General features: G+C 63.4%; 111 protein-coding genes, 1 tRNA gene and 1 pseudogene (2 of these 113 cut by a window edge). 48 read left to right on the top strand and 65 right to left on the bottom strand.

The annotated features are described in order from the left end of the window. Window positions 1-19 carry the 3' end of a nucleotide synthetase gene (locus ASE00_RS00805; protein WP_056376958.1) on the top strand. Its footprint begins 476 nt before the window's first position, so the window shows 19 of its 495 coding nt (coding positions 477-495); the start codon falls outside the window, past its left edge; the stop codon is at window positions 17-19. A gap of 31 nt (window positions 20-50) precedes the next feature. Continuing rightward, window positions 51-1619, top strand: coding sequence for a tetratricopeptide repeat-containing protein (locus tag ASE00_RS00800; protein ID WP_235538485.1), 1569 nt, complete (start codon window positions 51-53; stop codon window positions 1617-1619). A 20-nt stretch (window positions 1620-1639) separates the two neighbouring features. On the opposite strand, the gene ASE00_RS00795 is transcribed toward ASE00_RS00800, so the two are convergent. Both ASE00_RS00795 and ASE00_RS00790 read right to left on the bottom strand, forming a co-directional pair. Further along, window positions 1640-2323 carry a Crp/Fnr family transcriptional regulator gene (locus ASE00_RS00795; protein WP_235538484.1) on the bottom strand — a complete coding sequence of 228 codons (684 nt, stop codon included), beginning with the start codon at window positions 2321-2323 and terminating at the stop codon, window positions 1640-1642. Window positions 2324-2430: 107 nt separating this feature from the next. Further along, window positions 2431-2700 (bottom strand): hypothetical protein, encoded by a 270-nt coding sequence (locus ASE00_RS00790; protein WP_156405219.1) that lies wholly within the window; start codon window positions 2698-2700, stop codon window positions 2431-2433. Window positions 2701-2806: 106 nt separating this feature from the next. Between ASE00_RS00790 and ASE00_RS00785 the strand changes: the two genes are divergently transcribed. Next, the gene (locus ASE00_RS00785; protein ID WP_056376953.1) at window positions 2807-3094 is read left to right on the top strand and encodes a hypothetical protein; all 288 of its coding nucleotides are present in this window, start codon (window positions 2807-2809) and stop codon (window positions 3092-3094) included. Window positions 3095-3198: 104 nt separating this feature from the next. On the opposite strand, the gene ASE00_RS00780 is transcribed toward ASE00_RS00785, so the two are convergent. The 4 genes from ASE00_RS00780 to ASE00_RS00765 form a co-directional block, all read right to left on the bottom strand. Continuing rightward, entirely contained in the window at window positions 3199-4326 is a 1128-nt protein-coding gene (locus ASE00_RS00780; RefSeq protein WP_056376951.1) for an OmpA family protein, read from the bottom strand. Window positions 4327-4525: 199 nt separating this feature from the next. Further along, window positions 4526-5956: an efflux transporter outer membrane subunit gene (locus ASE00_RS00775; protein ID WP_056376949.1), complete on the bottom strand. Its 1431-nt coding sequence runs from the start codon at window positions 5954-5956 to the stop codon at window positions 4526-4528. After that, the gene (locus tag ASE00_RS00770) at window positions 5956-7527 is read right to left on the bottom strand and encodes an MDR family MFS transporter (protein ID WP_056376947.1); all 1572 of its coding nucleotides are present in this window, start codon (window positions 7525-7527) and stop codon (window positions 5956-5958) included. The genes ASE00_RS00775 and ASE00_RS00770 overlap by 1 nt, the downstream gene beginning before the upstream one ends. Window positions 7528-7529: 2 nt before the next feature. Continuing rightward, on the bottom strand, window positions 7530-8690 hold the full coding sequence (locus ASE00_RS00765; RefSeq protein ID WP_235538483.1) for an HlyD family secretion protein: 1161 nt from the start codon (window positions 8688-8690) through the stop codon (window positions 7530-7532). 83 nt (window positions 8691-8773) lie between these two features. Between ASE00_RS00765 and ASE00_RS00760 the strand changes: the two genes are divergently transcribed. Continuing rightward, window positions 8774-9226: a MarR family winged helix-turn-helix transcriptional regulator gene (locus ASE00_RS00760; RefSeq protein ID WP_056376946.1), complete on the top strand. Its 453-nt coding sequence runs from the start codon at window positions 8774-8776 to the stop codon at window positions 9224-9226. A 565-nt stretch (window positions 9227-9791) separates the two neighbouring features. On the opposite strand, the gene ASE00_RS00755 is transcribed toward ASE00_RS00760, so the two are convergent. From ASE00_RS00755 to ASE00_RS00740, 4 genes are all read right to left on the bottom strand, one after another. Beyond that, window positions 9792-10565 (bottom strand): SDR family NAD(P)-dependent oxidoreductase, encoded by a 774-nt coding sequence (locus ASE00_RS00755; RefSeq protein ID WP_162256380.1) that lies wholly within the window; start codon window positions 10563-10565, stop codon window positions 9792-9794. A 19-nt stretch (window positions 10566-10584) separates the two neighbouring features. Continuing rightward, window positions 10585-11349 carry an SDR family NAD(P)-dependent oxidoreductase gene (locus ASE00_RS00750; RefSeq protein WP_056376942.1) on the bottom strand — a complete coding sequence of 255 codons (765 nt, stop codon included), beginning with the start codon at window positions 11347-11349 and terminating at the stop codon, window positions 10585-10587. Between the two features lie 109 nt (window positions 11350-11458). Continuing rightward, the gene (locus tag ASE00_RS00745; RefSeq protein WP_056376940.1) at window positions 11459-13609 is read right to left on the bottom strand and encodes a TonB-dependent receptor; all 2151 of its coding nucleotides are present in this window, start codon (window positions 13607-13609) and stop codon (window positions 11459-11461) included. Window positions 13610-13679: 70 nt separating this feature from the next. Further along, window positions 13680-14627 carry a VOC family protein gene (locus ASE00_RS00740; protein WP_056376938.1) on the bottom strand — a complete coding sequence of 316 codons (948 nt, stop codon included), beginning with the start codon at window positions 14625-14627 and terminating at the stop codon, window positions 13680-13682. A 341-nt stretch (window positions 14628-14968) separates the two neighbouring features. Here ASE00_RS00740 and ASE00_RS00735 point away from each other — a divergent pair, with 341 nt between their 5' ends. Both ASE00_RS00735 and ASE00_RS00730 read left to right on the top strand, forming a co-directional pair. Further along, window positions 14969-15412 carry a nuclear transport factor 2 family protein gene (locus tag ASE00_RS00735; RefSeq protein ID WP_056376936.1) on the top strand — a complete coding sequence of 148 codons (444 nt, stop codon included), beginning with the start codon at window positions 14969-14971 and terminating at the stop codon, window positions 15410-15412. Between the two features lie 53 nt (window positions 15413-15465). Next, entirely contained in the window at window positions 15466-16203 is a 738-nt protein-coding gene (locus ASE00_RS00730; RefSeq protein ID WP_056376935.1) for an SDR family oxidoreductase, read from the top strand. A 51-nt stretch (window positions 16204-16254) separates the two neighbouring features. On the opposite strand, the gene ASE00_RS00725 is transcribed toward ASE00_RS00730, so the two are convergent. Both ASE00_RS00725 and ASE00_RS00720 read right to left on the bottom strand, forming a co-directional pair. After that, window positions 16255-16683: a GlcG/HbpS family heme-binding protein gene (locus tag ASE00_RS00725; protein ID WP_056376933.1), complete on the bottom strand. Its 429-nt coding sequence runs from the start codon at window positions 16681-16683 to the stop codon at window positions 16255-16257. 238 nt (window positions 16684-16921) lie between these two features. Next, window positions 16922-17464, bottom strand: a complete 543-nt coding sequence (locus ASE00_RS00720; RefSeq protein WP_235538482.1) for an AtaL-like protein — start codon at window positions 17462-17464, stop codon at window positions 16922-16924. A gap of 136 nt (window positions 17465-17600) precedes the next feature. Here ASE00_RS00720 and ASE00_RS00715 point away from each other — a divergent pair, with 136 nt between their 5' ends. The 3 genes from ASE00_RS00715 (at window position 17601) to ASE00_RS00705 (ending at window position 19998) form a co-directional block, all read left to right on the top strand. Then, on the top strand, window positions 17601-18428 hold the full coding sequence (locus tag ASE00_RS00715) for an IclR family transcriptional regulator (protein ID WP_162256379.1): 828 nt from the start codon (window positions 17601-17603) through the stop codon (window positions 18426-18428). Between the two features lie 92 nt (window positions 18429-18520). Further along, window positions 18521-19483, top strand: coding sequence for a fumarylacetoacetate hydrolase family protein (locus tag ASE00_RS00710; RefSeq protein ID WP_082594375.1), 963 nt, complete (start codon window positions 18521-18523; stop codon window positions 19481-19483). Further along, a complete protein-coding gene (locus ASE00_RS00705; protein ID WP_056376927.1) occupies window positions 19480-19998 on the top strand; it encodes a VOC family protein in 519 nt (172 codons plus the stop codon). Before ASE00_RS00710 ends, ASE00_RS00705 begins: the two co-directional genes overlap by 4 nt. A 22-nt stretch (window positions 19999-20020) precedes the next feature. On the opposite strand, the gene ASE00_RS00700 is transcribed toward ASE00_RS00705, so the two are convergent. From ASE00_RS00700 to ASE00_RS00675, 6 genes are all read right to left on the bottom strand, one after another. Then, window positions 20021-20407: a VOC family protein gene (locus ASE00_RS00700; protein ID WP_056376925.1), complete on the bottom strand. Its 387-nt coding sequence runs from the start codon at window positions 20405-20407 to the stop codon at window positions 20021-20023. Between the two features lie 5 nt (window positions 20408-20412). Then, window positions 20413-20868 carry an SRPBCC family protein gene (locus ASE00_RS00695; RefSeq protein ID WP_056376923.1) on the bottom strand — a complete coding sequence of 152 codons (456 nt, stop codon included), beginning with the start codon at window positions 20866-20868 and terminating at the stop codon, window positions 20413-20415. A 54-nt stretch (window positions 20869-20922) separates the two neighbouring features. Further along, entirely contained in the window at window positions 20923-21678 is a 756-nt protein-coding gene (locus tag ASE00_RS00690) for an SDR family NAD(P)-dependent oxidoreductase (RefSeq protein ID WP_056376922.1), read from the bottom strand. 4 nt (window positions 21679-21682) lie between these two features. Next, on the bottom strand, window positions 21683-22777 hold the full coding sequence (locus ASE00_RS00685; RefSeq protein WP_056376920.1) for an aromatic ring-hydroxylating dioxygenase subunit alpha: 1095 nt from the start codon (window positions 22775-22777) through the stop codon (window positions 21683-21685). Between the two features lie 93 nt (window positions 22778-22870). After that, complete coding sequence (locus ASE00_RS00680) at window positions 22871-23704, bottom strand: fumarylacetoacetate hydrolase family protein (RefSeq protein ID WP_200957860.1); 834 nt, start codon at window positions 23702-23704, stop codon at window positions 22871-22873. Between the two features lie 110 nt (window positions 23705-23814). Next, complete coding sequence (locus ASE00_RS00675) at window positions 23815-24597, bottom strand: IclR family transcriptional regulator (protein ID WP_162256378.1); 783 nt, start codon at window positions 24595-24597, stop codon at window positions 23815-23817. A 355-nt stretch (window positions 24598-24952) separates the two neighbouring features. Here ASE00_RS00675 and ASE00_RS00670 point away from each other — a divergent pair, with 355 nt between their 5' ends. The 4 genes from ASE00_RS00670 to ASE00_RS00655 all read left to right on the top strand — a co-directional run bounded on the left by ASE00_RS00670 (window position 24953) and on the right by ASE00_RS00655 (window position 29700). Further along, window positions 24953-25801, top strand: a complete 849-nt coding sequence (locus ASE00_RS00670; protein ID WP_056376915.1) for a VOC family protein — start codon at window positions 24953-24955, stop codon at window positions 25799-25801. Window positions 25802-25879: 78 nt separating this feature from the next. Then, the gene (locus ASE00_RS00665) at window positions 25880-26803 is read left to right on the top strand and encodes a fumarylacetoacetate hydrolase family protein (RefSeq protein ID WP_056376913.1); all 924 of its coding nucleotides are present in this window, start codon (window positions 25880-25882) and stop codon (window positions 26801-26803) included. Window positions 26804-26872: 69 nt separating this feature from the next. Beyond that, entirely contained in the window at window positions 26873-27403 is a 531-nt protein-coding gene (locus tag ASE00_RS00660) for a VOC family protein (RefSeq protein WP_056376911.1), read from the top strand. Window positions 27404-27525: 122 nt separating this feature from the next. Then, window positions 27526-29700, top strand: coding sequence for a TonB-dependent receptor (locus ASE00_RS00655; protein ID WP_056376909.1), 2175 nt, complete (start codon window positions 27526-27528; stop codon window positions 29698-29700). A gap of 132 nt (window positions 29701-29832) precedes the next feature. On the opposite strand, the gene ASE00_RS00650 is transcribed toward ASE00_RS00655, so the two are convergent. Beyond that, window positions 29833-30390 carry a PadR family transcriptional regulator gene (locus ASE00_RS00650; RefSeq protein ID WP_235538481.1) on the bottom strand — a complete coding sequence of 186 codons (558 nt, stop codon included), beginning with the start codon at window positions 30388-30390 and terminating at the stop codon, window positions 29833-29835. Window positions 30391-30575: 185 nt separating this feature from the next. On the opposite strand from ASE00_RS00650, the gene ASE00_RS00645 reads away from it, so the two are divergent. The 3 genes from ASE00_RS00645 to ASE00_RS00635 all read left to right on the top strand — a co-directional run bounded on the left by ASE00_RS00645 (window position 30576) and on the right by ASE00_RS00635 (window position 32845). Beyond that, on the top strand, window positions 30576-31889 hold the full coding sequence (locus tag ASE00_RS00645; protein ID WP_056376905.1) for a replication-associated recombination protein A: 1314 nt from the start codon (window positions 30576-30578) through the stop codon (window positions 31887-31889). Beyond that, window positions 31886-32752, top strand: a complete 867-nt coding sequence (locus ASE00_RS00640; protein ID WP_056376903.1) for a hypothetical protein — start codon at window positions 31886-31888, stop codon at window positions 32750-32752. Before ASE00_RS00645 ends, ASE00_RS00640 begins: the two co-directional genes overlap by 4 nt. 17 nt (window positions 32753-32769) lie before the next feature. Continuing rightward, window positions 32770-32845, top strand: a tRNA-Thr gene (locus ASE00_RS00635). A 245-nt stretch (window positions 32846-33090) separates the two neighbouring features. Here the strand turns inward: ASE00_RS00635 and ASE00_RS00630 are convergent. The 4 genes from ASE00_RS00630 to ASE00_RS00615 all read right to left on the bottom strand — a co-directional run bounded on the left by ASE00_RS00630 (window position 33091) and on the right by ASE00_RS00615 (window position 36123). Beyond that, entirely contained in the window at window positions 33091-34767 is a 1677-nt protein-coding gene (locus ASE00_RS00630) for a recombinase family protein (protein WP_056376902.1), read from the bottom strand. Further along, window positions 34760-35167 carry a DUF2924 domain-containing protein gene (locus ASE00_RS00625; protein WP_056376900.1) on the bottom strand — a complete coding sequence of 136 codons (408 nt, stop codon included), beginning with the start codon at window positions 35165-35167 and terminating at the stop codon, window positions 34760-34762. Before ASE00_RS00625 ends, ASE00_RS00630 begins: the two co-directional genes overlap by 8 nt. After that, window positions 35167-35736: a DUF3489 domain-containing protein gene (locus ASE00_RS23960; protein WP_056376899.1), complete on the bottom strand. Its 570-nt coding sequence runs from the start codon at window positions 35734-35736 to the stop codon at window positions 35167-35169. The genes ASE00_RS00625 and ASE00_RS23960 overlap by 1 nt, the downstream gene beginning before the upstream one ends. Before the next feature lie 174 nt (window positions 35737-35910). Next, window positions 35911-36123, bottom strand: coding sequence for a hypothetical protein (locus ASE00_RS00615; RefSeq protein WP_056376896.1), 213 nt, complete (start codon window positions 36121-36123; stop codon window positions 35911-35913). 222 nt (window positions 36124-36345) lie between these two features. Between ASE00_RS00615 and ASE00_RS22730 the strand changes: the two genes are divergently transcribed. The 4 genes from ASE00_RS22730 to ASE00_RS24375 all read left to right on the top strand — a co-directional run bounded on the left by ASE00_RS22730 (window position 36346) and on the right by ASE00_RS24375 (window position 38086). Continuing rightward, window positions 36346-37067 (top strand): IS5 family transposase gene (locus ASE00_RS22730; protein WP_156405218.1). Its coding sequence is split into 2 segments (ribosomal slippage): window positions 36346-36631 and window positions 36631-37067, totalling 723 coding nucleotides; the frame shifts between segments, so codons are not numbered across the junction. Window positions 37068-37130: 63 nt separating this feature from the next. Next, window positions 37131-37295 carry a hypothetical protein gene (locus ASE00_RS00600; protein ID WP_156405217.1) on the top strand — a complete coding sequence of 55 codons (165 nt, stop codon included), beginning with the start codon at window positions 37131-37133 and terminating at the stop codon, window positions 37293-37295. Next, complete coding sequence (locus ASE00_RS23235; protein WP_156405216.1) at window positions 37279-37572, top strand: hypothetical protein; 294 nt, start codon at window positions 37279-37281, stop codon at window positions 37570-37572. Before ASE00_RS00600 ends, ASE00_RS23235 begins: the two co-directional genes overlap by 17 nt. 289 nt (window positions 37573-37861) lie before the next feature. Then, window positions 37862-38086: a tyrosine-type recombinase/integrase gene (locus tag ASE00_RS24375; RefSeq protein ID WP_082594369.1), complete on the top strand. Its 225-nt coding sequence runs from the start codon at window positions 37862-37864 to the stop codon at window positions 38084-38086. A gap of 202 nt (window positions 38087-38288) precedes the next feature. Here ASE00_RS24375 and pobA read toward each other — a convergent pair whose 3' ends face one another. From pobA to ASE00_RS00565, 7 genes are read right to left on the bottom strand one after another with little or no spacing between them, the layout of a single operon-like run. Further along, window positions 38289-39458: a 4-hydroxybenzoate 3-monooxygenase gene (gene pobA, locus ASE00_RS00595; protein WP_056376890.1), complete on the bottom strand. Its 1170-nt coding sequence runs from the start codon at window positions 39456-39458 to the stop codon at window positions 38289-38291. Beyond that, window positions 39455-40396, bottom strand: coding sequence for a Gfo/Idh/MocA family oxidoreductase (locus ASE00_RS00590; RefSeq protein WP_056376888.1), 942 nt, complete (start codon window positions 40394-40396; stop codon window positions 39455-39457). The genes pobA and ASE00_RS00590 overlap by 4 nt, the downstream gene beginning before the upstream one ends. Then, the gene (locus tag ASE00_RS00585; RefSeq protein ID WP_056376887.1) at window positions 40393-41259 is read right to left on the bottom strand and encodes a class III extradiol dioxygenase subunit beta; all 867 of its coding nucleotides are present in this window, start codon (window positions 41257-41259) and stop codon (window positions 40393-40395) included. Before ASE00_RS00585 ends, ASE00_RS00590 begins: the two co-directional genes overlap by 4 nt. Continuing rightward, complete coding sequence (gene ligA / locus ASE00_RS00580; protein WP_056376885.1) at window positions 41259-41669, bottom strand: protocatechuate 4,5-dioxygenase subunit alpha; 411 nt, start codon at window positions 41667-41669, stop codon at window positions 41259-41261. The genes ASE00_RS00585 and ligA overlap by 1 nt, the downstream gene beginning before the upstream one ends. Then, on the bottom strand, window positions 41666-42691 hold the full coding sequence (locus ASE00_RS00575) for an amidohydrolase family protein (protein WP_056376883.1): 1026 nt from the start codon (window positions 42689-42691) through the stop codon (window positions 41666-41668). The genes ligA and ASE00_RS00575 overlap by 4 nt, the downstream gene beginning before the upstream one ends. Next, the gene (locus ASE00_RS00570; RefSeq protein ID WP_056379141.1) at window positions 42688-43551 is read right to left on the bottom strand and encodes an NAD(P)-dependent oxidoreductase; all 864 of its coding nucleotides are present in this window, start codon (window positions 43549-43551) and stop codon (window positions 42688-42690) included. The genes ASE00_RS00575 and ASE00_RS00570 overlap by 4 nt, the downstream gene beginning before the upstream one ends. Window positions 43552-43605: 54 nt before the next feature. Next, a complete protein-coding gene (locus tag ASE00_RS00565) occupies window positions 43606-44871 on the bottom strand; it encodes a LysR family transcriptional regulator (RefSeq protein ID WP_235538480.1) in 1266 nt (421 codons plus the stop codon). A gap of 37 nt (window positions 44872-44908) precedes the next feature. Here ASE00_RS00565 and ligK point away from each other — a divergent pair, with 37 nt between their 5' ends. The 4 genes from ligK to ASE00_RS00545 all read left to right on the top strand — a co-directional run bounded on the left by ligK (window position 44909) and on the right by ASE00_RS00545 (window position 48866). Further along, window positions 44909-45580 (top strand): 4-carboxy-4-hydroxy-2-oxoadipate aldolase/oxaloacetate decarboxylase, encoded by a 672-nt coding sequence (gene ligK / locus ASE00_RS00560; RefSeq protein ID WP_056376881.1) that lies wholly within the window; start codon window positions 44909-44911, stop codon window positions 45578-45580. Window positions 45581-45653: 73 nt separating this feature from the next. Continuing rightward, complete coding sequence (locus ASE00_RS00555) at window positions 45654-46688, top strand: 4-oxalomesaconate tautomerase (RefSeq protein WP_056376879.1); 1035 nt, start codon at window positions 45654-45656, stop codon at window positions 46686-46688. Further along, complete coding sequence (locus ASE00_RS00550; protein ID WP_056376876.1) at window positions 46685-47575, top strand: amidohydrolase family protein; 891 nt, start codon at window positions 46685-46687, stop codon at window positions 47573-47575. Before ASE00_RS00555 ends, ASE00_RS00550 begins: the two co-directional genes overlap by 4 nt. 154 nt (window positions 47576-47729) lie before the next feature. Beyond that, a complete protein-coding gene (locus ASE00_RS00545; RefSeq protein ID WP_056376874.1) occupies window positions 47730-48866 on the top strand; it encodes an aromatic ring-hydroxylating oxygenase subunit alpha in 1137 nt (378 codons plus the stop codon). Between the two features lie 85 nt (window positions 48867-48951). On the opposite strand, the gene ASE00_RS00540 is transcribed toward ASE00_RS00545, so the two are convergent. From ASE00_RS00540 to ASE00_RS00525, 4 genes are all read right to left on the bottom strand, one after another. Continuing rightward, window positions 48952-49764: an SIR2 family protein gene (locus ASE00_RS00540; RefSeq protein WP_056376873.1), complete on the bottom strand. Its 813-nt coding sequence runs from the start codon at window positions 49762-49764 to the stop codon at window positions 48952-48954. 29 nt (window positions 49765-49793) lie between these two features. Next, complete coding sequence (locus ASE00_RS00535) at window positions 49794-50435, bottom strand: TetR/AcrR family transcriptional regulator (protein ID WP_056376871.1); 642 nt, start codon at window positions 50433-50435, stop codon at window positions 49794-49796. A 448-nt stretch (window positions 50436-50883) separates the two neighbouring features. Then, on the bottom strand, window positions 50884-53253 hold the full coding sequence (locus ASE00_RS00530; RefSeq protein WP_082594362.1) for a TonB-dependent receptor: 2370 nt from the start codon (window positions 53251-53253) through the stop codon (window positions 50884-50886). A gap of 59 nt (window positions 53254-53312) precedes the next feature. After that, entirely contained in the window at window positions 53313-54824 is a 1512-nt protein-coding gene (locus tag ASE00_RS00525) for an aldehyde dehydrogenase family protein (RefSeq protein WP_056376867.1), read from the bottom strand. A gap of 250 nt (window positions 54825-55074) precedes the next feature. Here ASE00_RS00525 and ASE00_RS00520 point away from each other — a divergent pair, with 250 nt between their 5' ends. The 11 genes from ASE00_RS00520 (at window position 55075) to ASE00_RS00465 (ending at window position 67033) form a co-directional block, all read left to right on the top strand. Beyond that, window positions 55075-55857: an aspartate dehydrogenase gene (locus tag ASE00_RS00520; RefSeq protein WP_200957859.1), complete on the top strand. Its 783-nt coding sequence runs from the start codon at window positions 55075-55077 to the stop codon at window positions 55855-55857. Between the two features lie 84 nt (window positions 55858-55941). Further along, the gene (locus tag ASE00_RS00515) at window positions 55942-57558 is read left to right on the top strand and encodes a GMC family oxidoreductase (protein ID WP_056376862.1); all 1617 of its coding nucleotides are present in this window, start codon (window positions 55942-55944) and stop codon (window positions 57556-57558) included. A gap of 3 nt (window positions 57559-57561) precedes the next feature. Next, a complete protein-coding gene (locus tag ASE00_RS00510; RefSeq protein WP_056376861.1) occupies window positions 57562-58056 on the top strand; it encodes a hypothetical protein in 495 nt (164 codons plus the stop codon). Window positions 58057-58121: 65 nt separating this feature from the next. Next, window positions 58122-59051, top strand: coding sequence for a cupin domain-containing protein (locus ASE00_RS00505; protein ID WP_056376859.1), 930 nt, complete (start codon window positions 58122-58124; stop codon window positions 59049-59051). Between the two features lie 56 nt (window positions 59052-59107). Next, on the top strand, window positions 59108-60343 hold the full coding sequence (locus ASE00_RS00500; RefSeq protein WP_056376857.1) for a CaiB/BaiF CoA transferase family protein: 1236 nt from the start codon (window positions 59108-59110) through the stop codon (window positions 60341-60343). Between the two features lie 11 nt (window positions 60344-60354). Then, entirely contained in the window at window positions 60355-61149 is a 795-nt protein-coding gene (locus ASE00_RS00495) for an alpha/beta fold hydrolase (RefSeq protein WP_056376855.1), read from the top strand. A 46-nt stretch (window positions 61150-61195) separates the two neighbouring features. Continuing rightward, window positions 61196-62797 carry an FAD-dependent oxidoreductase gene (locus tag ASE00_RS00490; RefSeq protein WP_162256376.1) on the top strand — a complete coding sequence of 534 codons (1602 nt, stop codon included), beginning with the start codon at window positions 61196-61198 and terminating at the stop codon, window positions 62795-62797. Between the two features lie 50 nt (window positions 62798-62847). Next, on the top strand, window positions 62848-63660 hold the full coding sequence (locus ASE00_RS00485) for an enoyl-CoA hydratase/isomerase family protein (RefSeq protein ID WP_056376852.1): 813 nt from the start codon (window positions 62848-62850) through the stop codon (window positions 63658-63660). 51 nt (window positions 63661-63711) lie between these two features. Beyond that, window positions 63712-64926 (top strand): MFS transporter, encoded by a 1215-nt coding sequence (locus ASE00_RS00480; RefSeq protein WP_414819823.1) that lies wholly within the window; start codon window positions 63712-63714, stop codon window positions 64924-64926. Between the two features lie 239 nt (window positions 64927-65165). Then, window positions 65166-66307 (top strand): IS3 family transposase gene (locus tag ASE00_RS00470; RefSeq protein WP_156405332.1). Its coding sequence is split into 2 segments (ribosomal slippage): window positions 65166-65406 and window positions 65406-66307, totalling 1143 coding nucleotides; the frame shifts between segments, so codons are not numbered across the junction. Window positions 66308-66451: 144 nt separating this feature from the next. Next, a complete protein-coding gene (locus ASE00_RS00465; RefSeq protein WP_156405213.1) occupies window positions 66452-67033 on the top strand; it encodes a biotin/lipoate A/B protein ligase family protein in 582 nt (193 codons plus the stop codon). Window positions 67034-67342: 309 nt separating this feature from the next. Here the strand turns inward: ASE00_RS00465 and ASE00_RS22720 are convergent, their stop codons facing one another. Then, a complete protein-coding gene (locus ASE00_RS22720; RefSeq protein WP_235538478.1) occupies window positions 67343-67528 on the bottom strand; it encodes a helix-turn-helix domain-containing protein in 186 nt (61 codons plus the stop codon). 199 nt (window positions 67529-67727) lie between these two features. Here ASE00_RS22720 and ASE00_RS00460 point away from each other — a divergent pair, with 199 nt between their 5' ends. After that, window positions 67728-68894 (top strand): acyltransferase family protein, encoded by a 1167-nt coding sequence (locus ASE00_RS00460; RefSeq protein WP_082594356.1) that lies wholly within the window; start codon window positions 67728-67730, stop codon window positions 68892-68894. A 281-nt stretch (window positions 68895-69175) separates the two neighbouring features. On the opposite strand, the gene ASE00_RS00455 is transcribed toward ASE00_RS00460, so the two are convergent. Continuing rightward, window positions 69176-70375: an IS256 family transposase gene (locus ASE00_RS00455; RefSeq protein ID WP_056376842.1), complete on the bottom strand. Its 1200-nt coding sequence runs from the start codon at window positions 70373-70375 to the stop codon at window positions 69176-69178. A gap of 236 nt (window positions 70376-70611) precedes the next feature. On the opposite strand from ASE00_RS00455, the gene ASE00_RS23680 reads away from it, so the two are divergent. Further along, the gene (locus ASE00_RS23680; RefSeq protein WP_162256374.1) at window positions 70612-70815 is read left to right on the top strand and encodes a hypothetical protein; all 204 of its coding nucleotides are present in this window, start codon (window positions 70612-70614) and stop codon (window positions 70813-70815) included. Between the two features lie 15 nt (window positions 70816-70830). On the opposite strand, the gene ASE00_RS00445 is transcribed toward ASE00_RS23680, so the two are convergent. Beyond that, the gene (locus tag ASE00_RS00445) at window positions 70831-71748 is read right to left on the bottom strand and encodes a LysR family transcriptional regulator (protein WP_056376838.1); all 918 of its coding nucleotides are present in this window, start codon (window positions 71746-71748) and stop codon (window positions 70831-70833) included. Between the two features lie 118 nt (window positions 71749-71866). On the opposite strand from ASE00_RS00445, the gene ASE00_RS00440 reads away from it, so the two are divergent. Genes ASE00_RS00440 through benD form a run of 3 tightly spaced genes read left to right on the top strand, consistent with a single transcriptional unit; the run spans window position 71867 to window position 74525 of the window. Further along, window positions 71867-73225, top strand: coding sequence for a Rieske 2Fe-2S domain-containing protein (locus ASE00_RS00440; RefSeq protein WP_056376836.1), 1359 nt, complete (start codon window positions 71867-71869; stop codon window positions 73223-73225). Then, the gene (gene benB, locus ASE00_RS00435; RefSeq protein WP_056376834.1) at window positions 73222-73737 is read left to right on the top strand and encodes a benzoate 1,2-dioxygenase small subunit; all 516 of its coding nucleotides are present in this window, start codon (window positions 73222-73224) and stop codon (window positions 73735-73737) included. The genes ASE00_RS00440 and benB overlap by 4 nt, the downstream gene beginning before the upstream one ends. Next, window positions 73734-74525 (top strand): benzoate diol dehydrogenase BenD, encoded by a 792-nt coding sequence (gene benD, locus ASE00_RS00430; protein ID WP_056376832.1) that lies wholly within the window; start codon window positions 73734-73736, stop codon window positions 74523-74525. The genes benB and benD overlap by 4 nt, the downstream gene beginning before the upstream one ends. Window positions 74526-74609: 84 nt before the next feature. On the opposite strand, the gene ASE00_RS00425 is transcribed toward benD, so the two are convergent. The 10 genes and pseudogenes from ASE00_RS00425 to leuC form a co-directional block, all read right to left on the bottom strand. Further along, a complete protein-coding gene (locus tag ASE00_RS00425) occupies window positions 74610-75395 on the bottom strand; it encodes a hypothetical protein (protein WP_056376829.1) in 786 nt (261 codons plus the stop codon). Window positions 75396-75446: 51 nt separating this feature from the next. Beyond that, the gene (locus tag ASE00_RS00420) at window positions 75447-77582 is read right to left on the bottom strand and encodes a TonB-dependent receptor (RefSeq protein ID WP_056376828.1); all 2136 of its coding nucleotides are present in this window, start codon (window positions 77580-77582) and stop codon (window positions 75447-75449) included. A 120-nt stretch (window positions 77583-77702) separates the two neighbouring features. Further along, complete coding sequence (locus ASE00_RS00415; RefSeq protein WP_056376826.1) at window positions 77703-78560, bottom strand: hypothetical protein; 858 nt, start codon at window positions 78558-78560, stop codon at window positions 77703-77705. Then, entirely contained in the window at window positions 78521-79591 is a 1071-nt protein-coding gene (locus tag ASE00_RS00410) for an amidohydrolase family protein (protein ID WP_056376824.1), read from the bottom strand. Before ASE00_RS00410 ends, ASE00_RS00415 begins: the two co-directional genes overlap by 40 nt. Window positions 79592-79613: 22 nt before the next feature. Beyond that, window positions 79614-79994 carry a metal-sulfur cluster assembly factor gene (locus ASE00_RS00405; protein ID WP_082594352.1) on the bottom strand — a complete coding sequence of 127 codons (381 nt, stop codon included), beginning with the start codon at window positions 79992-79994 and terminating at the stop codon, window positions 79614-79616. Beyond that, window positions 79991-81058 (bottom strand): amidohydrolase family protein, encoded by a 1068-nt coding sequence (locus tag ASE00_RS00400; protein WP_056376823.1) that lies wholly within the window; start codon window positions 81056-81058, stop codon window positions 79991-79993. The genes ASE00_RS00405 and ASE00_RS00400 overlap by 4 nt, the downstream gene beginning before the upstream one ends. After that, window positions 81055-81474, bottom strand: a complete 420-nt coding sequence (locus tag ASE00_RS00395) for a GlcG/HbpS family heme-binding protein (protein ID WP_056376821.1) — start codon at window positions 81472-81474, stop codon at window positions 81055-81057. The genes ASE00_RS00400 and ASE00_RS00395 overlap by 4 nt, the downstream gene beginning before the upstream one ends. Before the next feature lie 16 nt (window positions 81475-81490). Next, entirely contained in the window at window positions 81491-82600 is a 1110-nt protein-coding gene (gene leuB / locus ASE00_RS24370; protein WP_056379134.1) for a 3-isopropylmalate dehydrogenase, read from the bottom strand. A 99-nt stretch (window positions 82601-82699) separates the two neighbouring features. After that, window positions 82700-83242: pseudogene (gene leuD / locus ASE00_RS24365) on the bottom strand (3-isopropylmalate dehydratase small subunit); the annotation flags it as partial. Beyond that, window positions 83239-84660 (bottom strand): 3-isopropylmalate dehydratase large subunit, encoded by a 1422-nt coding sequence (gene leuC, locus ASE00_RS00385; RefSeq protein ID WP_056376819.1) that lies wholly within the window; start codon window positions 84658-84660, stop codon window positions 83239-83241. The pseudogene leuD and the gene leuC, both read right to left, overlap by 4 nt. 165 nt (window positions 84661-84825) lie before the next feature. Here leuC and ASE00_RS00380 point away from each other — a divergent pair, with 165 nt between their 5' ends. After that, window positions 84826-85656: a GntR family transcriptional regulator gene (locus ASE00_RS00380; RefSeq protein ID WP_056376817.1), complete on the top strand. Its 831-nt coding sequence runs from the start codon at window positions 84826-84828 to the stop codon at window positions 85654-85656. 72 nt (window positions 85657-85728) lie between these two features. On the opposite strand, the gene ASE00_RS00375 is transcribed toward ASE00_RS00380, so the two are convergent. Next, entirely contained in the window at window positions 85729-86979 is a 1251-nt protein-coding gene (locus ASE00_RS00375) for a spinster family MFS transporter (RefSeq protein WP_235538582.1), read from the bottom strand. Between ASE00_RS00375 and ASE00_RS23955 the strand changes: the two genes are divergently transcribed. Beyond that, window positions 86914-87093, top strand: a complete 180-nt coding sequence (locus ASE00_RS23955; protein WP_235538602.1) for a hypothetical protein — start codon at window positions 86914-86916, stop codon at window positions 87091-87093. The genes ASE00_RS00375 and ASE00_RS23955 overlap by 66 nt on opposite strands. Window positions 87094-87184: 91 nt before the next feature. Here ASE00_RS23955 and ASE00_RS00370 read toward each other — a convergent pair whose 3' ends face one another. Together ASE00_RS00370 and ASE00_RS00365 are read right to left on the bottom strand one after the other, a co-directional pair. Next, window positions 87185-87955: an SDR family NAD(P)-dependent oxidoreductase gene (locus ASE00_RS00370; RefSeq protein ID WP_056376814.1), complete on the bottom strand. Its 771-nt coding sequence runs from the start codon at window positions 87953-87955 to the stop codon at window positions 87185-87187. Between the two features lie 92 nt (window positions 87956-88047). Further along, the gene (locus ASE00_RS00365; protein ID WP_056376813.1) at window positions 88048-88548 is read right to left on the bottom strand and encodes an Lrp/AsnC family transcriptional regulator; all 501 of its coding nucleotides are present in this window, start codon (window positions 88546-88548) and stop codon (window positions 88048-88050) included. 224 nt (window positions 88549-88772) lie between these two features. Here ASE00_RS00365 and ASE00_RS00360 point away from each other — a divergent pair, with 224 nt between their 5' ends. After that, window positions 88773-89651 carry an AraC family transcriptional regulator gene (locus ASE00_RS00360; RefSeq protein WP_082594346.1) on the top strand — a complete coding sequence of 293 codons (879 nt, stop codon included), beginning with the start codon at window positions 88773-88775 and terminating at the stop codon, window positions 89649-89651. A 53-nt stretch (window positions 89652-89704) separates the two neighbouring features. Here ASE00_RS00360 and ASE00_RS00355 read toward each other — a convergent pair whose 3' ends face one another. From ASE00_RS00355 to ASE00_RS00310, 10 genes are all read right to left on the bottom strand, one after another. Continuing rightward, a complete protein-coding gene (locus ASE00_RS00355; protein WP_056376811.1) occupies window positions 89705-91828 on the bottom strand; it encodes a TonB-dependent receptor in 2124 nt (707 codons plus the stop codon). Window positions 91829-92219: 391 nt separating this feature from the next. Then, window positions 92220-92513 (bottom strand): putative quinol monooxygenase, encoded by a 294-nt coding sequence (locus tag ASE00_RS00350; protein ID WP_056376809.1) that lies wholly within the window; start codon window positions 92511-92513, stop codon window positions 92220-92222. A gap of 5 nt (window positions 92514-92518) precedes the next feature. Beyond that, on the bottom strand, window positions 92519-93631 hold the full coding sequence (gene ribB, locus ASE00_RS00345) for a 3,4-dihydroxy-2-butanone-4-phosphate synthase (protein ID WP_056376808.1): 1113 nt from the start codon (window positions 93629-93631) through the stop codon (window positions 92519-92521). A 24-nt stretch (window positions 93632-93655) separates the two neighbouring features. Continuing rightward, a complete protein-coding gene (locus tag ASE00_RS00340) occupies window positions 93656-95419 on the bottom strand; it encodes an AMP-binding protein (protein ID WP_235538477.1) in 1764 nt (587 codons plus the stop codon). Window positions 95420-95513: 94 nt separating this feature from the next. Next, window positions 95514-96302, bottom strand: a complete 789-nt coding sequence (locus ASE00_RS00335; RefSeq protein ID WP_056376805.1) for an enoyl-CoA hydratase/isomerase family protein — start codon at window positions 96300-96302, stop codon at window positions 95514-95516. A 34-nt stretch (window positions 96303-96336) separates the two neighbouring features. Beyond that, window positions 96337-97470: an LLM class flavin-dependent oxidoreductase gene (locus tag ASE00_RS00330; RefSeq protein WP_056376804.1), complete on the bottom strand. Its 1134-nt coding sequence runs from the start codon at window positions 97468-97470 to the stop codon at window positions 96337-96339. Window positions 97471-97624: 154 nt separating this feature from the next. Next, window positions 97625-98395 carry a creatininase family protein gene (locus tag ASE00_RS00325; RefSeq protein WP_056376802.1) on the bottom strand — a complete coding sequence of 257 codons (771 nt, stop codon included), beginning with the start codon at window positions 98393-98395 and terminating at the stop codon, window positions 97625-97627. 1 nt (window position 98396) lies between these two features. Continuing rightward, on the bottom strand, window positions 98397-99149 hold the full coding sequence (locus tag ASE00_RS00320; RefSeq protein ID WP_056376800.1) for an enoyl-CoA hydratase/isomerase family protein: 753 nt from the start codon (window positions 99147-99149) through the stop codon (window positions 98397-98399). 131 nt (window positions 99150-99280) lie between these two features. Next, entirely contained in the window at window positions 99281-99721 is a 441-nt protein-coding gene (locus tag ASE00_RS00315) for a pseudoazurin (protein ID WP_056376798.1), read from the bottom strand. Between the two features lie 78 nt (window positions 99722-99799). After that, a complete protein-coding gene (locus ASE00_RS00310; RefSeq protein ID WP_056379128.1) occupies window positions 99800-100327 on the bottom strand; it encodes a rhodanese-like domain-containing protein in 528 nt (175 codons plus the stop codon). A gap of 98 nt (window positions 100328-100425) precedes the next feature. Here ASE00_RS00310 and ASE00_RS00305 point away from each other — a divergent pair, with 98 nt between their 5' ends. Next, the gene (locus ASE00_RS00305) at window positions 100426-101214 is read left to right on the top strand and encodes a quinoprotein dehydrogenase-associated SoxYZ-like carrier (RefSeq protein WP_414819834.1); all 789 of its coding nucleotides are present in this window, start codon (window positions 100426-100428) and stop codon (window positions 101212-101214) included. After that, window positions 101211-102164, top strand: a complete 954-nt coding sequence (locus ASE00_RS00300; RefSeq protein ID WP_056376795.1) for a quinoprotein relay system zinc metallohydrolase 1 — start codon at window positions 101211-101213, stop codon at window positions 102162-102164. The genes ASE00_RS00305 and ASE00_RS00300 overlap by 4 nt, the downstream gene beginning before the upstream one ends. On the opposite strand, the gene ASE00_RS00295 is transcribed toward ASE00_RS00300, so the two are convergent. The 5 genes from ASE00_RS00295 to ASE00_RS00275 form a co-directional block, all read right to left on the bottom strand. Beyond that, entirely contained in the window at window positions 102161-104464 is a 2304-nt protein-coding gene (locus tag ASE00_RS00295) for a TonB-dependent receptor domain-containing protein (protein WP_082594342.1), read from the bottom strand. The two genes, ASE00_RS00300 and ASE00_RS00295, sit on opposite strands and share 4 nt — an antisense overlap. A gap of 49 nt (window positions 104465-104513) precedes the next feature. Then, window positions 104514-106469, bottom strand: coding sequence for an acetate--CoA ligase (gene acs / locus ASE00_RS00290; protein WP_056376793.1), 1956 nt, complete (start codon window positions 106467-106469; stop codon window positions 104514-104516). An 8-nt stretch (window positions 106470-106477) separates the two neighbouring features. Beyond that, entirely contained in the window at window positions 106478-108472 is a 1995-nt protein-coding gene (locus tag ASE00_RS00285; RefSeq protein ID WP_156405211.1) for a TonB-dependent receptor, read from the bottom strand. Window positions 108473-108563: 91 nt separating this feature from the next. Next, window positions 108564-109940, bottom strand: coding sequence for a hypothetical protein (locus tag ASE00_RS00280; protein ID WP_056376791.1), 1377 nt, complete (start codon window positions 109938-109940; stop codon window positions 108564-108566). Window positions 109941-110055: 115 nt separating this feature from the next. Further along, window positions 110056-111012 (bottom strand): PQQ-dependent catabolism-associated beta-propeller protein, encoded by a 957-nt coding sequence (locus tag ASE00_RS00275; RefSeq protein WP_056376789.1) that lies wholly within the window; start codon window positions 111010-111012, stop codon window positions 110056-110058. A 145-nt stretch (window positions 111013-111157) separates the two neighbouring features. On the opposite strand from ASE00_RS00275, the gene pedF reads away from it, so the two are divergent. The 3 genes from pedF to ASE00_RS00260 all read left to right on the top strand — a co-directional run. Beyond that, window positions 111158-111583, top strand: coding sequence for a cytochrome c-550 PedF (pedF, locus tag ASE00_RS00270; protein ID WP_056376787.1), 426 nt, complete (start codon window positions 111158-111160; stop codon window positions 111581-111583). Then, on the top strand, window positions 111580-112440 hold the full coding sequence (locus ASE00_RS00265) for a substrate-binding periplasmic protein (RefSeq protein ID WP_056376785.1): 861 nt from the start codon (window positions 111580-111582) through the stop codon (window positions 112438-112440). Before pedF ends, ASE00_RS00265 begins: the two co-directional genes overlap by 4 nt. Window positions 112441-112532: 92 nt before the next feature. Then, window positions 112533-112708, top strand: partial view of a methanol/ethanol family PQQ-dependent dehydrogenase gene (locus tag ASE00_RS00260; protein ID WP_056376783.1) — the beginning only. It continues 1567 nt past the right edge of the window; only the first 176 of its 1743 coding nucleotides appear in the window; its start codon is at window positions 112533-112535; the stop codon falls past the right edge of the window.

The raw sequence follows: 112708 nt of genomic DNA, 5'->3' as shown, positions 1-112708 counted from the left end.
CAAACTCACCCATTATTGACCGCTGACCAATCGGGCTGGAGAATGACCGCGTGACTCTATCGAACCTCGCCAGGATCAGGCAGGTCGCCCGCACGGGCGACACGCTACGCGCCTGGCGGATGTTCGAGGCGTCAGGCCTGCTGTTCTCGACTCAGCCCGACGCGCTCAGCCTGCGCGGGCGTCTGCTCAAGGATCGTGCGCTCCGCGCGGGCGGCGCGCAGCGATCGGCGTTTTTCGAACAGGCCGAGGCTGCCTATCTGGCGGCAGCGGGCGACCGGCGCGCCACCTATCCGCTGATCAACGCCGCGACGATCGCCTTCTTCAACGACAAGGCCGATCAGGCCCGGCTGCTCGCCGAAAAGACTCTGGCGCTGCTCGACAGCGGCCGCCACGAGCCCGAAACGCATTACTGGCTGGGCGCCACCCGCGCCGAAGCCGAACTGCTGCTCGGCCGCTACGCTGCGGGCAAAGCGGCGCTGGAAGCCGCAATCGCCGGCACGCCATCGGCCTGGGAGGACCATGCCGCCACGCTCGGCCAGTTGAGGCTCATCCTCGAACAGGCAGGGCAGCCCGCGACGATGCTCGATCATCTCCGCCCGCCGCCGAGCCTGCACTTCAGCGGGCTGATCGGGCTGGCGCACGACGATGCCGGCGCCCGCGAGGCGATCACCGCCGCCTATGACGCGATCCGTCCCGGTTTCGTGTTCGGCGCGCTGGCCGCGGGCGCGGACATCGTCGTCGCCGAAATCGCGGTGGCGCGCGGCGCGCAACTGCACGTCGTGCTGCCAACCTCGATCGACATCTTTCGCCAGGAATCGGTTGCCCGCTTCGGTGCGGACTGGGCGGCCCGCTTCGACCGGCTGATCGACGACGCCGAGCAGATCGAGACCTTGTCCGACGCGGATGTCCTGTCCGAAGCGGGCATCACCCTGGGCGAGGAAGTGGCGATGGGCCTCGCCATCCGCCGCGCCCGCACGCTCGCCAGCGAAGCAGTCGCGCTGCGGGTCCGCCGCCCGTCCGATCCGCCCTTCGCATCCGAAACCGCCTGGCGCCGCCGGGGCCTGAGCTTCCACGATATCGTGATCGAACGATCCGCGGCGCGCAGCGAACAGCCGCTCGCGATCCGCAGCCGGCGCGCGATCCTCGCCTCCGCCCGTCCGCTGCCGCCGGACCTTCCGCTCCCCGCCGGGGCGCTGACCGACACGCTGTCAGGCCTCACGGTCATGCAGGTCGAGACGCTCGCGGCAGCCGCCGATCTGGCAGTAGCTGCGCTCCGCGCTGCGCCGGGCAACCGGATCGGACTCGATTACCGGATCGTCGATATCGAGGACGAGCCGCTCGACGACATGGCCGAGACCGCCATGCTGCTCGCCCGCGCCGCTCCCGCCGACAGCGTCTACGCCGCCTGCCCCGGCGCGCTGGCGATGGACCTCCACGCCCCATATCTCAACTTCGAGGCCGCGGGCGAGATCGTCACACCGCTCGGCGATATTCCGATCAGCATGGTGAGCTGGGCTCGGACGCCTGATCTGTCTCGTCATCCCGGGCTTGACCCGGGATCCCGCTTTTCTTCGTCCACCGTGCAAAGGAAGCGGGACCCCGGATCAAGCCCGGGGTGACGAACTCAATGTTCGCTCGGCTAACAGATCAGTTCCTGCAACATGCGCGGCGCGGCGATCACCAATTCGCTGTCATCCCGTCTAACGATGCCGCGCCGGATCAGCGACGCCAGCGCGCGGGACGCGGTCTCGCGCGAGGTGTTGGCGCTCAGCGCGAGCGCGGTCACCAAAGGCGGCGGGGCGATGCGCAGGCTTTCCCCGGCAAGCTGGAGTAGCTGCGCATAGACCCGCCCGGTCGCGCTATAGGTGGTGCGGGCGACCACGCGGTCGAGCGCGCGATCAAGCTGGCGGGCGAGCAGGATGGCAAGCGCCGACCCTATCTGGGCATGTTCGGCGGCGAGCGCCGACAGCGTCCGCGCTTCGACCCGCAGCAGGTGGGTCTCCTTCTGCGCCGCGATTTCGGCGCGATGGATGGTCGGTTCGGGATAGGCGCCGAACAGTTCGCCGGGCCCATGCTGCGCGAGCTGCTGGCGCTGCCCGTCGATGCCCAGCGCATGCACCCGAACCGCGCCGTCGATGACGAGCCAGCAATGGTTCGAAGGATCGCCCTGATGTGCGATGGGCTGCTTCGCTGCGACATGCTGATGCACCAGCACCGCGTTGAGCCGGCGTGCGGTCTGATCGTCACACCGGAAGATCGCCCGTACCGCGGCTATTCGCTCATCGAGATCCAACGGCATCGTCCCCTGCATCGACGGTGCCATCGGTGCCCCGCCCTGCATAGCGCAATTTCGTGCGACCGATAATTGCGCGAAGGGGCGTTCGACGCGGATAGGCGTCGAACCGGCGCTGCTCGCGGAATCGAGGCGTTTCACCGTGAGAATTTCTGCACCTCCATCAGGCGCAGAAAGTCTCGTACCGAAAAATTTCGGACGACGTCGTCAGCCGTCCGCCCGTCCCATTCGACCCGGCCCTCGACGACATGTGCGGCGGGAGCGTCGCGGCGGATCAGCCAGCGGGCCTGATCGCGCCAGCGCCCTTTCGAGAAACCCGGATAGTCGGGCAGTTCGCGCCAGGAGACGCCGGCATCGGCGGCCAGCAGTTGCGCGACCCTGTCTAACGTCACGATGCGATTGGCCATAGCGGCTCCTTCCGCGCGAATCATCGACGTGGAATCGAATAGGCCGGCACCGTGCGGCGGACGCGTGACCGGCCTCACGCCGATGCAATCGCCCTGACGAACCCGCGTGACCGCAGTCACGCGCATCGCGGTCTTCTCCGCGCTAGGCCGGGATCAGGGACAAGGGAATCACGCCGTGCGCCACGAACGAGATTGCAGCTGCGAGCATTGCCGCCCGGCGGCGTCGCTGTCGGACAACATCCTGATGGTCACCCTCGGCGTGGCTGGCGCCGCCTTCGTGATCATGTCCGGATCGCCACGCATCGTCGTGGTGGGAGCTGCGCTGCTGGTCGCGGTGATCGCGTTAAAGATCGCAGCCCCGATGCTCGGCAACCGCCAGCGCCGCCCGAAATGACGGCGCTGGCAGCAATCAGCCGCCTTCCCATCCATAGAAAAAGGGCCGGCCCGAAGGCCGACCCAATTCTTTGCCGGTCGTCGCCGAAGCGATGACCGAACCGCTTACGAGCCGAAGGTGATTTCCACGCGGCGGTTCTGCGGTTCGCGGACGCCGTCGGCGGTGTCGACCAGCGGACGGCTTTCGCCGAAGGCTTCGGTCGCGATCGCCGCTTCCGGAACACCCTTGCCAGCCAGGTAGGCCTTCACCGCGTCGGCACGACGCTGCGAGAGACCGACATTATACTGGTCGCCGCCCGACTTGTCGGCATGGCCGGCAAGCTGGACACGGGCCTGACCGGTCGTGGCATAGGCATTGGCCGCGTTATCGAGGATCGACGCCGCTTCCGCCGTGATGTCCGACTTATCCCAGTCGAAGAACACGATGAACGGACCCGGGGCCTCAACCACTGGCGGCGGCGGCGGCGGGGGCGGCGGCGGAGGGGGCGGCGGCGGGGGCGGTGGCGGTGGCGGGGGAGCCGCCGCTTCAGCGCGTCCGCCGATATTGTAGATCAGGCTCAGCATCGCGCTATGCGACCGCCACTTGCCGTCATATTGGGCGTTGGCGACATCGACCGGGCGTACCTTCGTCACGGTGTAGTAGCGGTACTTCACACCGACATCGACATGGTCGCTGACCGCGTAGCGAACACCGGCGATCGCCTGCCAGGCGAAACGCTTGGCCAGCTTGAAGTCGATGAAGTCGTCGCCCGAAACATTGTAGTTCTGCAGTTTGACACCCGCGATGCCAGCGCCGCCGCCGGCATAGAAGGACAAGCCATCCTCGTCGCCGAAATCGAGCAGCGCGTTGATCATCACGCCGAACGCAGTCGTCTTGCCCGATGCGTCGGGATAGACCCCCGGCGGAGCGCCGACGCCCCCCGCATTGGCCGGCGTGCGCGCGGCGGTGGTGGTGATCTCCTTCACCCTCGCCCGTTTATAGGCGATCTCCTCTTCGAGCCGGATCATGCCGAAGTCATAACCGAGCACCGCATCGACATCGTAGCCGAGCTTGTTCTCCACCGTGGTCCGACCGCCCGCAGGAGCAATCGGCGAGGGCCCGACGTCAAACTTCGTATCACGCGGCTTCATCACGCCGCCCTCGACGCCAACATACCAGCTGTTGTCGCGGGCGAGAGCCGGCGCAGCCAGCGCCGTCGCGGCTAGTGCCGCCAAAAGGGTCATTCTGCGCATATCACTTCCCTGTTCAACCTGCCCGGCCGGACCCACCGTCCGACACCTCAATCCGGTGACCGATCGAGGCAGGGCCGCGGATCGGAGGTCCGAATGCACACCAAACGTTGCGGGGGCGACAGGGTTGCGCGACCGCGCGTATATCTGTGGAACTGTGCCCGATCGTTGCATCAAAGCAACAGCTTCAGGCCTCAGACCCTCAATCGTGCGATGTCCACCCCAGGCCAAGCGCCTTTTGGAGGGCGATATAATCTCCGGTAAGGTTGGCGGTCGCCGACGATAGGCTGTCCTCGGCCGCTATCCGCTGGCGCTCGGCATCGAGCGTATCGATCAGCGTAGCGGTCCCGGCGCGGAAGCGCTGCTGCATCAGATCCGCGGCCCGCGCGGCCGAAGCCCTGGCGCGCGCCGCGCTCGCGACCGATTGCCGGCGTGCGCCGAAACGGCTCAGCGCGTCTTCCGCGTCGCGCAGCGCCGTGAGCACTGCGCTGCGATACTGCGCCTCCGCCTCGTCGCGGGCGCCCTCGGCCTGGCGCACGCGCGCAGCGCCCCGGCCGAAGTCGAGGGCATTCCATTGCAGCATCGGCACGGCCAGCGCGGTAAGATTGTCGGGATCGAGGACATCGCCCGGCCTTGTTCCGCCAATACCGATCAGCCCCAGCAGGCTCAAGCGGGGCAGCCGCGCCGCCTGAGCCGTGCCGATCTGCGCCGTGCGTTGCGCAAGCCGGCGTTCGGCAGCGATGATATCGGGGCGGCGGCGAAGCAGCGCAGCCGGATCGCCGACGGGCACCGCGGCGGGCGGCAACGGCACCGCCGCGGCCGGCGACAGCACGGCATCGAGTTCGCCCGGCTGCTCGCCTGCGAGCACCGCCAGCGCGTTTTGATAGCTCGCGATCTGCGCCTGAAGCGGGATCAGGCCGCCTTCGGTCGTTTCGACCTGCCCGGCGAAGCGCTCGACGTCCAGCGCCGATACCGCACCGCGGTCGAAACGCTGCCGCAGCAGATCGAGCATCTGCCGCTGCATGGCGGCGGAGCGGCGGGCCAGTGCGAGGCGGTTCTGCACGTCGCGCAGCGAAACATAGGTCCGCGCGACGTCCGCGGTAAGACTCAGCTGCGCGTCGGCGACATTCGCCTGCGCCGCGCCCAGCTGCGCCCGCGCTGCTTCGAGGCTGCGACGGTGTCCGCCGAAGAGATCGAGCTCCCAGCTGGCGTCGAAGCCGACATTGTAGAAGTTGAGCGACTGGCTTCCGTCGTCGGTAGACGCGTCGTTCGCTTGCCCGATGTTCACCCCGGGTAGCGTGGCGTGGAGATAGGTCGCACTCGTATTGACGGTGGGGGCGCCGTTCGCCCGCTCGAGCCGCAGCCCGGCGCGCGCCTGGCGCAGCCGTGCCTCGGCGACCGCAATGCCCGGATTGCCGGCGAGCGCTCGTGCCTCGAGCGCGTTCAGCGTCGTGTCGCCGAACGCCGTCCACCAATCGGCAAGCGCGGGCTCGGCCGCTGGGATGAATTCACCGGCCCGCACGAAGGCGGCGCGCGGCGTGGTCGCCGGACTGGCGACGGGGCCATGATAATCGGGCCCCACGGTACAACCGGCGAGCAGCGCGAGGAGCGCGGGTGGGATGATGTGTCGCATCAGTGCATCGCCGCCGGAGCGGCACCCTGGGGAAGCGGACGAAGGAAGAACACGAGCGGCAGTGCGATCATCGTCCCCACCGCCATGATCCAGAAAATATCGTTGAAGGTCATCACCAGCGCCTGTGCGGCTATCTGCCGCGATATATCGTTGATAGCTCCGGAAGCGCCGCCCATCGCTGCGCTATAATTTCCGACATAATCCTGTACCGCCACCGCATTGGCGCTCAGCGTCTCCTCCAAACGGCGCGAATGGAACCAGAGCCGCTGGTCCTGTAAGGTGGCGATGCCGGCAAGCGCCAGGCTGCCGCCCAGGTTGCGGACCGAATTGAACAGGCCCGACGCGTCGCCTGCGTCTTCGGGCGGCACCGAGCGCACGACCGCCTGGCTCAGGAAGATCATCCCCAATATCTGCCCGACGCCGCGCAGCAGCTGCGAAACGACGAAGTCACCGCCTGCGGACTCGATCGTCAGCGAAGCATCGAGGAAGGAGGAACCGGCCATGATCAGCAGGCCGCCCCCCACCGCGATCCGGATGTCCACCGTGCGCATCAGGATCGGGATCAATGCCATGACGATCAGGCTGGGAATGCCGGACAGCAACACGATCTTGCCGGACTGCAGCGAGTCGTAGTTGGCGATCGCAGCAAGGAACTGGGGAATGACGTAAGATGTCCCATAGAGCACCATGCCGAGGACGATGCCCATCAGCGCCACCGCGCCGAACTGCCGGTCGAGGAGCAGACTGAGCTTGATGATCGGCCTGCGCGCCATCACCTGTCCCGCAAAGAGCGATGCGAAACCGATGCCGCTGATCACCGCCATCGTCTGGATGAACGAGGAGGAAAACCACTGCTCGCGTTGCCCCTCTTCGAGCAGCACGGTAAGCCCGCCAAGCCCCATCGCCAGCCCGAGGATGCCCAGCCAGTCGGCCTCGACGAGCAGGTCGATCCGCGGCTTGCGATGCGGCATTCCGACCAGCAGCAGAATGACCAGCGCGGCACAGATCGGCACGTTGATGAAAAAGGCATAATGCCAGCTGAGATTTTCGGTCAGCCAGCCGCCGATCAGCGGGCCGATGACCGGGCCCATGATCGCGGTCACCCCGAAGAGGGCGATGCCGACCGGCTGTTGCGACGGCGGCAGCCGCTGGGCGATGATGGTTTGCGCGGTCGGGATCATCGCCCCACCGGTGAAGCCCTGCCCCACCCGGCCGATGATCATCATCGTCAGCGTCGATGCGGTTCCGCAAACGACCGAGAAACCCGTGAACAGCCCCGCAGCGACCAGCAGGAAGGTGCGCAGGCCGAGCATCCGTTCGAGCCACGCCGCCATCGGAATGATGACGATCTCGGCGACGAGGTAGGACGTCGCCACCCAGGTCCCCTCGGTGCCGCTGGCGCCGATCTCGCCCTGGATGGTGGGCAAAGCCGAATTGACGATCGATATGTCGAGCGTCGCCATCAATGCGCCGAGGGTGCCCGCCGCGACCGCCAGCCAGGCACCGAGATCAGCCTTGGCGGGGGGACGCACGGCGTCCGCCCCGCCGGCCATGGCAGAGGCCGCCGCCATACTCACCGGCCGCGCGCCTCCTGCTCATCGCGAATGCGCTGGAGCGAGCCCGCAGCCGAACGCGTGTCGACGGTGGCGTGCACGGACATGCCCGGCAACAGCAGGGCAAGCGTGTCCGGCCCGGCTTCGACCGAGATGCGCACCGGCACGCGCTGCACGATCTTGGTAAAGTTGCCGGTCGCGTTCTGCGGCGGGATCAGCGAAAATTGTGCGCCGGTACCCGGTGCGAGGCTTTCGACGCGGCCATGCAGTTCGACATCGGGCAGCGCATCGATTTCCAGCGTAACCGGCTGACCGGGCCCCATCAGCCCCAGCTGCGTCTCCTTGAAATTGGCCTCCACATAGAGATGCTGGGTCGGCACGATCGACATCAGCCGCGTGCCCGCCTGGGCCAGTTGCCCGACGCGGATCGACTTGTCCCCGATCCGGCCATTGATGCTCGCGCGGATCAGCGTCGCGCCCAGGTTGACCTTGGCCGCGTCCAGCTGCGCGCGCGCCGCCTCGCCCTGAGAACGCGCCTGATTTGCCTGCGCGCCGAGCGTATCGATCCGCCGCCGCGCCGCGACCAGCGCCGCCCGCGCCCGGCTGGCCTGGGCGTCAGCTTGGCGCGCCCGGGTCTCCAGTTCGCTGAGCTTCTCCCGGCTTTCCGCGCCCGACGCGGCCAGCGGCGCATAGCGCGCTACCTGTCCGCGCGCGAAACTGGCGTCGCTGAGCGCGGCGGCAAGCGCCGCCTCGGCTTCGGCCACCGCCGCCTGCTGTTCGCTTATCTGGGCGCGGACGCCTTCCAAGCTTGCGCCCGCCACGTCGATCTGCGCGCGGATCTGCGACGTCTGGGCGCGATAGTCGCGCGGATCGATCTGGACGAGCGGCTGGCCGGCGCGGACCTGCTGGTTCTCGGCAACAAACACTTTGTCGACATAGCCCGTCACCTTGGGCGAGACGACGACGGCGTCGGCCTGGACATAGGCATCCTCGGTCGACTGCATGAACCGGCCGATCATCCGATGATAGGCATACCAGCCGAGACCACCGATGATGGCGATTGCCGCCACGACGATCAGTATGCGCCTCAACCGCTGACGCCGGCTTGGGGAAGCAGCTTCCTCCGTAGTTTCGGCATCGGGGCGGTCGGACTCGTCATTGCGTATGATCTGGTCGGTCACGCGACTCAACTTTCTATCGGTTCGCCTGCCAGATGCTCGCACTTGCAAAGTAGCGCAAGCCCATTTATTGTGGGCCCTCAGTAATGAACGAAAATGATCGCCTGCTTCGCGATTTCGGCGGATTGTTCCTCCGGATTCATCGCTTGGTCGACCGTCGGATGGCGGCCGAGGGCGCATCATTGGCGCGGACCAAGCTACTGCTATATCTTCAAAAACACGGACCGTGCCGGGCCGCCGACATCGCCGAACTGCTGGGCGCGACGCCGCGCACCATCACCGAGGCCATCGACGGTCTCGAACGCGAAGGGCTGGCCGTACGGACCCCTCACCCCACCGACCGCCGCGCGAAGCTCGTCTCGATCACCGCGAATGGCGAAAGGATCATCGAGGCGACCGAGCCGCTTCGGGCGCAGCTCGCCGACATGATCTTCGAACGGCTCGACCAGGGCGAGCGCGATCAGTTGACCGCCATTCTCGCCAAATTGTCGGAAGCGCTGAACGACGCCGAACCTGCGAATATTTGCTCATCGCTATAAATATGATACTCTCCCGGCACCTGCCAGAACGAGCAGGACGGAGAGGGTTGAATGGAGCGATTCGAGCCCGCATTGTGCCGCTGTGGCTTCGGCCTGCTTTGCTGCGCCAGCGGCAGCGCACTGGCGATCTGCGGCATCGTCTTCCTGATAGTGAGCTGATGGCGACGCGGCTTCATCCCGCCGAAGCCGCCGAAACCAGCCTGTACATATTCGACTCGTCTAACTCTTCGGACGAGCGAATTAGAACCAGCAGCGCGAAAACAAAAAAATCGCGCGAGGACCGCTCCGGAATGAAGCGCACTCATACAGCTGAAGGAGATGGTGCTCTTACAGGACTAACATCGGCTGAAGGTGTCCCGCAAATGCTGGGCGGGCCGCGATAACCTCTTCCCTGCTGTCGCCGGCCCGAAATGCGCAGCTACCGATCATTCTCCATCCTGGTGAATTGGCAACCTGCCGTTAGCGCAGGCGTCCGCGGGCGGATCGTAATCACCGACATTGGGTACCCGATGCTGTTGCTCGCGCTGCAACGGAAGGCTGCTTCGGCGGCGAGCTTTAATTGATTTCATCCGATCGATACGGTCTGGCCCGCGGCGTTGATGTTGGCGATCCTGAGCTGCCTGGCGGCCGCAGCGATCAACGCGTCGGGATCGCTCTTCAGCATGTCGCGAATTTCTTCCGCCGATGCGCCTGCCCAAACCTCCTGCAAGCCGGATCGCAATCCTTCCACGACAGCATGCGCCACGACATGCGGATCGCTCTTCGGCACATCGACATTGCTCATCATGGCGGTGTCGATATTGCCGGGATAGACGCCGATGACGAGCGCGCCAGCAGGGGCGAATTCGGCGCGCATCGCATCGGTCAGCGCGCGACAGGCCGCCTTGGTTGCGCAATAGGGAGCCACGAACGGGAAGGTCACGTAAGCGAGCGGCGACAGCACGTTGACGAGCGCGCCCTCTTCGGCCCGCATGAGCACCGGCGCGAAGGCGCGGCACATCAGCACCTGGCCCCAATAATTGACCTCCATCTCGCGCCGGAACGCCGCCAGCGAGGGGGCTTCGAGATAGGATTGCTGGATGGCGAGGCCGTGGCAATTGATGAGGATGCCGACATCGGGATGTCCCGAGGCCGCCGCCGCGACCGCCGCCTCATCGGTGACGTCCAGCAGCAGCGTGTCGATCCTGGGCGAGCGCCGCGCTAGGGCCGCAAGCGCGGCTTCCTGCACGTCACAGGCAACGACCCGCGCAGCACCGGCATCAAGCAGGCTGTCGACGAGCGCCGCGCCAATCCCGCCCGACGCACCCGTGACGAGGGCGACCTGACCTTCGATCCGCATGATCATTCCCTCCCTGGCGTCACCATGCGGTGGTGCCGCCATCGATCGCGAAGTCGGCGCCGGTAACCCAGCGCGCCTCGTCCGAGGCCAGATACAGCGCGGCGTAGACGACGTCCTCGGGCTGGCCGACATGGCCGAGCATGAGCTTGCCGTGCATCGCCTCCGCCCATTCGGGGATGTCGAGAAGCGCCCGCGTGGCATTGGTCTCGACGAGGCCCGGACTGATCGAGTTCACGCGGATGCCATGCGGCCCGCCTTCCATGGCAAGATGCTTGGTCATCGCAATGACGCCACCCTTCGCCGCACTGTGCGCCACGGCGGGCAGGACGCGATAGGCGATCTTGCCCGATACCGAACCCACATTGATGATCGATCCGCTCTTCTGGGCGACCATCGCCGGCCAGACGGCCTGGGTGGCGAAGAAGATCAGGTCGAGCTCGTTGCGCATCGTGAAGGACCACTGGTCGGCGGTCATCTTCTGGAGCCACTCCATCACGACGCCGCCGCCATTATTATACAGCACATCGATCCGGCCATGCTGCGCCAGCGTCCATTCGGCGAGCGCCTCGGCGACCTCCTTGCGCGACAGGTCACCGGGGTGGAAGGTCCGGATCGCCCCGCCCGCTTCCCGCACCAGACGCTCGGTCTCGTTCGCCGACGCTTCGTCGATGTCGCAGCCGACGACGATCGCCCCTTCGGCGGCGAACATGCGGGCGGCTGCCCGCCCCATGCTGCCGCCCGAACCCGTGATGACGCAGACCTTGTCTTTGAGCCGACCCGCCATATTTGCTCCTTCACATCGCTTGCACCGCTGGTGCCGGCCCAATGGCCGGAGCGCCGAGAGCCGGTTCCCCCATGAGAAACCGGCCCTGCCGATCCGGCCAGAGGTCAGATCAGAACTTCACCCCGAAGGTAGCGCCGAAGGTACGGCCTTCCGCCATATTGACGAAGTCGGCGACCGGCACCTGGATCGTGAGCTGATCGGCATAGGCGACGTTGCCGAGATTGCGGCCCCAGAGTTGCAAAGAGTAGCGGGCGTCGTCGCCGATCGACCAGGTCGCCGAGGCGTTGACCAGGTTATACGCCTTCTGGAACAGGCGGTTTTCGGGGGTCGAATACCAGCGGCCGGAATGGAAGAAGTCGCCGCTCAGCATGATCGAGCCCGAGGCCAGCGGAATATTGTAGCTGAAGCCCAGATTGAGCTGCCAGTCGGGCGTGCTCTGCAGCCGCTTGCCCTTGGCGCTGCCGTCGGGGAGCTGGACGATGCCGCCGGTCGGGCTGACCGCCGTGTAGACGATCGGGAAATCGCCAAACCGGTCATGGATCACCGACAGACCGCCGGTGATCGTGAGGTTGCGCGTGGGCGCCGCGGTCAGATCCAGGTCGAGACCGTAGATCTTCGCGGAATCGCCGTTGTAGATGTGCGTCACGCCATTGCTGAACGAGTTCAACTGGATGTCGCGATAGTCGTAATAGAAGCCTGCGACGTTCAGGCGCACGCGCCGGTCGAGGAACTGGCTCTTCAGGCCGACCTCATAGGCATCGATCTCTTCGGGCTTGAAATAGCGCGCCGCCGCGGTCTCGCCGGGCTCATAGCCGCCACTCTTGAAGCCGCGGTTGTACGATGCGTAGACCAGAACGTCGCCCCCGAGCTTCCGGTCGAGCGCGATGCGCCATGTCGGCCGGGTGACCGACGTCTTGTCGGAATAGGGGCCCGCCGGAATGACGATCGGAGTCCCCAGCACATCGACCGCGCCCGAGCCGTGCATATATTTGATCTCATGCGTCAGGCGCGCACCCACGGTGAGCGAGGTAAGATCGTCGAACTTGTAGGTGCCCTGTGCATAGCCGGCGAAGGAGCGTGAGCGCTGCAGCGTGCGGATATGGCTGGTGATGCCGAACAGCGGCAGCGAGATGTCCGCCGGGAAATAGCCGTCCCTGGACCAGAAATAATATAGCCCGGCCTGCCAGTTGAAGCGCCCGCCATTGGGCGAAATAAGCTGAAGCTCCTGGCTGAACTGCCGCCCCGGTTCGGCGACGAGGACGCGGATATAGTCTTCGGGCTGGCCATCGGAATCAAAGATGCCGATGAAATTGGAGCGCCGATATGCGGTGATGCTGACCAGCTTCGCGAAATCGAGATCGCGGGACAGATGAAATGCCGCGCCATATTGTTCGACCCGGGTGCGCGGATCGATGGTGGCGTTGGTGTCGAACTTGCCGCCCGCGAAGAACTGGCCGTTCAGGCCGAGCTCGCCATCGACCAGACGATAGGTCGGCGATGCCGTGCGCGAGTGGGAATAATCGAGGGTCAGCGTCGCGACGGTGCGATCATCGGGGGTCGCCTGAAGCTTCGACCGCAGCGAAATGTTGCGGCCCTTGCCGACCTCCTTGCCCGTAAGGAGATTATGCCCGAACCCGTCGGTCTGATCCTTGAAATGCACGGCGAGATCAGCAGCCAGGCCGTCGGTCAGGCCGCCGGTGACATAGAGATTCGCGCCGATCGTATTCTTGTTGCCATAGCTCGCATCGGCCTGACCCGAGAAGGTCTGGCTGGGATCGCGCGTCGTGATCTGGATCAGGCCGCCCGTGGCGTTGCGGCCGAACAGCGTGCCCTGCGGCCCCTTGAGGACCGCGATCTGGCTAATGTTGTTGAAGGCGAGGACCGAAGCGCCCGCCGAGGCATAGTAAACGCCGTCGACATACATCGACACCGGGTTCTCGTTGCCCGCGCCGGCAATCGCCGTGCCGACACCGCGAATGCGGGGCGCCGCGAGGTTCGCCTGGGTAGTGAAGGTAAGACCCGGAACCGCGGTGGCGAGCAGTTTGGTATCGGTGACCCCCTTGGCGGCAAGCGCGCTGGCGGTGAGCGCGGTGACCGCGATCGGAACGTTCTGAAGATTCTCGGCCCGGCGCTGCGCCGTCACGACGATCTCTTCCAGCCCCGTATCCGCGGCCGCCTGAGCCCAGGCTGCGCCGGGCAGCACGAACAGCGCCGCAATCGCGGCAGCGGACGCACGGGCCCGCAAAGCATTGTTTCGCATGTTCTCTAATCCTCCCCTTGATAGCGGCTATTCAAGGCCGCCTGTCTCAAATTTATGCGCGATCGCGGCCTCACGCCGTGGTCGAGACCGCCTCCAGCGGCTTCGATAGGCGTGTAAAGACTTCCGGAAGTTCGTATTTGCGGCTGTTGTCCGGCACTGCGCCCCACAGGTCGAAATCCTCCGGTGCCGAAGACATCCGCCGGGCCTCGCGGGCACCGGCCTCAGGGAACTGCTCCATGCCGAGCGTGTATTCCCAGACAAAATTGTCGTGATCGTAGATGTAGAGATGGATGCTGCCCGACGTCGGGTGGCGGCCGATGCCGAAATGAATGTCGACGTCCATCTGCTTGGCCCGATTGAACAACCGGCCGATATCGTCGATTTCATTCACCATGAAGGCGACATGGTGGAAGCGAACGGGCCCCTCCGTTCCACCCAGCAGCGCCAGGCTGTGGTGGTTCGGATTGGGGAAGGCGCGCAGCAGCGTCACCACATCCCCCTCGAAATAGTCCGACAGCAGGAAGCCCATATCGTCGATCAGCAGGCGGCTCGCGCTGCGCCCATCATCGACGCAAAGTCCGAAATGCTTGCCGCCCTGAAATCCGGTAACACCGTTCCGGCGCGATGAGGGCATGACCGTCATGTCGATGAAATATTCCCAGGTCAGCCCGATGACCGGATCGACCACCCGGAACGCCCGCTCGATCTCGAGCTGGCGGGTTTCGCTTTCAGCCAGCCAAGCCGGAGCGAAACCGATACGCGTGAAATAGGCGAAGGCCTTGTCGAGTTCGGCGCGATTTTCGAGCTCCCACGCCGAGCGCTGAGCCATCGGCTTGCTGGCCGGACGGAAGATGACGTCGTGATGGTGAAAGCTGCCACGGAAATAGCGGCTGCCATCCCCGGCCTCCGAAACCAGATCGAGACCAAAGACGTCCGTCGCGAAACGCGTCGAGCGCTCGATGTCGCTGACGTCGAGGACCAGGTAGCCCAGGCGCTTGTACCTGAATGGTGCCGTCATTCGACCTAAACCCCCTCCTCGAAACTCCCCTGACGCGGCCGTGCCGGCCGAGGCGTGGAAGCATCACTTGCTCAGATCATTTTTCATAATAGTGGATACGTATGTCAATAGTGAATTATTTTTGATCGGGAGTGTCTTGGGTTTTTGGCGAAAATTCCCGAAAGAGGTCCCTCTTCGAGGTCAAGAATGCCAGAGTATCTCGCTTCCAGACCAGCCGGCGCACGAAAATTCCGCCTCGACGCCAGCGAACTTGCAATTTTTATTATCGCGTGAGACGATTCGGCATTAATGAAAATACGGCCACGTTTTTGGGAAACGGCTGGCGGGTGATGGAGAAGAGGATGAGTGAACGCAGCGAGCGCGACGAGCGCCGGATCGCCCTTGCCAGGGCATTCCTGAAAGCGGTCGACGAGCATGGCGACCTGGGGCCATTGGTCACCGAAGACATCCAGATGACCTTCCCGAAATGGGGCACCTGCGACGGCACGAAGGATTTCCCCCGCTATTTCGCCGATCTCGGCGGCTACATCGCCAGGATCGCGCATCATCAGGAGACCTTCCTCTGCCTGGCGGGCGATGATCATGTCGCGATCGAGGGCTTCAGCTCCGGCGAACTCCAGAATGGCGGCCGCTGGCCCGACAAGGGGACGACGGGACGATTCTGCACGATCTTCGGGTTCAGGGGCGATCGGATCAGCCATGTGCGAATCCATATCGACCCCGATTATTGCGATGCCACGGCAGACCATTACGCCTGGCGGCGCGACCGCGCGGCGGCGGACTAAGCCAACGAACGCCCGACCCCATCTTCTCAGCCAACATCCACGGGAAACAAGACGTGAAGAATCACACCATCCTCGTGACCGGTGGCGGTTCCGGCATCGGACGCGGCCTCGCCGAAGCCTTCTACCAGCGCGGCAATAGCGTGATCATCGCCGGCAGGCGGCGCGACGCGCTCAAGGCGGTATGCGACGCGAATCCGGGTATGCATGCGATGGAACTCGACATCAGCGACGCGCAGAGCATCGAACATTTTGCCACGGATATCGTGGCACGCTTCCCCGCGCTCAACATGCTGATCAACAATGCGGGTATGATGGCGTTCGAGGATCTGACGTCGGACAGCATCGCATCGGACGCGGCGGAGGGCATGGTGGTCACCAACCTGCTCGGCCCGATCCGGCTGACCAACGCACTGCTGCCGCATCTGCGCGGACAGCCTAGCGCCCGGATCCTGAACATGACGTCGGGGCTGGCCTTCATACCGATGGCGGCAGTGCCGACTTATTCGGCGACCAAGGCGGCACTGCATTCCTACAGCATCTCGTTGCGCCATCAGCTGCGCGACACCAATATATCGGTCACCGAGATTGCGCCGCCCTATGTCCGGACCAGCCTGACGGGCGACGATCCCGCCGGGATGCCGGTCGGCGACTATATCGCGCAGACCATGGCGTTGTTCGACCGTGATCCCAACGCGCCGGAGAATATCGTCGACAGCATCGGCTTCCTGCGCAGCGCCGAGCGCAATGGGCGGTTCGACGAGGCCTTCGCCGCCGTCAACGCGCGACCATGAAGGATCGGCCGGGGTAGCACGCCCACGGCGTGTCCACCCCGCCGCCCTCGATCAGGGCTGCGCACTCAAACCCGCGGCGGCGATCCCGGCCAGCCCGCATATCTCGTCATTGTCACTGGTATCGCCAGTAACGCCGACCGCGCCTATCGGCACGCCTTCGGCATCGACGACGATCACGCCGCCCGCCGCCGGAACCACGCCCTGAGGGCTGATCGGTCCCAGCGCGGCGATGAAAGCCGGCCGCTCCGCCGCCATGTCGCCGATCCGGCGGCTCGACACGCCCAGCGCCAGCGCGCCGCCCGCCTTGGCGCAGGCGATCTGCGCCCGCAGGGTCGAGCTGCGATCCTGACGCTCGAAGGCGATAAGGTGACCGCCGGCGTCGAGGACGGCGACGCTGAGCGGCTTAAGACCGAGTTCCGCGCCTTTTTCGAACGCCGCTGCGATGATCGTCCGGGCCTGAGCGATGGCGATGTAGCTCATGGCGAAATCCTTTCGTGAAGATGAGAGCGGGCCGCCGGCCGCCCAGTCGAGCAGCTCGACGGGCAGCGGGGGTGCGCAGGCCGATCTGGTGACGCCCCGGCCGCACCACCGGGCACGACGCCGCGCAGCGCCGCGATGATCTCTCGGCGCCGTGCGAGCGCCGGGCCGTCAGCCGCGGTCATTCGCACCGGCGCGCTTCGTTGCCAAAGCTTCGGCAAACCCGACCGAATGGTCGGCGTCAGATCCGGCCTTCGCTGACGAGCATGCGCGTGCGTGCGATGGTGGAAAGCAGCGCAGCCCGATAGCCCTTGTCCTGACTGTCGAACTGCACCTGTTCCTTCTGCTCCTCGGGGCCACCAGGCTCCTTGTCGCGCAGGCCCAGATAGCAATAGAAGCGCAATTGCAGAGCGCCGTCGGCGTCTTCGAACAGCTCGTTGACGATAGCGCCTTCGCGCGGGCCGCCGGCCTGGAAGAAGGTCACCTTGCGCTCGGATTCGAACTGGATGATCTCGCGCACATCGTCGTCCAGGATCGTCGCTTCGCGGATGATATAATCGCCCCCTTCAACGACGACATCGCATTTGGTGCAAAGGCCCGGCGGCAGGAAGAGGCGCGCATCACGCGCCTTGAGGACCAGGCCTTCCCAGATCTGCTTGCGAGTCAGCGGCACCTCGCCTTGCGGATTTACCGGCACGGTTGCGGTCGAGTAGATCATGTGCTTGGCCCCTCCTTGCCACTGGCGTCCATCGCCCAGCTTGAAGACATCCGCACTATCATTCATCAATTGTGAACTCAATATATAGAAGTGAAATTCAAACGCTCTACCCATCCATCAATGGGCGATGAATCGCCCCGCATGCTTGCAATGGCGAACCCAACCCGCCAGTTTGACGGCATCGATCTGTGGGGCGAGAACAGTGGCAAAAGCGAACGACATGGCGGACGGGCAGAATGACCGGCAGCAGTCCGCCGGCATCCAGTCGGTGGAAATCGGAATGAGCGTGCTCGAAGCCTTTGCACGCAGCAATTCTGCGATGTCGCTCAAACAGGTCTGTCAGGACCTCGACATGGCCCCCAGCAAGGTCCATCGCTATCTCGTCAGCTTCGTCCGGAGCGGAATGCTCACCCAGTTCGGCGCAAACGGCCTTTACGATCTGGGGCCCACCGCACGCAGGCTCGGCATGCGGGCGATGGGGCGGCTCGACTCCTTCGCGGCAGCGAGCAAGGAACTGCTCTGGCTGCGCGACACGATCGACGAGACGGTGTGCCTGACGATCTGGGGCGACGGCGGCCCCACCCTTATCCGCTGGGAAAGCGGAAGCACGCCCCTGCTGATGACGATCCGCGTGGGAAGCCTGCTGCCCGTGGGAGAGTCGGCGATCGGACGCCTGTTCCTTGCCCATATGCCGCGCGCTACACTGCAGCCGATCCTGAAGCGCCAGCGGCAACTGGCCGGTCTCAAGGGTGATCGCCCCAGCCTGAGCGACGAGGAGATCGCCGAGATCAGAGCAGCCCGCTCAATCCATCTGGAATCGGCCCTGATCGCGGGCGTCGACGCCATAGCCGCCCCGGTGTTCGATGCCGACGGCGCGCTGTCGTCGGTGATCTGCGTGCTGGCGCCCCATCAATCGACGGCAGGCGAGGCCGCGAAACGCCTCCACCGCAATATCGAAGAGGCTGCGCGGCGCATCTCTTACGAACTGGGCTATGTCGCCGGGGAAGTGACGCGGATAGCAAAGAACTGAACTCCACTGAAGCAATTTCACTTATAGTGGTTGCGTTCACTAGATAGGAAATATACAAGGCCCCGCTCGAACAAGAGCGGGAGGAGTGTCGCATGAAGGTCGCGAGCATCGTAACGGGGCCGGAAACCAGGGCGGCCGTGGCAGTGGCTTCGGGACGGCTGCTCATACCCTCGCTGCTGCCCGCCGATCTGGCCGGGCCCGCTCCGCTTCCCCAGACCGTTCGGGGCATTCTGGCCCAGCCGGGCGGCCTCGACGCGCTTCGTGCGCTGGCCGATCGCGCCGAACGCGAAGGCTTTGCGACCGGTGGCGTTGCGGCGGCAGCCCCTGCGATCATCGCCGAGGAGGAAGCGGTCTTCGCAGCTCCCGTGCCCGACCCGGTTCACTTCATCGGCTGCGGCGCTTCCTATCACCAGCATCTCGCCGAAATGGGGGGCGTCCCGGTCCCCGAGCATCCGGTGCTGTTCCTGTGTTCCCCGGTCGCGCTGGCCGGCCATCGGCAGACGATCCAGGTGCCGCCGCACCAGGCCGACATGGTCGATTATGAGGGGGAGCTCGCCGCGGTGATCGGCACGGGCGGCTATCGCATCCGGGAGGAGGACGCGCTCGGCCATGTCGCCGGCTATCTCGTCCATAATGACCTATCCGCGCGCAATCATGTCGCGGAAGTCCAGGCGGTCACCGTACCGATCAAGATGACCGACGCCTGGGGCCGGAACTGCGCTGCGAAGCAGCATCCGACCTTCTCGCCCATGGGCCCCTATCTGGTCACGACCGACGAAATCCCCGATCCGCAGGCGCTGCATCTCACCACCCGCGTCAACGGCAAGCTGGTCCAGGACATCGGTACCGACGACCTGATCTTCTCGGTCGCGCAGTACATCGCCTACATCTCGCAATGGTACACGCTGCAGCCGGGCGACATCATCTCGACCGGAACGCCGGGCGGCGTCGGCGTCGCCAAGAAGCCGCCGGTCTTCCTGCGTCCGAACGATGTGGTGGAGGTATCGATCACAGGCATCGGAACGCTCTCGAACACGATCGGACGGGTACAATGACCGAAGCGACGGACGCGGTAGCGATCGAGCCGACGCTCAAGCTCAAATTCTATTCGCACGCCACGCTCGAATGCAGCGACATCAAGCGGACCCGACGGTTCTTCAACGAGTTTCTCGGCTTCGAGACCGTGCAGATGTCACCCGCATCCTTCTGGGCGCGGATGGGCGGCGAGCAGGTGATCGTCGTCGTCAAAAGCGCCAATGCATCGACCGAGATGAACTTCCTCAACCATAACGGGCTGGACGTCGAGACCGAGGCCGAGGTCGATACGGCTTATGAGGCGGTCAAGCGCGACGCAGAGAAATGGGGCTTCAAGAAGATAACGCGGCCCACCGTCATCCATGGCACCTATTGTTTCTATTTCTGGGACATGGACGGCAATGCCTGGGAAATCCTGTCCAATCCGAAAGGCGGCTATAGCTGGGGCTTCGAACTGGGCGACCAAACGGGCGCGGGCCATATGAGCAAAAAATTCCAGCGGCCGGAATCGACCCTGCGCGGCGACGCAAGCTAAAGCGGGGCCGTTCGGACCCGGATCAGCCCGCCATCCAGTAAACCGCGCAGAGCTTGTTGCCGTCAGGATCGCGCAGATAGGCGAGATGACGCTTTCCCGCGCCATCCTCGCGCAGGCCAGGCAGCCCTTCACAGCTCGCACCGCCATTGGCGAGCCCCGCCGCGTACCAGGCATCGACCTGCGCGGCATTGTCCGCCGAGAAGCCGATCGTCCCGCCATTGGCGAAGCTGGCGGGTGCGTCATTGATCGGCCGGGTGACCATGTAGAGGCCGCCTGCATCGCGATAATAGAGACGCCCCTTGCCATCGTCACGACCGCCGGGCGCTATGCCCAACGCGCCGAAAACAGCATCGTAGAAGCGCTGGGCTCGATCGATGTCGTTCGACCCAACGACGACATGGCTGAACATGATGATCAGAGCTCCCCGGCCATCACCATCTCGCGCACGCGCCTGAGCGTCGATCCGACCGCGTTGACATAGGCGTGCCGCATCGCGTCCCCGGCTTGCCGCTCCTGTTCTGAACCGGGTTCGGCACCGGCGAAGGAGACGCCGACCGTGAAGGTGAGCATCAGGCCCCGTTCGGATTCGCTGATCGTGTTCTGGATGAAGTCCTTGGTGCCCACCCGCTCGAACTGGACCTGGATCGGTTCGAGCAGGGTGATGAACTCCTTCATGTCCTCACCGCCAAGGGTGATCTCGCGCAATAGGGTGTTGCCGCTACGCTCGATCACGTCGCAGCGCTGCATCACCGGCACGAACGGCAGAGCATTCTCAGCCTTCATCACCAATCCGGCCCAGACCTGCTGCGCGGTCAGCACGGGCTCCACACCGGCGGGATTCACCTCAATCGAATAGGAAACCATGTACATCGCTTCGCATCCTCATCTTGTAGATTGGCAGGCCTCTCGGCCGATCGGGCCGGTTCAGACGCGGGCGTAGCCGCCGTCGACGACGAGCGTCTGGCCGGTCATGAACGCCGAGTCATCGGATGCCAGGAAGGACAAGGCGCCCACCAGATCCTCCGGCAGCTCGGTGCGCTTGATCGATTGCGCCATCCGGGCGCGCTCGAACCGCCCCAGCTCCTCATGCGGCCCGGCGATCGTGCCAGGAGTCCGCACCAGGCTGGGCGAGATGGCGTTGACGGTGATCCCGTCGGGGCCCAGTTCCGGGGCGAGCGCACGGACGAGTCCGATGATGCCGCCCTTGCTGGCGGTGTAGGCGGGCAGGCCCGAACCAAGATGAAAGGTGGACGAAGCCAGCATCACGATGCGCCCCCAGCCTGCGGCGCGCATGTCGCCAAGCGCGGCCTTGGTCAGGTGGAAGGCGGAGTCGAGATTGACGCTCATCACCCGCCGCCAGACGTCCCAATCGGTCTCCTGGAAAGACTGCATCGGATAGATGCCGGCATTGTGGACGAGGACCTCCACCGGCCCCAGCGCCGCCCTGACTTCATCGAAGAAGCGCGCCACACTGTCTCCAGAGGCCACATCGCAATGCCCCGCGAAGACCTGTCCGCCGGCCGATCGCACCAGCTCGACGGTTCCGTCGGCCGGCCCGATATCGGCGATGGCGACGGCATGGCCGTCCTTGGCGAGACGCAGGGCGAAGGCCTGGCCGATGCCCGAGCCCGCGCCGGTGACGACGGCGACACGTCGCGTACGCAATGGTCTGTCGGTCATCGCCTCAGGCCACCGCCGGCTCGAGCGCCTCGGCGTCGGCGATCAGCTTCTGCTGCGGGGCGATCACCACCGTGCCGCCCTCGCCTTCCTCACGGATCAGCGCGGACAGCATCCGGCGTGCGCGCAGCGGCGCGTCGTCCACCTTCAGCGCGATCTGCGGCGCGGACAGCCCGGAATCGTCAAGCTCGCGCTGCTGCAGCTCGCACATCTCCTTGTCCTCGTCGAAGGTGCGCTGGTGCGCCTCGATGATGCGCTCGGTCAGCTCGGCGTCATCCTGACGAAAGTTGCGATTGTGCGACCAGAAATAATGGGTCGAGGTCGCGGTCTCCGGGGTGAGCAGGTGCAGGACCCGCGACACCAGCGTCTGCTCGCGCGCGCCGCCGGACGGGCGGGCGCCGACATCGGTCATGTTGATCGCAGGCGCCGTCCACAGTGCCGTCTGCCAGCGATCGATCCGATCGCTGCTGCCGGTCATCAGCCGGAAGAAGGGCGGCGGGGCGATGTCGTGCATGTCGCGATGGGCGCGGACGAGCCGCTTGTCGACGATGCTGGTCTGCACGGGGAAATCGGCGATCGTCTCCTCCTCGTCATTCCCGATCGTGCCCTGGTGAATGTAATTTTCGTGGCTGAGATCGAGCAGATTGTCGGTGAGGAGCCGGTAATCGGCCGCGACATGCGTATAACCGGGCGAGGCCGCCCAGTTCGGCAGCGCGGGCCAGGGCAGGAAGGGTATCAGCTCGGGATCGGCGAGCTTCACGTCGCCCAGCCAGATCCACAACACGCCATGGCGTTCGATCAGCGGGAAGGTCGTCGCCGACGCATTGCTCGGGATCTTGTCCTGTCCGGGAATGTGGACGCAATGGCCATCGGCGCCGAACTCCATGCCATGATAGCCGCAGCGTATTCCGTCACCGGCCCGGCGTCCGGCAGACAGCGGCACCAGCCGGTGCGGGCATCGATCGAGGAACGCCACGGGATTGCCCGCGGACGTCCGGAACATCAGGATGGGGCGATCGAGGATCCGCCGGGTCAGCACCCCGCCGTCGGCCGATACTTCGTTCGGCCAGGCCGCGGCGTACCAGCAATTCATGAGGAACATGCCACTCTCCGTTTCCGCGGTCCGGCATGCGCCGGCGGCGGTATCGATCTTCAGTAAAAGGCTGCGGACATCGGCCAGACGCCCGCAGGGAAATCAGTCGTCGGCTATGCTGTTTTCGAGAATGCCGATGCCGTCGATTTCGATCTCGACCTTGTCGCCCGGCTTCATGAAGACCTGCGGGTCGCGCTTGGCCCCGACACCGCCCGGCGTGCCGGTGACGATCACATCGCCCGGCGACAGAGGGGTGAAGGTCGAGCAATATTCCACCAGCCGCTCGATCGGAAAGATCATGTCGTCGAACACCGCGCTCTGCATGACCTCTCCATTGAGGCGGGTCTGGATGCGCTGCGGCCCCGGTTTGCCGAACTCGTCGGGCGTCACCAGCCAGGGCCCGAAGGCGCCTGTCTGCGGGAAGTTCTTGCCTGGACCGAACTGGATGGTGTGCGCCTGCCAGTCGCGGATCGAGCCGTCATTATAGCAGCTATAGCCGGCGATATGATCGAAGGCCTCGGCCGCCGGAATGCGCCGCCCCGCCTTGCCGATCACGATGGCCAGCTCGCCCTCATAATCGAGCCTGGTCGACTCGCGCGGGCGCAGGATCGGCGTGCGGTGGCCGGTCTGCGAGTCCGCGAAGCGGGTGAAGATGGTGGGATGCTTGACCTCGGCCCGGCCGGTCTCGCGGCGATGATTTTCGTAGTTCAGGCCGACGCACAAGATCTTGCCCGGGTCGGTCACCAGCGGCGCGAATTCGACATCCGACAGCGCGATCGTCGCCGCGCCACCATTGCGCAGCGCCTCCGTGCCGAGCGCGCCCGCGACGATCGCCGCCTTGAGCGAAGGATGGACGCCTTCAAGTGGGACGACGCGATCGCCCTCGATCCGGCCCCAGCCCGGCTTGCCCTCGAAGCGGTAGGAAAGATAGCGCACCTTCAACATTCCTTCTCATAATACGAGAATCGTAATAGCAAGACGAAGGATGAATGGCAAGATGCGCTACCGCGTCGTCGCCGATGGCGACAGCCGGGCAGCGCGGCGGGTCAGCTATTCCGGACGGCGGTGGCCGTGTGCGATATCCAGTGGTGCAATTCCTCCACGGTGCGCTGCGCGGCCTCATGAAGCTGCTCCAGCACGCGCGCGATCTGCGGCTGGGTGAAGCCCTGGCGCGGACCGGCGACGGTCAGGCTGCCGAGGATCTTCCCACTCGCCATGACCGGCACCGAGATGCCGCGCATGCCGGGATCGACCTCGCCCACGGTCACGAAGCAATTGTCATTGCGCACGACCTTCAGCGTTTCCCGCACCGCCGGCAATGTATTGCCGAGACCGTGCTGCTCGAATTTCTCTGCATATTTGCGATACAGCGCGTTGATCTTCGCGGTCGGCAAATTGGCCAAGATCACGCGCGACGCCGAGCCGGCGAACAAAGGCATGAGACGCCCCCGCTCGTAGCTGATCGTGAACGGGGTGTTGCCGACCGATGCCCGCGAAACGCACATCACTTGATCGCCGAACAGGCGGCACAGGAACACGACCCCCTTGCCCTCGACGGTCGCGGCGAGGCGATCCATCTCGCCCCGCGCCGAACGAACCAACGGATCGGTCAGCCGCAGTTGACGATCATAGCGGATGATCGAAGGGCCCAATATATAGCGGCCGCCCCCGACCGTTGCGACGAGACCGCTGCGCGAAAGGCTGTTGAAGTAGCGATAGACGGTGCTCGTCGGCATGCCGACGGCCTCGGCGGCCTCGTCGACCGACCAGTCCGGCCGATCGAGGGTGAAGAGATCGAGCATCGTGAGCAAACGGTCTGCGGTGGACAACGGCGCCTCCTTTACCGGCCCTGAATCGCACAAGAGCCGCGCGAGCGAAAGCGCGCAAGAGATCATATTCGAGAATTCTCGAAATACGATAACCATTTCCGACAGTGATCACACACACGAAAAAGAGCGGTTTCGCTCTGAGTCGAAATACCAATTTGTTATCGATAAATGAGAAAATCTATCTTCATTTTGCGCAGCTCGTCCGAGTTCGATTTTCACCCGCCCCCGCCTCCCATATGTCCACCTCTTCAGGAAATATTGATGTTTTTCAGTATATTAATGAGCATCCGCCGTATCGACAAAAAGCCGTTGCCCATCCGACCGTGTAGGATTATATTCCCATAATATGATAAATATGAAATCTGATTCGACGTTGACCGTTCCCGAAAGCCCGCATCTCGATGCGCGCCTTTGCGAGATCGTGTTCACCTCACCGGACGTCGAGCGACTGGGCGCTTTTTATCAGGAAGCGCTCGGCTATAGCGGCGCGATCAGCGCCGGCGTGTGGACGGGAGAGCTTTCCGCACGGCGGCTCAGCATCCGCGAAGGCGCGGCAAATTCGGTTGATCGCGCCATTTTCGCCGTGGCGGACGAGGCGCAGTTCCGCAGCCTGCGCGAGCGCCTCGATGCGGCTAGGACTCCGTTCGAGAGCGCCGCATCTTCGCTGACATTCTCCGATCCCGACGGGAACCGGATGAGCTTCACGCTACCCGACGGGCCGATCGCACCCCGCGCCGAGCCCATGCTTCCCGCCCGGCTTCAGCATGTCGTCTACGCCAGCGACCAGGTGCCCGCGATGGTCGCCTTCTATCGCGACGTGATCGGCTTCGCGCCGATCGACATCGTCCGCGACGATACACAGGATCTCACCTCGGTGTTCCTGCGCTGCGGCCCGGAGCATCATAGCCTGGCGATCTTCCGGGCGCCGCGGCGGCGGCTCGACCATATCTGCTATGATGTGGACGACTGGAACCAGATCCGCGACTGGGCCGATCGCTTCGCCGGCCGCCATATCCCCATTCGCTGGGGGCCCGGGCGGCACGGGCCGGGCAACAACCTGTTTTTCTTCATCAACGATCCTGACGGCAACTGGCTGGAATTCTCGGCGGAGCTGGAGCGGGTCGAGGTTCCGCGTGCCGCCGGGCAGTGGGTTCACGAGGAACGGACGCTGAACAGTTGGGGCCCGGCCATCCTGCGAAGCTGAGCCAGGACAAAATAAAGAGAGGAATGTCATGAGACGCGCAACATCGAACGGGGACGGACACAGTGGGGGGATCGCGGCATGACCATGAAGGTCCCTTACCGGCTGGCGGTCGCCCGGCATGACGGCGCCGCGACCGTGCTCGTCGAGCGCGACGGCCGCTTCCTGCCGCTGGCGGACCTGCTCGATAGCGCGGTCGCGCGACATCTCGGAACCGAACAGCTCAGCGACCTGATGCCGCTTCTGGCCGATTGGGACATCTGGAATCCGCTGATCGCCGAGAAGGTTGCCGACGCAGCGGACCGCTTCGAGCGCGAAGGGATGGAGGCCCCGGAGCGCTTCGCGCCGCCCACCGGCATCCCGCGCAAGCTCATCTGCATCGGCGCGAACTTCCACGACCATATCGCGGAGATGCGCAGGCCGATCACGCCGACCTATCCCTACAGCTTCCTGAAACCGGCCAGCACCACCCTGCGCGGCTCCGGCGAAACGGTCGCGCTGCCCGCCGGGCTGTCGATGATCGACTGGGAAGCCGAGCTGGCGGTGGTGATCGGCACGACATGCCGCGACGTGGCCGTCGCCGATGCGCTGTCGGTGGTCGCGGGCTATGCCAATTTCAACGATCTGTCGGCGCGCGACTGCGTGTCGCGCGCGCTGCCGATCGGCATCGATTGGGTGCTGCACAAGGGCTATGACGGCTTCGGTCCGATCGGCCCCTTCTTCGTGCCCGCGGACCTCATCGCCGATCCGCAGGACTTGCCGATCCGCCTGTCGGTCAACGGCGTCGTAAAGCAGGACTCGAACAGCGCGCAGATGGTGTTCGGGGTCGCCGAGATCATCGCGCATCTGTCGACGGTGATGACGCTCGAACCAGGCGACATCATCGCCACCGGCACCCCCGCTGGCTGCGGCTTCGGCCGCGCGCCGCAGGAATTCCTCCAGCCCGGCGATCAGGTCGAGGTGGAGGTCGGCCCGCTCGGCGTGCTGCGGACGCTGGTGGCATGAGGCCGGTGGCCTCGCCCCTTATTTTCGTGCGCGGATCCCGCGCCGCACAGACGCCTTAGGAGAGCGCTGATGTCCACGACCGTAGACAATCCCGCCACGTCATTGACGCTGAACTTCTATTCCCACGCGACGCTGGAATGCCGCGATATCAAGGCGACCCGCCGCTTTTTCGAGGAGTTTCTCGGCTTCGAGACCGTTCAGATGGCCGACGTGTCCTTCTGGGCGCGCATGGGCGGCAACCAGGTCATCGTCGTCGTTCAGGGGCGCAAGGCCGCCGGTGGCAAGATGCCTTTCCTCAACCATAACGGCCTCGACGTCGCGACCGAAGCGGAGGTCGATGCCGCCTATGAGATCGTCAAGCGCGAGGCCGATAAATGGGGCATTCGCAACATCTCCAAGCCGATGGTCCAGCATGGCACCTACTGCTTCTACTTCTGGGACCAGGACGACAATGCCTGGGAGATATTGAGCAACCCGCATGGCGGCTATGCCTGGGGCTTCGAGCGCGGCGACCAGAGCGGCCGCGGCCATAATGATCCCAAATTCGATCGCCCGACATCGACGCTTCGCGCGACCGCATCCGACCCGTCGAGCGCCTAACACAAGCGCCCGACCACGAACGAATCCGTTTTTTTGCCCGTAGTTACAGTGTACTGTCGTTTTCACAAAGCTGCCGAATACAGAGTGAATCGGATCGGACAGCATCTTAAGGGAGAGGAACCATGAAGCTATTGTCCCTGCTCTGCTGCTCAGCCTCGCTGATCAGCTTCAACGCCGCCCATGCGCAGAGCGTACCGGCGCCATCGGCCACCGCCGAGACAGGCGCCGGCGATGTCCACGCCGCCGAAAGCGGGCAGATCGAAGACATCATCGTCACCGCCCAGCGCCGCTCGGAGAATCTGCAGAGCGTGCCGGTCTCGGTGACGGCGGTGACCGCGAGTGCGCTTGCGGCCAAGGGGATCACCTCGACCGGTGATCTTAACGCTGTCGTGCCCGGTCTGAACTTCACCACCCTGCTTGGAACCGCAACCCCGCGCATCCGCGGCGTCGGTTCGGCGACCTCGGTCGGCGGCAACGAGAACTCGGTCGCGACCTATGTCGACGGCGTCTACATCGCGCAGGCGTCCGCATCGGTCATGTCCTTCAACAATATCGAGCAGATATCGGTGCTGAAAGGGCCGCAGGGCACGCTGTTCGGGCGCAATGCCACCGGTGGCCTGATCCAGATCGTCACCAAGGATCCGAGCGATCGCTTTGCAGGTGACTTGAGCGCGGGCTATGGCAATTACGCCACCTTCACCGGCAACGCTTATCTCACCGGCCCGATCGCCGAGGGCGTCGCCGCCGACATCTCGCTCTACTACACCAATCAGGCCCATGGCTTCGGCACCAACCTGGCGACCGGCAACGAGGTCGGCAACGGCCAGGATCTCGCCATCCGTTCCAAGTGGAAATGGCAGCTTGGGCCCGACACCACCGCGCGCATCACCGGCGATTATGAGCGGACACGCGGCAAATATCCGGCCTTCCGCCTCAAGGACGGCTCGGTCGCAATTGACGGCCGGACGTTCCCGGGCGGCAAGTTTGACGCCAACACCGATGTCGATCCGCATTTCCGCAATTATCAGGGCGGCGTCTCACTCGACCTGAAGCATGACTTCGGCGGCGTGACGCTCGACAGCATCACCGCCTACCGCAAGGTCAAGTTCGACGTCCGCTTCGACGTCGACTCGCTCCCCAACTTCTTCTCAGCGAGCACCAAGATCGAACGGGATCATCAGTTCAGCCAGGAAATCCACCTGCTGTCGCCGAACAGCGGCAGCTTCAAGTGGATGCTCGGCGCATACTACTTCAAGGGGTTTGCATCCTATGACCCCCAGAGCATCGAGTCGCCGACCCAGACCCGCCTCGTCTTCTCCGAACAGCGCGCCGAATCCTTCGCGGTCTTCGCGCAATCGACCTGGGAATTCCTGGAGAACAGCTCGGTGACCGGCGGCCTGCGCTACACCTGGGAAGACAAGACCTTCCATGGCTTCGCGACGATCACCACCACTGCGGGCGTGGTCACCAACCCGCCGGGCGTTTCGGGCAAGCAAAGTGCCAAGAAACTGACCTGGCGCTTCGCGCTCGACCACAAGTTCAGCGACACGGTGCTGGGCTATGTCTCCTATAACCGCGGCTTCAAGAGCGGCGGCTTCAGCCCGCAGCAAGTGGTCGCGCCGCTGGTGCCGTTCAATCCGGAGATCCTCGACGCTGTCGAGGCCGGCATCAAGTCCGATCTGTTCGACCGCCACCTTCGCGTGAACGCGGCGGCCTTCTACTATGATTACAAGCAGATCCAGCTGGTCGCGGTCATCAACAACCTGTCGACGGTCTACAATGCGGCATCGGCGAAGATCAAAGGCCTCGATCTCGACGTCACCGCGGTGCCGTTCCACGGCCTGACGCTGACGGCGGGCCTGTCGGTCCTCGACAGCAAGTTCGGCAATTCGCCGGGCATCTCGTTCGGCACGCCCAATCCCACCGGCGGCAATACGCTGACGACCTTCAATGCCCGGGGCAACGATCTGCCGCTGACCCCGAAATGGACCATCAACCTCGGTGCCGATTACACGATCGACCTCGGCGAACGGAGCCTCGTGCTGAGCGGCAATTACTACCACAATGACGGCTGGTATCCGGAGGCCGACAACCGGCTGGCGCAGCGGCCCTATGATGTGTTCAACGCCTCGGCGACGCTGTTCCTCGACGCCGAGAAGAATCTGAGCGTCAAGGCGTGGGGCAAGAATCTGACCAACAAGGCCTATGCCGTCCAGATGTTCACCCTGGCACAGGCGGACGGGATCAACATAGCCCCGCCACGGACCTTCGGTGCGACCGTGGGAGTAAAATTCTGACCTGACGACCGGCGCGGGCCGGACGGACGACCGTCTCGCCCGCGCCACCTTAGATCATGCACTCAATGCCTACACAGCGTTGCGGACACCGGCTGCCGCTCGCGATCGGCACATTCGCGATCACGGCGATCATCACAGCCTTTCGATCTTGCGCGCGGTCTCGTCGAGCAGCGCGGCGATATCATGGGCGAGATCGGGGTTGCGGTCGCCGCGGGTCATTCTGCTGCGCAGCGCCATGGCCAGATTGACCATCGCGCGCTTGACCGGCGAGCGATCCTCGTCGCCGCGTTGCTCACCCAGCGCCGTGAGCCGCGCGAACAGCGCTTCGATGAGTTCGGCCTGTTCGCCGATCTCCTGCTTGCCGGCATCGGTGATCGCGAACAGCCGCTTCGAGCCCTCGGCTGCCTGTTCGGCGATATGGCCCATATCCTCGAGCATCGTGATCGTCGGATAGACCACGCCCGGGCTGGGGGCATATGCGCCGCCCGACCGCTCCTCGATTGCCTTGATCAGGTCATAGCCGTGGCGCGGCTGCTCACCGATCAGGGTGAGCAGGATGAGACGCAGTTCCGCGCCATCGAAGACGCGGCGACGGCCACCGCCACGCCCGCCCCGGCCCATGCCGTCGCCAAAGCCTTCCTCGAAGGCGTCGGCGAAGCCGCGCCCGAAACCGCCATGGCGGCCGCGCATCGCATGGACGCCGGGGTGATGATGACCACGTCCGCCATGCCTTTTGTGAAAACCAAACAAATTATGTCTCCAAATCATATATCGAGTCGATCTCGATAGCTCTAAGATATATCTTGAAATAGTTTTTGCAAGCCTCCTCTTTCTCCCCCTGTGCGCCCTGCCCTCGCCCGCCTATATCGGTGGCGATGGCCGACCTCTTTGCGCCCGATCCTTCCACCGCCCTGCCCGCCGGGGCCGCGCCGCTGGCCGAAAAGCTGCGCCCGCGAAGCCTGGATCAGGTTATCGGCCAGGAGCATCTGACCGGACCCGAGGGCGCGATCGGCCGGATGGTCGCGGCAGGACGGCTATCCTCACTGGTGCTGTGGGGGCCGCCGGGCACCGGCAAGACGACGATCGCGCGGCTGCTCGCCGATGCCGTCGGCCTGCGGTTCGCGCCGGTCTCGGCAGTGTTCTCCGGGGTCGCCGATCTCAAGAAGATCTTCGCCGAGGCGCGCGAGCATGCTCGCCTCGGCACCCGCACCCTGTTGTTCGTCGACGAGATCCACCGCTTCAATCGCGCGCAGCAGGACAGCTTCCTGCCCTATGTCGAGGATGGCACCGTTGTGCTGGTCGGCGCGACCACCGAAAATCCGTCCTTCGAACTCAACGCCGCCTTGCTCAGCCGCGCGCAGGTGCTGATCCTCAACCGGCTCGACGCCGCCGCGCTGGGCAAGCTGATCGCTCGCGCCGAGGAGATCGAGGAAAGACCGCTACCCCTCACCCAGAACTCCAGGGATGCGCTGGTTGCTTCGGCGGACGGCGACGGGCGCTTTCTGCTCAATCAAGTCGAAACGCTGTTCTCGATCGCGATCGACCATGATCTCGAACCCGGTGAACTCGCCGCGCTCCTCCATCGCCGCATGGCGGTCTACGACAAGGATCGCGAGGGTCATTACAACCTGATCTCGGCGCTGCATAAGTCGCTGCGCGGATCGGACCCGCAGGCCGCGCTCTATTATCTCGCCCGGATGCTGACCGCGGGTGAGGAGCCGCTCTACGTGTTGCGCCGCCTCGTCCGTTTCGCGTCGGAGGATATCGGCCTCGCCGATCCGCAGGCGCTGGTGCAATGCCTGGCCGCCAAGGATGCCTATGATTTCCTCGGCTCGCCCGAGGGCGAACTGGCGATCGTCCAGGCGTGCCTCTACCTGGCGACCGCGCCCAAATCGAATGCCGCCTATATCGCGCAGAAGGCGGCCTTCCGGTCGGCGAAGGACACCGGATCGCTGAGCCCGCCGAAGAATATCCTCAACGCGCCGACCAAGCTGATGAAGGATATCGGCTATGGTAAGGGTTATGCCTATGACCATGACGCCGAAGACGGCTTTTCGGGCGACGATTACTGGCCCGAGGAGATGGGCGCACAGACCTTTTACGCGCCCGCACCGCGCGGCTTCGAGGCGAAGATCGCCGAGCGGCTGGCCTATTGGGACAAGCTGCGCGCCGAACGCCGCGGCGCATGATCCGCCGCTTCCGGCGCTTTGCCTGCATCGACTGGTCGGGTGCGAAGGGCGAGCGGCAGAAGGGAATCGCGGTTGCCGTCAGCGACGGGACTGGACGCACGCCGAAACTGATCGAGCGGGCCTGGTCGCGCCCGGCGGTGCTCGACTGGCTGCTCGATCATGCCGCGCGGCACAGCGACCTTCTGGTCGGCATGGATTTCTCCGCCGCGCTGCCCTTCATCGACGCGGGCGCCTATTTTCCGGGCTGGAGCGAGAGCCCCACCGATGCGCGCGGCCTGTGGCGGCTGGTCGACGAGCTTTGCACCGGGGAACCCCATCTCGGCGCGGGCCTGCTCGTCGATCATCCCGAAGCCAGTCGCCATTTCCGCCGTCATGGCGGGCGGCAGGGCGACCTGTTTGGTCCCGGCAACGGCCGGCATCGGCTGGTCGAGCGGCTGACCCGCGAGGGCCATGCGCCGGCGACGAGCAGCTTCAACCTGGTCGGCGCGGCGCAGGTCGGCAAGGCGAGCTTGACCGCGATGCGCATGCTCCACCGGCTCGACGGGCGCGTGCCGGTCTGGCCGTTCGACCCCATTCCCGAACGCGGCCCGCTGATCGTCGAGATATACACCACCATCGCCGCGCGGCAGGCAGGCCTGAAGGGCGGCAGCAAGATGCGCGACGCCGACCGGTTGCGCGCCGGGCTGGCCGGATATGGCATTACGAGGCCCCCTGCCCTCGTCCGCTATGACGACCACAGCACCGACGCGATCCTGACCGCCGCCTGGCTGGCGCAGGCTGCCGAAAACCCCGCGCTGTGGCATCCGGCGCTGCTGACCGATGAAATTGCCGCGCTGGAGGGCTGGACCTTCGGCATTCCCTGACGCATGAGAGCGCCAGTGCCGGCTTAGCTCAGTTGGTAGAGCACCTGATTTGTAATCAGGGGGTCGCGGGTTCGATCCCTGCAGCCGGCACCAGGCATTCCATGTCGCAAGGCGGATTCGAGACGTCGGGTTCAGACCGGGAAATAATGCCCGATATTCCGGTACTTTGCGAGCCGAGCCACTCATAACAGGCGGTCAAGAGACTGAAGTCGAGGCACGAAAGCGGCCAATCTGCCGCCCAGTCTCTCCGACCCATTTTCTCGCCGCCACCCTAGTCAGTGCGATGGACCAAAAAGGACGCCGCCGGAGATCCGACGGCGTCGAGCTAGGACTGGAGGTCAGGCGAATCCGAGGAGTTCGCGCTGCTCCTTCCAGCTTATTGGAAGATCGGCTTCGAGCAAAACTGCCGGTGTCAGATTGATCGGTTGAGTGCCCTCGGCACAAGCGATGACAATGTCCGGTGCCAGCATCGCGATGCGGAGGAGTCGGTAAAAACGCTTACGGCACTTAGAAGCCTGCTCGATCAGATCCCGAACGCTTCGCCCCGGATTGTTGAGCACCAGTCGATATGCAGCTCGCGCTTCGATGAGCAGCGCTACCAGGCCCTTGTCGCGAAAGTCATCAGCCCGGCCTCGATCATCGGATATGATCAGCTTGGTTTCTTGCCCTCGGCGAGCCTTGATCGCTGGTGCGCGCAAATGGATAGGCTCGGCATCAGCGTTGGCATCTAGAGCGACCCCGAGTAGCGCCCCGATGTGACTGGGCTTGATCCTCACCTCGACATGCTCATCGAACAGATGCATGGTGAGGTCCAGCTTCTTCAGCAATGCACGCCGCTCGCGAGTATCTTCCAGCCGCTGCGATTGCCGCCGCGCGTGACGAAGCGCATCCCTCAGAACATCAGCTTTACTCGAACCGATAAGCGAGATGATCTGCTTACGGTCAGTCAGCATCGCCTGGATGAGCTGGATCGTTGCCGCCTCGATATCGTGCGCGGGTACGCGCCAAGCGGATGAGTCTGGATCGAGCTGATCGGGCGCTGTGATGTAATATCGGTAGCGCCGTCCCATCTTCACGGCGTGGTTGGGCGTCATCCGCCTTCCTTCACCATCGAAGGCCCTGCCAGCCAACAGGCTGGGTTGACTGAAATCGCTGCCGCGGCTCCGCTCGATCCGGTTCCTGGACATAACCCGCTGGACCTCGTCCCACAGTTCCTGGCTGACGATCGCCTCGTGCTCGCCGGGATAGTAGTTCTCCCGGTGCCGGATCTCGCCGAGATACATGCGGTTGTTCAGCAGGTGATAAAGCGGCCCGCGGCCGAAAACATTGCCACCGCGGGAGGCGTATCGCTTAGTCCGACATCCGGTAACCTCCAGCTCCTCGAGCAGCGCCCGGCCACCTCCTGTCGCGACGTAGCGCTCCATGATGTGGCGGACCTGCTGCGCCTCGACCTCATTCACCACCAGCTTTTTGTCGACGAGGTCATAGCCGAGCGGCACGGTACCACCCATCCACATGCCTTTGGCTTTCGACGCCGCGACCTTATCGCGGATACGCTCACCGGTAACCTCGCGCTCGAATTGGGCGAACGACAGCAGGACGTTGAGCGTCAGTCTCCCCATGCTCGTCGTGGTGTTGAAGGCTTGGGTGACCGATACGAAGGAGGCGCCCCTGGCGTCGAGAACCTCAACGATCTTCGCGAAGTCGGCGAGGCTGCGGGTCAAGCGGTCGACCTTATAAACGACGATGACGTCGACCCGACCAGCCTCCACATCGGCCAGAAGCCGCTTGAGCCCCGGCCGCTCCATATTGCCGCCGGAAAAACCGCCATCGTCGTAGGCATCCTTGACTAGCACCCAGCCCTCATGACGCTGGCTGGTAATATAGGCTTCGCTAGCCTCGCGCTGGGCGTCGAGGCTGTTGAACTCCTGATCGAGCCCTTCCTCGGTCGACTTGCGGGTGTAGACCGCGCAACGGACCGTCCCGACGCGCTGAGCGCCAACCTTCTTAGCCATCGACTCCGTCCCCGTTGAGGCCAAAAAAGCGCGGGCCGGACCACGACGTGCCGGTGACTTCCCGTGCGATGGCCGAGAGCGATGCCCAGTTGCGACCATCGAACTCGAAGCCGCCGTCGGTCACCACGACCGATATGTCGCGGCTGTTCCAGCTGCGGATGAGGCGCGTGCCGGGTTTAAGCGATGATGCCCCCTGCCCCGCTGCCGCCCTGAGGGCCTGGTCGGCTTCCTTTACCAGTCGTCGGCTGCCTTGCTCCTGTGCGTGATGGCCCAGAGAATGGCGAAGCAGCTCGGGGCCGAAAGCCGGGCAATCGGTCTTCATGCGCGCCTGCCATTCCTGCCGGAGCTGCGCCGACGACATCGTCGCCAGCGCAGCCAAGGTGTGGGCCAGCTTGTTCATCAGCCGGCCTTCGCGATCCGGTAGACGCTGCCTTTCGGCGTCGTCGTCCGGTCGATCTCGTAGCCCTTCTTCCGCAGGCCGCTCAACACCGCGCGTGCCGAGTGGGCGAGCCAGCCGGTCGCCTCCATAATCTGGTCAAGCGAGGCGCCCTGCTTCCGATTCAGCATTTGAATGACCTTCGCCTGCTTGCCACCCGCCAGCTTCGGTATCGGAGCGGCCGGCGGCGGCGGTGCGGCAGTCGATTCCGTCACCGGCTTACGACCGCGGCGGGCGGGCTTCATCTCGGGGTGGTCAGGTGCAGGGCCGCTGATCTCTGCGGTCTCGCGACCGGCTTCGCTGATGATGGCGCCGAACTTGTTCTCGTCATCGGCGCGGTAGCTCATCTCAGGTTCGTCCACATTGACCTCATCAGCGAGGCCGCGGTCAACGAGTAGCCCGACGGCTTCGCGGACATGGACGTCATATTGGGCGATGTGGGCCGGGGCCGGCAGAATGGAGCCGCCTTCGGTCTTGGCAGCCGCAGTGAGGAGAATGAGCTGCAGGTCTTCGAGATCAGGCTTGAGAGCCATAGGGTGGTTCCTTTTTCAAGGAGCGGCACCAGCGCCGCTTCCACCACCCAAAGCCCGGCGGATCAGCCTGCCGGGTTGGCGTCTGGGGCTATCGGTGCCCGCGACTCACGAGCACACACATGCTCCGTTCGAAACGACAGTCGAGCGAATAGTGCATTGGTAAGGCTGGATTTCTCATTCTTTCAGCGCCGCGGCGATGATGGCGGCCAGCGTGTCCTCGGCACGGATGCGGGCCACCGAGTCTTTCGAGACCAAGTCTTGCTTCGGACATTCAGGGGCATGCTGAACGGCGCGGGCGATCCTGGCGCTGATGTCATCTGCTGTCATCACGCCGCACTGTGAGCTCATGCGCCCGAACGCAAGAATAACGTCTGCATTGCGCCTCATAAGTGGTCATTCAGCCAGTCCGCTGGCGATCCCGAAAGCGGTCATTCGTTCAGGTGAAGATCGAACGGCGGGTGGTTAGCCGACTGGCGGCTTTGAACTGGCATTGATCCGAAAGCAGTCGCCTATGGGACGAATGGTAATCGCCAAAGCTACGAGTATCGCAACGTAGAAAATCAAGATGTCCGCGACACGGTCACGACCGACCATTGGGAGTCTGAGCAGATGGCGCGACTTGAGCCGTATTTCCCAAAGAGCCACGGCAGGCCCCGAGTGGACGATCGGCGCGTGCTGAGCGGGATTATCTTTGTGAACCGCAACGGGCTGCGCTGGCGGGATGCGCCAAAGGACTATGGGCCTCATAAGACACTCTACAACCGTTGGAAGCGATGGGGTGCGATGGGTGTGTTCAGCCGGATGATGGAAGGGCTGGCCACCGGCGCGGATCGCAAGACGGTGATGATCGACGCGACCTACTTGAAAGCACACCGCACGGCATCGAGCCTGGCGGTAAAAAAGGGGGTCTCGGGCGGCTGATCGGCCGCACCAAGGGCGGCATGAACACCAAGCTTCATGCTGTCACCGATGCAAACGGCCGCCCCTTGAGCTTCTTCATGACCGCAGGTCAGATCAGCGACTATATCGGCGCGGCGGCGCTGTTGGACGGACTGCCCAAGACACAATGGCTTCTCGCCGATCGCGGCTATGACGCCGATTGGTTCAGGGATGCTCTGGAAGCGAAGGGCATCAAACCCTGCATCCCTGGCCGTAAATCGCGCAACGAGCCGATCAAATATGACAAGCGCCGCTACAGGCGCCGTAACCGCATCGAGATCATGTTTGGCCGTCTGAAGGACTGGCGTCGCGTCGCCACCCGCTACGATCGGTGCCCCACAGCCTTCTTCGCCGCCATCGCGCTCGCCGCTACCGTCATCTTCTGGCTCTGATCAGTGAGTCCTGACCCTAAGATCGTCGTGGACTTGGGCTTTGCTCCGTCGGCGGCAGGAAGTGTGCTGGTCTGGACCAATGTCGGCGGATTGGCAGGTGCCTTGTTGCTCGGGTTCCTGACCTGGCGAATTCCCATTCGTACCCTCGTTATCGCCGCGATGATCGGCGCCGTCGTCATGGTGACTGCCTTCGGGCAGGGCCAATCCACGCTTGCATCCCTATCGTGAATCGCCGCAGCCACCGGCTTTTTCTAATGCAGACGTCGTCGGCCTTTACGCCATTATCGCTCAGTCTTTCCCGACGTCCATCAGAGGGGGCGGAACTGGAGTGGTCATCGGCTTTGGTCGTGGAGGGGCAGCTCTTGGCCCGGTGGTTGCGGGCTTCCTGTTCAACATGAACTTCGGCCTTCCCGTCGTTGCCTTCGCCATGGCGCTCGGGTCGCTAATTGCTGCGCTCGCCTTGATAATGCTGGGTAAATGTATCGCCGTTCGAGCGGTTGCTTAAAATCTGACACCGATGAACTCATTATGTTGAATTCGGCATAGCGGAAAAAGTCGGCTTTGCCGACAAAAACTGCCGTCTCCGATTAACCTTTGATCATCGTGTATTGGTCGGCGGCTGCCAACTTACTTCGATGAATGCGAACGGCAACTATAGCCGGATAATTCTCCGAAAGCTGCCTTTCTGCACCGGCCCATTTCCGGCCGCAAGCCCATAAACTTCGCCGGCGAGAAGCCGCGACGATACTGCTGCAGATCGTAAGAAGCGAGACCGACCCGCGCCGGCCGTACCTGTGCAAACGGGGCACTTCGACAAGCTGTTTCGTGATGCAAAGCGCGACGCTGGCCTGTCGCACATCCACTTTCACGAAAGCCGGCGGAAGGCGACGACTACAATGGCGCCGAAATTATCCAACGATCTGGAGCTTGCCGCGATCACGGGGCACAAGTCCCTTTCGATGCTTCAAATCTGCTGCAAGCCCAAACCGGACGATCTTGCGGCGCGTCTGGATACCTAGACATTATGCCCGCGGCGGAGCTGGATATTTCGTGCTCATTGCTGCAGCCGCCGTATCGAGCATCGTCACGCCGAGGTCGAGCACCCTGTTCACAAGACGCCCCTTCTCGGGAGAGGTCAGAAACCATAAGCATGGCTTAAGCCCATGCAGCCAAGGCCGATCGCCGAGATATCGAAGGGTCCGATCCGGCGCGTTGGCGGAATTAAAGTGGAAGTCCCACGTAATTCTCGGCGATTACGCGCTGCATCGCCTCGGACGAGGCGACATAGTCGAGTTCGGAAATCTGCATACGATGTTCGAAATCGCCATCCTCTGGAAAACGATGCATAAGCTTAGTGAGATACCAGCTGAACCTTTCGGCCTTCCAGATGCGGGAAAGCGCCCGGCAGGCATACGCTTCCAGCGCTGCGTCGCTACCGTCGCGATAGTGGGCTATCAGCGCATCCGATAGGTAAGCCACATCCGATGCAGCAAGGTTAAGGCCCTTGGCTCCGGTTGGTGGTACGATGTGTGCGGCATCGCCAGCCAGGAACAACCGGCCGTGGCGCATCGCCTCGAACACATAGGACCGCAGTGGCGCGATCGACATCTCCAGCGCGGAGCCGCGCGTGACGCCATGTTTGGAGATCGGGTCGAATCTTGCCGCCAGTTCGCCCCACAAGCGCTCTTCGGACCAGTCCTCCAAGCGTTCGGTCAGCGGCACCTGGATGTAATAGCGGCTGCGGGTCGGCGAGCGCATTGAGGCGAGCGCGAAGCCGCGGGGGCCGTTCGAATAAATGAGCTCGGGATGGCAGGGTGGCACGTCGGCGAGGATGCCCAGCCAGCCGAAGGGATATTCGCGCTCGAATTCGCGAATCTTCTTTGCGGGGATCGCCCGGCGCGAGGGACCGTGAAAGCCATCGCAGCCGGCGATGAAGTCGGCGGTTATGCGCTGCGCGATGCCGTCCTTCGTGAAGGTAACGAAAGGCTGTTCGCTCTCGACGTCGTTGAGTTCGACATCCTTCGCCTCGAAGATGATCTCGAGCTGGCGATCCGGGGCCGCATCGATCAGATCACGGGTAAGCTCCGTTTGCCCGTAGACCATGACATGTTTGCCGGTGAGCCGTGCGATGTCGATACGGATCAGCGTATTACCCGTGGCGAGGTTGAAGCCCTCCTCCATCAAGCCCGCGGCATTGAGACCCGCGTCAATCCCGAGCTTGTGGAGGAGGTCGGTCGTGACCGTCTCCAGCACCCCGGCGCGTATGCGGCTTTCGACATAATCCCGGCTCTGGCGTTCGATGATCACGCAATCGATACCTGATGCGCGGAGCAGGTGGCCCAGCAGAAGTCCGGCGGGACCACTGCCGATGATCGCGACTTGCGTCTTCATGATCCGAGTTGCCTCTCAAGGCTGTTGAGCACGCGATAGCAGGGCATGACCTGCGCCACTGACGCATTCGGCTCGCGGCCCTCACGGATGGCAGCCACGAATTCGCGATCCTGCAGCTCGATGCCATTCGACGAAATGGCCACGCCGTTCAGGTCGATCGGCTCCTCCTTCCCCGTGACGAGATCGTCATAGCGCGCGATCCAGGTGCCGTTGTCGCAGATATATCGGAAGAACGTGCCGAGCGGGCCGTCATTGTTGAAGCTGAGTGACAGCGTGCAGATCGCCCCGCTCTCCGCCTTCAGCTGGATCGACATGTCCATCGCGATGCCGAGTTCGGGATGGATCGGCCCCTGCAGGATGTTGGACTGCATGATCGGACCTGCCTGATAGGCGAACAGGTCAACCGTGTGCGCCGCGTGATGCCAAAGCAGATGATCGGTCCAGCTTCGCGGCTCGCCCTTCGCGTTCATATTTTTACGGCGGAAGAAATAGGTTTGCACGTCCATCTGTTGGATGTTCAGCTCGCCCGCACGGATCTTATTGTGGATATATTGATGGCTCGGGTTGAATCTGCGGGTATGGCCGACCATTGCAATCAGGCCGGTTTCCTGCTGTTTCCTTAGCACGGCCTCACCATTAGCCAGGCTGTCGCACAGCGGGATTTCGACCTGGACATGCTTGCCCGCTTCCATGCACTGGATAGCCTGTGACGCGTGAAGCTGGGTCGGGGTTGCCAGGATCACCGCGTCCAGACCTGGCTGCTCAAGTGCTTCGGCGAGTTCGGTCGTCGCGTGGGCAACGCCATATTTTGTGGCTAGCGCCTGGGTCGGTTCAAGCCGGCGCCCGACAACCGAGGCGATCTCAACACCGTCAATCTGCTTCAGGGCATCGAGGTGTTTTTCCCCGAAGGCGCCGCCACCGGCGAGGGCAATTTTCATGGATTAGGCTCCACTGGAAGAAGGGGGATGGGTTCGAGCACGATGTGCCCGATCGCGGTGTTGCTGCACGGTACATGGTAATGGCGATGGAGCAGGCGCGTGGCTGGTCCGAGCGCGCCGCGCATGATCAGCCACATCACCATCTCGATCCCTTCGGACCCGGTCTCGCGCAGATATTCGATGTGCGGGATACGGCGCAGGTCGTCACTTTCGCCAATCAGTCCATCGAGGAACTTGTTGTCCCACGCGGCATTGATCAGCCCGGCGCGAGGGCCTTGGAGCTGGTGGCTCATTCCGCCGGTGCCCCACACTTGGATATTGATGTCCTCCGGGAAACTGGCAACGGCGCGGGCGATCGCCTTGCCCAGCGCCCAGCAGCGATTGCCCGAGGGGGGCGGATAGGTCACTACGTTGACCGCCAGCGGAATCACCCGGCACGGCCACTGCTCGACATGGCCGAACATCATCGACAGCGGCACCGTCAGGCCATGATCGACGTCCATCTCGTTGATGATCGTCATGTCGAATTCGTCGAGGATCAGGCTTTGCGCAATATGCCAGGCAAGATCGGGATGGCCAATCACGTCAGGCACCTCGCGCGAGCCCCACCCCTCATCAGCCGGCTTGTATCGCTCACCGCAGCCGATCGCGAAGGTCGGGATGATCTTCATGTCGAATGCGGAGGCATGATCGTTGTAGACCAGGATCACGACGTCGGGCGCGGCAGTCTGCTGCCAGCTACGTGTCCAGTCGTAACCGGCGAAGATCGGACCGAAATAGTCGTCCCTGTCCTTGCCCTGGTCGTGCGCGACTCCCAGCAAGGGTACATGGCTTGAGCCGATGCCGGCGGTGATGCGAGCCATTAGCGTTGCTCTCTCTTGGAACGCAGCCCTTCGGGTGAACGGCCGCCCGCATTCATCATCGCCCGATAGTCGGCGACAGTCATGCCGCTCATCGTGCTGACGGCCTGGACGAAGCTCAGCCCGTCGGTCGAGAAAATCTTCGAAAGGAAATAGATGTTTCCGCCGAGATCGAGCATCCGGTTGTAATCACGTGCCAGCACTGCAGCCTTCTGGTCGTCGGACAAAGGCCACTGGTCGAGATAGGCTTTCTCGTCAGTCTTCCACCGCTCCCGGTTCTCCGGCTTCATCAGGCTCATCGCGAATTGATTGAGATGATAGCCCTGCCGCGCGCGCTTTGCCGTGAACACGCGGGTGCCGGGGATATCCTCGAATTGGGCGAGATATTGGTGGATGTCGCGGGGCACCGTCACAGTCCGCGCGCTTTCAACAGCGTGTCGAGTCGCGGGAACACGCGGCGGGCGTTGCCCTCGAAGATCGCATGGCGGTCGGCTTCGCTGATATCGAGTGCATCGACATAGCGTTTGGTGTCGTCGAAATAATGCCCGGTGGTCGGATCGATACCGCGTACCGCACCGACCATTTCCGATCCGAACAGGATGTTTTTATTGGCGATCACATCGGCCAGAAGATCGATGCCGGCCTGGTGATAGACGCAGGTGTCGAAGAAGATGTTGTTCATGAGATGGCTGTCGAGCGATGGCTTCTTCAGCATGTCCGCCAGCCCGCGATAGCGCCCCCAATGATAGGGCACGGCGCCGCCGCCGTGCGGGACGATGAAGCGCAGCGTCGGGAAGTCAGCGAACAGATCGCCTTCGAGCAGTTGCATGAAGGCGATGGTGTCGGCGGCGATATAATAGCCTCCGGTCGCGTGCATCGCCGGATTGCAGCTGCCAGAGACGTGGATCATCGCCGGCACGTCCAACTCGACCATCTTCTCGTAAAAGGGGTACCAGTAGCGGTCCGTGAGTGGCGGGTGCTGGAAATGCCCACCACCCGGATCGGGATTGAGGTTACAGCCGATGAAGCCCAGTTCATTCACGCAGCGGTCGAGCTCGGCGATCGACGCGGACATATCGGCCTTGGGGTTCTGCGGCAGCATGCAGACGCCGGCGAAGGTTTCGGGGTACAGCCCGACGACGCGCGCTATCAGGTCGTTGCAGCGCATCGCCCACTGCTGCGCGACGCCCTGATCACCGACATGCGGCGCCATGGCGGATGCGCGCGGTGAGAAGATGGTGATGTCTGCGCCGCGTTCGCGGATCAGGCGCAGCTGATTGGCCTCGATCGTTTCGCGGATTTCGTCGTCGCTGATATCGGGATAGGGCGGAGGCGTCGTCCCCGCCTTGTACGCGGCCTTCTGCTCTTCCCGCCAGGCGTCATGCCCTTTGGGCAGGACTGTGTAGTGGCCATGGCAGTCGATGATCAGGCTCATGCCGCCCTCTCCTGCTTGCGGGACAGGAGGACATCCAGTTTGGCGTCGAGCCCATCTGGCGCACCTACCCCGAGACCGCCCAGCACGCGCTGGCGCTCCACCGTGCCGCGCGACATCCCGCTGCCCGTCCCCAGACCGTCGAGTGTCTTAACGACCTCCTCCATCTCGGCCGCGCGGCGCAGACCGTGGACCAGCATCCGATCCAGATTATAGTCGGCGCGTTCGGTCCAGCTGCCCGCTCTCTCGCTGGCGTCAAGTGAGGCGAGCACTTCGAGGCGGACGCCTGCCGCCTCTGCGGCGATCACGCATTCCGCTGTCAGCGCCTCGATTCCCTTGACCATGACCGACCGGATCATCTTGACCGCTGACGCCGCGCCGATGCCGCCATCGATCTTGCGGACATGCATGAAACCCACTGCCGCGAGCTGCGCTAATCCCGCATCCGCATGAGGGCCGCTGACAAGCAGGGGAACATCGAAACGGGCCGGGTGAACAGGTGCCATCACCGCAACATCGACATAGCGTGCGCCGGCAGCATGGACTGCCTCCGCCGCCGAGCGCTTGGTGTCCGGCGCAACGCTGTTCATGTCGAACCACAGGGCATCGGGCTCGAGGTGCGGCGCATAATCCCGTGCGGCAGCCAGCGCCTGATCGGCGGTGACAAGCGAAAGGACCGCGACGGCCCCTTCAAGAGCCGCCGCTGCGCTCTCGACGCCTTCGACCCGCGCCGCAGTATAAGCGGCCAACATCTCTTCCCGGAACGCCGCCTCACGGACCTTGCGGTCGAAGGCGCGCGCTCCCGCCTGGGCGAAGGCGCGGCCGGCTTCTCCAAAGCCGATATGGGTAACGACATGGTTCATGCTGTCGGCGTAGGGCAAACACCCGCCCACCAGCCAATCCAATTCAGCGCCCCCCTATCGGTTTTCCTGAAGTCTCGTCTCTTTCGACGCCAGGTGAAGCAGGTCGATAAGCCGCTGCTGGGCTGGTGTCGGCCGCCAGTCGCTGCGAATGCTGAGCCCGATCGTGCGCACCCGCTCGGGCAGGCTGGCACCGATCGGCACCAGCATCGAACTTTCGACCTCCAGTGCGATCTGATCGGGCGACAGCAGGGTCAGCAGATCGCTCTGCATGAGCAGGCCCCGGATCACCATGACCGAGCCGCATTCGACCGGGACGGCCGGCAGCGGGGCGCCCTCGAACAACGCTTCCCAATGGGCGCGCAGCGGCGTCCCGCGCGGACCGACGATCCAGGATTGCGCCCGCAGATCCTCCAGCGTGACCGGTCCGCTGGCGAGCGGATGATCCTTGCGGCCGAAAATGGCGAGCCGGTCAGTGAAGAGGGGTATCTGATCAACGCCGGCAGGCGCTTCGTTGCGAAGTGCGCCGACCATCATGTCGATGACGCCATCAAGCAGCGGATCGACAAGCTCCCGCCAGGAGCCTTCGACGATGTCGACGATGCTTCCCGGCGAGCCGCGCACAAAGTGCGCCAGAGCCCTCGGCAGGACCAGCGCCCGGCTGAGCGGCATCGCGCCGACCGCGATGCGTGCGCCTTCGTCCGGCCCGCCCCTTACCTCGCTGATACCCGCCGCGATTTCCGCGGCAGCGAGGCGCACCCCCCGGGCCATGATATGCCCGGCAGCCGTCAGCGCCATGCCACGCCCGCGTCGCTCGGCCAGCCGGACCGAACAGACCTGCTCAAGCTCCCGGACCGCGCGATGGATGGCCGGTTGGGAAAGGCCGCTGACGGCTGCGGCGCCCGCGAAGCCCTGGGCATCGGCGAAATGCAGGAAGGCCTCCAGCTGTGTGGCTGTCATAAGGCGTTCAAGGCTGGTAGATCCGCGCCGTCCGCCAAATGAGAAGCGACGCGTCGCGGCGGCGAGTTGGGCGAAGGCTCGCTCCGCGCGATCCACCAGCGCCATGCCCGCCGCGGTCGGCGCCACACCATCCGGATGGCGCTCGAAGAGGAGTACGCCGAGCTTCCTTTCGATCTTTCGGAGACCCTGGGTCAGAGCGGATTGCGAAAGACCGGCCGTCTCGGCTGCGCGACTGAGGCTCCGCTGCGCCACTATGTCGCTGAGGGCGCGCAGATGGCGCAAATTGATGTCAAATGGCCTGAGCACAGCGATATATAACAAAAACTTATTACCCGTCCACAAGTTGGACTGGCGCAGCGGCAAGCGTTGGGCGCACGGCGCGACCAAGAGGAGATCTACCATGGGCGTGGTTGTGCAGAATATTGAACGCGCGGAGGCTGCGATTATCGATGGTCTCGCTCATGCCGGCGTCGCCACCGTCCATGAGGCACAGGGCCGAACCGGCCTCCTCGGTCATATGATGCGGCCGATCTATCCGGGTGCGCGCGTCGCGGGATCAGCGGTCACCATCTCCGCGCCGCCCGGCGACAACTGGATGATCCATGTCGCGATCGAGCAGCTGAAGGCGGGGGATATAATCGTACTCGCTCCCACGTCCCCCTGTGTCGACGGCTATTTCGGCGACCTGCTGGCGACCAGCGCGATGGCGCGCGGGTGCCGGGGGCTGGTGATCGATGCGGGCGTGCGCGATGTCCGCGACCTGACCGCCATGGGTTTTCCGGTCTGGTCGAAGGCGATCTTCGCGCAAGGCACGGTCAAGGCGACCCTGGGATCCGTGAACGTGCCGATCGTCTGCGCCGGAGCGGCAGTCGAACCGGGCGACGTGATCGTCGCGGACGATGACGGCGTCTGCGTGGTGAAGCGTGCAGAGGCCGCGAGCGTTCTGGAGAAGGCGAAAACGCGCGAAGCAGCGGAGGAAGCAAAGCGCCAGCGCCTGGCGGCCGGCGAACTGGGCCTCGACATCTACGACATGCGCGGCCGTCTCGCCGCAATGGGTCTCAAATATGTCTGACGGCCCCGGCCCTTCAGCAAAAATAGGGACCGGTTTTGCGTCGGGAAGAGGCGGCCAATACGGAATCCGCTGCATGTGGATGCGGGGCGGAACGTCGAAGGGCGCCTTCTTTCTCGCCGACGATCTGCCGCCGGACAGTGCGGCGCGCGACGCCTTTTTGCTGCGGATGATGGGCTCGCCCGACCCGCGCCAGATCGACGGGATGGGGGGCGCCGATCCGCTGACGTCCAAGGTCGCGGTGGTGCGCCGTTCGGATCGCAAAGGCGTAGACGTCGATTATCTGTTTCTTCAGGTGTTCGTTGATCGGGCGATTGTCGCCGACAGCCAGAATTGCGGAAACATGCTTGCCGGCGTCGGCCCATTCGCCATCGAACGCGGGCTGGTCGCCGCGACCGGCCAGGAAACGCGCGTCGCGATCTTCATGGAGAATAGCGGCCAGGTTGCCGTCGCGACGGTGCAGACACCCGGCGGCAGGGTCCGCTACAATGGCGACGCTGCCATCAGCGGCGTGCCGGGAACCGCCGCGCCGATCCCGCTGGCGTTCCGAGATACGGCCGGTTCGTCCTGCGGCGCGCTGCTGCCGACGGGGAATGGCGTCGACGAGATCGATGGCATCGCCTGCACGCTGATCGACAATGGCATGCCCTGTGTGGTGCTGGCGGCTGGCGACATGGGCGTTGCGGGGTACGAAGATCGGGAGACATTGGACGCCGACACCGCCATGAAAGCGCGGGTGGAGGCCATACGCCTCAAGGCCGGCCCGCTGATGAACCTGGGTGACGTGAGCGAGAAGTCCGTCCCCAAAATGATGCTGGTGGCGCCCCCGCGCGAGGGTGGTGCGATCAGCGTGCGCTCGCTCATTCCGCATCGCGTTCATGCCTCGATCGGCGTTCTGGGCGCGGTGAGCGTTGCCACTGCATGTCTCGTGCCCGGCTCGCCGGCCGCCGCCATGGCGCAGGTGCCGGACGGTCGGATGCTCACACTCGGCGTCGAGCATCCGACCGGCGTCACCGAATGCGTCGTGACCATCGGTGACGACGGACAGCCGGTCGAGGCAGGCATGCTTCGCACCGCGCGCAAGCTAATGGACGGAGAGGTCTTCGCATGAGCATCGACAATGAGGGCCGCATCCGGTCCTGGACGCTGTCGCCCTCGCGGCCCCGCTTCGTGCCGCCGCCCGGCGCGGTGGACGCCCATTGCCACGTCTTCGGCCCACAGGCCGATTTTTCGTTCAGTCCGAAGGCCAAATATCTGCCGCAGGATGCCGGACCTGACGCTTTGTTCGCACTCCGCGATCGGCTGGGCTTCGCCCGCAACGTCATCGTCCAGGCGAGCTGCCACGGCACCGATAATCGCGCCACCCTGAATGCCATCGCAGTGTCCGACGGCAGGGCCCGGGGCGTCGCGGTAGTGGATCCGGCGATCGGCGACGCAGAACTCGACGCCCTTCATGAGGGCGGGATCCGCGGGGTGCGCTTCAATTTCCTCAAGCGGCTGGTGGACGATGCGCCTAAGGACAGGTTCATCGATGTCGCCCATCGCATCCAGCGGCTCGGCTGGCATGTCGTGGTCTATTTCGAGGCCGACATCCTCGACGAGATGCGCCCCTTCCTTGCGGCGATCCCGACGCCGATCGTCATCGATCATATGGGCCGCCCCGACGTGAGACAGGGGCCGGACGGCGCGGACATGAAGGCATTCCGCGCGCTTCTCGACAGCCGGGACGACATCTGGACCAAGGTCACCTGCCCCGATCGCCTCGACCCCGCCGGTCCGCCCTATCGCGATTTCGTCCGCTCGGTGCGGCCCCTTGTCGAGGCCTATCCCGATCATGTGCTGTGGGGGACCGACTGGCCCCATCCGAACATGGAGGCGGTTTTGCCCGACGACGGCCTGCTCGTCGATGTCATACCCGAAATTGCTGTGACCGAGGAGCTTCAACGCAAGCTGCTCATCGACAATCCAATCCGGCTTTACTGGCCGGATCAGGAATGACCTCTGAACTGGCCGAATGCCCGCAGGCTGCAGGCATGGTGCGTCGATGACCTCAACGTATCAAGGTCAATATCTGTTGACTGACATGCAAGTCAGTCCCATGAGGTCGTCTTGCGCCTCTGGGGCGTGTGAATAACAGCATCTGGAGGAAGTCGTGAGCGTCGCACTACAACGTGATGATCTTTTCCTACTTAAGCCGCGAGAATTCTACCTCTCGGAGGAAATTTTTGGGCGAGAGTATGAGCGCATTTTCTCGACGGATTGGATCTATGTCGGCCATGTGTCGCAGTTCCCCGTCAAGGGCTCATTCCTGAAGTTTCGCTACGCCGGCGAAGAGATCATCTGCGTCCGCGGTGACGACGAGCAATTCTATGCGAACTTGAACGTCTGCCGGCATCGTGGCGCTCGGCTTTGCTCTACGGATACCGGGAATGCGCGCGGGGGGTTCGTGTGCCCTTATCACCAATGGCATTTCAATTTGGATGGCTCGCTCAAGAACGCGCCCCAGATGAAGGATGGTGAGTATTTCGATTACAAGGACTTCGGCCTTCGGACAGTCCATGCAGATGTGTGGAACGGCATGCTGTTCATCCATCTGGCCGAGGGACCGGTAGAGCCGTTGGACCAGCGAATGAAGATCTATGACGGCGTCGGCGCGAAATTCGATCCCGCTGCCACAAAGCTGGTCCATGAAGAGACATTTCATATCGCTGCGAACTGGAAGGTCGTCGTCGAGAACGGGGTGGAGTGCTACCATTGCCGGGGCACGCATCGCGCGCTTTCTAGCGTTATCGACGTTGCTGCTCTCCAGGCAGATATGGGCGAGTGGATGGGGGATGACGCCGTGGCCAGCGACTTGGGCGTGCCCCAGCGGCTGAAGCCTGGACTACCGACATGTTCTACCGACGGCAGCCTGATAACTGAAAAGCTGCTGGGAACGTGTACCGCAGAGGATCATGGGATCGCCGGTGGCATCAACATGGTGCCCAACCCGGCCTATATCGCATTCTACGTTGACCATTACTGGGCTATTTCGATCCGACCCATTTCGGCCCAGACGACGGAGTTGGTCTATTCGTGGTTCGTCCGGAAGGATGCCGTGGAAGGCGAGGACTATGATCTCGCAAAACTCGTCGCCGTTGGCCATATCACCCAGACAGAAGATGCGGCACTGTGTGAAATGACACAGTCGGGCATCCGCTCACGCCACTATCTGCCGGGACCGATCGCTGCGAAGGTAGAGCCGGGCATACGGGATTTTGCGCAGAACTACGCCAAGCTTATGGAGTGACGTGCAGAAATGGTGTCAATCTGCTGAAGTTGGCACATTTCCTGCGAGCGTGCTTCCGGATAGTAAGCTTTGATAAGGGCGCCTTTCAGCTATTATCGCGCACCTCGGTCAGCAAATTGCACAAGAATGTGGTTAGGGACCGTGCCGGGTCTGCCTCGTCCTGGTGAAGCACGGTTATGCCCCAATTCTCCAGCACGGTGTCCTGGACAGGGTCAGCCTTGGCCGTGAACACGAAAGAAGCAGGGCGATCGCGTTCACGACCCGAATCCCGCCATGTCTGCCAGAGCTGGAACAGCGTCATACGGATATTGAGATCCGACATGCTGTAGCCGACGAATAGAAGAGTGCGGCCAAGCGCATCGGCTTTGAACTTGATGTCGAGCGGCGACTGGAACGCCAACCGTTTGAAATAGTCGGTTTCTGCGATGACAAGCGACTCGTCGTCGTCGAAATCCCCGTGAAATTTCACGATTTGGGGAAGATCGGCATCGGCATTGACCACATCGCTCGTGTTGGCGACCTTTACATAGGGCTTGCCATGAAACTTATAAGCGAGCTCAAGATTATTATCGTAGTTCGTTGTGTAGATGATCGGAAAATCGAGTTCGACAATCAGTTCATGTATCTTCGACTCACGGATTCGCTCGGCCGCTACACTCCAGTTCCGGTCCATCCAACTGCGAAGAGGCCCGATGCTACCATGCTTGAGCCGGTAATATTCCGCCAGCGTCTGATAAGTCCATTTTCCCACTTCCTCGGAGAGGCCAAGGTCGCGACGCATATGCTCGATCAACTGCGACCAGGAAGGCAGCCCGACGCTCATGGACAGGCCGGCGCCGACGAACAGGATAGCTCGTTTGGCGCGAACCGCTGCTGCAAGTTTAGATAAAGAGTTCACGTCTTGGTTCCCGCATGGTTTGAGTTGGCTCAATGATCTTGGCCAATCGCCCTCTCTAAACCTGGACGCTCCGACGTCACGGCGCCATAGGCCGTTTGTATGGCCGAGAATGTGGCCTCCCACAGCTGAGTAACCCCCTCAAAAGATTGCGTATCGCGTGTCACGTTTTGCGCATAAAGTATGTTGATGCCCAGAAGCAGGGACACCTGCTCCTGCGGGGTGTCACTGCGCAATTCACCCGAAGCCACCGCCAGCGCGACGCCGATGCGGATGCAGGTCTCGTTCTCGGCCGTAAAGTTCCTCAATGTTGCCTTCATTTTTGGCGAAAGCGCTTCCCAATCGGAGCGCAATCGCGATGCCAGGCTCCAGGGATCCGACGTCAAACCATCGGGATTGAACCGCTCGTAGCGTGCTTGCAGAAAGTCCTTGATCCGCGCCATCTTCTCATGAAGCGTCAGCTGGCTGGCGGTGAAGGTCGAGCGGTAGAAGGCTACGGTTTCGGCAGCGTAGTCTTCCACGACCTCTTCGATCAGCTGATCCTTACTACCGAAATGATAGTGCATGTTCGCCCGGGTCGTGTGGACCGCTTCGGCGATTTCCCGGAAAGTGACAGCATGGTAGCCGCGTCGTGTTATAAGTTCGGTGGCCGCGGCCTTGATCTGGTCTCTCACTGCTTACTCCGGCTAAGCCGCTCGCTCGGGCTGGCATATGTCACCGCTCGCGATCTTACGGTTGCTCGAGCTGCATAGCGCCGGCTACGCTAAATGAGCCGGACTGCCAAGGACGCACCGCCTCACCAGCGAACTTCTTGAAGAACGAATGACGTTGACAGCCTCCCAACTGCGGCTGCCCCGTTCGATGTCGGGCAGCTCGATCGTCTCGCAAGGGTGTAGCGATTATCCGGTAGCGTTGGCTGGTCAGCGTGCTGAGATCCCAGTCGATAGACGCACGTGCCTTGGAGATCGGTTTTCAAGCCTGACTCCGCTACAAACGCTTCGACGCAGCGTCAGCGACATGATGCAGGTGAAATCCGCCGCATAGCGAGGACACAGGCCGAATGGGCTTACCGGCTGATCTTGCCGAGCAACCATCGTCCCGGTCCTCGCTTCGCGAACGATCCTAGAAGGAATACCTTAGCTCTGCGCCCAACGTCCGCGGCTGGTTGATCGTCACCCGCGTGCGCCCAGGCGCTTCTACAGCCGCTGCGGTGATATCGCTCAGGCTAGCGCGTTCATCGGTCAGGTTCTTGGCAAAGACTGCCAGTTCGTAACGCTCGTCAATCAAAACGCCGACTCGCGCATTGATGATTTCATAGGCAGGGCGGACGCGCGGAACGAGGCGCCCCGTCGCCGGATTGACGTTTGCGTTGATGGAACTGTCGCTGCTGCCGACATAGGCATAGTCGGCATGGACGAAGCCCTGAAGCGTATCGCTCAGATCCATACGATAGTCGGCGTTGAAATTGAAGTTCCACTTGGGCACCTGTGGGATCCGATCGCCGGGCTTGAACTTCGAGCCACCAGTGAGGCCGGTGAACTTAGCATCCACATAGCCGCCACCCGCAGAAAGTGAGAGGCCATCGAACGGGTTTGCACTGATTTCCAGCTCAATGCCCTGACTGCGTGCAGTGCCAGAGTTGTTTTTGAAGTCAAACCCGCATGGCAGCTGCACCTTTTGCTGGATGTTGTTCCAGTCGATGCGAAAACCGGCGACGGATGCCCGGAGGCGGCGATCGAACAATGTCGCTTTGGCGCCGACTTCGTAGCTCCACACATTGTCCGACTTGAAGAAGGCGGCCTGATCGGGCGTCAAGCCCAAGGCGGCGAGGTCGGAGGTGCAACCGAAAATTTCCGGAAACAGCTGATTGGGGCCACCCGGGCGAAAGCCCTTTGCTGCCGTGGCGTAGATCTGGTTGCCGCGCGAGAACTCATACTGGAGCGAAAACTTCGGCGTGACGCCGCTCTCTTTCAACGTCTGCGCGGTGCGCTGGTCGAACCCACCATATACAATTCCGCGGCCCGTGATTGAGGAGGTGGTTTCCGTCTTGAACACGCGTGCGCCGGCGATCGCGGTCAGGGAAGGGATGAGTTCCCAATTCACCTCGCCATAGGCGGCGTAATCCTTCTGGCGGGTCGGCCAGTCCTTCGCATAGATGAAGTCGGTGCCCAGCGCGCCCCCAGTGGCCGCGTCAATGCCGGGTATGATATTAGGCGGCGACATCTGGTTGGAGCGCGTATTGTTGTAGAACAAGCCAGTCACGATCTGAACCGGGCCATCGAATGCCGATGTGAAACGAAACTCCTGCGAGAAGGAATTGACCGGCGATCGCACATCGAGCGAAGTTGGGATTGCCTGCGGCAGGCCGAAGGCAAACGCGATGAAATCGGTTTGATCCTCGACATCACGAGCGCGCCGGCGGAACAGCGTCGTCGCCGAAGTGAAGCTGCCATATGAGGCCGCCAGCTTCACATCGACCGTACCGAGCAACCAGCGATCGGTCGTGCGTTCAGGAACGTCGGAGCCGCGGCGCTGATCGAGCGAACGAACGACCAGTATATTCGGGGTGGTGCTGGCGTTGTTCACTGCGACATCGGCCAACTGATAGCCGTTCAGCCGGGTGTTCTGATAAAGGATGCGCGGAGTGATCGACAGGTTATCGGTGAGCTTGACGATCGCGGCCGCCGAAAAACCATCGGTGCGCGATTGACCCACGTTGCGGAGCGACCGCGTGCCGCCTCCCGCCACGTCGAACGTGCGCGTGAAATAGCCTGCGTCCCGCTGATGCAAGCCGACCAAGCGCAAGCCGACCCGGTCCTGGACGATGGGCAGGTTCACCGCGCCATCGAACTGATAGTTCGGACGATCGGTGTTGCGCGTGGTTGAAATCGCGGCATGCATCCGGCCCGATAGTTTGGATGCGTCCGGCTGAATGGTGATCAGGCGCACGGTGCCGCCGAGCGAGCGAGCGCCATATAGCGTGCCCTGCGGTCCGCGCAGCACTTCGATACGTTCTATGTCCAGAATTTTCGGATCGAGCGACTCGGACAGCGGTGAATCGTCGATGTAGAAGCCGGTGGTGTTGACGTCGGAGATGCCGCGCACCGCGATCGATCGGCCGGAACTCGGTCCGACGCCGGCGACGGCGAACGAGAGATTGGGAATGCTCGCGGCGTAATCGAAGAACGTCGTCGCAACCTTGCTTTCGAGCGCTTGCGCGCTGACCGCGGTGATGCTCATCGGCACGTCCTGAAGATTCTGTGCACGACGGCTCGCGGTCACCACGATATCGTTGGATTCGGAAACCTGCGGCGTTGCCGAAGCGCCAGGGGCTTGGTCTGCTTGAGCGCTGGTTGAAGCATCTGCTGCAGCGGCAGGAGACGTTGCGGACATTGCAGCGGACGACGGATCGGTTTGCGCAATCGCCTGGGCGGGTAGCCCCAGGGCGGCCAGGACGAGGACGGAACTCGAATATAAGAAAGACTTTGCCATTATGATTACCCCTTCTTTGTTCATAACATTGAGAGCGGAAGCTATGGGAGAGCCGACGGCTAAACGGTTCCCGGCACGGCTTGATGATCGGCCGCCGTGTGTCCGAGAATGGCTTCGCGCGGCCCAATCTTGAGGATTGTGGACTTGATCTCAGTGAATTCGAGCAGCCCCTCGAGCCCATTTTCCCGGCCTTGGCCGCTCTGCTTATATCCGCCGAACGGCAATTGCGGCGCGGTCTCGAGATAGGTGTTGACGAACACCGTGCCACTGCGGAGACGCCGCGCGACACCCAACGCCTTGCTCACATCCCTGGTCCAGATGCCGTTCGCGAGGCCGTAGTCCGTGTCGTTGGCGAGCGTGACCGCCTCTTCGACGCTCTCAAACGTCGTGACACTCAGCACAGGGCCGAACACTTCTTCGCGAAACAAGCGCATATCGGGGCTGACGCCGGCAACGATGGTCGGCGACATGAAGAAGCCGTCGGCGAATTGATCGCCCAGCCGGTCACCTCCGGTGACAACTTCCGCGCCTTCGCGCTGAGCGCTTTTCACATGACCCAGAACCGAATTCAGATGCGCTTCGTGGATCAGGCTGCTCATGTCCGCCGACTCGTCCAGCGGCAGGCCGATTTTCAGCCGCTCTGTCCGCTGCTTGAGTTCTTCCATGAACCGAGGCGCGATCGAAGCTTCGATCAGCAATCGCGCGCCCGCAACGCATTCCTGACCCTGATTGAGCATGAAGCCGAACAGCACGCCATCAATCGCCGCATCGAAATCGGCGTCGGCGAAGACGATGTTCGCAGCCTTGCCACCAAGTTCCAGCGCGACACGCTTGACCGTGCCAGCCGCTTCGCGGGCGATCGCCTTGCCGACTCGCGTGGATCCCGTGAAGGAGACCATGTCGACATTGGGATGCGAGACGATCGCGCTCCCGACGCTTTCCCCGGTTCCCGTGACGACGTTGAACACGCCGCCAGGCAGCCCGGCCTGCGTGGCCAATAGCGCCACTTCGAGCGCTGTACCCGAGGTCAATTCGGAGGGCTTGAGGACAACCGTGCAGCCGGCGGCCAGCGCGTAGGGAAGCTTCTGAAAGAGCGTGAGCAGCGGAAAATTCCAGGGCGTGATAAGGCCAACGACGCCACATGGTTCACGGGTGACCAGGCCCAATTTGTCCTCGCCCAGATTGTTGAACGATTGGCCGCTCAGCTGCCAGGCTAGGGCCGCTGCATAGCGGGTCAGCTGAGCTGACATACCAACTTCAAACCGCGCAAAGCGAACTGGCTTGCCAACTTCTTCGGCCTCGATCGCACCCAGCCGATCTACGTTCGCGTCGAGCAAGTCTGCAAAGGCGTTCAGAATTTTGGCGCGCTGCTCGCCCGGCATCGCGTACCAACCTGCATCATATGCGGCCCGGGCAGCTTGAACGGCTGCATCGACATCTTCGGAACTGCCGGCGGCAAACTCGGCCAACAGCCGGCCATGTGCAGGCGAGTGACGCGAAATCCGTTCGCCAGAAGCGCACTTCCAAGCCCGCCCATTGATGAAGTGGTCGTTTCGCCGAACCTCGGGCATTTCTTTCGAAACCCTTCTTAGGAGCCAACTTGCAGTCTCGCGACTCGTAAAACTGACTTACGTGTTAGTCAACAGCATTCCCCGCAAATGGGATAAAACGCCCCGTGCTAGGCTATTATATTGGGATAGCCCCAGTTGACTGACTTGCGAGTCAGGTATATTTGTTGGGAATGCGCTGACCCGCTTTCCGTGGCGTCGGCCGCTCGAGCTTTAGCCGGAGGTGCCATTGGAACAGGGGAAGCGCATCGCGTTGATCGGCTATGGCGCGATGGGGCAGAGTCTCCGAGCTTCGCTCGCCAAGTCGGGCGACGGGCTCACAATCGCCGCGGCGCTGCTGCCGACGTTGTCTAGTTGCGATGCCGCGAGTCGCGATAGTGTTCGGGTCTTTCATGACATTGACGACCTTGTCGCATGGAGGCCCTCGCTCGTCGTGGAATGCGCTGGCCATGCCGCCGTTCGCGATATCGTGCCCCCGCTGCTGCGTGCAGGTATCGATGTCGTGATCGTCTCGATCGGCAGTCTGTCGGATGCTGGACTAATAGATGAACTGGAAGCGGCGGCGCTTGCCGGCGGCAGCCACCTGATTGTCGCTTCCGGTGCGATCGGCGGGCTCGATGCCCTTCGTGCGGCCAAGCGCGCCGGGCTTACCTCGGTCGTCTATCTCGGCTGCAAGCCACCCGCGGCATGGCAGGGGTCCGCTGCGGAATCGCTTTGCGATCTTCCGCAGATCACCAGCCGCACGGTGTTCTTCGAAGGCAACGCCGAAGAAGCGGCACGTCGCTTCCCAAAAAACGCGAATGTCACCGCGGCGGTCGCACTGGCCGGTCTGGGCTTCGACCAGACGAAGGTCGTGCTGGCCGCCGATCCGGCGATCACCTGCAACAGTCACAATGTTACGGCGACCGGCGCATTTGGCGAGTTCTCAATTGCGCTGCACAACAATCCGCTACCGGATAATCCGAAGACGTCGCTGCTGGCGGCGATGAGCGTGGAGGCGAGCATCGTACGGCACTTTGCGCCACTGGCACTTTAGCTCTTGGGGGCAGCCCGGGCGACCGTGCTCTGCCCATATCGTTCGCGCGGCATCAGACTTACGAAAGACCACTGAGGATATACGATGGCAGCCAACGAGATGGATGAAGTCTATGATGCGCTGATCGTCGGTGCCGGCCCCTCCGGGGCGGTGACCGCGCATACGCTTGCAATGGCCGGACTCAAGGTGATTTGCCTCGAGCAAGGTGATTATGTCCTGCCGTCCGACTATGCCGCGAACCACGACATGTGGGAACTTGTCGTGCGCGGGCATTGGGCGCCGGAGCCCAATCATCGTCGCAATCCGGCGGATTATCCGCTCGAGGTGTCCGACACGGACCTGCCGCCTTCGATGTACAACGGGGTGGGCGGTTCGACCCTACATTACAGTGCCTTATGGGCGCGCCTTGCGCCTTCCGACTTCCGAGTACGCACGCTCGACGGTGTCGCCGACGACTGGCCGATCAGCTATTCGCAGCTGGCGCCATTCTATGCCGAGATCGATAATTTCATCGGTGTGTCCGGGCTTGAGGGCGACCCTGCTTTCCCCGAGGGCTATTCCCCGCCGCTGCCGCCGATGCCGCTGGGCAAATATGGCATGAAGGCTGCAGAAACGATGAACAAGCTCGGCTGGCATTGGTGGCCGCACGCCAATGCCATTCCCAGTCAGAAGATCGGTAACCTGGCCGCCTGCGCCCGCTGGGGCACCTGTACGCAGGGTTGCCCGGAAGGGGCCAAGGCTTCGTTCGACCTCGCCTATTGGCCCAATGCGATCAAGGCTGGCGCTAAGCTGGTCACCGGCGCGCGGGTATCGCGGATCACTGTAAGCGATGCGGGTGCCGCGACCGGAGCCGAGTGGATCAAGGGCGGCGAGCGTTTCCACACCGCAGCGCGTCACGTTGTGGTCTGCGCAAATGGCATCGGCACGCCGCGGCTGCTTTTGCTCTCGGCGAGCGAGCGCCATCCCGATGGTCTCGCAAATTCGTCCGGGCTAGTGGGCAAGAATCTCATGCTTCACCCCAATTGTGCGGTCATGGGCTATTATGACGAGGATCTCGAGTCCTGGCGCGGACCGGCCGGCTCAGCGATCAGCTCGATGCAGTTCGCTGAGACCGATCTCTCGCGCGGGTTCGTTCGCGGTTCAAAGCTTCATGCCTGCCCGACACCGGGTTTGCTCATGACCGGCATCGATCCGCACCGGTTGCTTCCGTTCGATCAGCTGTGGGGCGACAGTTTCCATCAGGTCATCCGCGATGCGCGCAACTCGATCTTCTGGGCAGCGAACATCGACGATCTTCCCGAGGAGACCAACCGCGTCACGCTCGATCCTTCCTTGTGCGACAGCGACGGTATCCCTGCGCCGAAGATCACCTATGCTTTCAGCGAGAACACGCTGCGGATCCGCGAGTTCACTCTTGCGCGACTGGCGGAAATCCACCGGGCCGGCGGCGCGAAGAAGATGATAGAGATCGCCTATCTCCCGGGCGAGCCAGGTCATCTGCTCGGCACCGCCCGGATGGGCGACGATCCGCAAACTTCGGTGGTCGATGAATATGGCCGCGCGCATGACGTGCCGAACCTCGTGATCTCGGATGGCAGCATCTTCGTCACAGGTGGTTCTGCCAATCCCACCAGTACGATCACAGCCTTGGCGCTGCGCAATGCGCGGCGTCTTGTCGAGACTTTGGAGCAAGGAGCCTGAGCGATGGCCGATGTCTTGACCAGCCCGGTGACCGATCGTCTGTCGGTTTCACAAGTCCGCAAATACCCGCCGCGCCCCCTCACGCTGCTTGAGGTCGAAACGCTGCGCCGAGTCGCAGATGCGCTGATCCCGCCAGGGGACGGTGTGCTGTCGGGTAGCGCAATACCCGATTTCGAAGCACTCGTGACGAAGGCCGTCGCTATCCTGGATAAGGGCTTTCCCCAACTGGTCGCCACCTTGGCAGAGCTAGCACCGGTGCCCAGCGGCGATCTCTGGCCAACACTGCAAGCGCTCGCCGCCCGTAACGAGCCGGCCTTCTATACGTTGTCCACCACCGTTGCCGGTGCATATCTCTATTCAAAAGAAGTGCGCGAGCAGCTGAACTACCCGCTGCCGCACCGCAATCCGCCCGGATTTTTCGATGCCGCCGACGAGCTTTCGAGCGGAATCCTCGATCCCGTCATGGCAGGCGGGTTTTCTTACCGGACTGCCGACTGATGCCCGCCAATTCGCCGCAACGCCGTGGATATGGCGCTGCCTCCGAGACGATGGAGTAACCGACTGTGGAAGATCTCAAGATGTTGCGAGGGCCACTTCACGAAGGCCAACGCGAAGCGTTCCTCTTGCCCGCCGGAACGGGTCAGGCCGAATTGATCGCAGGCTTCGCCGACATCCGGACCCGGATCGCAAATTACGCCGATGAGGAGGCGACCTTCTCTGTCATCGATATCGACGTGCCCGTTGGCGGCACGATCCCGCGACACGCAAGTGCGACCGGCGACCGGGTTCTGATCTGCTACGCAGGGACTGGAAAGGTCCGCTGGGCGAACCGGGAAACCGGGATCGCCCAAGGCGCGGTTGTGTTCTGCCAGCGCGGCGCGGTCGTCGAGATCGTTCAGACCGGCAGCGACCCGCTGCGGCTGACGATGGTGTCGCTGACGGCGGATGCCGCTGAGCGCGATGCGCTGTTTCCGCTGGACCGCCAGGGGTTGTCGCAAGCGGCCCAGACCGCGCAGGACGGCATGGTGCTGGTCGAGGCAGAGGAAGAAGGCGAGCAATATTGGCAGGCCGCACCGAGCCTTGGCTATATCACCCTCAAATTCTCCACGCTCGATCCCTATTATTTCAGCGCCTCGTCGCAGACGCTCGATGCCGATGCCGCCGTGCGCGAGCATGGTCACCAACGGTCGACCGAGATTGTCGTCTGCACGCGCGGCCGCGGCCTGTGCATAGTCGGTGACGTTGAGCGGGACTTCGCTGAGGGCGATCTGCTTATCCTCCCGCCCGGCATCACGCACCGCTTCGTCAACAACAGCGGCAAGCCGTGGACCTACACCGGCATTTTCACGCCGCCGAGCGTCGAAAGCGCGCTGCGCGAGACGGGCATGCGAAAATTGCCGGGCGCAGAGCGTCCAACCGACATTCCGCGCAATCCGACCACCGAGCGACTGCTCGTGGACAAGTACGGCTTCATCATTCCCAGCCTGCAATAAAGGCGCTGGTTCCTGCCGCCACAGGCGGTGCAGTTCGCATATTCGAAAGGTCGTTCATGTCGTTGCCCCTCGAAGGAATTAGGATCTGCGATCTGTCGCAGATCATGTTCGGTCCCTGCGGAACGCAGGTGCTCGGCGACTTTGGCGCCGATGTGATCAAGATCGAGAAGCCCGGTTCGGGCGACATCAGCCGATCGATCGACCGCTTTGCCGCACCCGGCGCCGAGAGCGCGAACTATATGGGGATGAACCGCAACAAGCGTAGCCTGGCGCTGGACATAAAGTCGCCCGAGGGGGTTGAGGTCGTTCGCACTATCGCCAAGGATTGTGATGTTTTCGTCCACAATTTCCGGCCGGGCGTCATCGAACGGCTCGGGCTGGACTATGAAGCGATCAAGTCGATCAACCCGGACGTCATCTACGTCGAGGGATCCGGATTTGGCACCACCGGGCCGCTGCGCAAGAAGGGTGGCATGGACTTCGTCGTACAGGCGCTTTCCGGCATCGCCGACGGCAACCGGGACCCTAGTGGCAAGCCTCAACTGGTCCCTGTGTCAGGCGCGGACTTCTCCGCCGGGATGATCCTTTCACAGGCCGTGGGACTAGCGCTGTTCCATCGCGAGCGCACCGGCCTCGGTCAGAAGATCGAGATCAACCTGCTGGATGTCTATTTGGTCATGCAGCAGCAAGAGGTCACGCAAAAGCTGTTGTCGGGCAACGATTTCAACCCGTTGCGGCAGGATCCGATGGATGTCTTCGAGACCCGGGACGGCCATATCGCCGTGCTTGCAGTGCTCCGCCCGAATCCTGTGTCCGACATCTGCCACGCGTTGGAGATTCCGGATGTCACCCAAGATCCGGAACTCAGCAGCCTCGAAAAGCAAATGGCCAACCGGGCACTGTACCGGACAAAACTGGGCGAAGGCTTTTTGAAGTTTAGCTCGGCCGAATGCGAGCGGCGCCTGGAGGCGGCCGGCATTCTTTCCAGCACCGTGCTGAGCCTCGGAGAAGCCCTCGAGCATCCGCAGGTCGAGGCCAATGGCAGCCTGATCGAACTCAATCATCCGACACATGGCACCATCCGCACCATCGGCAACGCCATCAAGACCACGGCCGTGCGCCAAATCGCACTCGTTCCGCCGCCCCTGCTTGGACAGCATACGGAAGAGGTGCTGGCTGAATATGGCTATTCAGCCGAGCGGATTGCCGAGCTTGCGCGGGAAAGGGTCGTGGCCGGTGACAGCCGAAACGCCCAAGGAACACCGTCGCCGGCTTCGGTGGCGACGGCCTGATCGCGCGCGCGATGACTCTCGGCTACACCAGCAAAGGGTCGGGCCAGCGGTCGGTACTGTGCGTGACCGGGCTCGGCGGCCATGCCGACTTCTGGAGCGAGCTTGGCGACTCTCTCGCGGATGAGTTCAGGGTGATCAGCTTCGACCAGCGCGGCTGTGGTGCGAATATCGCCGTGGAAGGCCGGCATACGCTCGACGAGATCGCGGCGGACGCGCTGGCGATACTGGACGATGCCGGCATCGATCGAACGATCGTCATCGGCCACTCGATGGGCGGCGTCATCACGCAGGGCCTGCTGATCGATCACCCCGAGCGGTTCGAGGCGGGTGTCTTAAGCGGGACGTTTTGCGTCTTCGACTGGTACATGATGGCGGTCGGCGACCTGCGACAGCAACTGCTCGACGGTGGCGGCGCAAGGGGGTGGGGCCAGCTGTCGGCGCTCCTGGCCATGCCAGCAGGTGATGTCGCGGACCCGGCCTATGATCTACGCGGCCGGCTGGAGCGGATAACGCCGCGTATGCCCGACGCGGTGATGATGAAGCGGATGCAGGCGCCCTATGGGTTCGATCGACGCGATGCGCTGCGCCAACTCGCATTGCCGGTCATGGTGATCGGCGCGTCCGACGATCTGCTCGCCCCGATCTATCAATCGCGGATGATCGCGGACCTTGTGCCAGATGCCCAGCTCGAAATCGTCGATGGGGGTCACTTTTTCCCTAAGACTCGCCCCGATCTCTATCGTGAAAAGATCGGCGGGTTCGTGCGCTCGCTCGGGCCACTCGCCGTGTCTGCCGAGCGCAAGTGACGCAATGAACGGTCTCACGCCACCCCCATCCAGCCAGGTTAATACGGTGGATGTCGTCGTTGTCGGTTCGGGCGCTGCCGCGCTCACTGCCGCGATGACGGCCGCAGTTGCGGGTAAGTCGGTCCACATTCTCGAGAAAACCGCCTGGATCGGCGGCACGAGCGCGATGTCGGGCGGCATGACGTGGATTCCCACCAATCACTATGCCGCCGAGGCGGGGCTGGCCGACAGTACCGAAGAGGCGATGGCCTATATGCGCGCGGCCTCTCCGCCGGGCTGGCAAGAAAGCGAAGACGCGCTTTGGCAGGCCCAGATCGAGAACGGTCCTGAGATGCTGCGCTTCGTCGAAGCGCATTCGCCGCTGCGCTTCTGCCTGACCGACGTGCCGGACCCGTTCGAGGACGCGCCGGGCGCGAAAGCCAGTCGCGTCCTGTCGGTCGAGCCGATCAGCAAGCGCATCCTTGGCGCCTATCGCAACAGAATACGCCGTTCGACGGTGCCGCAACGGCTTACCTATCACGAAACGATGGCGGCCAATCTGTTCCGGCATCCGATCCGCGGCATGATGGGTCAATGGTTGACCCTGTTGCGTCGCTGGCGCAGCGATTCCATCGCACAGGGCGGCGGCTTGATCGTGGGCTTGCTCAAAGGCTGTCTGGACGCTGGCTGCACGATTGAACTCTCGACCCGCGCGTGTGCGCTGACCCTCGATGAAACCGGCGCTGTCAACGGCGTCGAGATCGTCCGTGACGGCATATGTGAAGTGGTTCACGCTCGCATGGGCGTGATCCTCGCCAGCGGCGGCTTCGAATGGGATGCGGAAATGCTCGCCAGGCATTTCCCCAGCGAGGTCGACTTCAAGAGCGGGCCGAGCAGCAATGAAGGCGACGGCCACAAGATGGCTGAGGCTATCGGCGCGACCTTCGCCCATATGGATCAGGGCAACATCGTCATCCAGCCGCCGATCCGTTACGAAGGCAAGCTTCACGGCCTGCCGCTTCGCATTCATACCGAACCCGACGCCATCATCGTCGACCGCAACGGCCGGCGCTTTGCAAGCGAGTATGAATATTGGGTCTATGATCGGATCATGGATCGGGACGAGAATGGCGACCTGATACACCAGCCAGCTTGGGTCATCAGCCATTGGCCAATGGTCCGCCGAACGCCATTGATCCGATGGTTCCGCCATTTTAAACTGGGGTGGCTGCTCAAGGCGCGCTCGATCGAGGAACTGGCGGCGAAGACCGGCTTGCCACCCGCGAACCTGATCGAAACGGTCGCGCGGTTTAACGGGTTTGCACGCACTGGCAAGGATCTCGATTTTGACCGCGGCGCGGCCTCTCCCTACGAGCGGTCGCTGGCCAGCAGGCTCGGGACGATGCGGGAGATCGACCGCCCCCCCTATGTGGCATACCGATTCCGCCCGTCGCTGCTCGGCACCAAGGGCGGCGTGCGCACCGACAGCACCGGACTTGCCTTGCGCGCCGACGGATCGGGCATCCCAGGGCTCTATTGTGCGGGCAACGTGATGGCTAATCCAACAGGCGCCCGCACGCCAAGCCAGGTCGGCACGACGATCGGCCCATACATGACATGGGGCTATATCTGCGCGCGAGCGCTTCTCAAGCAAAACGCCGCGCGATGAGCGCGATCCCCTTCATCTCCTTCTCACGAGCCGGCCAGGAGTAGCATTGTATGACCAAGGATATTCCGACGTCCGGACCAGAGGATTTCGCGCGCAACGTCGTGCTCGAGCGGCTGGCCGACCAGGTTGCATTGGTCCGGTTTGACCGCCCGGACAAGAAGAACGCGCTGCACAGTTCCATGATAATCGAACTAGGCCGTATCCTGACTGACCTTCGGACAGACGACACCATTCGTTGTGTGGTGATTACCGGGGGTAGCACCTGTTTCGCTGCGGGTGCGGACATCAGCGAGATGGTGGCATTCGGGCCAGCCACCGTGGCCAATGCGCCGGCGCGCGTTGCGGCATGGACGGCGATCGAGAGCTTCGAGAAACCGTTGATCGCGGCCGTCAACGGCATCGCCTTTGGGGCGGGGTGCGAACTCGCGTTGGTCTGCGACTTCATCGTCGCTGGGGAGACCGCTCGGTTCGGGCAGCCGGAGATTAAGATCGGCGGTATGCCCGGTGATGGCGGTTCGCAACGGCTGCCGCGTAAGCTTCCCCCGAACGTCGCAGCTTATCACCTACTGACCGGCGAGCCGATCGATGCCCAGCACGCGTTACAGCATGGGTTGGTCCAGGAATTGTGCGACCCGGCCGATACGATTGATCGCGCAGTCGCCCTGGCGGCTGTGATCGCACGTCAGGCGCCCTCCGCCGTGCGGGCCATCAAGGCATGTATCGCAAAGGCCGTCGGCGCCACATCCGACAATGGCCTGGCGTTCGAACGCGCGACGATCACAGCGCTGACGCAGAGCGAAGATTCCAAGGAAGGAATGCGCGCCTTCGTCGAAAAGCGCACGCCAGTCTTTTCGGGGCGTTGATCGCGACGGCAAGGTGATTGCCCTAAACCCGGCCAGTCTGCGAACCGCCCGATGAGCGCAACAGGATATCGAAAGCGAGAGCATGTCATGAGCCAAGCCGGCGCCGCGCACTTTCAATCCAGCCGAACCATCGCACTCAGCCTGCTGATCGGGACAGGCGGGCTGACGATCTTCGGAATCATGCCCATCGTGCTCGGCGGTCTGCTCAACGCTGGACGCATCGACGCCGCACAGCTTGGTTGGGCGGCAACGGCCGAGACCCTGACCATGGCGCTGGGCCTGCTGATCGGCGCGCGCATGCTCACGCGCGCGGTGACGCGCTGGCTCGTCGTACTCGCCGGCGCCGTAATGGCCATCGCCAATCTCTGGACGATCGCCGCAGCAGGACCCTGGACGATCCTAGCCAGCCGCGGGGCGGCGGGATTGGCCGAGGGAATGCTGATCTCGGTCACGGCGCTCTCGATCGCCTTCTGCCCCGTACCTGCCCGCCTGAGTGGTCTATTCCTGACGGTCAGCGTGCCGCCGCCGCTGTTGCTGGCGTACACGCTGCCAAGCTACATCATGCCACGGTTCGGCTCCTCTGCCGGTTTCGTCGCGCTGGCCATCATCGGGCTGGTTTGCGCGGCGGCAGCCACTTTCATCTGCGACGATCTTGCGCACAAGCTGGACGAGGGACGCCGGCGCGTGCGCTGGACACTCCTCACCTGCCTGGCTCTTGGCGGCATCCTGCTCTCGTCCGCCGGTTTTGCGGCCGCCTGGGCCTATGTCGATCCTCTAGCAGTCGGGCACGGCCTTTCACCCGGCCAGATCGGAACCGCTGTAACCGCCACGATCGCCGGGCAGTTCCTGATCAGCCTGTTCGTTGCGAGCTATGGCTGGCGCATGCCCATGATGATAACGTTGCTCGTCATGTCGGCTTTGCAAGCCGCCCTCGCTCTGGCGCTGATTTGGACTGGGTCGCCGCTCGGATTTGCCGTTGCTCTCGCGTCATTCGGATTGCTCTGGCAGGGGGCGGTTCCATTCGCGACAGCCCTGCTGGTCGCGATCGATGAGTCTCGCGCGCTCGCGCCGATGTTCTTCCCGATCCAGCTTATCGGCATGGCGATCGGACCCTTCCTCGCATCATTCGTCGCGGGGTCGAGCGTGGCCAGCGTGCTCGTCCTGGCGGCCGTGCTCTACGGCATCACGGCGGCAATCTTTCTATTGGTTGGCCAAGTCGCCGCCCGCGATGGCGTGATCCTTCCACGATCCGTTGATGTGTCCTGACAAGCCGCGACCCGAGGGGAGCTTAGACCTGCGGCAGCCTTGGCAAGATTGCTGGTAAAACCTAGACACACGAATTCTGGCGCCAGGAGAGACTCGAATTACTCCGCTTTAGGACTCGAATCGGGCCTCCTCAGAGATGAGTTAAGATTGCCCGCTCCGGGTAAGAGCGCGCGGCCAAGATGAGTAGCCCCTAGATTTCTGGACGCCTTCGATCCTAATTTTGAGGACAGGAGGCGATGATGGGGAAGCCCAATTTCAGCGATGAGTTCAAGCGTGACGCGGTGGCCCAGATCACCGAGCGTGGGTATCCGGTAGCCGAGGTTTCGCAGCGGCTCGGCGTCAGTCAGCACTCGCTGTATTCGTGGAAGCGGCAGCTGGCGAGGCAAGTGTCGGGCGATGCCGGCAAAGATGCCGAGATCCGTCAGTTGAAGCGCGAACTGGCCCGGGTGACCGAGGAGCGCGACATCCTAAAAAAAGCCACCGCGTATTTCGCCAGGGATGCAAAGTGAGATACGCGTTTGTTGCCGAGCATCGTAACCAGTTCAGGGTTCGCTCGATGTGTCGGTGCCTGCGCATCCAGCCCAGCGGCTTCTATGCCTGGCAGAAGAGCCCGCTGAGCCAGCGGGCTCGGGAAGATGCTCGGCAGACGGAGCTGCTGCGGCAGGCCTGGAACGACGTTGGCAAGGTCTATGGCTACCGCAAGCTGCACGATGACCTGTTGGATCACGGTGAGACCTGCTGCCTCAACCGCGTGGCCCGGTTGACCAGGCTGGCGGGTATCAGGGCGCAGATCGGCTACAAGCGCAGGCCGGGCAGCTATGGCGGCAAGCCGTCCCTGGCGGTCGACAACACTCTGGATCGCCAGTTCGACGTAGCGGCACCCGACCGGGCCTGGGTGACAGACATCACCTACATCCGCACCTTGGAAGGCTTCGCCTATCTGGCTGTCGTGATCGACCTCTATTCCCGCCGGGTGGTGGGCTGGTCGATACAAAGCCGGCAGACCACAGACGTAGTGCTGCAGGCGCTCCACATGGCTGTATGGCGGCGCAAGCCGAAGCAGCGGGTGCTGATCCATTCGGACCAGGGCTCGCAGTTCACCAGCATGGACTGGGCTGCCTTCATCCGGGCCCACAATCTTGAGCACTCGATGAGCCGACGTGGCAACTGCCACGACAACGCTGTGGCCGAGAGCTTCTTCTCGTCGCTCAAGCGTGAGCGCATCCGGCGCCGCACCTACAAAACACGCGAGGAAGCCCGGCAGGACCTGTTCGATTACGTCGAGATGTTCTACAACCCGGTGCGCAAGCATGTCAGGAACGGGATGCTGTCGCCCGTCGAGTTCGAACGGCAGCGGATTTTGAAAGCGGAAGGCGTCTAGAAAACTAGGGGCTACTCACCAATGTCCGCCCCGTCAGCTTTGGTCACGGCGCTCGCACATGCGATTGCCCCGGGTTGTGCTATCGAATCCAATGAGCTCGCGCAGAGACATCAGGGCCTCGTTCGCGACGAGAGGCTCCTCGGCATGGCGCTCGAAGGGAGTGGGCTGAATGCGACGACGCGGCTGTGGGTCAACCACCCCTGCCTCGTCGTTCCCTCCGGCTGGGCGCGAAAGACTGGTTTCGAGCGGGCCGCGGCGAAGTTCGCCGCCAAAGGCTGGCCGGTCTATCTCCGTGCATCCGGCGGATCTGCTGTTGTGCATCGGCCTGGCATCCTCAACGTAAGCCGCATTGAGCCCGCATCGCCGAACGGCTTTACGATCGACACCGCCTATGGCGCGCTTGTCGAACAGCTTCTGGTCGCGCTCGCCTCGCTGGGCATCGTTGCGGATGCCGGCCCGGTACCAGGCAGCTATTGCGATGGGCGCTTCAATATCCGCGCCACGGACCGAAAGCTGGCTGGTACTGCGTGCCTAGTAAGGCGGACAACTTCGCGAGCGGCTATTCTCACTCATGCGGCTGTAAGTATAGAGGGGGATGTCGCGCGAGACGTAGCCATCGTGTCGGCATTTGAGGCGGCATTGGGCATACGGGCCATCTATCGCGCCGACCGACATTGCACGGTACAGCAATTGGCCGATGCCGCCGGGTCGCGGATTGGGGGCTAAGCGGGAACCACCCGACCGAAAGGAAGCCCAACAACAAGGCCAATCAACGCAGGCATCTCGTCGCCGTGAATCAGGAAACGCCCGCATGCTGCTCGCAAATGAATTTCTCCCCGACACATTCGCGGTGGTAGAATGAATGGCCGCTTTCGGGAGGTTAAATAAATAAACCGGATGACCGATTATAAGGCGCGAAGCGGCCGTTTCTCCTAAGGCCGGCCAGAAGTTAAAACATCTGGGAAGCGTCGCCTTCATTCACGACGATGGTGCAGCCACCATGTCGCCAACTCTTGTAACCAACGATTCCGAAGCCTACTCGATCAGCTGCGACGCTGGCACCCCCAGCGGCTTGGCTAGTTTCTCGACCACAGCGATCGTAGGATTTCGCGCTCCGCGCTCGATGTCGCTGACATAAGTGCGATGGATCCCGACTTCGTCGGCATAAGCCTCCTGGCTCCAGCCCTTCGCTGCACGAAGGCGACGTACATTATTCCCCAAGCGCGCTCGTATATCCACGCCCAGATAAAGACACCCATGTCGACGATCGATCTACAGACGATCAGTGACAAATAGGTTGACTGCCGCCCCACGTCGAGCATTGGTCTTGTCACTCATAGACGACATTGGGTTAGCCCGGAACGCGTCTTGAGGGAGGCGAGCGCGACGAAGAGGCCCGAAGCCAAGACGTCGCTGCGCAATGCGGGGGCGACATATGGCGAGACGGAAGGGAGCGCAGGCGAAACGCCGTCGCCCCTCTTCGTCGTCCGCCGCGCACAATAACATCGGACTTCTACGTTTGATGCTGGCCACGGGGGTGGTCTTTGGTCATGCATGCGGCCAATTCGGACCCGGCGCCCCTTTCAGAGAGCCCATCCTTACCCTGATCCCCGGCACCCTCGACCTTGCCTCGCTCTGTCTCGACGGCTTCTTCCTGATCAGCGGCTGGTTGATCACCATGTCGAGGCTGCGCTCGCGCAGTACCGCCGATTACCTGTGCCGCAGGGTTATTCGCATTTATCCAGCGTTCCTACTGGCCTATGCGCTGAGCATCTGGCTCATCCACAGCCTTTACGCCGCGCCCGGCTCACCGCAGTGGTGGCGGCTGGCGCTGTTGCAGGCGCCGCCCGCATTCCAACATGAGGGCACATGGTGGAACGCCAACGCCCCCCTCTGGTCGCTGGCTTTCGAGTTTCGCTGCTATCTGATGGTCGCCCTGCTCGGAGCGACAGGCATGCTCGCCCGCCGCGAGATGATCCTGAAGCTGGCCCTCACGCTGCTCACCTTGTGGCTGCTCTCGCGCTACCCGCCTCTCAACTGGCGGCTGCACAGCCTGCAATATGCTCAGAACTGGCCACTGCTCTACGCCCTCATCGGCGAACCCGCAGCGAGCCTGCGGCTGTTCACGATCTTCTTCACCGGGGCAGCAGGCTATCTGTACCGCGACGACATCGAAAGGCTAATCGACCACCGCGCGGCATTGGTCTCCGGCCTCTGGGCGTTGCTGCTGCTTGGACACCCCAGCGTAGCGGAATGGGCGATCTGCCTGGTTGGAGCGCCCGCACTCTACTGGCTCGCCTTCAGGGCAAACCTCGGTCCACTCGGCCAGATCAACCGCCGAACTGACATCAGCTACGGCACCTATATCTATGGCTGGCCCGCCGGCCTGTCCCTCGCGATGGCTGGCTTCAACTTCTGGCCGTATCTCGCCATCACGGTCATCACCAGCTGGGCCTGCGGCTGGCTGAGCTGGCACCTCGTCGAGAAACCCACAAAGGATATGCTGCGGCTCCCAGCGCTCCTCATAAATCGGCTGGCGCGCGAACGATCAGAGCAGCGTGTTCCGGCCAGCATCCATAGTGACTGACGGCGCCAAAACACAGAAATTGCCCGTGCTCCTATTTTCAGCGAAACAGGGCTTGGGGGGTTCATGCTCCGCGTCCCTGATAAGTTCTGCCGAACGACCGCTTTTAGCAAATCAGGCCCGTGCTTCGGACGACGAAATTGGGGCGCAAAGCTGCAATGTGGAGGTCCGAGCCGGAATCGAACCCGCGTAAGCATTTTAACTGAAGCGCCCGCCTCGCTTAACATAATTCCCGTTCACACAGGGACTGTCTGAATTTTTGTGCGCGGGGCCGGTTGTAAACCTCAGGCCGAGAAGCGCTCGCCGAAGATGACGGCGAATTGCACCTTGGCCTCGAACCACTCGCGCGGCGCCCGTTTCCATTCTTCGGCCGCCTGGTTGAGGACGAGGTATAGCAGCTTCATCGCGGCGTCGTCACCGGGGAAGTGGCCCCTGGTCCGAACCGCCCTGCGCAGCTTGGAATTGAGCGCTTCGATGGCATTGGTCGTATAGATGATGCGGCGCACGCCTTCGGGAAAAGCGAAGAAGGGGATGACATGCTCCCAATGGCGCCGCCAGCTCTGGGCGATGGCCGGGTATTTACGGCCCCAATGGCTCTCGTCAAAGGCGTCCAGCGCCGCCCGGCCGGCGTCGGCCGTTTCGGCGCGATAGATGCTCCTCAGGCTCTGCGCGATCAGCTTTCGATCCTTCCACGAGGCAAAGCCCATCGAATTGCGGATCAGGTGGACGATGCATGTCTGGACGATGGTCGCCGGGAAAACCGCGTTGATGGCCTCTGGGAAGCCCTTGAGGCCATCGACCACGGCGATCAGGATGTCGGCGACGCCGCGGTTCTTGAGCTCGTTCATCACCCGCAGCCAGAATTGGGCGCCCTCAGTCTGTTCGATCCAGATGCCCAATATCTCCTTGGCGCCGTCGGGCAGGATAGCGAGCGCGATGTAGACCGCCTTATTGCGGACGAAACCCTCGTCCCGGATCTTCACCCGGATCGCGTCGAAAAAGACCAGCGGATAGCAGCTGTCGAGCGGCCGGCCCTGCCATTCGGCGACGGTTTCCAGCACCGCATCGGTGATGGTCGAGATCAGGTCGGGCGATACATCGATGCCGTACAGTTCCTCGAGATGCCCCCGGATCTGGCGCACCGTCATGCCGCGCGCATACATCGACACGATCTTTTCGTCGAAACCAGGAAAGCGCCGCTGATATTTGGCAATCAGCTTCGGATCGAAGGTCCCCGCCCGATCGCGCGGAATCGCCAGCGTCAGCCGCGATGTGTCGGTCAGCACCGTCTTGGCCGAGCTGCCGTTCCGGCGGTTCGTTCCGCCTGCCTCGGCTTCATTCTCCAGATGGTCGTCCAGCTCTGCCGACAGCATCCGTTCCGACAGCGCCTTCTTCAGTTCGTCGAGAAGTCTATCCTTACCAAATAACTCCTGCGGATCACGGCCCGCCAGCAACTGGTCCAACAGCTCTTTGTCGATCGCCATATCGATGGTCCTTTCTTTCCATCTTTATGGCCCCGCGCACAAAAATTCAGACAGTCCCGGCGAACCCGCTCGCTCAGCGGGCTCTCACGCGAACGAATGATGCGCTTGTGGTCTTCCTCCTCCTCGCTGGGAACACGAACCACCGAGCACATGTCTCCATCGCCCCGGTACAGCGCCATAAGCACGGTGAGCATGCCGCACGCATCCGTCCGGTCCGTTTTCACATGCTTTCGTCGATGGCTGATCTTGATGCTGGCGGAGTCGATAACGGCGTTCAGAATGCCCCGTGCTTCGAGTGCCCGATGAAGCCAGAAGCCATCATAGCCCGCCTCATAGCACGAGCAGATTTCGACATCTGCAAAGCCGCGCTGCTCAGTCATGCATGGAGCCATGCCCAAGTGGCGGCGCAGGACGCGATTATGGAAGCTACCGAAGCATGATGCGACGGTTAGTCGCTACAAGCTGATAAGTCCCTCTGGGACCTGGTACTTCCATATCGCGTAATTCTTGGCGATCACCGCTGCCATGATCTCAAGTTCGGGAGAGCGAACTCCACGTTTGTAGCTCATGATTATCGGAGAGGTCGCCGTTTCTGCAAGTTCCCGATAGACCACGTCGCCCGTACGGGCGCGACGTACCGATTCCGGGACGATCGCGATCCCCTCCTCGGCGGCCACCAGCCCGATCGCGGTTTGCAATTCGCGCGCCTCTTGGGCGATGCGCGGCTCGACGGCATGGTCGCGCAGCAGCGAGATGACCTGATCGGCATAGCTGGGACGCGGCTCGCGCGGATATATAATGATCCGCTCATCGCGCAGATTAAGCAGCGAAATCACTTCCTGCTGTGCGAGAGGGTGGGTGGCCGGCAACGCTGCGATCAGTGGCTCGTCGCGCAGTACGACGCGGCGTACCTCGGGATCGTCGAAGCGGATGCGTCCAAAGCCGACGTCGATGCGGCCCTCCTTCAGTGCAACAATTTGATCGAGCGTCGAGCTCTCGACCAGCACCAGTTCGACATCGGGCGCCGTGGCGCGAAAGGCCCGAATCAGCTGGGGCAGGCGGGCGTAGATCGTCGAGGCGACGAAACCGATCACGAAGCGACGTTGCCGGGACGCCACCATCGATGCCATGGTGCTTCGCATCGCCTCCGCCCGGTCGAGCACGCTATGCGCCTGATCGAGAAACAGCCGCCCCACCGCGGTAAGACGCAGCGGGCGGGTGCTACGATCGATCAGTTCTGCGCCGACCTCGGCTTCGAGCTGCTGGATAGCGCGGCTCAATGGAGGCTGGGCGATGTTCAGCCGCTCCGCCGCGCGATTGAAATTCCGCTCTGTGGCGAGCGTGACGAAGTAGCGGAGATTCCGGAGATCCATGCCATTTTCATACCATAGAGGTATATTAATGCCACCCAAACGGTCTTTGAACCCGATCAATCCAGCCGATAACCTCCAACATATCCAAACCGTATATTTGGAAGGAGGGTGCCTGGGCATGGCAAGGCGGAGTGACATAAGCGGCAGAATCAGGACTGCCGTCGTCGACGATCCTCAAACCGGCGCCTTCCGCTGTCGTCGCTATATTTTCACTGACCCGGAACTGTTCGATCTGGAGATGAAGCACATCTTCGAGCGCGGTTGGGTCTATCTCGCCCATGAAAGCCAGATCGCCGACGCCAACGACTATTTCACCAGCTGGATCGGCCGGGTGCCGGTCGTGCTGGTGCGTGGAAAGGACCGGGCGATCAACGCCTTCGTCAACGCCTGCTCGCATCGCGGCGCGAAGCTGTGCCGTCGCAAGCGGGGCAATCAGCCGCTGATGGTCTGCCCTTTCCATGGCTGGAGCTTCAGGACCGACGGATCGCTGTTGAAAGCCAAGGACGCGAGCACGGGGGCCTATCCCGAGAGCTTCGACCGCGACGGTTCGCACGATCTAGCGCGGGTCGCACGCTTCGAAAATTACCGCGGCTTCCTGTTCGGAAGCATGGATCCCGACGTCCTGCCCCTGGAGGATTATCTCGGCGAAACCCGCGTGATCATCGACCAGATCGTCGACCAGGCGCCCGGGGGAATCGAGATCCTGACCGGCAATTCGACTTATATCTTCGACGGCAACTGGAAGTTGCAGATGGAGAACGGCTGCGACGGCTATCATGTCAGTTCGGTCCACGCCAATTATGCGGCGACTATGACGCGCCGGGCCGAAGGCGGGACCAAGGCGGTCGACGCTAATGGATGGTCGAAGGCGGTGAGCGGGGTCTATGGCTTCGAACACGGCCATATCCTGCTGTGGACGCGGGTGCTCAATCCCGAAGTGCGGCCGATATGGGCGCAGCGGGTGGCGCTCGAACAACGGCTGGGCGTACAGCGCGCCGAGATCATCGTCAGCCAAAGCCGTAACCTGGCGCTCTATCCCAATGTCTTCCTGATGGATCAGTTCTCCACTCAGATACGCGTCGTCCGCCCGGTGAGCGTCGATAAGACCGAGGTAACGATCTATTGCTTCGCGCCCAAGGGAGAGAGCGCCGAGGACCGGGCGGTGCGCATCCGCCAATATGAGGATTTCTTCAACGTATCCGGCATGGGGACGCCCGACGATCTGGAGGAGTTCCGGTCGTGCCAGTCGGCCTATGCCGGGGCGGGCGAGCTGTGGAACGACCTGAGCCGCGGCGCGCTGCGCTGGATCGCCGGGCCCGACGACAACGCCCGGGCGATGGGGATGAATCCGCTGCTGTCGAGCGAGCGTTCCGAAGATGAAGGACTGTTCGTGCGCCAGCATGAATATTGGGCGCGAGCGATGCTGGCCGGGATCGATCGCGACGCGGCCGAGCCGCAGTTGGAGGCAGCGGAATGAACGCGCTGCTGGAGCGGGACCGCACCGGTCTGTCCTATCAGGATGTCTGCGCCTTCCTTTATCGCGAAGCGCGCTGCCTGGATGATCGCGCCTGGGACGAATGGCTCGACTGCTACACGCTCGACGTCGAATATTGGATGCCGGCCTGGACCGACGACGACGAGCTCACCACCGATCCGCAGAGCGAGATTTCGCTGATCTATTATCCCAATCGCAAGGGGCTGGAGGATCGCATCTACCGGCTCAACACCGGGCGGTCGGCGGCAAGCGCACCCCAACCGCGCACTTGCCACATGATCGGCAATGTCGAGATACTGGCCGAGCGCGAGGGCGCGATCGACGTCCGCTACAACTGGCACACGCTGAGCCACCGCATGCAACAGACAGCTCAGTTCTTCGGCACCAGCTTCTGCACGCTGGACATGACCGGTGGCGCGCCGCGGATCAGCCGCAAGAAGGTTGTGCTGAAGGACGACTACATCCACCAAGTCATCGACATCTACCACATATGAGCAACGCGGCTTCGATCTTCGGCGGGCGTTTCGCAGGCAAGGTGATGGTCGTCACCGGCGCGGCGCAGGGCATCGGCCGCGGCGTGGCACTGCGCGCGGCGGCGGAAGGCGGCCGCGTTCTGCTCGCCGACCGGGCCGACTTCGTCCATGCCGTCGCCACGGAAGCGGACGGTGAAGCGGTGGCGTTCGTGTGCGATCTCGAAAAATATGACGGCGCGGCGGCGATGGTTGCCGAGGCGGTCCGCCGCTTCGGTCGGATCGACATATTGATCAACAATGTCGGCGGAGCGATCCGCATGCGTCCCTTCGCAGAATTCGCGCCGGAGCAGATCGACGCCGAGATACGCCGCTCGCTGATGCCGACGCTCTATGCCTGCCATGCGGTGCTGCCGGTGATGCAGGCGCAGGGCGGCGGGACGATCGTCAACGTCTCGTCCAACGCCACGCGCGGCATCCATCGCGTACCCTATTCGGCGGCAAAGGGCGGGGTCAACGCGCTCACCCAGAGCCTGGCTATGGAATATGCCGAGTCACTCATCCGGGTCGTCGCGACCGCGCCGGGTGGCACCGAAGCCCCTGCGCGCCGCATACCCCGCAATCCCGATGGCGACGATGCGCGCGAGCAGGGCTGGATGCGGGATGTGGTCGAGCAGGTAACACAATCCAGCTTCCAGAAGCGCTATGGGAATCTGGACGAGCAGATCGCGCCGATCCTGTTTTTGGCATCGGACGAGGCGAGCTATATCACCGGATCGATCCTGCCCGTGGCCGGCGGCGATCTGGGCTGAACGCTGGATCAGACCCACGGCGCGACAGTCTTACCTGACGTCGCAGGGGCGCACATCGCCGTTCAAGACCATCGATTGATCCGGCTAGGCAGCTTCACGCCCTTGGCGGGCAGCATGCGCCAGCCCCCATGCGAGCGCGAGAACCAGCGCCATCCAATAGCCCGAGGCAAAAGCGATCGCTGCCAGCAACAGCGCGGCCATGATGCAGAGCACTCGGCCTGGCATTCCTGACAGTCCGGACCAGAAACCATAGGACACGGCGCCGAGACCAATGAGCGATGCGCCGAAGGCGTGCGCGGCGTGGAGCAGCATCGGGCTTTGATTGCCGCCGGTCAGCAGCGACGGTGCTGCGAACAGAGTGACGCCCAGGAGCGGCGGAACGATGGCGACCGCGACGGTCGGGGGCTTGCGCCCGCTCCGCCAATCGAGGCCAAAGCAGTAGATCGCCAGGCTGATCGCCCACAGGCTGTGCAGGCCGACATATATCCAACGTTCGGGCGTCGCGAGCGGGGTGAACTGGGCCCGTAGCGCCTCGAAGCTCATGATCAGATTATAGGCGAACGGGCCGAGCACAGCGGCGCTGCGCCGTCCGGGCAGGGTCCAGGCAGCGAATAGCGCGGCCAGCCCGAATGGCAGGACGACCGCGCCGCGGCCCTGGACGATCTGCAACAGCAGCACGCCGCCCGCCAGATCGTCCGAAACCGTGCGCGCGGTGCCGGCCGGCGAGACGATCCAGAAGATCGCGGTTATCACCCCGAAGAAGCCGAAGCTGGCCAGCGCGAAACGGAGCCAATGCGGGCTGCCGCGCCGTCCCGCGGCAAGGCACAGGATGATCGCGGCGATGAGCGCGGCGGCGGCAAGCTTGAACATGCGGCTTCATTCCCTGCGGCGCCGCGCTCCTGCGCGGCGCCCTCGTCTTCCTCAATAGTTCCAGCTGAGCCGTGCGCCATAGGTGCGCGGCGCACCGGGGATACCCGACGGCACCGGCCCGCTGGTGTACACGTTCAGCACATATTCGCGCTTGGTGAGGTTGCGGCCCCACAGCTCGAAGGTCCAGGCCTTGCCCGCCTTCACGCCGACCGCGGCGTTGACCAGGCCATAGCCGTCCTGCCCGACCAGCGGCGAGTTGATCACCGTGAAGTAGGTCTGGCTGCGGCGCGAATATTCGCCGCGGACATAGGCCGAATAATCCCCGCCCAGCTCATGCTCATATTGCGCGGAGAAGTTCATCGTGAACTTGGGCGCGTTGTTCAGCCGGTTGCCGCTCGCGTCGATCGTCGCGGTGCCGCCGATCGGGGCCGCCGGATAATCCTTATAGGTCGCGTCGAGATAGGCGAAGTTCGCGGTCAGATCGAGGCCGGGAACGGGCTTCGCGGTCAGTTCCAGCTCGACGCCCTTCACCGTCGCCGAGGCGGCGTTGACGATATCGGTGACGCCCGGGCTGATGAAGGCGTTGACCTGCAGATCCTTGTAATCATAGCGGAAGGCGCTGACGTTGGCGATCAGCCGGTTGTCGAGCAGCCGGGTCTTGAGGCCGATTTCATAGGCCCACAGCGTCTCCGGATCGAAGCCCTGCGCGGCATTGGCCGAGTTGAAGTTGAACCCGCCGCTCTTGAAGCCGCGCGTCACCGACGCATAGGCCAGGATCGCCTGGGTCGGGGTCCAGTTGAGGCCGATCTTCGGCGTGAAGCTGTTGAACTTGCGCGAGGCGGCATAGCTGATCAGCGGCAGCGCGACATTGGTCGTCACGAAGCGCCGGTCGATCGACTGGGTGAAGTCCTTCTTCTCTTCCGAATAGCGCGCGCCGAGCACCGCAGAGAGGCTGTCGCTGAAACGATAGGTGCCCTGCGCATAGCCGGCATAGGCGCGGGTATGAGTATAGGGGCGGAAGGTGGCGCGCAGGTCGCGGGCCGGCTGGCCGAGGAAGCTGTTGGTGCGGACCTTTTCGTTGAAATAGAACAGGCCCAGCACATAATCGAGGTTGCCCGCCGATCCGACCAGGTTGAACTCCTGCGAGAACTGCTTGGCGCGCTCACCGAGGTTGACGGTCAGCAGCGCCTGATCGGTAGCATCACCATCCTGCTGCGAAGTCGAGTTGCTGTCGCGATAGGCGGTCAGCGACTTGAGCGTCGCATTGTCCGACAGCTCGAACTCGACATCCTCGGACACGCCCCAGATGCGGGTGCGGCTGAACTGCGGGAAATCGAGCGCGACCTTCTTGTAATTGCCGAGGATCGAGTTGGTGGCCGGATCGAACGTGGTCTGGAGCACCGAGAAGCCGGGGATGCGCTGCTTCGACAGCGCATAATCGGCGCGGGTCGTCGCGACGATCCCGTCGGCCAGGGTCAGGCGCAACTGGCCACGGATCGCGCGACTGTTCTCATTGTCGACGTCATTGCCCGACGCGACGATATTCTCGCGATAATCGTCATGATGGACATAGGAGGCAGCGAGGCTCGCCTGCACCTTGTCCTCGACGATCGGGCCGCCGACATAGCCGCCGACGTCGATCAGGCCGTAATTGCCCGCGCTGGCCGCGAAGCGCGCCCGCACGTCGTTGCCGGGGGTACGAGAGATGATATTGATCGTGCCACCCGCCGAGTTGCGGCCATAGAGCGTACCCTGCGGTCCGCGCAGCACCTCGACGCGCTCGACATCGAGGAAGGTCATGAACTGGGCGAAGGGCCGGGCCAGATAGACGCCGTCGGCATGGACGGTGACGCTGGGGTCCGAGCCGTTGAAGCTGTTGTTGGAGCCCACGCCGCGAATGTAGATCTGCGCATAGGTCGAGAATTGCGAGACGCTGAGGCTCGGCACCACTTGCCCCAGATCCTTGGTGCTGACGATGTGCGCATCGGCCAGCGCTTCGCCCGAAAAGGCCGAGATCGCGATCGGGGTGCGCTGCACTGAGGATTCGCCGGTCTTGTTGGCGGTGACGATGATGTCGGCGATGCCCTCGTCCGCGGCGGGCGCATCCTGCGCCAGCGCCGGAGTCGCGGCCAGCATGGCGGCGACCGCTACGGTCGACAGGAAACGGATATCGGCAATCTTCTTCATGTAATTCCTCCCCACGGATGGCCGCTTCGCACGGTCGAACTGTCGCCCTTCTCGGGGTCAGTCACCATGTTGTTATGATGTTAGTACAACATCATGTCAATATATTTGCGGCGATGCTCGTCACGATGCCGAAACCGCCCGTTTTCCAGCGCGCGACAGCTGCCAGCCGATAACGGCCGCGCCGATCGTCCAGACGATGTGCAGCAGCTCGACGGTCCAGCGCGACGGCGTCGCGATGCTCTCCATCTGGGCGATGAAACCGGCAACCGACAACGCCGCGTTTCCGACGAACATCCCTGCGACCACCGGCAAGGCGACGGGCAACCGCAGTCGGTCACGCGCTGCCCAGGCGAGCCAGCCGAGCGGAAGATCGACCGCGCCGCGCGCCATCGCGAAATAGCCCGCTCCCTGCCCTGCCATCGTCTCCAGTTGCGCACCGAGACCACCCGGCGCGACCAGCCAGAGCAGCCCCGTAATCCCGGTCCACAGTGCAAAGCTGATCAGCAGCAGGCGCGACGGATCGCGCCACGGCAAGCGGTCGATTTCTTCGGCGCCATGGGCCGATTGCCATGCGAAGCCTGAGGCCCAGAGCGTGCACAAAAGCACCGCGACCCAGCGATATGGCGCGGCGACCGGGGACAGTTGCACCATCAGGAACAGACCGGCGAACAGCGCGCTCGACGCCGCCAGCCCGGGCAATATCCAACGCTGCCGTCCGGCGTCCCGCGCCGCCAGCAGGGCGATCACGCCCAGCGCGAGGACCGCCGCCCCGCGCGACTGGGCGAGATGCTCGACAAATATGCTCGACGTCCCGGCTTCAAGGCGATTGGCCCGGGCGGGGGCAAGGATCAGCGCCAGCCCGCCGGCGCCCATGCACAGGCCATAGCTGCCGAGCAGCCAGGGCAGGATGCGGGATGCGGGCTTGGCCGCCATGACGATCAGGCCGCCGCCCGCGCGGCATATTGCGCGCGCAGCCACGACCAGGGTTCGGACCGGCCATTGGCGCGGCCGAGCTCGTCGGCCTGGCACTGGCGCTTCAGCTCCTCGACGTCGAGGCCATGCTGGCGGGCGAAGTTCGCGCCGAGGATGCCGATCTTGATCTCGGGGGTGAGCGCCGGATAGCCGCGCGGCATCTCGAAGCGCCAGAAGGCCTCCAGGAAAGGCTGCGGGTGAACGCCGGTCGCCCCGGTCGAGAAGAAGATCCGATCGTGCGCACCAGACCCGATCAGCGGCGCCATCATCTCGGCGAAGCGCTGGCCATGGTTGATCGCATAGCAGGGCGCCGCTTCGAGATTGATCGAGATGTTCGGATAGGTTTCGAGCAGGCGGACCGTGTCATCGAAGAAGGCGAGCCCGCCATGAACGATCTCGAATGTGATGTCGGGGAAGGTCTTCAGCGCCGCCTCCACATCGTCCATATGATAATGGTCGATCGTGATCGGCCCCAGCGGCAGCGCCTTGTGCATGGCGATGACCTTAAGCCCCTCGTTGCGCGCCAGTTCGAACAGCGGGTACATCCGCTTCTCGTCGTCCAGCCGGATGCGCTTCAGCTCACCCTCGACGATGTCGGCCGGATAAAGTTTCAGCCCGGCAACATGATGATCGCGGATCAGCGACACCACCTTCGCCGCCGGATCCTCTTCCCACGGGCTCAGGCCGCCATAGATCATCATCCGGTGCGGGTAGCGGCGCTGGATCGCCTCGGCGATGTGGATCGGCGAGGATCCGTCGCCAAAGAAGCCGTACATCGGCACGCCATGATAGGCGGCGACATCGACGTCGCTCTCGCGGAACAGCACCTCCTCCATGACCTGCGGCTGATGGTCGAACAGGTTCTGGAACTGCTCCAGCGTGATCTTGTAGCGCGGATCGTCATGCGGCCCGAGCTGATTGTAGACCCAGTGATAGAGCCCGCGCACCACGTCCGACACGAACGGCTGGCGCAGATTATCCTCGCGGAAATTGAACGCATGCACCGTGGCATCGATCACGAGATTGCCTTCGATCATGTCTCTCTCCCTCTCGTGGCGGTCAGCTTGCGATCTGCCGGGCGGCCCGCGCGGCATCCAGCCGGGCGCGATAGTCCGCGGTCATCTGATCGGGGGTCCACACCGTGTCGCTGTCGAGCGACACCGCGACCTCCTCGATCCCGTCGAGCGCGCCAACCCGCTGGCGCACCTCGTTCAGGAAGACGCCCGCCATCATGCAGAAGGGATGGGTGATCCCGATCTCGACCACGGCGCGCAGCCCGCCCTCGTCGCGCGCCTCCAGCTCGGCCTTGACCACCAGCCCCATGTCGACGAGCCCGGCGGGCGCGCCCGTCGTGATGCTGCACGGATCGACGATGCCGTTCAGGCATTCGCGCACCGCATCGATCAACGCCGGGCCTTCTATCTTCGTCATATGGGTCATGCGGCCTCTCCCAGACTGCTGTTGCGGATGACGGACCAGGGCGCGATCTTGCGCTTCTCCTCCAGTCCATATTGGTCGGTGCGGCACGCGCCCTTGAGCGCCTCGACGTCCCAGCCGTGCACGCGCGCGAAATTGCCGCCGAGGATGCCGCGCTTGGTCTCCTCGCTCAGCGGCGGGAAACCCTTGGGCATCGCATAGTCCCAGAAGGATTTGACGAAGGGATCGGGATGCATGATCGGCGCGCCGGTCGAGAAGAACAGCCGGTCCGCGCCCGCCGCCAGCAGCGGGGCCATCATCTCGGCGAACTTGTCCTGCAGGTTGAGCGAATAGCAGGGGGTGGATTCGAGGTTCACCGTCACGTTCGGATAGCGGGTGAGCAGCGCGGCGATCTCCTCGCTGAAGGCGAAGCCGCCATGGACGATCTCGAAGGTGAGCTCCGGAAAGGCGGCGATGGCCGGGGCCATGTCATCGACATGGTAGCGATCGACCAGGGTCGGCGCGAGCGGCACCGCCTTGTGCACCGCGACCACCTTCAACCCGCGCTCGCACATCTTCTCGAACAGCGGGAACATCAGCTTCTCGTCGTCGAAGCGGTTCTCGACCAGCCGCCCCTCGACCATGTCGAGCGGATACATCTTCACCCCGATCACGCCGATATCGTCGATCAGATGATCGAGATGCGCGATCGGATCGGGCGCGCGCGGCGTCAGGTCGCCATAGAGGAACAGGCGGTGCGGCAGGCGCTTGGCGATGGCGGAGGCGACCCAAAGCGGCGAGCTGCCGTCCTTATACATGCCGTAGAGCGGCACCCCCTGATACACCGCGACGTCGATGTCGCTCTCGGCGAACAGCACGCTTTCCAGCAGGTCCGGCTGCAGTTCGAAGCGCTCGACGAACTGATGGTAGCTCAGCTTATATTCGTCAAAGCCGATCGGCTGCAGATGGTTGTTCCCCCAATGATAAAGGAGCTTGGTCAACCCCTCCAGATGCGGGTCGAGCAGGTTGCTCGGATGGAAGTGGCCGCCATGCACCGTGGCATCGACGACGAAGACGTCATCGATCATGCCGGTTCATAGTCCCTGCCCGCGAGTGCCGCGAGCGCGCGGCCACCCAGCATCTCGTCCTCGCTGTAATGGCCGCCTGCGATGCCGTAGCCGCCGACGCAATTGCCATCGACGATCATCGGGAAACCGCCGGGCACGACGAGCATGTCGCCGCTCGCGCTGAGTGCGGTCGTCACCAGCGGATCGTTGCGGAACATGTCGACCATCGAGCTGGTCGGCATCGCCAGCGCCGACGCGGCGACCGCCTTGCGACGCGCTGCCTCCGCACTGGCGAAGATCGCATGATCGGTGCGGTACATCGCGATCAGATGGCCGCCCTTGTCGACCGCGACCACCGAGACGTTGAGATTGTAGCGCTCGGCATGTTCCAGCACGCTTTCGCAGAATTTGCGGGCTTGGTGCAGATTGGCGTTCATCAGATACTCCTTCGGATCAGGATGCGGCCGCGGTGAGCGGCGTGGTTTCATGGTGAAGTTCGTCGAGCGCGCGGAGCACCGCGTCGCCCATCTCTCGGGTGCCGATCGCGGGCAGGCCGCCAGCGATATCCGCCGTGCGCGCGCCGCCGTCGATCGCGCGCTGGACGGCGCGGTCGAGCAGATCGGCCTCGTCGGGCAGGCCGAAGCTCTCGGTCAGGCACAGTCCGAAGCTCAGGATCGAGCCGATCGGGTTGCAGATGCCACGCCCGGCAATATCGGGCGCGCTGCCGTGGATCGGCTCGTACAGCGCCTGCCGCCGCCCGGTGATGTCCTTCGGCCCGATCGAGGCCGAGGGCAGCATCCCGATCGACCCCGCCACCATCGCGGCACAATCCGACAGGATGTCGCCGAACAGATTCTCGGTGACGATCACGTCGAACTGGCGGGGGTTCCGCACAAGCTGCATCGCGCAATTATCGACATACATGTGGCTCAGCTCCACGTCGGGGAACTGGGCATGCACCTTTTCCACCTCCTCGCGCCACAACATGCTGACCTCCAACACATTGGCCTTGTCGACCGAACAAAGCCTGCCGCTACGGCGGCGGGCGAGTTCGAACGCGGACTCGGCGATGCGGCGCACCCGGTCGCTGGTATAGGTCATGCTGTTGGTGCCGCGGCGGCGGCCGTCGTCGAGCGTCTCGATGCCGCGCGGCTCGCTGAAATAGAGGCCCGCGGTCAGTTCGCGGACAATGACGATATCGGCACTCTCGATGATCTCGGGCCGCAGGCTCGACATCGCCTCCAGCCCGCCGAAGGTGCGGACCGGGCGGCGATTGTCGAACAGGTCGAGCCGGCTGCGCATTCGCAGCAGATTGTCGGGCAGCCAGTGATGCTTGGGGATCGCATCATAATCGGGCGATCCGCTCGCCCCGAACAGGATCGCGTCGGCCTGATCGATCAGGTCCCACGCCTCGGGCCGCACCACCGCGCCATGGGCGTGCCAGGCGGAGATGCCGTACAGCTCCTCGTGCAGGTCGAGGCGCAGGCCGCGCCGGGCGACGAACCAGTCGATCACCCGCTTGACCTCGGCCATCGCCTCGGGGCCGACGCCGTCGCCCGCCATGATCAGCACTTTCGGCACAGTCTGCTCGATCGAAGCGGTGGCCCAGGGCTGCGCCACGCGCTGCGCCCGCTGATGCGCGGCGATCTCGGCATCGAAGCGCAGCGTCTGGTCGATATCGTCGAGCCCTTCGAGCAACTGGGCGCGGTGAGTCGGATCGATCGTGAAACCGATGCTCCGCCCGGACGGCGCAGCGATCGCCTGTGCATCCAGATCGACGGTGAAGGGTGCGGGCTCCTGCGGATCGATCTCGGCCTGCAGCGCCGCGACCTCGGCCTCAGGCAGGGTGATCGTCAATATGCCGTTCTGGAGGCAGTTCGCCGCGAAGATATCGCCGAAGCTCGGCGCGATGACACAGGCGATGCCGAAATCGTGGAGCGCCCAGACCGCCGCCTCGCGCGAGCTGCCGCAGCCGAAATTCTCACCCGCGATCAGGATTCGGCTATCGCGGAAGGCGGGCTGGTTCAGGATGAACCCCGGCTTCTCGCTGCCGTCGGCCTCATAGCGAAACGGCTCGAACAGATAGGGGCCGAGAGCGCCTTTGCCGAACTCCATGAGCCGGCTGATCCGCACCATCACCTCGGTGTCGATATTGGGCAGCGGCAAGGGGGCGGCGATGGCGGTCAGGGTCGTGAACGGCTTCATAGGGATTCTCCGGCGCGACGGACGTCGCAGATAGTGCCCGCCAGCGCGGAAGCCGCGGCGGTGGCGGGGCTGACGAGATGGGTGCGGACGCCAGGCCCCTGGCGGCCGACGAAATTGCGGTTGGTGGTGGACACCGATCGCTCGCCGGGCTGGAGATGCTCGCCCGCGGTGGCAAGGCACAGCGAACAGCCCGGCTCGCGCCATTCGAATCCGGCGGCGCGGAAGATGGTGTCCAGCCCCTCGGCCTCCGCCGCCTGCTGGACGCGCCGCGATCCGGGGACGACCCAGGCGATCACATGCGGCGCAACCCGCCCGCCCGCCGCCACCCGAGCCGCCTCGCGCAGGTCGGACAGGCGGCCATTGGCGCAGGAACCGATGAACACCCGGTCAATCGGTGTGCCGACCAGCGCCTGCCCTGCGGCAAGCCCCATATAGTCGAGCGCATCGGTCATCCGCTGACGGCGGGCGGGATCGGCCTCGGCGGCGGGATCGGGAACCCGGCCGTCGATCGCGATCACATCCTCCGGGCTGGTGCCCCAACTGATCTGAGGGGTGACATCGGCGATGTCGATATGATGTTCGGCGTCGAAGCGGGCATCGGCATCGCTGGCGATCGTACGCCAATAGGCCACCGCCTGATCGAACAGCGCACCTTTCGGGGAGAAGGGCTTGTTCTTCAGATAGGCATAGGTTCGCTCGTCAGGAGCGACCATACCGATCTTCGCGCCCAGCTCGATCGACAGGTTGCACAGCGTCAGCCGCTCCTCGATCGACAGCGCCTTGATTGCTGGGCCCGCATATTCGATCGCATAGCCCTGCCCCGCCTTGGTGCCGAGCCGCGCGATCGTGAATAGGATGATGTCCTTGGCGGTGACCGCCGCGCCGGGCGCACCGCTATAGACGATCCGCATCGTCTTCGGCTTGCGCTGCCGGATCGTCTGGGTCGCCAGAACATGGACGACCTCGGTGGTGCCGATGCCGAAGGACAGCGAGGCAAGCCCGCCATGGGTACAGCTGTGGCTGTCGCCGCAGACGATCAGGCTGCCCGGCAAGGTCAGGCCCAGCTCGGGGCCGACGACATGCACGATGCCCTGCCCATCTTCGCCGATGTCGAACAGGCGCACCCCCGCCGCGCGGCTGCCCTCGCGCATCCGGTCGATCAGCCCGGTCGCGACCCGGTCCAATCCCGCCGGGCGTTCCGGGCGGCTGGTGACGCCATGGTCGGGCATCGCGAAGGTACGCTCGGGATTGCGGATCGGCAGGCCGCGCGCGGCGAGCCGGTCATAGGCTGGCCCCGCGACGAGGTCGTGGATCAGATGGCGGTCGACATCGAGCAGGGTCAGCCCACCGCCGAGATCGGCAACGGCATGCTCCGCCCATATCTTGTCGAACATCGTACGCGCCATTGGCCTCCCCATCTCGAATCTTATGTCGTATTAATATCAATACAACATAACTACTCAAGCTGAAAATTTTCGTGTCAGATCGACAGGTTGGACAGAGGCGTAATGCCGATATAAGCAGGACAAGTCATATCGGGGCAGCTCCGGCCGGCCCGATCAAAGGTTCGAAGGTTAAGACAAATGGCGCGGGACGGAAGCACTGAAACGAGCGGCGCGCGCCGGGGACGAAAGCCAGTAACGGCCACCGCCGCGACGGCCGAGGGCGACCTGCCCCTGCTCCGCCGCCAGGGCGCCTCTCTGAACCACCAGATCTTCCTCGTGATGCGCGACCGGATCCTCAACGGCCATTATGAAGCAGGACAGGGGCTGCCCAGCGAAGAGGAATTGTCGCGTCTCTTCTCGGTGTCGCGGATCACGATCCGCTCGGCGATGGCGACGCTGGAGGCCGAGCATCTGATCGAGCGGCGGCAAGGCGTGGGCACCTTCGTCGCGCCGACGATCCGCCCGCCGCAGCTCCATGCATCGGTGTCGGGCGTGATCGAGCATATCGCCGACATCGACCGCAAGACCGAGGTGCGGCTGATCGAGCTCGATTATGTCCGCGCGCCCTTCCACATCCAATCGGTGTTCGGCTGCGACAGCAGCGCAGTGTTCCAGCGCGCGGTACGCCTGCGGTCGATCGGCCAGGTGCCGATCTTCCACATCATCACCTTCATCCCGCAGGAGATCGGCAAGGATTTCACGCGGGAGGAGCTGAACCGCACCTCGCTCTACAAACTGCTCCAGCGGAGCGGCATCGTGCTGCACTCGGGGCATCAGGTGGTGAGCGCACAGCTTGCCGACCCGGTCGTCGCCCCGCTGCTCAACGTCGCGGTGGGCAGCCCGCTGCTTCAGCTCCGTCGCCAGCATTTCGACGAGAGCAACCGGCTGGTCGAATATTTCGAGATGCTGGCATCGCCGACCATGTTCGAACTGAACATGTCGCTCGACCCCGAGGCGCTGGCGGGCTGATCGGACTTCAGGGGTATCGGCTGCGACAGGCCGATGCCCTGTCCGGTCGGCAGGCCGAATTGAAGCCGAGGCTCAGCTGACGATGTCGTTTTTGATGGTACGAGCAGCGGCTAGAAATGCAGCGGCTGCGGCCATGGACACAAAGGCAGTCGTGATCAGCGACCAGCGGATACCTCCCCCGCCCCCTAGACTGCCCGAGAAGATATCGCTCAACATACCGACGGTGAGCGGTCCGAGGCCAAGGCCGACGAGATTCCCGAAAAACAGGAGGATCGCGACCGCCGTCGCGCGGTTGTGGGCTCTGGCCAGGCCCTGAACACTTGCGAAGATCGGACCATAATAAACTGACTGAAGCAGTACGGGCATCCCTAGCAGCAGCAGGGCCGACAACGTGTCCGGCGTCATATAGGCGATCGATATCGGAAGCGGCAGAACGATGGCCGCGATGGCCGGAACGATGGCATAGGCTCTGATATTGCTGATCGCCGCACGGTCCGCGACAGCGCCTCCCACCCACGTGCCGATTGCCCCGAAAATTCCGACGACGAGACCGAGCGCCAGACCAAGAAAACCGGTCAGCCCCAGCGACAGCCCGGAAAAGGCATGTAATTCGTCCCCCAGTGCCGCAAGGCCAACGGCATGATTGCGCAGGAAGAAGGAACTATGGAAGGCGAGTTGGCCATAGTTGACGAAGCTCATGAGCGACATCGCAACGACCATCCAGATATAGGTCTGGTTGCCGCGCAGTTCGGCCAATGTTTCGCGGAAGTTCGGCGACGGCCGGCTTGCGGCCCCGGCGCGCGCCTTCCGCCGCGGTTCGGGCAAGGTAAAGAACGCGATCAGGCCGAGCACTACCCCGGGCAGGCCGACGATCAGGAAAGCGGACCGCCAGCCGAAACTGTCCGCCACGAGCCCCCCGATGATCATGCCCATCAGCGAACCCACCGGAATACCCAGCGAAAAGGTTGCCATCGCCGATGCTCGCTTGTCGCGGGCGGTATAGTCCGTGATCAACGAATGCGAAGCGGGCGTGCAGCCCGCCTCTCCCACGCCTACCGCAACGCGCGTCATGAACAGCTGTACGAAGTTCTGGGCGATGCCGCACAGGCCGGTGAACAGGCTCCAGGTGATGGCCGAGGCCGCGATGATCTTCACGCGATCGCCTCTTTCCGCCAACCGCGCGATAGGCAGCGCCAGCGAGGCGTAGAAAAGCGCGAAGGACAAGCCGGTCAGCGATCCCAGCTGCCAGTCGGAAAGATGCAGATCGCGCTTGATGGGCTCGGCCAGGATATTGACGATCTGCCGATCGAGGAAGTTGAGCATGTAGAGCAGGAACAGGATGCTGAGCGCATAGCGGCGATATCGCGCCGAAAGCGCGGCACCATCGGAAGCTCGGTCGTCTGCCTGCATGTTTCTATCCTCTCGCGGCCCGACTAGCAGCAGCCCGGCGGAATAATCTGCCGAATGACGCGGCCCGCGGCCCCGCGGCCTCGATAATATGCCGGCCAAGCGGCCACGGGCCGAGCGGTCATCCTCTGATCGTGTTGCCGCCGTCGACGACGATATTCTGCCCGCTGACATAGGCGCCTGCGCTCGACGCGAGGAAGAGAGCAGCACCCGCTATCTCGTGCGGCTCGCCGATACGGCCGAGCGGCGTCGTCTTACGGAGATGCGCCTCCATCTCGGGATCCTCCCACCAGGCGCGGGCGAAGTCCGTCCGGATCACACCGGGCGCGATGGCATTGACCCTTATATTGTGAGGGCCGAGTTCCACCGCCAGATTGCGTACAAGCTGGAGATCAGCGGCTTTCGAGACATTATAGGCGCCGATGACATCCGAGCCCATGAGCCCGCCGATCGACGACACGATGATGATCGCGCCCTCGCGCCGCGCGATCATCTCCGGCGCGACCATGCCGATCAGCCAGTGATTGGCGAGAATGTTGTTGTCGAGGATCTTGCGGAATTGATCGTCGCTGATCCCGGACAGCGGACCATAATAGGGATTCGTCGCGGCGTTGCAGACCAGGATGTCGATCGTGCCGGCAAGTCGGCGCGCTTCGTCCACCAGCTCCCGAAGCGCGGCCTTGTCGGAGATGGTGGCGGCGATGGCGAAAGCCCGCCCCCTCCCGTGGCGGGCATTCAGTGCATCTGCGACATCATCGCAGGCCGACTGCTTTCGGCTGGAAATCACGACGCGGGCGCCCGCGCTGGCAAAGGCTTCGGCGATGGCGCGCCCGATGCCGCGTGACGAACCGGTGATAACGGCGACCTTGCCGCTCAGGTTGAACATTTCCATCAGACATCTCTTGCGAAAGGCCCCGGCCTTTTGATCGAAAGCCGGCTCGAATACTCGTCCGCGATCCGGTCACGGATGAGGCTGCCCAAGGGCTAGGCGCGAAGGCTCAGGCTGCGTGAATCGTTGATCGGAAGCGCGGTCTTGTAAGTGATCTGCTTCAGGACGAGGTTCGACCGGATGCTGGCGACGGATTCGATCTTGGACAGTTTATTTGCAATCAACCGCTCCAGCTCCTCGACGTCACGGACGATCACGCGCAGAAGAAAATCGCACTCGCCGATCATCCAGTTGCATTCCATGACCTCGGGAAGCCGCTCGACCGCCTCGCGAAAATTCTCGAGCGCAGCGCGCGGCTGCTTGTCGAGCGTCACCTGGATATAGGCGTTGATCTCCAGCCCCATCTTCTTGGGGTTGAGAAGCGTGACACGTTTTTCGATGATACCGGTCTGCTCGAGCTTCTTCACTCTGGTCAGACAAGGTGAAGGCGACAAGGCGACCCGGTCGGCAAGTTCGACATTTGTCAGATTCGCGTCATTCTGCAGTTCATTGAGGATTTTTATGTCGATCCTATCGAGCGTCAGGGCGTTTTGCATTGGAATCCTCCCAGAGCTTGGATGCCGAAACGAGGTAGCATCGGCACAAAATTCCATGGCTGGGCTGCTAGGGAATTGAGCGCTCATTCTGTTCCGCGTTTCAACAAAACCACGGCATGAAGTGTAGCCGAACGCCGCAGGCGACAATATTCATAGGATTGCCATTTAATATCGCGAAACGGTCAACGTTGGAATAGGGTGGCCAGGGTTGCCGGAGCTGTTGCATGCCAAGAGCGAAGAAAGAGGCGGGGGAAGAATCGGGAATCGCGGCAGCGGACGGAGGCGCCGCAGTCCCATGGGATGTCGACGGGCCCCGTATCAGCTTCGGCGCACTCGACCCCGACGACCTGCCAAGACCGGTGACGTCCTTCGTCTTCAAGCGCTCGGAAAATGAAGACGAATTGCCGATCCACAAGCATCGCAAAGGACAGCTGGTGGTGACGGCGGAGGGCTCGATCATGTGTCGGACGCTCGATGGCCTTCGGATCGTTCCGTCCAACGGCGCGGTCTGGGTACCGGGCGGCGTGCCTCACAGGATCGAGATATCGGACACCGGTCGGTCCTATTGCGTCTTCATCGATCCGGGGATCGCACCGTTACCGGATGGCTGCGCAACCTTCTCCATCAGCCCGATGTTGCGGGAGATGATCTTCCACCTTGCCAAGCTGCCTCCGCTTTATCCGCTGGAAGGGCCGACGAGCCGGCTGGCGCAGGTGCTTCTGGACGAACTCGCGCAGATGAAGGCGGAGCCGCTCCACTTCCCGGTCGCCAGTCATCCCAAGATACAGCAGATCGCCGCCGAACTGCTCGATACGCCGGATGATCACAGGACGATAAGAGAATGGGCGGCGACCGTTGCGATGAGCGAGCGGAGTCTGGCTCGGCTGATCATCAAGCATACCGGCATGACCTTCGGCCGCTGGCGTCAACAGCTCCATATCGTGATTGCCGTGCAACGGCTTTCGTCGGGGGCCACGGTCCAGGCCGTTTCGCAGGAGCTGGGTTATGACTCGCCCAGTGCGTTCACGACGATGTTCAGACGATATATGGGCAAGCCGCCACGGCGTTATCTGCAGGATCGCGCCGAGGGCGCACTCAACTGAGCCCGGCTCGACCGATCGGGTAACGGGGGCGTCCGCGGACGCCCCCGACAGCATCAGAACTTATAGGAGAAAGACCCTTTTATGGTCCGAGGCGCGCCGATCCGTGCATCGCTGCACATGGTGCACACGCCATTGACGCGATCGCCCAGGATCTGATCCTGATATTCGCTGTTATAGACTTCCTTGAAGGCGTTATCGACGCGAAGCGCCAGCTCCCACTTGTCGTCTATGTCACCCAGCGACAGCCGGAATGCGGCGATATCATATGCCCGCTGGGCAGTAAGATTGGGCACGTCCCAATAGAAACCGCTATTGTGGGTCAATTCACCGCGCAATCCGATCTTCAGCCCGGCCGAGACCGGCCGGCTATAGTCCGCGCTGATCGTCCCGGAGAAACGCGGTGCGTTCGTCGTGCGGTTGCCGCTAATGTCCTGCAGGAAGTAGACGCCGCTCAACCATTTCGACTTGAGCAAGCCGCCGCTCGCGGAAATCGAAAAATCCTTCGCGGGATGCACGGTGCCCGAGAATTCGAGGCCGTAGGATTCCGATGTACCGACATTGGTGATGACCTCGACAACGACGCCGCCCTGGTTCACCCGGGATTCGAACTGCCGATCCTTATATTTGATGTAGAAACCGGCCAGGTCATAATCCACCAGGCCGTCCAGGATCCGTCCCTTGGCACCCGCCTCGATATTGACCGAGGTTTCCCGCTTGTACGGCACCAATGTGGCATCGCCATGCGTGTTCAACTTGCTCGGCTCATAGCCTTTCGACAGCGATGCATAGAGCATCAGGTTACGTGACGAGTGATAGGCCAGCGACAGCTTCGGCAGAACGATGGTGTCGGATGTGCGTCCCGATTGTACAATGGTGAGATCGTTCGCGCTGAACGTCGAATGATCGAGCCGGGCGCCGATGTTGATCTCGAATTTGCCCGCCTTGTAACCGATATTGGCGAAGCCGGCATATTGCCGTTGCATCGTCGTCGTATCGTAAAAGTCTGGAATGGTCGGGGCTCCCACCGCCGGCGCGCCCAGATAGAGATCGACCTGGCTCAACAGATCGAGGTCGCGGATCGAGCTGTAATAGGCGCCGAGCAGCCAGCTCAACGGCCCCGTGCCATCCGAAGCGAGCCGTAACTCCTGGGTGAAGACCTTCGTCACCACCGGATCGCGCTGCGATGCCGACACGGCGTCCGCGGGGGAGATGTCGACGTCCCAAAGGATACGGTTCTTGCGGCGGGTATAGGATGTGAGCGAGGTCAAGGTCGCGAAATCGAGATCCCGGTTAATCGACAGGGTGCCGCCGAGGATCTGCTTGTGATTGAAGATGCGCTCGCTCAGCGGGGCTTCATAGGAATATTCGCGCGGTCCGCTGGTAGGGTAATAATCATTACCGCCGTTATTGGTCTTGCTGTACCGCATGTTGGCGAGGATTTCCGTCGCGTCGTCGGGATTGAGGCGGACGGTTGCACGGACCCCATATTCGGTCGACTTATCAGGATTTTCGTCAAGAATTGGGTTGTAGATATACCCGCCGTCATGATCGGCATAAGCCGACAGCCGAACGGCGGCGATACCATCCACGATCGGCAGATTCACCGAGCTCGCGATGTTGAGTATGTTTCGTTCGCCGACTTCCGCGGTGAACTGTCCTTCGGTCTCGTAAACCGGCTTTTTCGTCACGAACTTGATCGCGCCGCCGATCGAGCTGCCGCCATAGAGCGTTCCCTGCGGTCCCTTGAGCACCTCCACCCGTTCCAGATCGACGAGCCGGGCCGACTGGTCGGTGACGTTGCGCACGTCGTCGACATAAAAGCCGACGCCCTGCGTGTTGCCGAAGGCGCCGACGCCGCGGATGACGACGTTGGGTTCGTTGTCACCGCGTCGGTTCAAGACGACATTGGGTAGCTTGCGGCCCAGATCGTCGACATCGCTGATCCCGCCCTTCGCCAAGGCATCGGCGGAAAAAGCTGTTATGGTCTCGGGAACGTCCTGCAGGCGCTCGTTTCGCTTACGTGCCGTGACGACGATATCGCTCGCATCCGATCCGTCGGACTCGGCGGCCTGGTTCGCCGGCTGGGTCTGCGCCCATGCGGGGGCTGCCGTCGACGCGAAGATCGCGACCGACGCGACGCTCGACAGGCAAAAGTTCAGGATGGAATCTTTTTTCATAGTGCCTCCCTTTTCACCGATGCGACTGAGCGCATCGATCCGTTGCGCAAAATTGGAAGAGCCACGAGAAAAATCGTCAGGCGCTTCGACACGGCGTGTCGGACAGCTTTTTATAATCGACCCTGGCGAAAACTCGATTTCTTCCAGAGACGGAGCTCCGCAAATATACTAATGATTAGACGGATTCCGGCTCATTCTTCCTGCGATATTATTATAGGATGAATATAATAATCGCTTTTGCGACATATTAAATATTCACCCGGGAAGTCTTCTTTTCTTAAAAATGGCCTTCCTATCGTTTAATCTCTCATAGGATGGACGGCATGTAATGCTGATCTTGCCGGATCGCGCGGCATGATACGAAATGATCTGCTGCCCGGATTGCCGTCGCTCAATCCGCTAGCAAGTGATCGAAACAGCGCACCTCCGGTGGATGGGCGAGCGCGGCCATGACGGGTGCGAAGCTTTGCTTGGGCAGCTCCCGGCCACTCGCTTCATGCGCTTGCCGGCTGGCCCATCGCTCGATGAAGACGAAGCTTCCAGGCCGTCCGTCCTCACGCAGCAATTCGATGCCCCGGCATCCCTCAACAGGCCGGATGACGGCGGCGAGCGCGACGAGAGCGGCTTCGAGCATCTCGGCTCCGCCGGGCTTCGCGGTCATCAGATAATGGCGGACGAGAGTCATGGCTTTCAGAGCTGCCGGTGCTCGACGATGTTCAAGCCATATCCCCTGAGCGCGACCGGCGTGTGCCGGGAATTTGTGAGCAGGATCATGTCGTGAATGCCGAGTTCGGCGAGGATCTGGGCGCCGATGCCATAATCGCGCAGCTCGGTGATGTCCGCGACCGGCTCTCCCGCCTTGATGCGCAGCAGCTGCGACATCGGAACGTCGCGATTGAAGAGTACGATCACGCCCTTTCCTTCCTGCGCGATGGCCTCCATCGACCGGGCGATCAGGCTGTTGCGATCGCCGGTCTGGCCAAGGACATCCGAAAAGACGTCCAGCGCGTGCATCCGGGCGATCGTCGGGCCCGACGGGTCGATATGCCCTTTTACCAGGGCGATGGCCTCGGCCCCGATCGTCTTGATGCGAAAGGTAATGGCCGTCCATTCGCCGCCCCAGTGGCTCTGGATCGGTGCCGTGGCGACGCGTTCGACGTCATGATCATGGCGCCGCCGATAAGCGATGAGGTCCCGGATCGTGCCGATCTTAAGACCATGCAGCGAAGCGAAACCGATCAGGTCTTCAAGCCGGGCCATCGTGCCGTCATCATTCATGATCTCGCAGATCACCCCCGACGGGTTGAGCCCGGCGAGGCGAGCGACATCCACCGCCGCCTCGGTATGGCCGGCCCGCACGAGCACGCCGCCGGGTCTCGCGATCAGTGGAAAGACGTGGCCGGGCGTCACGATATGTTCGGGGCCCTTGGCGGAGTCTATCGCGACCGCAACCGTTCGCGCACGATCCTGGGCGGATATGCCGGTGGAAACGCCGTCGCGCGCTTCTATAGAGACGGTGAAGGCGGTTTCATGCCGGGTACCGTTCTGCGGACTCATCAGTTCGAGGCCGAGCTGGTCGACCCGCTCCTTGCCCAGCGCCAGACAGATCAGCCCCCGCCCATGGGCCGCCATGAAGTTGATCGCGGCGGGGGTGGCCATTTGCGCGGGGATGACCAGGTCGCCCTCATTCTCGCGATCCTCATCGTCGACCAGGATGAACATGCGGCCGTTGCGCGCCTCATCGACGATTTCCGCGGTCGTCGACAGAGCCGAACGGTCGAGATCGGGGCGTCGAGCGGTCATGGCCTGCTACCTCCCAAAGACGATCTACGAAACGGCGTCGCGAATGAGGCGATCTTCGGAATCGTCGTACAGCGATGCGATCAGCGCGCTGTAGCGGTCGTGAAGATTCCTGCGGCGCTTCTTGCGGGTCGCGGTCATGACCCCGTTCTCGACCGACAGTTCTTCGTGCAGGATCCGGAAAGCCTTGACCTGCTCGACTTGGGCGAGGCGCTGATTGGCTTTCGCGACTTCACCTTCGATCAGCCGGATGACGGCTTCCGAGGAGCATAGGTCCGCATATTCGCGAACCGAAATGTCGCGATCTTTGACCCAGTCCATCATCGCCACGCGATCCACCTCGATAAGGGCGACGAGGTATTTCCGGCCATCGCCGCAAACGGCGGCCTCCGAAATATAGGGGCTCTGGCGCAGCTCGTTCTCGATCTGGGCGGGGCTTATCGACTTGCCGCCGGATGTGTTGAGTATCTCCTTCTTGCGATCCACCAGCGCCAGCCGGCCGTCCTCGCGCCGTTCGACGATATCGCCGGTGTGGAGCCACCCGTCGCGCAAGGCTTCGCGCGTCTCTTCGGGCTTGTTGAGGTAGCCGATGAAAAGACCGGGCCCCTTCACCAGCATTTCGCCGTCCGCAGCAAGCACGGTCTGCCAGCGCGGATCCGGTATTGGTTCGCCGATCGTCCCCGGTTTCGACCAATCGCGTATCTGCGCGGCATTGGCGCCGACCAGCTCGGTCTGCCCATAGCATTCCTTCAGGTTCACGCCCCAGACCTGCCAAAATTTCATGACCTCCGCCGGCATCGGCGCCGAGGCGGTGTAGGGATATTTCAGTTCGTCGAGCCCGATCTCCGCCAGACACGGCAGAAAGAATTCATTCCGGCAAGTGACGAAAAGCGCGTCCAGCAGGGGATTGCCCCGGCCCTCGCCCTGGCGAGCCGCCAGCGCCTTTTTCGCGACCGCCATCGCCAGCCGGTATGCGGTGCGGCGCTGCGGGTCGGAGCCGTTGATACGGCTGACCAGCTCCGCCGCATAGCGTTGATAGAAACGGGGCGGCGCCATCCAGTAGGTCGGCTTGACGTCCCGGATGGTGTTCGCGAACTCCGCGCCGCTTTCCCCGAAATATGGGACCGCCTCGCTGAACAGCGGAAGGATGATCCCCTGCCCTAGCCCCACCACGTGCGACATGGGCAGATGGATGACCAGCCGTTGCGGCTCACTGAACAGCGGGGGACAGAATTTTCGTGTGGTCGCCAGCCCTTCTATGAGCGAGCGGTGGGTCAATATCGCGCCCTTGGGATTGCCGGTGGTGCCGGACGTGTAGACGATGCTGGCAACATCGTCAGGGCGGGCTTCGCGCGCGCGTTCGTCGAGCAGCGCAATGCCGTCGGAAGCCCCGGCGGCAAATCGGTCCAGCGATATGATGTTGTCAGCCTGCGCGGCAGCAGGGTCGAAGACGATGATCTTTTCCAGGGCCGCGGCTTGCCGGGCCCGCGACACGACGGCGAGCTCCTTCTCGCCGGCTACGAAAGCCAGCCTGCACCCGGTATCAGCGAAAATATATTCCACCTCTTCGGTGGAAGAGGTGAAATATATCCCCACCGCGACGCCGCCAGCGCAGGTGGTCGCCATATAGGCTTTGGCCCATTCCTGCGATACGTCGCCCATGATCGCCACATGGTCGCCCTTCCGCAACCCATGGTCGAGGAGCGCCTGGGAGAGCGCGGCGATGTCGGCGGCATATTCACGCCATGTCGAACATCGCCACTGGCCGGCGCGCTTCTGATGAAACGCCACGCGGTCCCCGCAGGAATCCCTTCGATCCCGCAGCAGCGACGGCAGCGTGGCCCCCTCCAGTGAGGCATCATGAGACGAAAGCGGCGACGTCACCTCAGTTGCCGCCTTCCGCAAAGCGCTTCCGCTTTTCGAGGAATGCCGCGACCGCTTCCTTGCGCTCGGGGCTGCGGAAGGTGAGCATCTCATGTGCTGCCGCCGTATCGAGATTCAGGTGGACCTGATCCTTGATCAGCTTGTTGACGGCATATTTCGTCCAGACGATCGCGTCGCGCGGGCCACTGGCCAGCATCTCGGCATAGTTGATCGCATGGTCGAGGACGGTTCCTTCCGGCACGACCTTGTTGATCATGCCGGCAGCGGCGGCCTCTTCCGCCGAGATGAAATCGCCGGTCATCAGATAATGTTTGGCGCGCACCGGCCCGAGCAGCATCGGCCAGATCACGGCCCCGCCATCGCCTGCCACCACGCCCGCCGTGACATGCGTGTCCGCAAAGCGTGCGCTGGGCTGGGCGAAGATGACGTCGCAGAACAAGGCCAGGGTCGCACCCAGACCCACGGCCACGCCGTTCACGGCGGCGATCAGCGGCGATTCCAGTTCGAGCATGTTGCGGATGAGGTGACGGCCCGACCGGGTCGGCGAGATCGTATCGACGTCGTCATCGAGCGCGTTCTGATCGCCGCCGGAGCAAAAGCCCCGTCCGGCGCCGGTCAGCACAATGGCTTTCACCTTCGGATCATTGTCGAGGTCGACGAAGACCTCTTCCAGCGCCGAATGCATCGGCCAGCTGATGGCATTCAGGATTTGCGGGCGGTTCATGGTGACCACCGCAACCCCGCTCGGCCGGATCTCGACGATGAGATCCTGGTAGACTTTATTGCTCATTCCGCTCTCCAATGTCTGGGCCAGGCCCGTGCGATTAACCGTGCGCCTCTCTCATCGAGCGGATTTGCTCGAGCACGTCGTCATAGGAGCGCACCACGTTGTTGCGGTCCTTGAAGTGGGGGATCACATGGCGGCCGATGAGGTCGATCGCCTTCATGATCTCGCTGTGGGGAACCGAGTCGAGGTGAAAGAGGATCTCGTCGACGCCGAGGTCGATCACCTTCTCCAGCTGGCGGATGACGGTGTCGGGGCTTCCGCAGACCAGGCTGGCCGACTCATTGACGAGATAGTCCCAGTCGGTTGCCGCGCGTTGCAGCGCCTCGTGCCCCTCGGCCATATAGGCGTAGTCGCTCGATATCTTGGCGAGCTTGGGATAGCCGCTGGTCGATATCCGCGCGTAGTGCTTCAGCGGCTCGGCATAGACGTCGATCGCCTCCTGGTCGGTCTTCCCGATACCGATGAACAGCGGCATGCCGATGCGGGGCCGCTCGAGCGGACCATCGGGATCGCGCTTCCAGTTGGACAGATAGGCGTCGATGAGCTTGGCTTGCGCCTCCCAGCCCTTGTAGAGCGAGTGGCTGAGGACCGCGAGCCCCTGTTCGCCCGCCCAGGCGTGGCTTCGTTCGCTGGTCGCCGCAATGCCCATCACGGGGTAGGGCTTTTGCAGCGGCTTCGGGACCAGCTGGCGCGGCGGCACCTGGTAATGCTTGCCCGTGAAGGTGAAGATGTCCTTGCTGAAAGCTTCGCGGATGAGAGCGATGCCCTCCTCCATCTGCTCCAGCGTTTCGCTGGGTTCCACGTTGAACGCGCGCATCGCGATGGTGGTGTTCGCCCGGCCGCAATAAAGTTCGAAACGGCCGTTCGAGAGGATGTCGCTGACCGCCGCCCGCTCCGCCGTGCGGAGCGCGTGATTGATCTTCTTCGGCATCAGTGAAACCGCCGGACGAAGACGGATTCGCGAAGTGACCGCCGCGAGATAGCCATAGACCACTTCGGGCGCGGAGCTCGATATGCCACCCAGCGCCACGTGCTGTTCCGACAGGCTGACGATGTCGAAGCCCATCTTCTCGGCCAGCACCGCCTCGTCGACGAGCTCATGAAGCCGGCGCGAATAGCTTTGCCCGACCTGCGTTTCCTGCTCCGACCAGAAGCCAAACTTAACTGACACTGCCTATCTCCTTGGGGGTTCCCAGCGAATCTCGATGCATGACAAATTGTCATGGGGCGCCCGGCAGAAGCTGCCGAAGATGCGCGACGCCGGTCGATGTTTCGAAACTTTGTTCGGTGGCGGCGCCACCGGCGCCCGGATAGGCGCCAGCCTGTTAGAAGGCGTCGCGCCGGAAGCTGTCGACGAGGAGCGCAGTCATCCGTTCGATGCAGTTCCGGCCAATGGCGATGGACGAACCGTGCGGATCGCCGAGGATGCCGTTGGGGCTCAAAGCGCGCAGGCCCTTCTCCCACATCAGGTCAAGGTCGGCGGTGGACGGGAGCCCAAGCGGCCCAGCCTCATAATGGGCCGGGCGAACGCGATCAGGGTGGATGTCGAGCATGAGTGACGTTTCCGCGATATCCGCATGTCCGCCGACATGATCTGTCTCGCCACCCGCCTGGGTGACCGCATCGCGCCAGTTTTCCAGCCAGGCGCGGGCGTCGGTGAAGGCCGCAACACGGCATGACGCGGGCACCGCCGCGCGCAGCCTGGGAAGCATGTCCGCCAGCGGCGGGCAATTGCCGACATGGGCGGAGAAGATCAGGATCCGCTCGAAGCCGTGGCTGGCCAGGCTCGTGCAATAATCGCGACAGATCATCTCGAAGGTTGCATTCCGCAACGATATCGTGCCCGCAAAGGGAAGGTGATGCGACGAGCAGCCCACCTTGATAGTAGGTGCCACGAGCGAATTCCCCAGGCCACGCGCGACCAATATGCCGAGATGGTCGGCATGATCGGCGTCGACGCTCAGTGACAGATGCGGGCCATGCTGCTCGATGGCTCCGCACGGAATGACGATCGTGCGAATACCCTCGGCAAGCGCCTGAGCGACCTCAGCCGAGGTCATGAGCTCGAGGCGAAGATCGTCGTTCACAGCCGGCATGTCATGTCGCCTTGCGTTGCAGGAACTGTTCGCGGGCCGCAGCGGCCTCCTCGCGGTTCAGGTACAGTTTCATGTCTTCTATGGAGCGCGTTTCCAGCTCGGTATCGGTCTCCATCGCGGCGTGGTTCAAGGTTGCCTTGATCGCCGCAAACAAGTGCATGTCCTTGCTGCGCATCCTGTCCGCCTGCGCCCGAACATGGCCCTGCAACTCGTCGGGTGCGACGACGACGTCGACGAGGCCGATGTCCCGCGCCTTCTCCGAGGAAATGAGCTCGCCTGAGTAGAGCAGACGCTCCGCGGCGCGGCGCCCGAGGCGATTGACGGCCTGGCGTATTCCCTTGGCCGCGGGCAGCAAACCGTGATTGATTTCGGGAAAGCCGAAGCGGGCCGTGTCGCTAGCCACGACATAATCGCTGTGCAGGAGCAGTTCCATCGCCCCGCCGACCGCATAGCCGTTGACCGCACATAGCACCGGTCGAGGATAGCGTTCGATGGCGACCAGCATTTCGTGGAAGCTGTGCATGCGCGGCACGGCTACCGAATGATCGGTCGCGACCTCGCGAATATCGCCGCCGGCGCTGAAGAAGCGGTCGCCTGCTGCGGTCAATATGATTGCCGGGGCGCCTGCTTCTTCGCCGAGCCGGAGAAAGGCGTCGCGCAAGGCCTTTACCAGATCATGTGACAGGGCATTGGCCGGCGGCCGGTCCATCGTCAGCCGGACCAGCGTGGTTGAGACAGGATCAATCGACAGCATCCGGCATCCTTTTCTGATCCGGATGTATCGCCCCGAACGCCGCACTACTTGCCGAATATCACTCCAGACAGGATATCCCACGGCAGGAAATATCGTTGATGCGGCGTTCCCTTATACCGGGGATCGAACATCTAACGAACCCTGTCCAGCAGGCCAGCCATCCGTTTCGCGGCCAGGGGCGGCAGCTTGGCCGCCTTGGCCGCGGCGACGTCGGCGGCGGATGGATGGCCGACTTGCACCAGCGCGACCATCCCCATCGTATAATGCGGCATGCATTTGATGCCATAAAGCCCCGGCTTGGTGACCGTCATCGAGACCTCCTTGTTGAGCGCGCCTTTCATCGGCTCGGCGCCGGCGGGGAGCATCGATGGCAGCGTCTCGGCATTGTGGCTCGGATCGGTCGGGTTGAAGATGATACGATCGCCCACCTTCGCCTTGATCAGCGCTGGCTCGAACACCATCGCGCCTTCCTTCCCCATATTCTTCATATGGACCAGAATGTCCTTGGCCTCCGCAGATGTCGCCGCCAGGGCGATGAACGGGACGAGCGCAAGCGAAGCGAAACGGATCATGGGGATCTCCTCTCTGATGCTCGGTCATACCGCCAGAGTGCGTCCGGAAAATTGACCTTTGGTCCTATGCCACTCGGTTCATCGCTCGGGCTGGACCGTCAACAGGGGCAGGCCCAGGTCGCGCCATCCGTCGCTCCCCTCCGCCAGCCACCAGATATTGGAATAACCCAGGGCGCGCAGGCGCTTCGCGGCGTTCCAGCTCATCCAGCAGTCGGCGAAGCAATAGACGATGATCATCCGGCGCTTGTCGCCCCCGGCGAGCCGCGCGACGCCATTTTCGAACCAGCCCGCCACCTCCGGAGACAAAGGCGCGCGCCCCGCCTCGGGAAACCAGTGTGAATGCGGTATCGACCGGTGCGGAGCCGCGAGGCGCCATTGCCGGCCGTCGCGTATCGCCCCTTCTGCTGGCGCGACGTCGACGAAGATCGCATCGCGGTCCGGCCGGAGGCGCGCCGCCGCCGATGGTGCGATCCGGCCGACGCCGTCCGGCGGCTGGCTCACCGGTCCGCGATAATGGGCGATCCTGTAACCGTCCCCATCGAACAGCGGATCGGCAGCCGCCATCGCCGATCCACAGCATAGCATAGCTCCGGCCAACAGGGTCATCAGCACGATCCGCACGGCATACCTCTAGGCAGAAAGTCCAATGGTGGCCGGGTTTCGTCCGGCTTACCATTGCACCAAGGGAGAGGATGGCCGTGTCGATATCCATCAGGACGGCGGTTCTGCTTGCACTGGCGGCAAGCAGCGCATCGTTGGCCACGAACCGCTATCCCGTAGACCCGCTCGCCTCGCCGATGTGGGTCGCCCATGCCCGCTCGCTGTTTGGAAACGACCCGGTGCGTTTCGACCCGCGCGTGCAGGTCGGCATGCCGATGATAGCGGAGAACCAGCGTGTTTTTCCGGTAACCGTCGATGCCCGCGCCATACCGGACGTGGTGCGGATCGTGGTCATCGCGGACCTCAATCCCATTCCGATCGCCATCGATTATCGCCCGGCGGCGGCGGCCGCCTATCTCGCCACCCGGATCAAGCTCGATCAGCGCACCCCGGTACGCGCGGCGGTGCAATTGGCCGATGGCCAATGGCTGGTCGGAGGCCGCTGGATCGACGCCGCTGGTGGAGGCTGCTCGGCTCCGCCGGTCAGCCGGGTGAAGGGGGACTGGGCCATCCACCTCGGCGAAATGCGTGGGGAAGCCTGGCCGAATACCCCAACATCAAGCCGGCTCCGGATCAGCTTTCGTCACCCCATGGACACCGGCCTGGTGGACAATATTCCAAGCTATCATCTCGAAAGCCTGACCGTCACCGGCCAGGGCGGGCGCCCGATCGGCAGCATGGATATTTGGGCGGCCGTCGCTGAAGATCCCGTATTCACGATGATGCCGAAGGCCGGCCCCGGCGAACCGTTGCGGATCGTCGCGCGCGACACGGGCGGGCGCGAATATCGCGCCTCGGTGACCGTCGCCAGGCAGACAGGCGCGAAGCCATGATCGTCGGCCGCCGCGACGTCATGGCGGGCCTCGCGGCCAGCATCGCCCTTCCCGCTGGGGCGGCCGGGCCGACCTATCGGATCGATCCGGTGGCCGTGGCGGACGGCATCTGGATGGTCCACGGCGCCGATGCGCCGATCGAGGCGAGCAATGGCGGCGCGATCGCCAACATCGCGATCATCGCCACGCCGGCCGGTACGGTCCTGTGCGATTGCGGCCCATCACTGCGCTATGCCCAGGCGCTGCGGACGATTGCGGAAAAGCTCACCGGCAAGCCGGTGATCCGCGTCTACGTCACCCACCTTCATCCCGATCACGGCTTGGGCGCCGCCGCATTCGACCCGGCGATCGTGGCGGCGCTGCCCGGCACCATTGCGGCTATCGCGCGGGACGGCCAGGGCTTTTCGGACGCGATGTACCGCATGCTGAACGACTGGATGCGCGGCACCGATATCGTGCTTCCCGCCCGGCCGATCACCAGCGACCGGGAAGATTTCGGCGGACGGGCGCTGCGGCTGCTCGCGCTGTCCGGTCATAGCTCCGCTGACCTGGCCCTGCTCGACGAATGCACCGGCCTGCTGATCGGGGGCGATCTGCTGTTCCACGATCGCGCGCCCAGCACGCCCACCGCCGATCTGGCAGCGTGGCGCATCAGCCTCGACCGGCTTGCCGCCCTCGATCATAAGGGCGCGATCCCGGGCCATGGTCCGTTCGATCCCGGTGGCCGCGCAGCGATCACACAGACGCGCGACTGGATCGACTGGCTCGAAGCGACGCTCATCGACGCCGTCCGGTCGGGCCTCGACATGGTCGAAGCCGGCGAGGTGCCGATCCCGGACCGGTTCGCGGGCATGGCCGCCGCGCGCTACGAACTGCAGCGCAGCGTTTCGCATCTCTATCCGGCGATCGAGGCGCGGCTGCTGCCCCGCATCGACGAACCCGCCGACTAGAAGCTCATCCGCATACCCATATACCAGCGGCGTGGCGCGCCCGGCCCATAAGCGCGCGGGTTCGAAGCGCCGGGAGCCTCATCGAGTTCGATGTCGCCGATATCGGAAAAGGTCCCGAAGGTGGCATATTTGCGGTCGAGCAGGTTGCTGACCTCGGCAAAAAGCGCGACGCCCGGCATCAGATCGACGCTTCCATGCAGGTTGACGATAGCATAGCCCTTCATGGGGGCGTTGTCGTTGCCTTCGTCGCCGACGAGATATTGGCCGGACCGCAACAGCACATCCCCGCCCAACGCCCAGCCCCGTCCGGCATAATCCGCTGAGAGGGTCAAACTGTGGCGCGGAATGCCCGGCAGTCGATCGCCGCGCGCCACCGTGATGGTCCCGTCGTCATTTGCCGCCGGATTGACGGGGCTGGAGAGGATCAGTCCGTCACGATAACGCGCGTCGGTGAAGGCATAGCCAAGTGTCGCTGCGAAGCCGCCATGCCTGGCCTTCAACGTCGCCTCGATGCCCTGACGGCGGGTGTCGCCGACATTCTGGAAATAGGCGCGGCCGCGAATGCCAGAGGCGATATATTGGATGTCGCGATGATTGGTCGTGCGATAGGCCGACAGCAGCCATTCCAGCTGCACGGTGCCGACATGACCGGTGCCATTTGCTCCGGCCTCCCAGCCGCGCGCCACCACCTGCTGCAGCGGCGGATCGGCGACGAAGAAATTGGATAGGGTGCACGGCGCGGCGGGGTCGGCGCAGGACAGTTCGGCAGGCGTCGGCGCACGGTTGCTTTCGGCATAGCCGGCGCGCAACGTTAGGCCCGGTTGCAGCCGCCAGTCGATCTCGATTCCCGGATTGACGCGGCTATAAGCGTGTCGCCCGTTCAGTGCGGTGCCGATCTGGTCCGCCAGCCTGATCCGCGCATGGTTGTAGCGCATGCCGATTTCAGCCGAGAGCCCGGGCAGGATGGGCAATTTCTCCTGCGCGAAGACGCCCCAATAGCGCGCATGGGCGATAAGGCTGATCGGCGCGATCGCGCCATCCGGCTGGGCGATGATCTTGCCGAGCCCAGTCACGCTCCGGTCTTCGGTCAACGCCCCCAGTTCGGTCGAGGCGCGGAAGCGCGTGCGGCTGGAGTCATAGCTCAACCCGACCGAAAGGTGATTATCGCCAGAGGCCAGCGGCCGTTCGTCGATGATCTGGAACAGCGCACCCGCTGCATCGCTGCCGGTGCGCCCGCGGTTGAGTACGCCATAGCCTTCGCCGCCGAGGAGGTCCGCGACCGGCGCGCCGCCCGCTCCGATCAGCCGCGCCTCCGCACCATCGCCCTCGCCGGATGCTTCGAGACACAGCAAGCCGGGATCGGCGTCGCAGCCTTTAATGTCTGCGGCGTCGCCGTTGACGGTGCGCAACCGGAGCCGCTGCACATAGGCGGTTCCCTCCACACGCATATGGCCTGACAGCGCCAGCCAAGGGTGGAGACTGATACGGCCATAACGACTGCGGCTGTTGTCAGGCCAGGTGAATACCGCCCGGCGATCCGCGGCAAGCAATTCGACCGGCGCGACGCCGTTGCCCGTGAGATCGGTGTCCGCGCCGACCAGCTTCAGGTGCAGCCCGCCGCCATCGCGGTCGAGGCCGATATCGGCGTAGCCGTTATAGAGCCGGGAGGGGCTGTGATCGCGCCACCCCCTTTCGCGGCTATATTGCAAAGCCCCGAAAGCGCTGAACTCGCCGCGCTGGATGCCGCCCGACAGGCTGGCTTCCCCATAGCCGAAGCGGCCGCCGGTCACGCTGGCGTCCAGCCCCGGATCGCGTGCGCCGGTCTTGGTCTCGAGCAGGATCGCGCCGCCCAGCGCGTTGAGTCCGTAAACCGGGCTGCTGTCGAGCACCGATACGTCGCGGAGAGCTGCTTCAGGGATCAGGTCGAACTGGACGGTATCGCCGAACGGCTGATTGAACCGCGCGCCATCGAGATAAACCGCCAGCCCCTGCCCTTGCCCCTGCAACGGCGACGCCGTGAAACCGCGATAGACGAGATTGGGCTGCCAGGGATTATTCTGGGCATCCTGCAGGCTGATACCCGCAATCTCACGGGTCAGCGCGCCTAGCAGGTCCGGACGTCCGCTGCGGGCGATGGCCGCACCCGACAAGCTCAGCCCGTCATCGAGGTCGATGCCGCCGCCGGGCGCGGTGACGATGATCGGCTGGGCGCTGTCCACAATCTCTGCAGCGATGGCCGGCAACGACGGCAACGACGCTATGGCCGCGAACCAGATCGTCCGACTGCCCCTCACCCTCATGCTCCTTTTGGTCTTCGGCCATATGGGGCGCGGGACGCTCCGGTCTCTATTATACCTTCGGTCGGTCCGCCTCGAAACGATGCTCGACCAGATCGTCGACCACTGACGGGTCGGCGAGGGTGGAGGTGTCGCCCAGCGAGGAGACGTCGCCTTCGGCGATCTTGCGCAGGATGCGGCGCATGATCTTGCCGCTGCGGGTCTTGGGCAGGCCGGGGGCGAACTGGATCGCGTCGGGGGTCGCGATCGGGCCGATCTCGGTGCGCACCCAGTCGCGCAGCTCCTTGCGCAGGTCCTCGCTCTGTTCCTCGCCCGCGTTCAGCGTGACGTATGCGTAGATGCCCTGGCCCTTGATGTCGTGCGGGAAGCCGACGACCGCCGCCTCGGCCACCTTGGCGTGGAGGACGAGCGCGCTCTCCACTTCGGCGGTGCCCATGCGGTGGCCCGAGACGTTGATCACGTCGTCGACCCGGCCGGTGATCCAGTAATAGCCGTCCTCGTCGCGGCGGCAGCCGTCGCCGGTGAAGTACTTGCCGGGATAGGTGCTGAAATAGGTCTGGAAGAAGCGTTCATGATCGCCCCAGACGGTGCGCATCTGCCCCGGCCAGCTCTGGGTGATGCAGAGGTTGCCTTCCCCTGGCCCATCGATCCTGTGCCCTTCCGTGTCGACGATCTCGGGCGATACGCCCGGCATGGGCAAGGTGGCGCTCCCCGGCTTGAGCGCCGTCGCGCCCGGCAGCGGGGCGATCATCGCCGCGCCGGTCTCGGTCTGCCACCATGTGTCGATGATCGGGCAGCGCCCTTCGCCGACCACCTCATGATACCAGCGCCACGCTTCGGGGTTGATCGGCTCGCCGACCGTTCCGAGCAGCCGGAGGGATTTGCGCGAGGTCGCGGTGACGAAGCCGTCCCCCTCTTTCATCAGCGCGCGCAGCGCGGTCGGCGCGGTGAACAGCGTATGGACGTCGTGCCGGTCCACCACCTCCCACATCCGGCCGGGGCTGGGCCAGTTCGGCACGCCTTCGAACATCAAGGTCGTCGCGCCATTCGCCAGCGGCCCATAGACGATATAGCTGTGCCCGGTCACCCAACCGATGTCGGCCGAGCACCAGAAGACCTCGCCAGGCCGATAGTCGAAGCAAAGCTCGTGCGTGAGACTTGCCCACAACAGATAACCACCGGTGCTATGGACGACGCCCTTGGGCTTGCCCGTCGATCCGCTGGTGTAGAGGATGAACAGCGGGTCCTCCGCGTTCATCGGCTCGGGCTTGCAATCGGCCGCAACATGCCGCGCGGCCTCATGCATCCAGACATCGCGTCCCGGCACCATATCGGTTGCGCCACCGGTCGCCCTGATGACGATGACGGCTTCGACGCTGCTGCAGTGCTTCAGCGCCTCGTCGACATTCGCCTTGAGAGGCACCGTCTTGCCGCCGCGCCGGCCATGGTCGGCGGTGATGACGATGCTGCTGTCGCAATCCTGGATCCGCCCGGCCAGCGCGTCGGGCGAGAAGCCCCCGAACACCACCGAATGAATCGCGCCGATTCGTGCGCAGGCGAGCAGCGCGAACGCCGCTTCGGGGATCATCGGCAGGTAGATGGTGACACGATCGCCGCGCCGGACGCCCTGGCTCTTCAGCACATTGGCGAAACGGCACACTTCCTCATAGAGCTGGCCGTATGTGAAGCGGCGCGGCCGTTCGGCGGGATCGTCCGGCTCCCAGATAATCGCAATATCGTCGGCATGCGCGTCAAGGTGCCGGTCGATGCAATTATAGGAGGCATTGAGCTCTCCATCGGCAAACCACCGCACCTGAAAATCTGTTTCGTGGAAGCTGCTCTCGTCGGCCTTGGCCGGTGCTTTCGACCAATCGAGCCTGGCGGCGCGTTCCAGCCAATAGGCGTCGCCCGGGGCCAGCGAACTCGCGTGGTCAGCCGCGCGGATCGACGCGTTCATCCGGCTGCGCACGGCCCAATCATGGGGAACGGGATATAGATCGTCGGCCATGCGTGCTCCTATCGTTCGAATTTGACGCCCAACCACAGCGTCCGTGGCGTCCCGAGGTCCATCGAGCCCCCGGCGTTGCGCGTGACGACGGTCTCGTCGAAGAGGTTCTCGCCCCGTGCGACGAGGCTGAAGCCGGCGCCCAGCGGCAATCTGGCGACAGCATCGATCGTCAGCGCAGGACGCAGCGCATCGGTCTGGAGGTCGTCCTCATATTGGCGGGACACATATCGCGCCGTCGCCGAGAAAGCCGGCCCCTGCCGCGGTTCCCAGGCGACGGTCACGCTGGCGGCATGCCGCGGGCTCTGCGCGGGGACGAAGCCGTCAAATGCCTCTCCCGGCGCGTCGACGGTGGCGTGGCTGTACGCATAGGATGCGTTGATCGAAACATCGCCCGACCGCCAGGAGCCGGTCAGCTCGACGCCCTTGGCGGTGATTGCGCGAACGTTGCGACGCTGACGCAGATTGGGCCCGATCGTGACATTGGCAATGGCGTCGCCCAGCCGATTATAGAAAAAGGTGGCGCCCAGCTTCGCCTGCGGCAAAACCGCCAGATCGATCCCGGCCTCCACGCCTTTGAGCTTTTCGGGCGCTAGCGCCGCATTGGCCTGGGTCGTCACGGGAAAGACCGCGAAGGGCCGATAGAGCTCGTTGAGCGTCGGCAGGCGGAACCCGGTATAGCCGGCCGCGCGCAATGCCGCTGCATCCGAAAGGCGCAGCAGCGCGCCCGCTCGGAACGAACCCTCCCAGCCGCTGCGTCCTGCGAAACGATTGTCGATCGTCGTGGCGGCGGTCGCGCCCTGCGCACGAAAGAAGCCGGGTGCAATGGACCAATGGTCGGCGCGCGCGCCACCGGTCAGCACCAGTCGTCCGATCGTCCAGTCATCCTCGGCGAAAAATCCAGCTGTCGTCTGGCGGCCGCCGGCGTGACGCCGCGCGGTGACGACGCCGGTCGCTGCATTATAGGCATCTTCGAACATGTCGCCCGAAGCGCGGCGAACATCGCCGCCAAAGCGCAACAGATGCGTATCCCCAAGCGGTGGCCGCAGTTCGAGCTTGCCGCCCAGACCGGTCGAAGGCGTATTGCGCTGATCGAGCGAGCGGCGAAATGTCGATGAACTGATCACGACGTTGGAGAAATTGCGCAGCTGGAGATAGGCGAGAGCGTCGACCTGCCATATCCCGCGCGACACCAGGCGGATGCTGGCGTCCTGCCCTTCGCTATGGTTGTCGGCACCCCGGAAACGCAATGTGCGGTCATCACGGAACAGCAATCCGCGGACCTGGATTTCGGCGCTGCCGGACAACGGCGCAACTGCCCGGAGCGAGGTCGACCAGCCATCATAGCGTGCGGGCACCGTGGCGGCGGTGCGCTGCACCGCGGGAGTCGTCTGAAAGCCGTCGCCACGATCCCAGCGGCCCGACAAGGTGACGAACCCACCGCCCAGGTCGGCAGCGGCGTTGCCGGACAACTCGGTCGCGTCCCTGCTGCCGTAGAATGCGGACCCATTGATCGAAGGCAAGTCCGCCCGTCCGGCGCTGGCCAGTTCGATCGTGCCGGCCACCGCGCCCGCACCAAAGGCTCCGGCGCCGCCGCCCCGGGTCACACGGACCAGCGCCAGCCGGTCAGGCGTCAGGGCGCTGAAGGGAATATAGCCGAAAAACGGATCGCTCATCGGCACCCCATCGAGCAGGACGAGCGTACGGCTCGAAGCGTTGCCGCCCAATGCGCGCAGGGTCGCCCCCTGCGCCGAAGGATTGGCGGAACGGCTGTCCGAGCGACGAAATTGCTGAAAGCCGGCGACGTCGGACAACAGGGATTCGATACGTCCCGACGCACTGGCGGCAAGGCGGTCCCGATCGATGACCACGGAACCGTAAGCGGGCGTCCCCGGCGGCAGCGGCAGGCCTTCGCCCTGGACGATGATCTCGCCGCCCTCCTCTTCGGCGCGGGCCGCCATCGGCTGCGCCAGCGCCAGCAGCGGCAAGAAACATATCATACGCATGAACTCGCCCTCCCCCTGCTCCCGCCCGAACCGGCGGGAGGCGGCATCCCGGATAGGACACCGCCTCCCTCACCGGACATTGGTCCTTAGGTCAGAAGAACAGGATCGCGCCGCTGGCCAGGGCGTCCGACGACGCCTTGTTGCCGTTGTGCGCCTTCGACGTGGTGTGAACATATTCGGTGATCAGCGTCACCCAGCCGTTCAGGCCATAGCGCAGCTGGCCCACCCAGCTGCTGTTCTTCTTGACGAGTACCGGATTGGCGAGCTGGTCCGCCGCATTCGCATAGTCGAGATTGCTCTCGCCATAGCTCGCGCCGACCGAAAACTTGCCCAGGCCGGCCAGCCCCTGAAGGTAGAAGCCGTGGCTGTCGCGCTTGTTGCCCAGCCCATCGGTGTCGAACAGGTTGAGCGCGGTCGTGCCAAGGCCCGAGCCATCATAATAGGTGCCGACCACGGTGATCGGACCGACCGTGATCTTCGCGCCGGTATCAAAACCCCGGCCGGTATAGTCCGGCCCTGCGATGACATTGTGCTTCTGGCTGATGCCAGCCAGCCACAGCCGCGTCGCGACGCCGCCCAGCTTGCCGTCATAGACGATCTTCGCCTGGATCCCCGGCTCCTTGTTCGCCTCGGCGGGACCGGTCAGCGAGCTGAGCGGCTCGAAGATGCCGACGCTGGCTTGGAACCCGGCGAAGGCGGGCGTGGTATAGGTGATCTGGGGCTGGAAATCGGTATAGATGTAGCCGGTTCCGATCCGCCCGAGCGTCGTATTGGACGGAGCGACGTTGCCCGCCGGCGTACCGGACGAGAGCAGGGTGATGTCGTTGAGGATCTGTTCGGACGCGAACAGGCCGATGTCGCGGCCGATCTTCACCTCGCCGAAGCCGGCCCGGCCAAAGGTCAGGTAGGTCTGGCGGAAATCGATGCCGCTGGTCTGCAACGCGCGCGGATTGCCGCCGCTGTTCGCGCCGCCGCCAGCATAGCTGACCGAGTTGATGCCCGGATACATGCCGAAATGCGCGCCGACGTCCCAGCCGTCCATGGTGGTGCTTGCTTCCACCTTCAGGAAGCCCGGAAGCAGACCGTTGCGGACCGCCGAACTGCTGGAGCCGACCGTAGCGACTCCGCCGGCCACCGTCTTCGTGGCACCAGGCTTGTCGCCATTGTCGTGGACATAGAAGCCGTTGACCGAACCCGATATCTTCAGGGCGATATCGCCGACCTTGAGGCCTAGCCCGCTGCCGTTGACCCGCACGATCGACTTGTCGTCTACCCAGGAGGGGCCCGCCGCGGGCGCCGCGGCGGCCTCGTCGCCCTTCAGCAGCTGCTGATACTCGTCGTCGGTCAGAATCCCCTTTTCGTGAAGCCGCTTGAGCAGTTCGCCCGTGGTGCCGGCCATCGCCGGGCTGGCGGTCGTCGCGAGCAGCAAAGCCGCGCCGACACCGCGCAGGAGCATCTTGCCTACCATGTCATCCTCCCATTGTTGCGCCGGTCATCGCCGGCGGGAGGACAATCGGGCGTAGGCAGCCCTGCCGAAATTGGACTTTGGTTCTCGTCCTTTGGGTCGGAGCGATGCCGGCCGGTCAGGGCGCGACCGCGATTCCCCAGGGGCTCTCCCCCGCCGGCACCGTGGCGATGACCGTGGCGGTCGCAAGGTCGATCACCGACACATTGTCCGAAAGGCCATTGGCCGAATAGGCGCGGCTGCCATCGGCGCTGATCGCCACGTGCCAGACCCGGCGGCCCACCGGCACATAAGCGCGCACCTTGCGAGTGGCGACATCGACCAGCGCGACATGGTCCGCGCGGCCGAGCGCGACGACGGCGGTCTTGCCGTCCGGCGTGAAGCGGATACCGCAGGGCAGAATGCGGAAGCTGGGAATGCCGGGAATGGCGAAGTGCAGCGTGTCGATCACCTTGCGGCTCGAAACGTCGGCGATCTGGACGGTCCCTCCGCTTTCGGCGGCTATCCACAATTCGCGGCCGTCGGCGGTGAACTCGACATGCCGGGGACGCAGATCGACGTCCATCGCGCCGACCATCGTCCTGCTCGCGACATCGATCCAGTTGACGACATTGTCCTCTTCGGAGGTGACCGCCACCCATTTTCCGTCGGGGCTTTGCGCGACGCCCTCCGGCTCGCCCCCGACATCGACCTGGAAAGCCACCTTGCGCGCAGCGATATCGACTGCCGTCAGCGCGGCGTCATCTTCGTTGGCGATGAAAAGGGTGGCGCCGTCGCGTGACAGGGAGAATTGCTCGGGATCCTGACCCGAAGGCAATTCGGCCACCACCTTGCCAGTCAGGCGATCGATCACCTGCACCATATGGTCGGCGCTGGCACACAGATAGATGAAGCGCCCGTCTCGCGAGATGGTGATGCCGCGCGGCCGCCCGCCGACAGGCCAGGTCGCGACGGTGCGCCTCGCCCCCGCGTCGATCACGCTGATGCTGTTGCCCCTTTCATTGGAGACGTACAGCGTCTCCGCCACCGACGGCGAGGCGGCCAGTGCCAGCATGTTCAGCGCGATCCATTTCATGACGGCCTCTCCGATCCTTGTCAGCCTAAGGTCTAATCGGCCGCCCTCAGAATAGGGATTATACCAATGGCCAATGGGGCGGCGCGCCCGATAGGCCTACCATCCACAGGATAAGCGGCAGAGGGCCGACAGGCGAGGATGGATCATGAATTTCGCGAGAATAGCGCTATCCGGTTCGGCGGCATTGATGATGGCGGCCATGGCGACAACGCTACTGGCGCACGGCAACGTCACGCCGCAGGCGGTGGACACAAGCGCCCTGCCGGAGATCGGCGCCGAATGGCTGGAGAAGAATCCCTATAGCGGCAACCCGAAGGCGATCGCGATCGGCCAGTCGGCCTACGGCCAGAATTGCGCCCGGTGCCATGGCCTCGATGCGGAATCGGGCGGGATCGCACCCGACCTTCGCTATCTCGAACTAGGCGAAAGCGGCGACCAATGGTTCATCCAGCGCTTCCAGCATGGCTCGGCCCATGACGGCAAGGTCTATATGCCGCCCTTCGGTGAGGTTCTGGGCCAGAAAGCCGGCTGGGCGATCCGCGCGTGGCTCGAAACCAAGCACGAAGGATGATCAGCCGCCGCTCGCTGCTGGTCGGCGCAGGCTGTACGGCCATCGCCGCGCTGCTTCCCGAAAGGATGGCCGCCGCGCCCCTGGCGAAGGTGAAGGCGCTCGGCGTGCTTCGCGTCGCGGTCTATCGGGATAACGCGCCCTGGTCCTCGACGCAGGACGGCAAGGTCGTGGGCATCGATGCCGATATCGCGCGCGCCATTGCGGCGAAGCTGGGCGTCCGCGTCGACCTGGCCGAAATCACCGCGGACGAAGGCGTCGAAGACGACCTGCGCAATGCGGTATGGAAAGGCGGTCTGCTGGGCTTCATGCTGGCCGACATGATGCTCCACATACCCTTCGATCGGACTTTCGCGTCGCGTAACGATCAGGTCGCGATCGTCGCGCCCTATTATCGGGAAAGCTTTCAGTTCGCGTGCGCCTCCGGCGCGCTGGACTGCGAGGCGCCGCCGACCCAATGGCGCGGTCGAAAGCTGGCGGCGGAACTGGACAGCATTCCCGATTTCTACCTTCTCGGCGCGTTTGGCGGCATATTGTCCAAGGACGTCGTCCACTATCTTTCGGGCGCCGAAGCCGTGTCGGCAGCCATCGACGGCAGAGCCGACGCCGTGCTGGCGAGCCGTGCCCAGATCGAGGCAGGGGTGCACCGCGCCGGCCATCCGCTCGGGCGCCGCAGCACGCCCCTGCCCGCCTTCACCTCGCCCGGCTGGGACATCGCCATTGCGGTCAAGGAGAACAGCCGGACGCTCGGCGACGCGGTTGAGGACATCATGGCGAAGATGGCGTCCTCGGGAGAATTGAAGACCATCTTCGCCGATCACGGCGTCGGCTACGCCCCGGCGCTCGCGTTGACCGGCTGAGGGCGACCCAAGGTCCAATTGCCGCCCGGGCCGATCCCAATAGGCTTTCGATCGAGGATGCCGGTCCGGGCGTCCTGAATAGGGAGGATAATATGAAGGCTTCCATGATGCGAACCCTGGCCGGAGCAGCCGCCCTGGCGCTGATGGCCGCGACCGCACCGTTACAGGCGAACGGCCCCACCGACGCCGATCTGATCAACGATGCGGCTTCGACCGGTGATGTGCTGACCTATGGCATGGGCCCGCGCGCACAGCGGTTCAGCCCGCT

This window comes from Sphingomonas sp. Root710 (assembly GCF_001429065.1).
Lineage (GTDB): Bacteria > Pseudomonadota > Alphaproteobacteria > Sphingomonadales > Sphingomonadaceae > Rhizorhabdus.
This window is presented reverse-complemented; position numbering and strand designations above follow the sequence as displayed.

What these genes read in the sequence shown, in the direction of transcription:
- ASE00_RS00795 (WP_235538484.1), bottom strand. Translation starts at nt 2,323, where the DNA reads ATGGCACCGTCGATGCAGGGGACGATGCCGTTGGATCTCGATGAGCGA.
- ASE00_RS00790 (WP_156405219.1), bottom strand. Translation starts at nt 2,700, where the DNA reads ATGGCCAATCGCATCGTGACGTTAGACAGGGTCGCGCAACTGCTGGCC.
- ASE00_RS00780 (WP_056376951.1), bottom strand. Translation starts at nt 4,326, where the DNA reads ATGCGCAGAATGACCCTTTTGGCGGCACTAGCCGCGACGGCGCTGGCT.
- ASE00_RS00775 (WP_056376949.1), bottom strand. Translation starts at nt 5,956, where the DNA reads ATGCGACACATCATCCCACCCGCGCTCCTCGCGCTGCTCGCCGGTTGT.
- ASE00_RS00770 (WP_056376947.1), bottom strand. Translation starts at nt 7,527, where the DNA reads ATGGCGGCGGCCTCTGCCATGGCCGGCGGGGCGGACGCCGTGCGTCCC.
- ASE00_RS00760 (WP_056376946.1), top strand. Translation starts at nt 8,774, where the DNA reads ATGAACGAAAATGATCGCCTGCTTCGCGATTTCGGCGGATTGTTCCTC.
- ASE00_RS00755 (WP_162256380.1), bottom strand. Translation starts at nt 10,565, where the DNA reads ATGCGGATCGAAGGTCAGGTCGCCCTCGTCACGGGTGCGTCGGGCGGG.
- ASE00_RS00750 (WP_056376942.1), bottom strand. Translation starts at nt 11,349, where the DNA reads ATGGCGGGTCGGCTCAAAGACAAGGTCTGCGTCATCACGGGTTCGGGC.
- ASE00_RS00745 (WP_056376940.1), bottom strand. Translation starts at nt 13,609, where the DNA reads ATGCGAAACAATGCTTTGCGGGCCCGTGCGTCCGCTGCCGCGATTGCG.
- ASE00_RS00740 (WP_056376938.1), bottom strand. Translation starts at nt 14,627, where the DNA reads ATGACGGCACCATTCAGGTACAAGCGCCTGGGCTACCTGGTCCTCGAC.
- ASE00_RS00735 (WP_056376936.1), top strand. Translation starts at nt 14,969, where the DNA reads ATGAGTGAACGCAGCGAGCGCGACGAGCGCCGGATCGCCCTTGCCAGG.
- ASE00_RS00725 (WP_056376933.1), bottom strand. Translation starts at nt 16,683, where the DNA reads ATGAGCTACATCGCCATCGCTCAGGCCCGGACGATCATCGCAGCGGCG.
- ASE00_RS00720 (WP_235538482.1), bottom strand. Translation starts at nt 17,464, where the DNA reads ATGAATGATAGTGCGGATGTCTTCAAGCTGGGCGATGGACGCCAGTGG.
- ASE00_RS00710 (WP_082594375.1), top strand. Translation starts at nt 18,521, where the DNA reads ATGAAGGTCGCGAGCATCGTAACGGGGCCGGAAACCAGGGCGGCCGTG.
- ASE00_RS00705 (WP_056376927.1), top strand. Translation starts at nt 19,480, where the DNA reads ATGACCGAAGCGACGGACGCGGTAGCGATCGAGCCGACGCTCAAGCTC.
- ASE00_RS00700 (WP_056376925.1), bottom strand. Translation starts at nt 20,407, where the DNA reads ATGTTCAGCCATGTCGTCGTTGGGTCGAACGACATCGATCGAGCCCAG.
- ASE00_RS00695 (WP_056376923.1), bottom strand. Translation starts at nt 20,868, where the DNA reads ATGTACATGGTTTCCTATTCGATTGAGGTGAATCCCGCCGGTGTGGAG.
- ASE00_RS00690 (WP_056376922.1), bottom strand. Translation starts at nt 21,678, where the DNA reads ATGACCGACAGACCATTGCGTACGCGACGTGTCGCCGTCGTCACCGGC.
- ASE00_RS00685 (WP_056376920.1), bottom strand. Translation starts at nt 22,777, where the DNA reads ATGTTCCTCATGAATTGCTGGTACGCCGCGGCCTGGCCGAACGAAGTA.
- ASE00_RS00670 (WP_056376915.1), top strand. Translation starts at nt 24,953, where the DNA reads ATGAAATCTGATTCGACGTTGACCGTTCCCGAAAGCCCGCATCTCGAT.
- ASE00_RS00665 (WP_056376913.1), top strand. Translation starts at nt 25,880, where the DNA reads ATGACCATGAAGGTCCCTTACCGGCTGGCGGTCGCCCGGCATGACGGC.
- ASE00_RS00660 (WP_056376911.1), top strand. Translation starts at nt 26,873, where the DNA reads ATGTCCACGACCGTAGACAATCCCGCCACGTCATTGACGCTGAACTTC.
- ASE00_RS00655 (WP_056376909.1), top strand. Translation starts at nt 27,526, where the DNA reads ATGAAGCTATTGTCCCTGCTCTGCTGCTCAGCCTCGCTGATCAGCTTC.
- ASE00_RS00650 (WP_235538481.1), bottom strand. Translation starts at nt 30,390, where the DNA reads ATGCGCGGCCGCCATGGCGGTTTCGGGCGCGGCTTCGCCGACGCCTTC.
- ASE00_RS00645 (WP_056376905.1), top strand. Translation starts at nt 30,576, where the DNA reads ATGGCCGACCTCTTTGCGCCCGATCCTTCCACCGCCCTGCCCGCCGGG.
- ASE00_RS00640 (WP_056376903.1), top strand. Translation starts at nt 31,886, where the DNA reads ATGATCCGCCGCTTCCGGCGCTTTGCCTGCATCGACTGGTCGGGTGCG.
- ASE00_RS00630 (WP_056376902.1), bottom strand. Translation starts at nt 34,767, where the DNA reads ATGGCTAAGAAGGTTGGCGCTCAGCGCGTCGGGACGGTCCGTTGCGCG.
- ASE00_RS00625 (WP_056376900.1), bottom strand. Translation starts at nt 35,167, where the DNA reads ATGAACAAGCTGGCCCACACCTTGGCTGCGCTGGCGACGATGTCGTCG.
- ASE00_RS23960 (WP_056376899.1), bottom strand. Translation starts at nt 35,736, where the DNA reads ATGGCTCTCAAGCCTGATCTCGAAGACCTGCAGCTCATTCTCCTCACT.
- ASE00_RS00615 (WP_056376896.1), bottom strand. Translation starts at nt 36,123, where the DNA reads ATGAGGCGCAATGCAGACGTTATTCTTGCGTTCGGGCGCATGAGCTCA.
- pobA (WP_056376890.1), bottom strand. Translation starts at nt 39,458, where the DNA reads ATGAAGACGCAAGTCGCGATCATCGGCAGTGGTCCCGCCGGACTTCTG.
- ASE00_RS00590 (WP_056376888.1), bottom strand. Translation starts at nt 40,396, where the DNA reads ATGAAAATTGCCCTCGCCGGTGGCGGCGCCTTCGGGGAAAAACACCTC.
- ASE00_RS00585 (WP_056376887.1), bottom strand. Translation starts at nt 41,259, where the DNA reads ATGGCTCGCATCACCGCCGGCATCGGCTCAAGCCATGTACCCTTGCTG.
- ASE00_RS00575 (WP_056376883.1), bottom strand. Translation starts at nt 42,691, where the DNA reads ATGAGCCTGATCATCGACTGCCATGGCCACTACACAGTCCTGCCCAAA.
- ASE00_RS00570 (WP_056379141.1), bottom strand. Translation starts at nt 43,551, where the DNA reads ATGAACCATGTCGTTACCCATATCGGCTTTGGAGAAGCCGGCCGCGCC.
- ligK (WP_056376881.1), top strand. Translation starts at nt 44,909, where the DNA reads ATGGGCGTGGTTGTGCAGAATATTGAACGCGCGGAGGCTGCGATTATC.
- ASE00_RS00555 (WP_056376879.1), top strand. Translation starts at nt 45,654, where the DNA reads ATGTGGATGCGGGGCGGAACGTCGAAGGGCGCCTTCTTTCTCGCCGAC.
- ASE00_RS00550 (WP_056376876.1), top strand. Translation starts at nt 46,685, where the DNA reads ATGAGCATCGACAATGAGGGCCGCATCCGGTCCTGGACGCTGTCGCCC.
- ASE00_RS00530 (WP_082594362.1), bottom strand. Translation starts at nt 53,253, where the DNA reads ATGGCAAAGTCTTTCTTATATTCGAGTTCCGTCCTCGTCCTGGCCGCC.
- ASE00_RS00525 (WP_056376867.1), bottom strand. Translation starts at nt 54,824, where the DNA reads ATGCCCGAGGTTCGGCGAAACGACCACTTCATCAATGGGCGGGCTTGG.
- ASE00_RS00515 (WP_056376862.1), top strand. Translation starts at nt 55,942, where the DNA reads ATGGCAGCCAACGAGATGGATGAAGTCTATGATGCGCTGATCGTCGGT.
- ASE00_RS00510 (WP_056376861.1), top strand. Translation starts at nt 57,562, where the DNA reads ATGGCCGATGTCTTGACCAGCCCGGTGACCGATCGTCTGTCGGTTTCA.
- ASE00_RS00500 (WP_056376857.1), top strand. Translation starts at nt 59,108, where the DNA reads ATGTCGTTGCCCCTCGAAGGAATTAGGATCTGCGATCTGTCGCAGATC.
- ASE00_RS00495 (WP_056376855.1), top strand. Translation starts at nt 60,355, where the DNA reads ATGACTCTCGGCTACACCAGCAAAGGGTCGGGCCAGCGGTCGGTACTG.
- ASE00_RS00485 (WP_056376852.1), top strand. Translation starts at nt 62,848, where the DNA reads ATGACCAAGGATATTCCGACGTCCGGACCAGAGGATTTCGCGCGCAAC.
- ASE00_RS00480 (WP_414819823.1), top strand. Translation starts at nt 63,712, where the DNA reads ATGAGCGCAACAGGATATCGAAAGCGAGAGCATGTCATGAGCCAAGCC.
- ASE00_RS00465 (WP_156405213.1), top strand. Translation starts at nt 66,452, where the DNA reads ATGGCGCTCGAAGGGAGTGGGCTGAATGCGACGACGCGGCTGTGGGTC.
- ASE00_RS00460 (WP_082594356.1), top strand. Translation starts at nt 67,728, where the DNA reads ATGCGGGGGCGACATATGGCGAGACGGAAGGGAGCGCAGGCGAAACGC.
- ASE00_RS00455 (WP_056376842.1), bottom strand. Translation starts at nt 70,375, where the DNA reads ATGGCGATCGACAAAGAGCTGTTGGACCAGTTGCTGGCGGGCCGTGAT.
- ASE00_RS23680 (WP_162256374.1), top strand. Translation starts at nt 70,612, where the DNA reads ATGGCTGATCTTGATGCTGGCGGAGTCGATAACGGCGTTCAGAATGCC.
- ASE00_RS00445 (WP_056376838.1), bottom strand. Translation starts at nt 71,748, where the DNA reads ATGGATCTCCGGAATCTCCGCTACTTCGTCACGCTCGCCACAGAGCGG.
- ASE00_RS00440 (WP_056376836.1), top strand. Translation starts at nt 71,867, where the DNA reads ATGGCAAGGCGGAGTGACATAAGCGGCAGAATCAGGACTGCCGTCGTC.
- benB (WP_056376834.1), top strand. Translation starts at nt 73,222, where the DNA reads ATGAACGCGCTGCTGGAGCGGGACCGCACCGGTCTGTCCTATCAGGAT.
- benD (WP_056376832.1), top strand. Translation starts at nt 73,734, where the DNA reads ATGAGCAACGCGGCTTCGATCTTCGGCGGGCGTTTCGCAGGCAAGGTG.
- ASE00_RS00425 (WP_056376829.1), bottom strand. Translation starts at nt 75,395, where the DNA reads ATGTTCAAGCTTGCCGCCGCCGCGCTCATCGCCGCGATCATCCTGTGC.
- ASE00_RS00420 (WP_056376828.1), bottom strand. Translation starts at nt 77,582, where the DNA reads ATGAAGAAGATTGCCGATATCCGTTTCCTGTCGACCGTAGCGGTCGCC.
- ASE00_RS00410 (WP_056376824.1), bottom strand. Translation starts at nt 79,591, where the DNA reads ATGATCGAAGGCAATCTCGTGATCGATGCCACGGTGCATGCGTTCAAT.
- ASE00_RS00405 (WP_082594352.1), bottom strand. Translation starts at nt 79,994, where the DNA reads ATGACCCATATGACGAAGATAGAAGGCCCGGCGTTGATCGATGCGGTG.
- ASE00_RS00400 (WP_056376823.1), bottom strand. Translation starts at nt 81,058, where the DNA reads ATGATCGATGACGTCTTCGTCGTCGATGCCACGGTGCATGGCGGCCAC.
- ASE00_RS00395 (WP_056376821.1), bottom strand. Translation starts at nt 81,474, where the DNA reads ATGAACGCCAATCTGCACCAAGCCCGCAAATTCTGCGAAAGCGTGCTG.
- leuB (WP_056379134.1), bottom strand. Translation starts at nt 82,600, where the DNA reads ATGGCGGGCGACGGCGTCGGCCCCGAGGCGATGGCCGAGGTCAAGCGG.
- leuC (WP_056376819.1), bottom strand. Translation starts at nt 84,660, where the DNA reads ATGGGGAGGCCAATGGCGCGTACGATGTTCGACAAGATATGGGCGGAG.
- ASE00_RS00380 (WP_056376817.1), top strand. Translation starts at nt 84,826, where the DNA reads ATGGCGCGGGACGGAAGCACTGAAACGAGCGGCGCGCGCCGGGGACGA.
- ASE00_RS23955 (WP_235538602.1), top strand. Translation starts at nt 86,914, where the DNA reads ATGCAGATCGCGCTTGATGGGCTCGGCCAGGATATTGACGATCTGCCG.
- ASE00_RS00375 (WP_235538582.1), bottom strand. Translation starts at nt 86,979, where the DNA reads ATGCTCAACTTCCTCGATCGGCAGATCGTCAATATCCTGGCCGAGCCC.
- ASE00_RS00370 (WP_056376814.1), bottom strand. Translation starts at nt 87,955, where the DNA reads ATGGAAATGTTCAACCTGAGCGGCAAGGTCGCCGTTATCACCGGTTCG.
- ASE00_RS00365 (WP_056376813.1), bottom strand. Translation starts at nt 88,548, where the DNA reads ATGCAAAACGCCCTGACGCTCGATAGGATCGACATAAAAATCCTCAAT.
- ASE00_RS00360 (WP_082594346.1), top strand. Translation starts at nt 88,773, where the DNA reads ATGCCAAGAGCGAAGAAAGAGGCGGGGGAAGAATCGGGAATCGCGGCA.
- ASE00_RS00355 (WP_056376811.1), bottom strand. Translation starts at nt 91,828, where the DNA reads ATGAAAAAAGATTCCATCCTGAACTTTTGCCTGTCGAGCGTCGCGTCG.
- ASE00_RS00350 (WP_056376809.1), bottom strand. Translation starts at nt 92,513, where the DNA reads ATGACTCTCGTCCGCCATTATCTGATGACCGCGAAGCCCGGCGGAGCC.
- ribB (WP_056376808.1), bottom strand. Translation starts at nt 93,631, where the DNA reads ATGACCGCTCGACGCCCCGATCTCGACCGTTCGGCTCTGTCGACGACC.
- ASE00_RS00335 (WP_056376805.1), bottom strand. Translation starts at nt 96,302, where the DNA reads ATGAGCAATAAAGTCTACCAGGATCTCATCGTCGAGATCCGGCCGAGC.
- ASE00_RS00325 (WP_056376802.1), bottom strand. Translation starts at nt 98,395, where the DNA reads ATGCCGGCTGTGAACGACGATCTTCGCCTCGAGCTCATGACCTCGGCT.
- ASE00_RS00320 (WP_056376800.1), bottom strand. Translation starts at nt 99,149, where the DNA reads ATGCTGTCGATTGATCCTGTCTCAACCACGCTGGTCCGGCTGACGATG.
- ASE00_RS00315 (WP_056376798.1), bottom strand. Translation starts at nt 99,721, where the DNA reads ATGATCCGTTTCGCTTCGCTTGCGCTCGTCCCGTTCATCGCCCTGGCG.
- ASE00_RS00310 (WP_056379128.1), bottom strand. Translation starts at nt 100,327, where the DNA reads ATGACCCTGTTGGCCGGAGCTATGCTATGCTGTGGATCGGCGATGGCG.
- ASE00_RS00300 (WP_056376795.1), top strand. Translation starts at nt 101,211, where the DNA reads ATGATCGTCGGCCGCCGCGACGTCATGGCGGGCCTCGCGGCCAGCATC.
- ASE00_RS00295 (WP_082594342.1), bottom strand. Translation starts at nt 104,464, where the DNA reads ATGAGGGTGAGGGGCAGTCGGACGATCTGGTTCGCGGCCATAGCGTCG.
- acs (WP_056376793.1), bottom strand. Translation starts at nt 106,469, where the DNA reads ATGGCCGACGATCTATATCCCGTTCCCCATGATTGGGCCGTGCGCAGC.
- ASE00_RS00285 (WP_156405211.1), bottom strand. Translation starts at nt 108,472, where the DNA reads ATGCGTATGATATGTTTCTTGCCGCTGCTGGCGCTGGCGCAGCCGATG.
- ASE00_RS00280 (WP_056376791.1), bottom strand. Translation starts at nt 109,940, where the DNA reads ATGGTAGGCAAGATGCTCCTGCGCGGTGTCGGCGCGGCTTTGCTGCTC.
- ASE00_RS00275 (WP_056376789.1), bottom strand. Translation starts at nt 111,012, where the DNA reads ATGAAATGGATCGCGCTGAACATGCTGGCACTGGCCGCCTCGCCGTCG.
- pedF (WP_056376787.1), top strand. Translation starts at nt 111,158, where the DNA reads ATGAATTTCGCGAGAATAGCGCTATCCGGTTCGGCGGCATTGATGATG.
- ASE00_RS00265 (WP_056376785.1), top strand. Translation starts at nt 111,580, where the DNA reads ATGATCAGCCGCCGCTCGCTGCTGGTCGGCGCAGGCTGTACGGCCATC.